This window comes from Terrabacter sp. LjRoot27 (assembly GCF_964254175.1).
Taxonomy (GTDB): Bacteria; Actinomycetota; Actinomycetes; order Actinomycetales; family Dermatophilaceae; genus Terrabacter.
Map to the genome: position 1 here is coordinate 2432223 of NZ_CAXUSS020000001.1, position 111991 is coordinate 2544213.

The following is a 111991-nucleotide window of genomic DNA, read 5'->3' on the forward strand; positions in this document are numbered from 1 at the left end:
ACATCCGCTGGATGCAGGAGACCCGCCGCTACAAGCCCTCGACCGTCAGCCGACGCATCGCCGTCGTCGCCGGGTTCTACCGGACCTGCGTCATCGACGCAGTCCTGGCCCACTCGCCGGCCGAGCACGTCCGACGCCCGAACGTGCCCGCCGAGTCACCCACGCTCGGGCTGACCCATCTGCAGTTCGAGGCAATGCTCGCCACCGCCCGTGCATCAGCGAACTGCAACGACTTCGCCCTGGTCGCGATGCTCGGGTTGCTCGGCCTTCGCATCTTCGAGGCCTGCGGAGCCGACATCGAGGACCTCGGCGAGGAACACGGGCACCGTGTCCTGCGCGTCAACGGCAAGGGCGGCACGGTCGTCCTCACTCCGCTGCCACCTGCCGTGGCCCGCGCGATCGAGCGCGCCGTCGACGCCCGAATGGCGGGCCCCATCCTGCGCACCAGCCGCGGCACCCGGATGGACCGACACTGCGGCACCCGACGCCTGCACCACCTCGCCGAAGCCGGCGGCGTCCACGCAGCACGAATGCACCCACACATGCTGCGCCACACCTTCGTCACCACCATGCTCGACGCCGGCGTCGACCTGCGCGACGTCCAGATCGCCGCCAGGCACGCCGACCCACGCACCACGATGCGCTACGACCGAGCTCGGAAGAACCTGGACCGTCACCCCAACTACATCCTCGCCGCGTACATGGCCTCAGGGACGTGACGGCCAACGGTCGCGCCGAGAAGCGGACGTTGCGTGGTTGTCCGGCGACGCGGCTCGCGCCGATCACTAGGTTGCGTCCATGCGAACCATCACGTCAGAGCGACTGATTCTCAGACCGTGGGATGCCGACGACGCAGATTTCCTTCTTGATGTCGAGGGTCGCTGGGACGTGGTGCGCTACCTGGGGGCCGACCCGACGACCATGACCTCTCACGACGAGGCGGTCGCCTCCATCGAACGCCGCCGTACCACCAGCGCGCACCCCATCCATGGCATCTGGGTCATCACCGACCGGACCGGCGCACGGCTCGGGAACCTTTTGCTCAAGCCCATCCCGCTGTCGACAGGCGAAGAGCCGTCGGACCCTGCCGAGGTCGAGATCGGATGGCACCTGCACCCTGACGCCTGGGGGCGCGGATACGCGACCGAGGCCGCCGCCGCCGTGTCCGCCGCCGCCTTCGCCCGCGGCCAAGGCCGGATCATCGCCGTGACCCACCCCGACAACCACGCTTCGCAGGCCGTATGCCGGCGCATCGGCATGCGCCACCGGGGCACGACGACCCGATACCTGGACATGTCCAGCGAACTGTTCGAGCTGGCCTCGGAGCGATGAGCGGCATCGTGCCGCACACCGAGCGAACGTACGCACGTGCCGCCCTCCGAGGGATCGTGCCGTTGGGCGAACGTGCCGTTGCGGGAACGACCGCGCTTCACCCAGGTTGCCCGTCCCGGCATCATGAGAGACTTCCGGTCCCTTGGCTCTTGAGAGGTGTTCATGTCCGACGTGGCCGTTGACCGCCCGAGGATCGTCTGTCTCTGCGGTTCCCTGCGCTTCGGCAGAGAGTTTGCGGCTGAGCGCACGCGCCTGACGCTCGATCTGGCGATCGTCTTGGCTCCGGAGGCCACCGACGTGTCCGTGCCGGACCCTTCCCTCGTCCGCTCACTGGGAGAGCTGCACCTCCGCCGGATCGACCTCGCAGACGAGGTGCGAGTCGTGAACCCCGGCGGCTACGTCGGAAAGGCCACCCGGCGCGAGATCGCGTACGCCGACGCATGGGGCAAGCGCGTGACGTACGTCCACGCGCCGGCCACGACGGACAGCTGAGCACGACGCTGTCGAGTGGGTGGGATCGTGCGCGACGGGAGATGACGCCGACAGTTCTCGGTACCGTCCGTTGAAGACGCGCCGCGCATCAAGGGAGAGCAACGAGATGAGACCACTTCGATACTCGATCAACGTCACCCTCGACGGCTGCTGCCATCACGAGGCAGGGCTGCCCCCCGACGAGGAGTCGATGGGCTACTGGACCGCCGAGATGGAACGAGCCGATGCCCTGCTCTTCGGCCGGGTGACCTACGAGATGATGGCGTCGGCGTGGCGGCGGCCGGCCACGGGCACGTGGCCCGACTGGATGGATGAGTGGGAGATCCCGTTCGCCGAGGCCATCGACCGGACGAGGAAGTACGTCGTGTCGAGCACGCTGGACGGCGTCGACTGGAATGCCGAGCTGGTGCGAGGCGACCTGGGGCAGGCGGTCCAGCGGCTCAAGCAGGAGCCAGGCCAGGGCCTGTTCGTGGGTGGCGTGACGCTCCCCCTGGCCTTGGCCGACCTCGGCCTGATCGACGAGTACGTGTTCCTGGTGCAGCCGGTCCTTGCCGGACACGGGCCGACGTTGCTCGCCGGTCTGCGCGAGCGCATCCGGCTCGAGCTCGTGGACCGCCATGAGTTCCGGTCGGGTGCGGTCGCCCTGCGATACCGGCCCACGCGAGGAACGGCGTGACCTGACCCGGCCTGGCACGTGGGCCAGCCGGTGCACGCGCGAGCCGCACCGCGGCCGCGAGCCTCCCGACGCCGCCCCGGTGACCGAGATGCCCGAGCGCCCCAGAGCTGGTCAGAGACGCACGCCGAGGAGCGCGTCGAGCGCGCGGCCGAGCACACCCGGAGCACCCGGGTCGTCGCCGCCGCGGGTCAGCGACTGGCTGGCCCAGCGGTCGACCGCCTCGAGCGCCCGGGGGCTGTCGAGGTCGTCGGCGAGGGCCGCCCGGATGTCGTCGACGGTCTGGTCGGCGACCGGTCCGCCGTTGCCCGACAGCGCCTCGCGCCAGGTGGCGAGCCGCTGCTGGGCCTCGGCGAGCTGGTCGTCGGTCCACATCCAGTCGTGAGCGTGGTGGCGGGCGAGGAGGGCCAGGCGGATCGCCATCGGGTCGACGCCGTCTCGGCGCAGCTGCGAGACGAGCACGAGGTTGCCCTTGCTCTTGCTCATCTTCTCGCCGTCGAGGCCGACCATCCCCTGGTGCACGAAGGAACCGGCGAACGACTCCGAGCCGCTGAGCGCGCGACCGTGCGCCGAGCTCATCTCGTGGTGGGGGAAGACGAGGTCGGTGCCACCGCCCTGGACGTCGACCGGGATGCCCAGGTGGTCGAGCGCGATGCAGGCGCACTCGATGTGCCAGCCGGGGCGGCCGGACCCGAGGCTGCCGCCGTCCCACTCGGGCTCGCCCTCACGGTGCGCCCGCCACAGCAGGGCGTCGAGACGGTTGCGCTTGCCCTCGCGGTCGGGGTCGCCGCCGCGCTCGGCGAAGACCGCCATCATGCCGGCCTCGTCGAGGTGGCTGACGGAGCCGAAGCGCGGATCCCTCGCGACGTCGAAGTAGTAGTCCTGCGCACCCTCGCGGGACGCGTCGGGGGCCGGCACGGCATACGCCCAGCCGTCGGCGACGAGCTTCTCGACGGGGCGCACGAACGTGGGGATGCTCTCGACCGCGCCGAGGTACTCGTCGGGCGGGATGACGGCGAGCGCGGTCATGTCCTCGCGGAAGAGCGCGATCTCGCGCGTCGCGAGGTCCCTCCAGTCGACGCCGTCGCGCTCGGCCCGCTCGAGCAGCGGGTCGTCGATGTCGGTGATGTTCTGGACGTAGCGCACCTCGTGCCCGCTGTCGCGCAGGGCCCGACCCAGCAGGTCGAAGGTCACGTAGGTCGCCGCGTGGCCCAGGTGCGTCGCGTCGTAGGGCGTGATGCCGCAGACGTAGAGGGTGACGACGTCGCCGCGCGCGGCGGGCACGAGGTCTCCGGATGCCGTGTCGCGGACTCGCACCTCGGGTGCGCTGCCGGGAACCTTGGGGATGAACGGCATCGGCCAACTTCTCACGCGCAGACTCTATCCCGGCGCCGACCGTGCCTCGGGACCGGTCAGGACCGCGGGCTCCCCTCGGCGGGTGACGTCACAGCGGCGGCCACGGGACGGACGGCCAGTCCGGGCTCGGGAAGGGGTGCACACCGCGGTCGATGAGGCGCCTCACCCGCTGGGCCAGAGCGTCCACGTCGTCCTCGGGGAGCAGCGCGAGGAGACGCTGCCGCGGCTCGTCGTCGGCCAGCGCGTCACGCAGGCGAGCCAGGCGCGAGAGGTCCGCCTCGGCGATCGGCTCCCCCGCCCAGCCCCACAGCACCGTGCGCAGCTTCGGGGTCGGCGAGAACGTCACTCCGTGGTCGATGGCCCAGAGCCGCCCCTCCCGGTCCCGGAGGCAGTGCGAGCCCTTGCGGTCGGAGTTGTTGAGGGCCGCGTCGAGCACGGCGAGGGACCGGACGTCCTCGGCGCCGGAGTGCACGACGGTCACGGCCGAGCCGGCCGGGGTCTCGCCGTCGAAGACCGCGTGCCAGCCGTCGGGCGTACGCCCCTCCGGCACCAGGTCGACGACGACGTCGTCGTCGACGGGGTCGAACGGGTCGCCGATCCACAGCTGCACCGACCCGGGACCCAGGGGCCCGTCGCGCAGGACCGTCGGGGGGACGACGTGCCAGCCGCCGAGCTCCGAGACCACCTGCGCCGCCACCTCCCTGCCGGCCAGCGTGCCGTCAGGGAAGTCCCAGAGCGGGCGCTCCCCCCGGACCGGCTTGTAGATGACGTGGCCACCGGGAACGCTCGAGATGCGCGCCACGACCGCGAGGTTCGAGGACTCCGTGATGCGCCCGAGGACCTCGAGCTCGCCGGTCAGGTCGACCGACGCCGGGGTCGCGTCAGCGCTTGTAGCCATTGGCCCGCGGGCAGATGTGGCCCGTGGGGTCGAGCGGACTGCCGCAGAAGGGGCACGGCGGACGGCCGGCGGCGACGAGCGCGTTGCTGCGCCGAGCGAAGGCGCGGGCCTCGGCCGGCGTCAGCGCGACCCGGATCGAGTTGCGCCCGAGCGGGCCCACCTCGTCGTCGTCCGCGTCCTCGTCGACCTCGTCCGGGTCGTGGTCGTGGCACTCGATGACGAGCTTCTGCGACTCCTCGTCCCACGCGAGCGAGAGGGTCTGCACGTGCCAGTCCTCGTCGAACGGCGTCTGCAGCGGGTCGGTGTCCTCCGGCGCACCCCCGGGCTCCCCCGGCTCGACCGCGGCGCCGGGCGCGAGCTGGTCGAGCACGTCGTTGATGCGGTCGGCGAGGATCGAGACCTGCTGCTTCTCGACGCCCACGGTGACGACGAGGGGGCCGGTGCTCGCCTGGAGGTAGAAGGCCCGCTGGCCGGCCGGGCCGACCGTCCCGGCGACGAACCGGTCAGCGGGATCGAAGTCCTGGACCGTCATGCGCTCGACCCTATCCGACGCTTCCGGGTGCTCCGGCGCCCCCGCCCACGACGGCGTCGCCGTCCTCGGCGGCGGGCTTCTCGGGCGGTCGCAGGCCGGTCAGGTCACCCCCGACGTCGTTGAGCCGCAGGACGAACGGCTTGCGGCTCGTGTAGCGCACGACGCTCACCGAGGCGGGGTCGACGTTGATCCGCTGGAAGTCGTCGAGGTGGGCACCGGTGGCGTGCGACAGGATCGACTTGATGACGTCGCCGTGCGACACCGCGACCCAGACGGCGTCCTTGCCGTGCGTCTCGAGGATGCGCGCGTCGGTCTCGCGGACGGCCCGCAGGGCGCGCTCCTGCATCTCCACCATCGACTCGGCTGGGTATGCCGCCGAGTCGGGGAAGCGCGCCTCGCTGGGTCGGTCCTGCACGACCTTCCAGAGCTCCTCCTTCGCGAGCTCCGCGATGGGTCGCCCGGTCCACGCGCCGTAGCGGCACTCCCCCAGCCCCTCGTGCACGCTGCGGGCCAGGTGCGCCGGGAGCGGGGCTGCCAGCAGGTCAGCCGTCTGCACGCACCGGTCGAGCGGTGAGCTCACGACCTCGACGATGGGCAGCACTGCCGCGGCGAGCCGCTGGCCGACGGCGGCGGCCTGGGCCTCCCCCGTCTCGTCGAGGAAGACCCCGGGCATCCAGCCGGCGAGGGTGCCTGCGGTGTTCGAGGTGGAGCGCCCGTGGCGCACGAAGATGACGGTGGGCACGAGCGCCACCCTAGCCCGGCCCCGTCACGCCACCCCACGTCACCACCACGTCACCCGCGGCACGCGCCTGCCTGCGGGACGTCGACGAGCGGACGTGGTGAAGTAGGAGATGTGATCGTGGACAAGGCCATCTACCGCAACGGCCGGCGGCAGGGCTGCGGCGACCTCAGCGACGAGCTCGACGTGCTGCGCCTGACCCAGGACGGCTTCCTCTGGATCGGCCTCAAGGACCCGACCGACCAAGAGTTCGACCTCGTCAACGAGGAGCTGCACCTGCACCCGCTCGCCGTCGAGGACGCGGTCAACGGGCACCAGCGGGCCAAGATCGAGAAGTACGAGTCGTCGGTGTTCGTCGTGCTCAAGACGCTGCGCTACATCGAGGCGACGAGCGACATCGAGACCGGTGAGGTCATGCTCTTCATCGGCGACCGTTTCGTCGTCACCGTCAGGCACGGCGAGGGCAACCCGCTCGCCGGCGTGCGCCAGCGGCTCGAGACCGAGCCGGAGCGGCTCGACCACGGCCCGATGACGGTGCTGCACGCCGTCATGGACTCGGTCGTCGACAACTACCTCGTCGTCGACCGGGAGGTGCGCCAGGACCTCGAGCAGATCGAGGAGCAGGTCTTCGCCTCCGACATCGGCGGCGACGCGAACACCATCTACCGGCTCAAGCGCGAGGTGCTGGAGTTCCGCCGGTCAAGCCAGCCCCTCGCCGACACGCTGACCCAGTTCATGGAGCGGGCCCGGGGACGCGGGCTCACCGAGGAGATGCTGCCCTTCTTCCGCGACGTCGCCGACCACCTGCGCCTCGTCAACGACCACGTGGAGTCCTACGACCGCCTCCTGACCGACGTCCTGTCGGCGCACCTCGCGAGCGTCTCGGTCAAGCAGAACGAGGACATGCGGCGGATCTCCGCCTGGGTCGCGATCGCCGCGGTGCCGACGATGATCGCCGGCATCTACGGCATGAACTTCGAGCACATGCCCGAGCTGACCGCTAGCGTGCGCCTCGGTGACGGCGAGTTCCAGTACGGCTACTTCCTCGTGCTCGCGGTCATGGCCACGGCGTGCGTCGGCCTCTACCGGGCGTTCAAGCGCTCGGGCTGGCTCTAGGACGACGGACGGCCGGCCCCCTCGATGGGGAGCCGGCCGTCCGGTGTCTGTGCGGGACGTCAGGTCGCGGTGATGACGCCACCGGCGAGGACACCGGCCAGCAGGACGCCGAGCACCACGCGGTACCAGACGAAGGGCATCAGGGTGTGACCCGCGACGAAGCGCAGCAGCCAGGCGATCGACGCGTAGGCCACGACGAAGGCCACGACGAGGCCGACGAGCACCGGGCCGACACCGAGGGCCGACAGCCCGTCCTTCTCCTCGACGGCCTGGAAGAGGCCGGCGGCGGTGAGGGCCGGGATCGCGAGGAAGAAGCTGAGCCGGGTGGCCGTGACGCGGTCGATGCCGCGGGCGATGCCGGCCGAGATCGTCGCGCCCGAGCGCGACACACCGGGGATGAGCGAGAAGCACTGGATGAGCCCGATGACGACGCCGTCGACCGGGCGCACGGAGTGCTCACCACGGAGCTGGCCACGAGCCTCGTACCCGGCGTAGATGCGCTCGGCGAGGACCATGACGACGCTCCATAGGAGCAGCGCCGCCGCCACGACCCAGAGGCTGCGCAGCCCGCCCGAGATGAGGTCGCGCCCGACGAAGCCGACGATCCCGACGGGGATCGAGCCGATGACGACCGCCCACGCGAGGCTGTAGTCGGGGTCCTTGCGGCCCTCCGCGCTGGCGAGACCGCGGACCCAGGCGAGCGCGAAACGCACGATGTCGCGGAAGAAGTAGAGCAGCGTCGCCGCGATCGCGCCGAGCTGGATGACGGCGGTGTAGGCCGTCACGGCCGGGTCGCTCACCTCGAGGCCGAGGAGCTTCTCGGTGATGGTCAGGTGGCCGGTCGAGGACACGGGAAGGTACTCGGTGAGGCCTTCGACGACACCGAGGATGACGGCGTCGAGGTAGCTGAGGTCAGCCATGGGTCAGGGTGGGCCTTCTGCGCAGGAGGGACGGGACGGGCCGCTGGTCCCGACGGGGAGCGGCCGCTGGGCACAATGTCGCACCCTATCCACAACGTGGACTGGGAGTGGTCGTGGGCGAGCGGCGCGGAGACGAAGCCCTCGGGAACGTCCGGCGCCGGGTGCTGCGCCTACCGGCTCGGTGTGAGACCGGCGGTCGCGGCCACGACCTCCAGCGTCGCCAGCGCCTGGTCGCGCGTCATGCCGCCCCCGACGGCGACGGCCAGCGTGGTGACGCCGGCCTCCTCGTAGCGGCCGAGCCGCTGGGCGATCCGCTGGGGCGAGCCCAGCAGGGCCGTCTCGTCGATGAACTCGAGCGGTACGGCCGCCGCGGCCTCGCGGTGGCGACCGGCGAGGTAGAGGTCCTGGATGCGCGCCGCGTCCTCCTCGAAGCCCATCCGGCACGCGAGCTGGTTGTAGAAGTTCTGCTCGCGCGAGCCCATGCCGCCGATGTAGAGCGCGCAGTAGTCGCGCACGTGCTCCGCCGCCTCCTCGACGTCGTCGAGGAGGACGACCGGCGTCGTCGCCACGACGTCGAATCCGGTCATCGGCGCGTCGACGGGTCCCCGCCCGCCCCGTCGGCGACCGGCCTCGAGGGTCGCGAGCTGCTCGGCGGCGTGCTCGGGGCTGAAGAAGATCGCCAGCCAGCCGTCGGCGATCTCACCGGTCAGCTCGAGGTTCTTGGGGCCGACGGCGGCGAGGTAGACCGGCAGGTCGGGTCGCACGGGGCGCGCGGAGAGCTTGAGCGGCTTGCCCGGGCCGCCCGGCAGCGGGAGCGGGTAGTGCGGACCGGCGTGCGTGACGGTGTCCCGGCGCAGGGCGGCGCGCACGATCTCGACGTAGTCGCGCGTGCGGCCGAGAGGGCTGCGGAACGGCACGCCGTGCCAGCCCTCGCTCACCTGCGGACCGGACACCCCGAGCCCGAGCCGGAACCGGCCGCCGGACATCGTGTCGATCGTCGCCGCCGTCATCGCCGTCATCGCCGGGGTGCGCCCGGGGATCTGCATGACGGCCGACCCGAGGTCGACGTGCTCGGTCAGCGCCCCGATCCACGCGAGCATCGATGGGCTGTCCGAGCCGTACGCCTCGGCCACCCACACGCTGTCGTAGCCGAGCCGGTCGGCGGCCTGCGCGACCGCCACCTGGTCCTGCCCCGTCGTGCCGCGTCCCCAGTAGCCGAGATTCACACCGATCCTCATGGATCGCAGGCTATCGGCGCCGTCGCCGACGTGGCGGCCCTCGGGGTGCGGCGTCGGCCACTACCGTTCGTGGCATGCGCAGGCGTCTCGGCTCGTCCGGTCTCACGGTCACCCCCCTCGCCCTCGGGACCATGCTGTGGGGCAACGCCGTCGACCGCCACGAGGCCGGTGACCACCTGCGTGCGTTCGTCGAGGCGGGCGGCAACCTCGTCGACACGGCGTACGGCTACGGGGGCGGTGACGCCGAGACCATCCTCGGCGGCCTGCTGGACGGCACCGTCCCGCGCGAGGAGCTCGTCATCTGCACCAAGGCGGGCATCTCCCGGGCCGGTGGCCAGCGTCGGGTCGACGTGTCGCGGCGCGGGCTCATGGCCCAGCTCGAGACGTCGCTGCGGCGACTCGGCACCGACCACGTCGACCTGTGGCTCGTGCACACGTGGTCCGACGATGTGCCGCTGACGGAGACGCTCTCCGCGCTCGAGTGGGCGGCGGCGTCAGGTCGGGCCCGCTACGTCGGCGTCTCCAACTACTCGGGCTGGCAATCCGCGCGCGCCTTCAGCCTGCTCGAGTCCGCTCGAATCCCCTTGGTGGCCAACGAGATCGAGTACTCCTTGGTATGCCGCACGCCGGAGCACGAGGTCGCGCCGGCCGCGACGTCGCTGGGTTACGGGCTGCTGCCCTGGTCGCCGCTGGGACGCGGCGTGCTCACCGGCAAGTACCGCAACGGCATACCGTCGGGGTCCCGGGCGGCGTCGAACGACTTCCCCGGCTTCGCCGAGCGCTTCCTCGACGAACACGCCAGGCATGTGGCCGACGCGGTGGCGATGGCTGCGCGTGGCCTCGGGGCCAAGCCCGCCGAGGTGGCGCTCGCCTGGGTCCGTGACCGGCCCGGTGTCGCCGCGCCCATCGTCGGCGCCCGCACGGCCGCCCAGCTGCGCTCTGCGCTCGCGAGCCTCGAGCTGTCGCTACCGTCAGAGATCGTCGCCGCCCTGGACGACGTCTCGGCCTGATCCGGCCGCACGCGGCCCGCGGGGCCGCAGTGACCGCCCCACGTAGGTCTCAGGCTCGCGTGTCGGAGCCCTCGGTCACGCCGTCGTCGAGGTGGTCGTCCTCGTCGTCCTCGTCCTCGTACTCGTCATCATCATCGTCGTCGTCATCATCATCGTCGTCGTCGTCGTCGTCGTCGTCATCATCGTCGTCATCGTCATCGTCATCGTCGTCCTCGTCGTAGTCGTCCGAGTCGAGCCCGGCGTAGACGCGGCCCTCGGTGCCGTCCTCGTCCTCGTGACCGTCGAAGTCGTCGCCGTAGATCGCGAGGGGCGTCGCGACCTCGGTCGCCTCGTAGAGCGCCTCGTCGTAGTCGTCGAAGGCCTCGGCGAGGTCCTGCGCCGCCGCCATGACCATGGGGTGGTCGGGGTCTCGGCTCGCGTTCGCGGCCTCGAGGTGGCGTTCGAGGGCGGCGATCAGCTGCTCGAGGGCGGAGCGGGGGTCGACGGTCATGCATCGACCGTAGTCGACCCGCACGACCGAGCGCACCGAATCCGGGCCCGGAAACACCCGGGAACACAGCGATCCCGCAGCGAGCCGTGCTCGCTGCGGGATCGTTCACGCGTGGTTGGCGGGCCGTTCACCGGTCGCCGGCGTGGCGTGTCACGAGGACGTCACATGGGTGCCTTGACGGTGTCGGCGGCCGGCGGGGCGGTGATGTCGACGGGCTCGCCGTACTTGCTCATCGTCATGTCGGCCTTGACGCCGGAGAGGTCGAAGGTGACCTTGCGCAGCTGGTCCTTCTCGTCGAGCCACGCGGTGTACGTGATGGTGGCGGGCATCTTCGTCTTCTCGTCGGCGGGCAGCTGGGCCTGCATCGCCTTGGTGTCGAGCGTCAGGTCGTACTTCCAGGTCTTCTCGCCGTCGATGGTGTCCTCACCGACGTACTTGACGTCCTGCACGGCCGCGCCGAACTGGTCGTACATCTTGGTCGGGTCGGCCTGGTCGAGGGACTGCGAGAGCTGCTTGCCGAGCGTCGAGCTGCTGTCGATGACGGCCCACTTGCCGGCGGCGAGGCCCGGGAAGCCCTTCATGTAGACCTTCTTGTCGACGAGGATCATGTCGAGCTTCATCGAGGAGCCCATGTCCATCGTCATCTTCATGGCCGGGTTGCTCGCGTCGACCTTCGTATCGCCGGTGATCGCGATCTTCTGGCCGGCGGCGTCCATCGCCATCGTGACGTGGGCCGTGGTGGCGTTCTTGCCGGCGGCCTTCATCGCGGCGACGAACGACGCCTTGTCCTTGTACGGCTGGCCGGCGGCGGGCGCGTCGCTCGTCGCGGACGCGGACCCGGCCTGGGTCTGTCCGGCCGCGGGAGCCGGGCTCTCGCTCTTGCCACAGGCGGCGACGCCGAGGACGGCCGGAAGGACGATGACTGCTGCCGCGACGCGGCGGGTGTTCCATTTCATGTGTGTTGACCTCCTGGGCCCTTGACGCCGGGCGGTGCCAGGCGGTTCCCCTGCTCGCCGCGCGGGACCGCACGCGGTCCCGGGTCTGCGGACGGATGACCCAGCGACGGTACCGCGGCCGCCTGAGCGCCACGCCGCGCATACGGTCTCGGTGGGGTCACGGTTGGTGTCAGAATGGACGGCGATGACGGAGTACGAGTACCGGGTCCTCACGTTCGACCGCCACACGTCGAAGGCCCAGGCCAGACAGGCGGTGCGTGAGCACGCCGAGTACGGCCGCTGGGAGCTGTCCCGCACCGTGATCTACGAGGGCGGCATCCGGCGGATGTGGCTGCGCCGGAAGATCATGCGCGTCGAGCGCACGGCCTGACCCGACGCCTGACCCGACGCCTGATCTGGCGGTCGCCGCGGCCGTCAGCAGGTGCGCAGGAAGTCGCCGAGGACGCGCGCCCCGAAGCGCAGCGACGACGTGGGCACGCGCTCGTCGATGCCGTGGAACATCGGCGCGAAGTCGAGGTCGGCCGGCAGCCGCAGCGGTGCGAAGCCGTAGCCGCTGATCCCGAGCCGGCCCAGCGCCTTGTTGTCGGTGCCTCCGGAGAGGCAGTACGGCAGGACGGCCGCCTCGGGGTCCTCGCGCAGCAGCGCCTGCTTCATCGACTCGACGAGGTCGCCGGAGAAGGGCGCCTCGATGGCGACGTCGCGGTGGACGACCTCGACCTCGACGTGCTCGCCGGCCAGCTCACGGATCGTCGCCATGAGCGCGTCCTCGTGCCCGGGCAGGAAGCGGCAGTCGACGGCAGCGGTCGCGGTCTGGGGGATGACGTTGTGCTTGTAGCCCGACTCGAGCATCGTGACGTTGGCCGTGTCGCGCAGCGTCCCCCGCACGAAGCCCTGGGCCCCGCCGAGCGTGGCGAGCAGCGGCTCGAGGTCGTCGTCGGACGACGAGATCCCGGTCATCGTGCCCAGGGTGTCGAGCAGCTCGCGGACCGACGCGATGTACTCGCGCGGCCACTCGTGGGCGGCGATGCGGCCGATCGCGGCGGCGAGGCGGACGATGGCGTTCTCGTCGTTGGGCACCGACCCGTGACCCGCCCGGCCGTGGGCTCGCAGCCGCAGCCAGGCGATGCCCTTCTCGGCGGTCTGCAGGAGGTAGGCGCGCTGCTCGCCCCGGGGGGTCGGCACCGTGACGCTGTAGCCGCCGACCTCGCTGATCGCCTCCGTCACACCCTCGAACCACTGGGGGTGGTGGTCGACGAGCCAGTGGCTGCCGTAGGTGCCGCCGGCCTCCTCGTCGGCGAAGAAGACGAACGTCGTGTCACGGGCGGGCTTCGTGCCGGTGCGGGCGAGGTGACGGATGTTCGCGAGGATCATCGCGTCCATGTCCTTCATGTCGACCGCTCCCCGGCCCCAGATGCAGCCGTCGCGCTCCTCCGCGGCGAAGGGGTCGACCTGCCAGTCGGCGGCGTCGGCCGGCACCACGTCGAGGTGGCCGTGGACGGCGAGTCCGGGCCGCGAGGAGTCCTCGCCCTCGAGGCGGACGACGACCGTGGCGCGGCCCGGCTCGCTCTCGAGGAGGGTGCCCTCGAGGCCGACCTCGTCGAGCTGCGCCATGACGTACTCGGCGGCCTTGCGCTCCCCCGGACCCGACCCGTCGCCGTAGTTGGAGGAGTCGATCCGGATGAGCTCGGCGCAGATCCGCACGACCTCCTCCTCGGGCGTCACGGCAGTCTGTCCCGAGGTCGTCACGGTGCGGTCGGCGTCGTCGTGGCTCATGCCGATCAGCGTATGCCGCCGCATCCGGCCGCCTGCAGCCGCCCGTTTGGTCTTTTGGTCGGGCCCCGTGTAACGTTTCGCCTCGCCGCAAGGGATTCCCACGAGCCCCTTGCAACACCTTGTCGGGGTGGCGGAATGGCAGACGCGCTAGCTTGAGGTGCTAGTGCCCTTAACGGGCGTGGGGGTTCAAGTCCCCCCCTCGACACCATGAGACCCCCGGGTTCCTGCAGGTCAGGACCCGGGGGTCTTCTCGTGTCCCGACAGCGTCTTCGGGACACGGCAGCTCCGCGTTTCTCTGGTCACTGCTCTGCGACAGACGTAATCTTCGACCGTGAGCGACGAGAACGTGGCCGGGCTGGCGGACGACCTCTACGACGTCATCGGACTGCTGCGCCGTCGGTCGCGCCGTGTCGTCGGCGCTCCCCTGCCCGAGCTCGCCCTGTCCGGGGCCCAGCTCGAGCTGCTGCGCGTCGTGCGCCGCAACCCGGGCATCACCGTGGCCGAGTCCGCGCGCGTCCTCGGGCTCGCCGCCAACACCGTCTCGACCCTCGTCGGCCAGCTGCTCGCCCTCGGGGTGCTCGTCCGAGAGCGCGACGCGACTGACCGCAGGGTGGCCCGGCTCGACCTCACGCCCTCGGCTCGCGAGGGCCTGGAGCAGTGGCGGGACCGTCGGGCGCAGTCCACCGCCGTGGCGCTCTCGGGACTCCCGGCCGCCGACCGCGCGCGACTGGCCGCGGCGCTGCCGACCATCGCGCGCATCGCCGCGGACCTCCCGGAGTCCCCCGAGTCGCCCGAGTCCCCGGAGTCCCCGGACGTCACCGCACCGCAGCGCCCCGAGCCCACCGTCGCCGTCGCCCTGGCCGTCGACCGCCCGGACGAGCCGTCCGCCGACGACCGTCCATGACGTCGGCCATCGACATCCGGGGGCTCGGCTACAGCTTCGGGACGCACCGGGCCGTCGACGACCTCACCCTCGCCGTCGAGCAGGGAGAGTGCTTCGGTCTGCTCGGGCCCAACGGTGCCGGCAAGACGACGACGATCCGCCTGCTCAACACCCTCCTGCCCCTGCAGACCGGCGAGGTCGAGATCTTCGGGCGCTCGGTGCGCACGGACGCGATGGTCGTGCGGCGGCTGCTCGGCTACGTGCCGCAGCAGCTGTCCATCGAGGGCGCGCTGACGGGCCGCGAAAACGTCGAGTGGTTCGCCCGACTCTTCGACGTCCCCCGTCGCGAGAGGCGGGCTCGCGTCGACGAGGTGCTCGACATGGTCGACCTGCGCGGGGACGAGTCGCGGCTGGCCGCGACCTACTCCGGCGGCATGGTGCGTCGCCTCGAGCTCGCGCAGGCACTCGTCAACCGCCCCGCGCTGCTCGTCCTCGACGAGCCGACCGTCGGGCTCGACCCCGTCGCCCGGGACAGCGTGTGGCAGCGGGTCGCCGAGATGCAGCGTGACCACGGGATGACGGTGCTGCTCACGACGCACTACATGGAGGAGGCCGACGCCCTCTGCGACCGGGTGGCCCTCATGCACCGCGGCGCCCTGCGCGCCCTCGGCTCCCCCGACGAGCTGAAGACCGCCGCCGGCGAGGGGGCCAGCCTCGAGGACGTCTTCCGCCACCACACCGGCGAGGCCCTCGGCGAGCGCGGCGACGTCGAGGGAGAGAAGGGAGGGCTGCGCGGTGTCCGAGCGACTCGTCGAACCGCCCGCCGTCTGGGCTGACCGGCAGAGCCGGACCGGCACACGGCTCCTCGTGTCGCGCATCGGCACGTTCTGCCTCGTGGAGCTCCAGAAGCTGCGGCACGACCGCAGCGAGCTCGTCACCCGGGCGATCCAGCCCATCCTCTGGCTCGTCATCTTCGGTCAGACGTTCAGCCAGATCCGCGCGATCCCCACCGGCGGCATCCCCTACCTCGACTTCCTCGCCCCGGGCGTCATCGCCCAGTCGGCCCTGTTCATCGCGATCTTCTACGGCATCCAGATCATCTGGGAGCGCGACGCCGGGGTGCTGACCAAGCTCCTCGTGACGCCGACGCCGAGAGCCGCCCTCGTGGCCGGCAAGGCGTTCGCCGCGGGTGTGCGATCGGTGGCGCAGGCCGTCATCGTCGTCCTCGTCGCCGCCGCCATGGGAGTGGCGATGACGTGGAACCCCGTGCGGCTGCTCGGGGTGGTCGTCGTCGTCATGCTCGGCGCCGCGTTCTTCTCGTGCCTCTCGCTCAGCATCGCCGGGATCGCCCTCAAGCGCGACCGGCTCATGGGCATCGGCCAGGCGATCACGATGCCGCTCTTCTTCGCCTCCAACGCGCTCTACCCGATCGAGATGATGCCGGGCTGGCTCCAGGTCATCAGCCGGGTCAACCCGCTCACCTACGAGGTGTCGGCGCTGCGCGGTCTGCTGATCGGCACACCCACGAACTACTGGGTCGACCTCGGGGTCCTCGTCGGCAGCGCCGTCGCCGGCATCGTGTGCGCTGCGGCCCTCATCGGGCGACTCGCGCGCTGACCGCGTCCCGACACCGGGGACGGCACCGGTGACCGTACGCTGTGCCGCGTGACCTTCCTGCGCGCCCTGTTCACCCTGCTGCGTGGGCGCGGATTCCGTCGGCTCTTCGTCAGCCGGGTCACGTCGTCGTTCAGCGACGGCATCTTCCAGGTCGCCCTCGCCAGCCACGTCCTCTTCAACCCGGAGAAGGCCGCCGACGCACGCGGGATCGCGATCGCCTTCGCCATCGTGCTGCTGCCCTACACGGCGCTCGGGCCGTTCGTCGGGGTGCTCCTCGACCGGTGGCCGCGCAAGCGCGTCATCGTCGTGAGCCAGCTCATCCGCGCCGTGGCGATCCTGGGCGTCACCGGCCTCGTCACGGGCGCCGACACCGGACCGGCCTTCTTCGGCCTCGTCCTGCTCGTCTTCTCGGTCAACCGGTTCATCCTCGCCGGGCTCGCATCGGCCATGCCCCACGTGGTCCCCCGCGAGGACCTCGTCAGCGCCAACTCGGTCGCTCCGACGTGCGGCTCCCTCGCCTACCTGCTCGGTGGGGTCGTCGGCACCGGGGTCCGCGCGCTCGGCGGCAGCGACGTGCTCGACGTCCTCCTCGCCGCCGTGGGGGTCCTCGTGGCGGCGTGGGCCGCGACCCGGCTGCCGTTCATCGGTCCGGACGACACGAGCGGCGCACCCTCGGTCGGGCAGATCACGAGGTCCGTCGTGACGGGCCTCGTCGAGGCCGTGCACACGCTGCCGCGGCGGGCCCGTCTGCTGCTCGTCCTCGTCTTCCTCACCCGCCTCCCGTTCGGCTTCCTGCTGCTGCAGACCCTGCTGCTCTTCCGCGGCCCGTTCGAGTCGGGCCACGGCGCGCGCGGCTTCGGCATCGCCGCAGCCGCGTCGGCGCTCGGGTTCGCCTCGGCGGCCTTCGTCACCCCGTGGCTGGCCCCCCGGCTGACCGCCGTGCCGTATGCGGCCCGGATGCTCGCGCTCGGCGCGCTCGTGTGCGCCGTGCTGGGTCCGTTCCTCACGCCGTGGAGCATCGTCGTCGTCGGCTTCGTCGTCTCGTTCACCTCGCAGTGCGTCAAGATCACCGTCGACTCGCTCCTGCAGGCCCACGTCGACGACCACCTGCTCGGCCGGGCCTTCTCCGCCTACGACGTCGTCTACAACGCCGGCATGGTCGCGGCCGCTGCCCTCGGCGCGCTCGTCCTGCCGGAGAGCGGGCTCGCGTGGTGGCCGCTCGTGGCCTTCGCCTGCCTCTACGGGGCGACCGCGATGCTCCTCGGCCGGCTCTGGACCCGGGCCACGGTGCTCGACCACGAGCGGCCACTAGGCTGACGGCGTGCTTCCTGAGCTGACCGCCACCCGCTACGTGACGCCGCTCAAGGAGGGCGGCTCGCTGCCCGGCATCGTGGAGGCCGACGACGACGGCACCTACGTCCTGAAGTTCCGGGGCGCCGGTCAGGGGCTCAAGGTCCTCGTGGCCGAGGTGCTCGTCGCCGGGATCGCCCGGCTGCTCGAGGTGCCGGTGCCGGACCTCGCCGTCGTCCGCCTCGACCCGCGCATCGCGAAGTACGAGGCCGACGAGGAGGTCCAGGACCTGCTCACCGCCTCTGTCGGGACCAACCTCGGTGTCGACTTCCTGCCCGGCTCCCTCGGCTACGACGGCTCGAGGCCGCCCGACGCGGACCTCGCCGAGCGGATCATCTGGCTCGATGCGCTGACGGCCAACGTCGACCGCACGTGGTCCAACCCCAACCTGCTCGTGTGGCACGGCCGCACGTGGGCCATCGACCACGGTGCCGCGCTCTACTTCCACCACTCGTGGCCGAGCAAGGCGCCCGCGCCGGAGCGTTTCGCCGCCCAGCCCTTCGACGCCAGCCGCCACGTGCTGCGCGACGTCGCCGGCGACGTCGCGCGGCGCCACGACGAGCTCGCCGCGCGCCTCACGCCCGAGGCCGTCGACGCCGTGGTCGCCGAGGTGCCCGACGAGTGGATCGAGCCCACGCCCCACCTCGCCGACGCACCCGCGGTGCGGGCGGCATACGCCCTCATGCTGCGGGCCCGTCTCGACGGGCCGCTCACGTGGGTGCCGACGGGTGTCGCCGCGTGAACGCCTACCAGTACGTCCTGCTCCGGCTCGTGCCGCGCGTCGACCGGGAGGAGTTCATCAACGTCGGCGTCGTGCTCTACTCGCAGGACGCCGGCTTCCTCGACGCCGCGTGGGAGCTCGACGAGCGCCGCGCGGACGCGCTGTCGCCGACGTGCGACCTCGACGGGGTACGGTCGATGCTCGAACGCGTCAGGGCCGTGTGCCGCGGCGAGACGGGCCGCGGCCTGCCGACCCTCGACAAGCCGGGCCAGCGCTTCGGCTGGATCATCGCTCCGCGCTCGACCGTCGTTCAGCCGGGACCGGTCCACGGCGGCCTCTGCGACGACCCCGCCGTCGAGCTGGAGCGCCTGCTCGACCGGCTCGTCCGGGCCTGAGCCGGTCGGTCAGGCCCGCGTCCGCGGTCGCAGCGCCCACATCGCGACGGCGCTCGCCGCGGCGACGTTGAGCGAGTCGACGCCACCGGCCATGGGGATGCGCAGGGTGAGGTCGGCGTCGGCGACCGTCCGCTGCGACAGGCCGTCGCCCTCCGTGCCGACGACGAGCGCGAGGCGCTCGGGAGGCCCGCTCTCGAGGTCGTCGAGCGAGACCGAGTCGTCCGAGAGCGCCATGGCCGCGACCGTGAGGCCGGCGTCGTGCAGCAGGGCCATGCCCTGCGGCCACGGGTCGATCCGCGTCCACGGGACCTGGAACACCGTGCCCATCGAGACCCTGATCGAGCGTCGGTAGAGCGGGTCGGCGCACCGGGGCGTGATGAGGACCGCGTCGACGCCGAGGGCAGCGGCCGACCGGAAGATCGCGCCGACGTTCGTGTGGTCGACGACGTCCTCGAGGACGATGACGCGCCTCGCGTCGGCGATGAGCGACTCGACGCTGGGCAGGGCCGGCCGCTGCATCGCGGCGAGGGCACCGCGGTGGAGGTGGAAGCCGGTCAGCTGCTCGATGACGTCGTGGTCGCCGAAGTAGACGGGGACGCCGTCGGCCTCGGCGTCGGCGACGATGTCGGACAGGTCGTCGAGCCACCGGCGGGCCATGAGGTAGGACCGCGGCCGGTGCCCGGCCCGCAGCGCGCGCCGGATCACCTTCTGGCTCTCGGCGATGTAGAGGCCGCGCTCGGGCTCGTGCCGCCTCCGCAGCACGACGTCGGTGAGCGACACGTAGTCGGTCAGCCGTGGGTCGGTCGGGTCGGTGATCTCGATCGGCACGCCCGACAGGCTAGTGGTGATCGCCCGCTCCCCCGGCATCGTGGACCCGGCCCGGGCGCCGGTGAGGGTCACGCGAGGGTCACGGAGGGTCACGGGAGGGTCAGGGCAGCCACACGAGCTTGACGATGGCGACGAGGCCGATGGCGATGATGAGGCCTCGCAGGACGTTCGGCGGGATGCGCCGGCCCACCCGGGCGCCGATGATGCCCCCGACGAACGCGCCGGTGCCGATGAGCACGACGATGAGCCAGTCGATGTGCTCGCGGGCGAAGAGCACGAACACCGCAGCGGCGACGACGTTGACGACGAGGGAGAGGACGTTCTTGTAGCCGTTGAGGCGCTGCAGCGGCTCGAGGCTGAGAGCGCTGAGCAGCCCCATGAGCAGGACGCCCTGGGCAGCGCCGAAGTAGCCGCCGTAGACACCGGCGGCGAACACCCCGGCTGCCATGGCCGGGGTGTGCCAGCGCGGCACGGGCCCGTCGTGACCCTCGGGGTGGACGCGCGCCTGGATGCGCGGTCCGAGAACGACGAGCACGAGGGCGATGAGGATGAGCACGGGGACGATCGCCAGGAACGCCGCGGCCGGCAGGACGAGCAGCAGACCCGCCCCCACCACCGAGCCGAGGAACGACATGGGCATGAGCCGCCGCAGGGTGGGCGCCTGGCCGTGCAGCTCCCGGCGGTAGCCCCACGCCCCGGTCACGCCTCCCGCGACGAGGCCGATGTTGTTCGAGACGTTCGCGACGAGCGGGTTGACCCCGAAGAAGAGCAGGGTCGGGAAGGTGATGAGTGTGCCGGAGCCGACGATCGTGTTGATGATGCCGGCTCCGGTCCCGGCCAGCGCGACGGCGACGGCGGACCAGAACGACACCCGGTCACCCTACAGAGGGTGACCGGGTGTCGTTCTGGTGGTGTCGCCGGTGGGTGTCGCCGGTGGGTGTCCGTCAGCGCGCGACCGGGGGCTCCGACGGTGCGTCGGGCAGGTCCTCCACGGACGCCGGGGGCGCGACGACCGGCGGCGCGGCGGCGGGCGGCGGGGGCACGTCGGCGCCGCCCGGGTGCATCGGCGGCAGCTGGCGACCCATGGGTGCGGCGTGCTCGGTCGACTCGGCGCTCGCCTGCGCGGCCTGGCCACGGGCCTCGGCAAGTGCCTTGGCCGGGTCCTCGAGCACCGTCTCGGCGAAGGCGTTGTCGTCGGCGTCGCCGGTGTCGACCCACTGCTCCTCGTCGTCGCCGCCCGTCGGGGCCTGCTCGCTGCCACCGAGCGCGTTGCCGATGCCCTTGAGCGCGTCGGTCAGCTCGGACGGGATGATCCACATCTTGTTGGAGTCGCCACGAGCGAGCTGCGGCAGCACCTGGAGGTACTGGTAGGCCAGCAGCTTCTGGGTGGGCTTGCCGCGGTGGATGGCCGCGAACACCTGCTGGATGGCGCGGGCCTGGCCCTGGGCCTCGAGGATGCGGGCCTGCGCCGAGCCCTCGGCCCGCAGGATCTGGCTCTGCTTCTCACCCTCGGCCGTCAGGATGGCCGACTGCTTGAAGCCCTCGGCGGTGAGGATCGCGGCACGACGGTCGCGCTCGGCACGCATCTGCTTCTCCATCGTCTCCTGGACGGAGTGCGGCGGGTCGATGGCCTTGAGCTCGACGCGGTTGACGCGGATGCCCCAGTTGCCGGTGGCCTCGTCGAGGACGCCGCGCAGCTGGCCGTTGATCTGGTCGCGACTCGTCAGGGCCTGCTCGAGGTCGAGCGAGCCGATGACGTTGCGCAGCGTCGTGACGGTCAGCTGCTCGATGCCCTGGATGAAGTTGGCGATCTCGTAGACGGCGGCCTTGGCGTCGGTGACCGAGTAGTAGATGACGGTGTCGATGTTGACGACGAGGTTGTCGCTGGTGATGACGGGCTGCGGCGGGAAGGTGACGACCTGCTCACGCAGGTCGATGTTGGCGCGCACCTTGTCGACGAACGGGATCAGGAAGTGGATACCTGCCGTCAGCGTCTTGTTGTAGCCGCCGAGTCGCTCGACGATCTGTGCCGTCTGCTGCGGCACGATGCGCACGGTGCGCAGCACGACCACGAACGCCACGACGACGATGAGTATCGGAATGATGAGTACCGGGTCCACGACCTTCTCGACCTTCTCCCTGTGCGGTCCGTGCTCCCCCGAGGAAGCACGGTTGGTGCGGGCGGATCGGTCGATCCGCTCGGTGGTTCGGTGGTTCGGCGGCGTCGCCGGGCGCGGGGCCGGAGGCCGGCTCAGCTCCCCACGACGCGGGCGCGGCTCACGATCGCGGTGGCGCCGTCGATGGAGTCGACGACGACCTCCTCGCCGGGCTCGATGTCGTCGCCGAGCGTGCGCGCCGACCACGTCTCGCCGGAGAGCTTGACCCGCCCCCCGGCCGGGTTGACGCGGTCGATGGCGACGGCCGAGCGGCCGACGTGGGCCGCGGCGCCCATGAGCTGTTGTGGCGTGCTGGCCGACAGGCGGTTCTTGAGCCACGGACGCACGATCGCGAGGAGGGCGACGGCCACGAGGGCCGCGACGATGGCCTGCACCACGGGGGGCGCCCCGAAGGCTGCGGCGATCGATCCGCCCACGGCCCCGCCGGCGAGCATGAGGAAGGTGAAGTCGACGGTGACCGCCTCGATGGCGACGAGCACGAGTGCCACCGCCAGCCAGACCATCCAAGCGTGTCCCTCGACCACGTGCCCCCCACCCTGCCTTCGTCCGCGCCGGCGACGGGCCCCGATGTCCCGTGCGTCACTCCTGTGACGTTCTCGATTCTGCCTCAGTTCCCTCTCGGGACCTACGGATCGAGCGGCCGGGACTGGTTGCGATCAGGACTCGGCCCGCGCCGACCAGCGCTCACCGTGCTGCTCGAGCACGAGCGGGAGCCCGAACGTCCTGCTGAGGTTCTCGGCCGTCAGGGTCAGCGGGATGGGTCCTGCGGCGACGACCCTACCGTCGCGGATCATCAGCACGTCGGTGAACGACGGCGGGATCTCCTCGACGTGGTGCGTCACGAGCACCATCGCGGGGGCCTCGGTGTCGGCGGCGAGGTCGGCCAGGCGACGCACGAGGTCCTCGCGGCCGCCGAGGTCGAGACCGGCGGCCGGCTCGTCGAGGAGCATCAGCTCGGGGTCGGTCATGAGCGCCCGCGCGATCTGGACGCGCTTGCGCTCCCCCTCGCTCAGCGTCCCGTAGGCACGGTCGGCGAGGTGGTCGGCCCCGAGGGTCTTGAGCAGCTCCATGGCGCGCACGTAGTCTACGTGGTCGTACGTCTCGCGCCAGCGGCCGATGATGCCGTACGAGGCGGTGACGACGACGTTGCCGACGAGCTCGTCGCCCGGGATCCGCTCGGCCATCGACGAGCTCGCGAGGCCGATGCGCGGCCGCAGCTCGAAGACGTCGACGGCGCCGAGCACCTCACCGAGGACGCCGGCGACACCGGATGTCGGGTGCAGCCGTGCTGCGGCGACCTGGAGCAGGGTGGTCTTGCCGGCACCGTTGGCGCCCAGCACGACCCAGCGCTCCCCCTCCTCCACCTCCCACGTGACGTCGTCGAGGAGCGTCGAGGCACCGCGACGAACGGTGACTCCGGCGAAGGCGAGGACGTCGCTCATGGCTCGACCCTATGACAAGGCCCCCGAGGCCGCCGCGGCGGCGCACCCTACGATGACGGGGTGTCCGAGCTGCCCGCGTCCGTGCGCCTCGCGCTGTGGGTGACGGCCTCGTGGCGCGGTGACCTCGCGACGAAGGACGCGCTGGCTCGAGCCTTCCCCGACCTCGACCACGTCGCCGGTGACCTGGCCCGGCTCGACGTCTGGCGCGACCTCGGCGAGCGGGCGCTGTTCGTGGCGCTTCCCCGTCCGGGCGACCTCAGCCGGATGCCGCGTGGGTCGTCGGCGGCCACGGCGCACGCCGCCGACGCCGGCGAGTGCGTCTTCGTGGCCGGCATCGGCGGGGTCCTCGTGCCGACGCTCTCGGAGTTCGGCCCCGAGGGGGACGTGGGCGTCCGCGCGGACTGGACGGCCTACGAGGCGGACCCGCTCCCCCGGCACCGGATGGAGATGCTCGACCTCCGCGAGATCGAGCGCGACCTCATGCGCCGCCTGCGTGAGCACACGATGCGCTTCGAGCAGGTCGGCGGCCACCCGTGGGGTGACGAGGCGCGCGCCGAGGCGCAGTCCGAGCTCGACACGACCCTCTGGGGCATCCCGTCGGCGACCTCCGGACGCGCCCTGCGGATCATGGCCCTCTCGGCCAACCTCTCCCGCGTCGCGCACCGCAACGCGAACCGGACCGCGCTGGGTTCTGGCGGGCTCGACGCCGCCACCACGGCGAACCGGACGCGACTGCTGCGCGACCTCGCCGCCGATGCCGACGCCGCACTCGCCGACGCGACCAACGTCGCCGTCATGTCCATCGCGGGCTGGCGCCCCGCCTGAGGATCGGCTCGCGAGACGGCGTGCCCGACCGGCTACTCCTCGGGAGCGAGCGTCTCGAGCTGCGCGAGCAGCGCCCGCGCGTAGGCGCGCTCGGCGTCGATGTCGGCGTGGCGCCCGACCGCACCGTCACGCCCACGGGCCGACACGGCATACCCACCCTCGAGCTGTTCGAGCGAGACGAAGGACTCGCCGAGCAGGTCACGCAGCTGGTCCTCCCGCGGGAGCCAGACGGCCTTGTCCTGCTCGACGCTGTCGAGAGCCCACTCGGTCGTGCCGTTGAAGCCGATGACGTCACCCGTCGTGAAGTGGTGGACGTCGACCGTGATCTCGCTGATGACGAAGACGTCGTCCTCCATGCCGCTGACGGCCACGACGAAGCGGTCACCGGAGACGGGCTTCCACGTCAGTCCCGCGTCGGAGAGCCGGCGGGCGAGCTCGAGGGTCAGCATGGTCCCCATCGTCACATCCGCCCCGGACTTCGCCAAGCAACCCTAGATTTGGTCCATGACGGAGCACCCTGGGCTGGAGCCGCTGGACGAGAGCACCTTCGAGACCGTGCTGTGCGTCGTCGCGCACCCGGACGACCTCGAGTACGGCACGGCAGCCGCCGTCGACCGGTGGGTCCGCGCGGGCAAGACCGTGACGTACCTGCTGGCGACGCGCGGGGAGGCCGGCATCGACACCGTGCCGCCGGAGCAGGCCGGTCCGCTGCGCGAGCAGGAGGAGCGGGACGGAGCGGCGAAGGTCGGGGTCGGGGTCGTGGAGTTCCTCGACGGGTTCACCGACGGGGTGGTCGAGTACGGCCTCCCACTGCGTCGCGCCATCGCCCGCGAGATCCGGATCCGCAAGCCCGACCTCGTCATCACGTCGACGTACGCCGACCGCTTCCCGGGCGGTTTCGCCAACCAGGCCGACCACCGGGCGGTGGGTCTGGCCGTCGTCGACGCCAAGGCCGACGCGGGCAACCGGTGGATCTTCCCGGACCTCGTCGACGAGGGGCACGAGCCGTGGCAGGTCGCCCGGCTGCTCGTCGTCGCCGACCCGGACCCGACGCACTTCGTCGACGTCACGGACCACTTCGACGCGGCGGTGGCCTCGCTCTCGGCCCACGACGCCTACCTCGCGGCCCTCGGGCAGGACTACCCGAAGCCGGCCGAGCTGCTCGGGATGATCCTCGGCGGCCCGTCGGAGCTCGTCGGCGTGCCGTATGCCGTGACCGGGAGACTCCTCGGCGGCTGACGTCCGCCGCCCGTGCGAGGGCCTAGCCCAGCGCCGCGACCGCCGTCCGGACCGCCGCGAGGTCGTCGGCAGTGACGCCTTCGGGGCGCATCACGGCATTCCAGGCGTCGACGTACTCGGTCGTGTACTTGTGGCCGTGGCCGGCGGGGACCCCCGTGGAGAACGGGAGGTCGGCGGTGACCTGCCAGAAGGTCACGAACGGCATCCAGAACATCCCCTGGAGCACGTCCTTGCCGGCAGCCTCACCGATCCAGTCGGGCTCGCTGAACACGAGGTTGGGGCTCCACCACACGATCGGGTCGGAGGGGTGCATGAGGTAGAGGACGCGGGTGCCGTCCCACGGCTGGCCCTCGGGCGGCATCGAGGCGGCAGGGTCGGTCGCGAAACGCACCGTCCGCCCGTTCTTGTAGACCGGCTGGATCTCGGGGCTGCCCGGGTCACGCTGGTCGCTGAACTCACGGAACAGCGTGTTGAAGTTCGGCGGCCCGGCGAAGACCGTGCCGGCCGTCCGGTTGCGCAGGTCGTACTCCCCGCTGAAGGCCGTCTCGCCCCCGAACGTCCCGAGGCTCTCGCCCGACACGAACAGCTTGGGACGGGAGTCCTGCGGTAGGCGCGACCAGCGGTCGTAGACCGCGTCGAAGAGCGCCCGGCCCGCCTCGCGGGCCTTCGACTGGTCGACGAGGAACGAGAGCCACGACGGCAGGTACGAGTACTGCATCCCGACCGTGGCCGCGTCGCCGCCGGTCAGGTACTCGAAGGGGGCGACCAGCGCAGGGTCGACCCACCCGCTGCCCGTCGTCGTCACGACGAGCAGGTTCGTCCGCTCGAAGCCGCCCGCCCGCTCGAGGTCGTCGACCGCCAGGGCGGCCCGCTGCTCGGCGTCCTCGGCCGAGTCGAGACCGGCGTAGGTGCGGATGGGCTCCTCGGCCGGGTGGTGGACGACCGCCTCGATGTCGCTCGCCGTGGGCCCCGACGCCGTGAACGTGCGTCCCTCCCGACCGAGGGAGTCCCACGACACCATCGAGCCCGGCCCGCCCGAGCGAAGGCCGCTCGTGGGCTGGACCACTCCCTCCTGCGTCACCGTGTTGCCGACCGAGAAGGCCTCGTCCATGGCGCTGACGAGGCCGTCGAGCAGGATGCCGCTGATGACGAGGTAGGTCATCGTCGTGACGAGGACCCAGCCCGTCGCGCCGGCCGCCCGCCGCCCGAACCGGCGGCTCAGCCGGTCCGCGACCCAGTGGTAGACGCGTCGGATGCCCCGGCCGATGAGCAGGAACACCGCGAAGAAGAACACCGCGACGAGCGGCGAGGCGATCACGAGTGCGATGTTGTACTCCGTCACCCCCATCAGGCTGCGGATCTCGTGCTGCCAGTACTGCCCGAGGCCGAAGAAGACGAGCAGGAGCACGCCTCCGCCGACGACCAGGGCGCGCCAGGACGACGCCTTGGGCGCGCGTGGCTCGCGATCCGCGAAGGCGCGCCACAGCCATGCGCCGAGGACCCCGAGGCCGTAGCCGATGGATGCGGTGATCCCACAGACCAGTCCCTGGATGAAACCGCCGCGCGGGAGCAGCGACGGGGTGAACGACAGGGCCGCGAAGAGGACCGCGCCCCAGCACCCGGGGATCGTGAAGTGGAGCAGCCCCCGGAGCCGTCCGGGGCGGGGCTCCGGCCCGTTCGCCCCTTCGACCGACCCGGGGTCGGTGCCGGGCAGTGCTTCGTGGCCAGCCACATCAGTCGCCATCTCGAGCTCGATCCGGTCAGCGGGGTCGGGACGTGTCATCCGAACGGTCCCACGCCTCCCGGCCCGCAACCACCGGAACGCCGGATTCGCGACCGCTTCGCGTCCCGTCCGAGACCCACCGCGTCAGCCCTTGGCCCGGGCCTGCGCCTCCTCGCGGAGCCGGGGCTCCGTGCGCCGTTCGGGGTGGATGCCGCGCTTGTCGCGGTAGAACGCCCGAACCTTGTCCATGTCCGCGACCACGTCTGCCGTGGCTGTCATGGTGGGCCCGAATCCGGCTGTGCGAGAGGGCCCGTCGATGAACGCCAGGGCGATGGGCAGGCCGGCTGACCGCGCGATGCGCCAGAAGCCGGACTTCCAGTAGCCGCCCTTCGTGCGGGTGCCCTCGGCAGCGAGGATCAGCAGGAACGGCTCCCCGCTCCGGGCCTCCCGCACGAGTCCCCGCACGACGTCGCCGGGGTTGTCACGGTCGATCGGGATGCCACCGAGCCGCGGCAGGAGCCACCCGAGTGGTCCACGGAAGAGCTCCTTCTTGATGAGGACCCGGGGCGTGACCCCGCCCCGCCACATGACGAGGAGCATCATGACGAAGTCCCAGTTGGACGTGTGTGGGGCGCCGACGAGGATGCCGGTGCGGGGTACGTCACCCACCGCGGTCCACCCGCTGAGGCGCAGGACGAGGCGGGCCAGGCGACTCCTCATGACATGTCCTTTCGACCTGCGGCGGTCGTCCGCCTCCCCCAACCTACGCGAGGTGCACGCCGGAGCCGAGGTGCCGCGTGGGTGTGGTGCGTCCGCGGCTGCAGCGCGGGCCCGGGCCGCCACCCGTCAGGGGCCGAGAACCGAGCGGTAGACCTCGAGGGTGCGGTCGCCGATGGAGGCCCACGAGAACGAGTCGACCGCCCGCTGTCGGCCGGCGCGACCGAAGGCGCGGGCCCGCTCGACGTCGGAGACGGCGTCGGTGAGTGCGGCGGCGAGGTCGGCGACGAAGCGGTCGGGGTCGACCGGCGTGCCAGTGCCGTCCTGGACCTGCTCGATCGGCACGAGCCACCCCGTCTCGCCGTCGACGACGACCTCGGGGATGCCGCCGGTGGCCGTGGCGACGACGGCGAGCTCGCACGCCATCGCCTCGAGGTTGACGATGCCGAGCGGCTCGTAGACGGACGGGCACGCGAACACGGTGCCGTGGCTCAGCAGGGCGACGACCTCGTTGCGGGGCAGCATGTCGGGGATCCAGACGACGCCCTCGCGCTGGGCCCGCAGCTCGTTCATGAGTCCCTCGACCTCGGCGAGGATCTCCGGGGTGTCGGGGGCGCCGGCGCAGAGCACGAGCTGGACGTCCGGAGGCAGCTGCGCGCAGGCGCGCAGCAGGTAGGGCAGGCCCTTCTGGCGGGTGATCCGACCGACGAAGACGACGGAGCGCTTGTCGGGGTCGACGCCGTGGCGACGGACGATCTCGGTGGCCTCGGGCGACCGGTCGGCGGACCACAGCTGCGAGTCGATCCCGTTGTGCACCACGTGGACCCGCGCCGGGTCGAGCGACGGGTAGCTCTTGAGGATGTCCTCGCGCATGCCCGCGCTGACCGCGACGACTGCAGCGGCCGACTCGTACGCGGTGCGCTCGGCCCACGACGACACGCGGTAGCCGCCACCGAGCTGCTCGGCCTTCCAGGGACGCATCGGCTCGAGCGAGTGCGCCGTCACGACGTGCGGCATGCCGCCGAGGAGCGACGCCAGGTGGCCGGCCATGTTGGCGTACCACGTGTGCGAGTGGACGAGGTCGGCTCCGACGCAGTCACCGGCCATGCTGACGTCGACGCCGAGGGTCTGCATCGCCGCGTTGCCGGCGGCGAGCTCGGGCAGATCGGCGTAGGCCGTCGTCCCGGGCTCGTCGCGCGCGGCGCCGAAGCAGCGCACCTGCACGTCGATGTCACCGCGCTCTCGCAGGGCCCGGACGAGCTCTGCCACGTGAACACCCGCGCCTCCGTAGATGGCCGGCGGGTACTCCTTGCTGAGGATGTCGACGCGCACGTTCCGACCCTAGTGCCGCGTCCGTCCCGCGGAGCGGAAAGCTCGGCCGATCTTGCGTGCTGAACCTGTCAGCCGACGGACGCCTGCCCTAGGGTGGCGCTCATGGCCCGACGAAGCCCAGCTGCTGGTCCGAAAGTCCTCGCGATCGTGCTCGCTGGCGGTGAGGGCAAGCGATTGATGCCTCTGACCGCCGACCGGGCCAAACCCGCCGTGCCGTTCGCCGGCATCTACCGCCTCATCGACCTGGCCCTGTCCAACGTCGTCAACTCCGGCTACCTCCAGGTCGTCGTCCTGACGCAGTACAAGTCCCACAGCCTCGACGCGCACGTGACGAAGACGTGGCGCATGTCGACGCTCCTCGGCAACTACGTCACGACGGTCCCGGCGCAGCAGCGCGTCGACAAGAACTGGTACCTCGGCAGCGCCGACGCGATCTACCAGAGCCTCAACCTCATGCACGACGAGCGGCCCGACATCGTCGTCGTCGTGGGTGCCGACCACGTCTACCGCATGGACTTCAGCGCGATGGTCGAGCAGCACATCGAGTCGGGGGCAGCCTGCACCGTCGCGGCCATCCGCCAGCCCATCTCCCTCGCCGACCAGTTCGGCGTCATCGAGGTCGACGACGCAGACCCGTCCAAGATCGCGGCCTTCCTCGAGAAGCCGAAGGACCCCAAGGGCCTGCCCGACAACCCCAACGAGGTCCTCGCGTCGATGGGCAACTACGTCTTCACCGCCGCGGCGCTCGAGGCGGCCGTCATCGCCGACCACGACAACGAGGCGAGCAGCAACGACATGGGCGGCGACATCGTGCCCTACTTCGTCAGCCGCGGAGAGGCAGGCGTCTACGACTTCAAGGACAACGAGGTGCCGGGCGCCACCGACCGCGACCGCGGCTACTGGCGCGACGTCGGGACCATCGAGTCGTACTACGACGCCCACATGGACCTCATCTCGATCCACCCCGTCTTCAACCTCTACAACTACGACTGGCCGATCTACACGAGCCACAGCCCCTACCCGCCGGCGAAGTTCGTCCACGGCAGCGGCGACCGCATCGGCGAGGCCCTCAACTCCGCGGTCTCCCCCGGCGTCGTCGTGTCCGGAGCGCACATCTACGCCTCGGTGCTCTCGCCCCTCGTCAAGGTGCACTCCTACGCGAGCATCCAGGGGTCGGTCCTGCTCGACGGCGTCGAGGTGCACCGGCACGCCCAGATCCGCCGGGCGATCATCGACAAGAACGTCGTGATCCCGGAGGGCTGCCAGATCGGCATCGACCACGAGCACGACCGGGCCCGTGGCCTCCACGTCACCGAGACCGGCATCGTCGTCGTGGGCAAGGGCCAGCTCGTCACCCGGTGAGCATCGCGCGATGACATCTGCAAAGGTCTGACCATGACGTCCACTGCCACGAATCCCCCTGCCAGCGCAACGGACTCCCGTCCGGCCCGCGTCGGGATCCAGATCCCGCCGCAGCACGCCTCGTGGGCCCAGATCCGCCGGACCGCGGCGACGCTCGAGGAGATGGGCGTCGACGTCCTGCTCAACTGGGACCACTTCTTCCCGCTCAGCGGCGACAGCGGCGGCCAGCACTTCGAGTGCTGGACGATGCTCGGCGCGTGGGCCGAGTCGACCGAGACCGTCGAGATCGGCGCGCTCGTCACGTGCAACAGCTACCGCAACCCGAGCCTGCTCGCCGACATGGCGCGCACGGTCGACCACATGAGCGAGGGACGCCTGATCCTCGGGATCGGCTCGGGCTGGAAGCAGCTCGACTACGACGAGTACGGCTACGACTTCGGGACGGCCGGCGGCCGCCTCGACGACCTGGCGCGCGACCTGCCGATCATCCGGGACCGGTGGACGCGGCTCAACCCCGCCCCGACCCGCGACATCCCCATCCTCATCGGTGGCGGTGGCGAGAAGAAGACGCTGCGGATCGTCGCCGAGCACGCGGACATCTGGCACGGCTTCGGCGGTCCCGAGGAGATCGCGCACAAGCACCGGGTCCTCGACGAGTGGTGCGCGCGCCGCGACCGGGACCCCCTCGAGATCGAGCGGTCGGCCGGCGTCGCCTTCGTGCCCGGCCGCAACCCCGACCAGTCGGGCGACTACGCGAGCAACGCCCAGCAGCTCCACGACATCGGGACGCGCCTGTTCACGGCGAGCGTCGCCGCGGCGGACCCCGACCTCGCGCGGGTGCGGGACCTGCTCCAGTGGCGCGACGAGGTCAACGAGGTCAACGCGGTCAGCTCGTCGTGACGTGCTGACCGCGACCTTCTGGGGACTCGTCGGGGGCGCCGCCCTGCTCGTCGGCGCGCTCCTCGGGCTCTACGCCCGCGCCTCGTACCGCGTCATCGGCCTCGTCATGGCCTTCGGCGCCGGTGTGCTCATCAGCGCGGTCGCCTTCGAGCTCACCGAGGAGGCGTTCCACTCCGCCGGGGCCGCGCCCGTCGTCGTCGGCCTCGTCAGCGGCTCGCTCGTCTTCTTCGCCGGCGACTGGCTCATCGACCGTCGGGGCGGCCACCGGCGCAAGAGCCCGACGGGTGAGCCCCAACAGGGGGCGGGCGCGATGGCGCTGGTCCTCGGGGCCCTGCTGGACGGCATACCCGAGTCGGCGGCGATCGGTGTCAGCGTCATCGGCGGCGGTGAGGTCGGGATCGCGATGGTGGCCGCGGTCTTCCTCTCCAACGTGCCCGAGTCGATGTCGGCGAGTGCCGGCCTCAAGCGAGCGGGACGGTCGACGCGCCAGATCCTGCTCCTGTGGTTCGTCGTCATGCTGGCGTCGGGCCTCGCCGCAGGCCTCGGCTACGTCCTGCTCGAGGGTGCCTCACCGGCCGTCGTGGCGGGGATCCAGACGTTCGCGGCCGGTGCCATCATCACGATGCTCGCCGACACGATGATGCCCGAGGCGACCGAGCACGCCGGGCGCCTCGTCGGGCTCGTGACGATGCTCGGCTTCGCCCTCGCCTTCCTGCTCAGCGCCCTGGGCTGAGGCGCGCGGGACGCCGCCGGACGGCATACGCCCTCCGCCATGACGGACGTCACCGGCCGTATGCCGGAAGGTGGCGCGGGCGCGCCCGCGTGCTCACTACCCTGACCCGGGTGACCGAAGCGAACAGCACGGACGGAACGGACATCCAGACCCTGAGCGTCACCGTGACGGGCGCCGACCGTCCGGGCGTCACCGGCACGCTCCTCGGAGCGCTGTCGGGGGTCGACGCGGAGGTCCTCGACATCCAGCAGGTCGCCGTGCACGGCCACCTCACCCTGACGGTGCTGCTGCGCCCGGGCGCGCACGTCGACCAGCTGCGCGACGCCGCAGCGGTGGCCGCCCACCGGCTCGGCCTCGCCCTGACGGTCGTCGAGGGCACCGGCGTCAACGCCCGCTCGCGCCAGGGACGTGCGGCCGTCGTCGTCCTCGGCGCCCCGCTCAGCGCCGACGCCGTCTCGCTCGTCACGACCCGCATCGCCGACCACGGCGCCAACATCGACCGCATCCGCCGGCTCTCGCGCTACCCCGTGACGACGGTCGAGTTCGACATCTCCGGTGCCGACGTGCCGTCCCTGCGCACCGAGCTCGCCCTCGTGGCCACGTCCGAGGGCATCGACATCGCCGTCGCCCCCGGCGGGCTCGCGCGGCGCGGCCGCCGCCTCGTCGTGCTCGACGTCGACTCGACCCTCATCCAGCAGGAGGTCATCGAGCTGCTCGCCGCGCACAGCGGCCGGGAGGCCGAGGTGGCCGAGGTGACGGCGCGCGCCATGGCGGGCGAGCTCGACTTCGAGGAGTCGCTGCGCGCCCGCGTGGCGACGCTCGCGGGACTCCCGGAGTCGGTCCTCGACGAGGTGCGCGAGTCGGTGCAGCTGACGCCCGGGGCGCGGACGCTCGTGCGGACGCTCAAGCGACTCGGCTTCACCGTCGGCCTCGTCAGCGGTGGCTTCATCGAGATCGTCGGCGAGCTCGCGGACGACCTCGGCATCGACCACGCCCGGGCCAACCGGCTCGAGATCGAGGACGGCCACCTCACGGGACGCGTCGTCGGCGAGGTCGTCGACCGGGCCGGCAAGGCGCGCGCGCTGCGCGAGTTCGCCGAGCAGGAGGGCCTCCCGCTCAGCCGCACCGTCGCGATCGGCGACGGCGCCAACGATCTCGACATGCTCGACGTCGCCGGCCTCGGGGTCGCCTTCAACGCCAAGCCGATCGTGCAGGAGCAGGCCCAGACGGCGGTCAACGTGCCCTACCTCGACTCGGTGCTCTACCTGCTCGGCATCTCCCGCGAGGAGATCGAGGAGGCCGATCTCGACGACGGCACGCCGACCCAGGCTCCGCCGGTCCCGCACGCCGGTCACTAGGCTGGCGCGATGCAGTCCGTGGCCTCCTCGTCCGTAGCCCCGAACCCGAACGGCGTCCGGAGGACGCTGCTCATCATCGGCGGTGCCGAGGACCGGATCGGGCGGTCGGTCGTGCTCAAGCGCTTCGTCAAGCTGGCCGGCGGCCGTCGGTCGCACATCGTCGTCATCCCCACGGCGTCCTCGTACGCCGACGAGGTGTCCGAGGCCTACCGCGACGTCTTCACCCGGCTGCGCGGTGGTGAGTACTCCGTCGTGCACCCCGAGACGCGTCGGGACGCGAACGACCCGGCCATGGTCGAGGCGCTCGACACCGCGACCGGCGTCTTCATCACCGGCGGCAGCCAGGTCAAGCTGGCCCAGAACATCGTCGGCACGCCCGTGGGCGACGCCGTGGTCCGCGCCTACGAGCGCGGCGCCGTCGTCGCCGGCACGTCGGCCGGCGCCTCGATCATGAGCCGCTACATGATCTCGCTCGGCGAGGAGGGTCTGACGCCCAAGCAGCGCGCCAGCCAGATCTCGGCCGGCCTCGGCCTCGTCGAGGACGTCATCATCGACCAGCACTTCGACCAGCGCGGCCGCTACGGCCGGCTCATGTCCATGGTCGCCGCCTCACCGAACCTGCTCGGCATGGGCATCGACGAGAACACCGCGGCCGAGATCCGCGGCGGCAGGGTCATGTCGGTCATCGGCGCCGGCTCGATCTTCGTCGTCAACGCCCGCAACGCCATCACCGACGCCCCCGACGCCCGTCGCGGTGCGCCCCTGCTCGTTTCGGGTGCGGTCGTGCACTCGCTGCCCACGGGCAGTACGTTCGACCTGGACCACGTCGAGCTGACCGCGTTCGTCGAGCGCCACCCGGACATCGAGGGCGCGGTCGTCCCGGCCAAGGTCCGTGCGGCGCGCTCGTCGACGAGCAGCGCCGCTCACTGAGTCCCCGTTCGTCCAGCCGCACCGAACCGCACCAACGGTCGACCGGGGTATGCCGCACGGCACGTCCCGCACGACCCCGTAGGAGGAGATCCATGGCCGTCGAGGTACCCACCCCCACAGGCCCGGCCCGACCGGACCTGAAGATCCTCGAGACCCGGATCTACCGCGGACCCAACGTCTGGTCCTACCAGCAGGCCGTCCACCTCGTCGTCGACCTCGGCAGCCTCGAGGAGTACCCCACGGTCTCGCTCCCCGGCTTCACCGACCAGCTCGTCGACCTCGTGCCCGGCCTCGAGCGCCACACGTGCTCGCTCGGTCGGCGGGGTGGGTTCATCGAGCGGCTGCGGGAGGGGACGTGGCTCGGCCACGTCGCCGAGCACGTGGCGCTGCAGCTGCAGACCCTCGCGGGGCACGACTCGCGCCGTGGCAAGACGCGTGCGGTCAAGGGCAAGCCCGGCCAGTACAACGTCGTCTACAGCTACACCGACGAGACCGTGGGTGTCGCCGCGGGCAAGCTCGCCGTGCGCCTCATCAACCACCTCGTGGAGCCCGAGGACGGCTTCGACTTCGAGACGGAGTTCAACGCCTTCCTCCGTCAGGCCGAGCGGGTGGCGTTCGGACCGTCGACGGCCGCCATCCTCGAGGAGGCGGCCTCGCGGGACATCCCCTACATCCGCCTCAACTCCGCCTCCCTCGTCCAGCTCGGCCAGGGCGTCCACGCCCAGCGCATCCGCGCCACGATGACGTCCAAGACGGGCGCCCTCGCCGTCGACATCGCCAGCGACAAGGACCTCACGACCAAGCTCCTCGGCTCGGCCGGGCTGCCCGTGCCCAAGCAGGAGGCCGTGCGCACCCTGCGCGGGGCCATCGAGGCCGCGCGTCGGATCGGGTTCCCCGTCGTCGTCAAGCCGCTCGACGGCAACCACGGCCGCGGGGTCTGCCTTAACCTCATGAGCGACGCAGACGTGGAGAAGGCCTACGACATCGCCAAGGCCGAGTCACGTCGCGGCACGATCATCGTCGAGTCCTTCGTCACGGGTCGCGACTACCGCTGCCTCATCGTCGGCGGACGGATGCAGGCCATCGCCGAGCGCGTGCCCGCGCACGTCATCGGCGACGGCACGCACACGGTCGCCGAGCTCGTCGAGATCACCAACGCCGACCCGCGCCGCGGCGTGGGGCACGAGAAGGTGCTGACGAAGATCAAGGTCGACGCCAACGCCCTCGAGATCCTCGCGGGCCAGGGGCACACGACCGAGTCGGTGCCGCCCGAGGGCGAGATGGTCAAGCTGGCGCTGACGGGCAACATGTCGACCGGTGGCATCTCGATCGACCGCACCTTCGACGCGCACCCCGACAACGTCGAGATCGCCGAGGAGGCCGCCCGCATGGTCGGGCTCGACGTCGCGGGCATCGACTTCATCTGCCCCGACATCACCTACCCGGTGCGCGAGACGGGTGGCGCGATCTGCGAGGTCAACGCCGCCCCCGGCTTCCGCATGCACACACACCCGACCATCGGCGAGCCACAGTTCATCGCCAAGCCGGTCGTCGACCTGCTCTTCCCGCCCGGCGCACAGTCGCGCGTGCCGATCGTCGCCGTCACCGGCACCAACGGCAAGACGACGACCTCCCGCATGATCGCCCACATCTTCAAGGGCCTCGGCCGCAAGGTCGGCATGACCTCGACCGACGGCGTCGTCATCGACGAACGGCTCGTCATCAAGGCCGACGCCTCCGGCCCGCGCTCGGCCCGGATGGTGCTGCAGAACCCCCGCGTCGACTTCGCCGTCATGGAGGTCGCCCGGGGCGGCATCCTGCGCGAGGGCCTCGGCTACGACCGCAACGACATCGCCGTGGTCACCAATGTCGCTCCGGATCACCTGGGGCTCAAGGGGATCGACACCCTGCGCCAGCTCGCCGACGTCAAGGCCGTCATCGTCGAGGCGGTGCCGCGCGACGGCTTCGCCGTGCTCAACGCCGACGACCCGAACGTGCGCAACATGCGCCGTCGCTGCTCGGGCGGCATCGTCTGGTTCTCGATGGCCGAGCCCGGCAGCGAGACCCGTGAGTTCGTCGACGACTACTGCCGCCGCGGAGGACGTGCCGTGGTGCTCGAGCCGAGCGAGCGCGGCGAGATGATCGTCATCAAGCACGGCCGACGCAGCATGCAGCTCGCCTGGACCCACCTGCTCCCGTCGACGTTCGGCGGTGCGGCGCGCTTCAACGTCGCCAACTCGCTCGCCGCCGCGGGCGCAGCCTTCGCGGCAGGGGCCCCGCTCCACGACATCCGCCAGGGCCTGCGCACCTTCGCGACGACGTACTACCTCTCCCCCGGCCGCCTCAACCTCGTCCAGGTCGACAACGCGGACGTGTTCGTCGACTACTGCCACAACGCGGCCGGCATGAAGGAGCTCGGCGCCTTCGTCGACCGCTACGCCGACCAGAAGCAGCGCCAGGCCGACCTCGGCAAGACCTCGCGCATCGGGATGATCGGTGCCGCCGGCGACCGACGTGACGACGACATGCGCGAGCTCGGGGCGGTGGCCGCCCAGCACTTCGACGTCCTCGTCATCCGCGAGGACGAGCGCCTGCGCGGTCGCAAGCCCGGTGAGACGGCCGAGCTCGTGGCCGAGGGCGCGCGCGCCGCGATGAAGGACGGAGCCCGCTGCCGCCAGGTCGAGATCGTCCTCGACGAGCTCGACGCCACGCGCCACGTGCTTGCGCGCACCAACCCCGGCGACCTCGTCGTCATGTGCGTCGACCAGCACGCATTGGTGGTGGCCGAGCTCGAGGAGCGCACCAAGCACGCCCAGGCCGGTGCCCGCATCGGTACGGCCGCAGCGGCGACGAGCGACCCCGACCTCGATCCCAGCACGCTGACCGAGACCGCCGAGGCGGAGGGCGACGAGGCCGAGGGCGAGGCCCTGGGTGCCGTGCCGTCGGACTCGCAGCCGGACCAGTCGGACGACACCGCCATCTGACGCGGGGGTCGACCCCCGCCGACCGACGCCGCAACATCCCAAAGCCGCCCGGGCGGAGTTGGAGCAGTCGAAACACCCTGCCGCTCCTCCACAACTCCGCCCGGGCGGACTTCTGGCGGTCGAACACCCCGGCCCCCGCCCCACAACTCCGCCCCGGCGGACTTATGGCAGTCGAAACACCCGCCGGTGCTCCACAACTCCGCCCGGGCGGAGTTGTGGAGGCCCGCCAGCGCCGATGGGAGCGCGGTGGACTGATCAGTCGGTGACGGGGGCCAGCTCGTCGGCGTAGGCCCGCAGGGCCCGGCGGTAGGCCTGGGTGTCGACGTCCGTCGTCGCCTCGAGCGTGGCCCGGATGAGGTCGGCGACGGCCTGCCGCTCCTGGCCGAGGTCGGCCTGCACGAGCGCCCTCAGCATGAGCGCGGCCGTGTTGTGCGGCCGTGCCTCGAGCACGTCGGCGACGAGGTGCTGGGCCTCGGCGGTCCGACCCACGACGCGCAGGCTCGAGGCGAGCTGGAGCTGCGCGCGGTGGCGGTGCGGCTCGCGGAGCCCACCCGCCAGGGCCTCCTCGTAGAGACCGATGGCGCCCTGCTCGTCGCCCATCGCGTCCTTGACGCCGGCGAGCTCGAAGACGAGGCGTGGGTCGCCCGGGTGGCCGTCGACGAGCTCCTGGGCGGCGGCGAGCCGAGCCTGCTCGTCGTCGCCCTCCCACAGGGCCGCGATGTCGGCCTCGAGCTCGTGCTCGCCACGCGCGGCGACGACCTTGCGGCGGATCGAGCGCGCGTCGTCGACCTTGCCGCCGTGGGCACGGATCCAGCCGTCGACCTCGGTGCGCTCTGCGTGGCACATGAGGGCGATGACGTCGCCGTCGAGCGCGTGCGGCACGAGGGCCTCGAACGACTCGAGCTCCGTGTCGTAGCCGGGCACGTCGAGGACACCGACCTTGGCCAGACCCTCACGGAAGAGTCCGAGCAGGTCCTCGGCCTCGCGTCCGCGCAGGTAGTGACGGGCCACCTTGAGGACGACCTCCTCGGCGCCGCGACCGGCGATCTCGCCCATCGCGACGATCGCCTCGTCGGCGCGGTCACCCGCGCAGCCGAGACCGAGGCGCACGGCCCCACCGGGCGCGGCGAGACCGCGGGCGACGTCGAGGAGGGCCTCGAGGCCGGCCTCGTTGTGGGCCATGTCCATGATGACGGTGGCCTTGCCGCCGCTCGGCAGCGGCAGCGAGTACGTGTTGAGCCGGCCCCAGTTGTGCTCGGGGTCGGGCGCGAAGGTCCGCAGGCCCTCGACGACGGCCGAGCGCGGGACACCGAGGCCCAGAGCCGCGGCGGCACCGGCCACCGCGTTGGCGATGTTGTTGCGGGACAGGCCGCTCAGCGTCATGGGGACGTCGACGATCTTGACCAGGCGGTCCGGGTCGCCGTTGGGCGACAGGACGACGATCTCGCCGTCGAGGACGGTGATGCCGCGGCCGCCGGAGTTGATCGACTCCCAGAGCGCCGGAGACGCGGGGTCGAGGCTGAAGGCCCACGGCTTGGCCTTGATGCCGAAGCGCATGGCCCACACGCGGGGGTCGTCGCCGTTGAGGACGACCCAGCCCTGCGGCTTCGTGACGGTGGTGACGATCGCCTTGACCTCGGCCAGCTGGTCGAGGGTGTCGATCCCCTGCAGCCCGAGGTGGTCGGCGCTGACGTTGGTGACGACGCTGACGTCGTTGGCCGTGACGCCCATGCCCTTGAGAAGCATGCCGCCGCGGGCGGTCTCGAGGATGCCGATCTCGAGGCCGGGCGTCTCGAGGACGCCGCGCGCACCGGCGGGTCCGGAGAAGTCCCCCTCCTCCTTCGTCTCCCCCATGACGACGACACCGTCGGTCGAGCTCCAGGCCGTCGTGAGGCCGGCGCTCATGCACATGTGCGCCATGAGCCGGGTCGTCGTCGTCTTGCCGTTGGTGCCGGTGACGGACGCGACCGGAACCGTCGGGGTCAGGACGCTGGGGCCGGGACCGTCCGGCGCGGCCAGGATGACCCCGGCGGCCTCCTCGATGACCTCGTCGGCCCGCCGGGACGGGTCGAGCAGCCCGGCCATGACGGCGCCGACCTGCTCCCCCGCGACCCGGCCGCGCGTGCGGTGCACCCACGGGAAGGCGAGCACGACGTCGTCGACGGTCTGACCTGCCCGGACGCGTACGCCCAGGCGACCGGCGCCGATCTCGGTGCCGACGCGACGCGTCACGGTGCGGATGACACGCATGACGAAGCGCTGGCGCAGGGCGGTGCCTCGCTTGCCGGGACGGGCCGAGCGCATGCCCAGACGGCGGGCCAGGGCCTCGGCGTCGGTGCGCTTGAGGTCGAGGAAGCCGGGGACGTGCAGGATGACCTTGATCGCGGGCCGGGCGAAGTAGAGGTTGGGCCCGTCGAGCACCCTGACCTCGTCGACGCGGACCTGGTCGACGGGCAGCGACACCACCTCGGGCTCGGTCGTCGTCAGGGGGCTGGACTCGGTCCCGGCGTGAGGCATGGGCAGGACTCTAGCGAGAGCACCCGTGGGCGTGCGCGGTCACTGCCCCATCGCGTGGACGCCGCCGTCGACGTGGACGATCTCGCCGGTCGTGGCGGGGAACCAGTCGGAGAGCAGGGCCGCGCAGGCCTTCGCCGCGGGTACCGGGTCGTTGACGTCCCAGCCGAGCGGCGCGCGGTCGTCCCAGATCTGCTCGAACTGCTCGAAGCCCGGGATGGACTTGGCCGCCGTCGTGCGGATCGGGCCCGCCGCGACGAGGTTGCAGCGCACGTCCTTGGGGCCGAGGTCACGGGCGAGGTAGCGGTTCGTCGACTCGAAGGCGGCCTTGGCCACGCCCATCCAGTCGTAGACCGGCCACGCGAACTTCGCGTCGAAGGTCAGGCCGACGACGCTGCCGCCCTCGGACATGAGCGGCAGGGTCGCGACGGCGAGCGACTTGAGGCTGTACGCCGAGATCTGCAGGGCCGTCGAGACGTCCTCCCACGTGCCCTCGAGGAAGTTGAAGGCGCCCTGCGGGGCGAAGCCGATCGAGTGCAGGACCCCGTCGAGGCTGTCCACGTGCTCGCGCAGGCGGTCGGCGAGGGTGTCGAGGTGCTCCTGGTCGGCGACGTCGAGCTCGATGACGACGGGCGTCTCGGGCAGCCGCTTGGCGATGGTCTGGGTGATCTTCATCGTCCGGCCGAACGAGGTGAGGATGACCGTCGCACCCTCCTGCTGGGCGATCTTGGCGACGTGGAACGCGATCGAGCTGTCCATGAGGACACCGGTGATGAGGAGCTTCTTGCCTTCGAGGATTCCCATGCCTGCGACTTTCTCGTGTGGGTGGGGAGGCTTGCTGCACAAGGGGGCTGACGGCATACGACCGTATGCCGTGGGGTGGGCTCAGTGCCCCATGCCGAGCCCGCCGTCGACGGGGATCACCGCACCGGTGATGTAGCCGGCGTCGTCGCTCGCGACGAAGCGCACGACGGACGCGACCTCCCCCGGGGTGGCGAAACGGGCGGCGGGGATGTTGGAGAGGTAGGCCTTCTTCTGCTCGTCGGGCAGCACGGCCGTCATCTCGGTGTCGATGAAGCCGGGCGCGACGACGTTGGCGGTGATGCCGCGGCCGCCGAGCTCGCGTGAGATCGAACGGGCGAGACCGACGAGGCCCGCCTTCGACGCGGCGTAGTTGGTCTGGCCGGGCGAGCCGTAGAGACCGACGACGCTGCTGATGAGCACGATGCGGCCACGGCGCTTGCGGATCATGCCCGTGGCGGCGCGACGGGCGCACCGGAAGGCGCCGGCGAGGTTCGTGTCGATGACGGAGTCGAACTCGTCGTCGCTCATCCGCATGAGCAGGGTGTCGCGGGTGATGCCGGCGTTGGCGACGAGCACCTCGACGGGGCCGCCGAAGATCTCCTCGGCTGCGGTGAAGGCCGCGTCGACGGAGGCCGAGTCGGTGACCTCGCAGATGACGCCCCGGAGGCCCTCGGGCGGCTCACCGGAACGATGCGTGATGACGACGTTGTCGCCCGCGTCGGCGAAGGCCCTGGCGATCGCCAGGCCGATGCCGCGGTTGCCTCCGGTCACGAGCACGTTGCGCGCCTCGGTCGTTGACACTGTGCGTTCCTCCGTCCGTCCGGCCACTGCCGGGTCGCTGCCTTGCCCCGAAACCTAACGGACTACCGAAGGGTAGACAGCACGGTGCCGCGCGCGTGGGACGGGCTTATGGTTGAAGGGTGCCAAGAGCCAAGAACGAGCCGGTCGTCTACTCCGTCACCTCGGCGTCGACGTCCACGACGGACGACCAGGACCAGCGGGTCCGCCGCTACCTCACGATGATGGGCATCCGCATCGCGTGCTTCGGTCTGGTCTTCGTCACCTCGGGCTGGCTCCGCTGGACCGCCGTGCTCGCCGCGGTCTTCATCCCCTACGTCGCCGTGGTGCTCGCGAACGCCGTGAGCCCGCGCCAGCCGGGCAGCATCCAGTCGGTCGTGCCCCGGGACGACACGCAGCGCCTCGAGCAGTGAACGGCCCACTCTCCCTGTCGCCCGACCGCGGCGCCGAGGTCGAGCACGTCTGCAGCGCCAAGGGCTGCCGCGCCACGGGTGTCCACGCCGTGATCTGGAACAACCCGAAGCTGCACACCCCTGAGCGGCGCAAGGTGTGGCTGGCCTGCGACGACCACGAGAAGTCCCTCGCCGACTTCGTGGCGCTGCGTGGCTTCCTCATCGAGGTCGTCCCCGTCGAGGCACTCACCGACGCCGACGGCTGAACACAACGGTCTCGGGACCCCCGGTCAGTCGCGGTGCAGTCCCGTCTGGAGCACCCGCCGGGTCGAGGCCGGATGGGCGTCCAGCTGAGCGGCTGGTCGAACGGGTCGGGGCTGCAGGTCACCACCGCAGTTCGGGCACGTGCCGCTCAGGCAGGCAACGACGCACCGCGCGCACCACGTGCACTCGAAGGTGCAGATCATCGCCTCCGTCGACTCGGGCGGCAGGTCACGGTCGCAGCACTCGCAGCTCGGGCGCAGTTCCAGCACCGCCACAGTGTCGCAGCGATCTCGCGGTCCGGAAACGAAGGGGTCAGAGCCCGCGTGCCGGATCCCGCCACGTGCGAGCCCGTCGTCGGGAGCGTAGCCTCGGTCGTCGCGCACGCCCAACGCCCCTGCTGACCTCCACCCAGACGTCACCGGCTGCCGTCACCGGGATGCGCGGAACGACTCTCGCCGTCGATCGTCGCCCGTGCCCGAGCTAACGTCGGCCGGACCCTCGGTGGGGGCAGCCGCGGTCAGCCGCCGATGGCGGACATGGGTCGGTCGGGCTGGACGAAGTCAGGGTCGCCGATGCCGTGGCCGCGGCGCTTGCGCCACATCTCGCCCCGCATGAGGCCGAGCAGCTCGTCGTCGGTGGCGCCCTCCCGGAGGGGCCCCCGCAGGTCGGTCTCGGTCGTCGAGAAGAGGCAGTTGCGCACCTGCCCGTCGGCCGTGAGCCGCGTGCGGTCGCAGGCCGCGCAGAACGGTGCGCTGACGCTGGCGATGATGCCGACCGTCTCGGGTCCGCCGTCGATGAGGAAGCGCTCGGCCGGCGCACTCCCCCGGTCTGCGGCCGGCAGCGGCGTCAGCTCCCAGCGCTGCGACAGTCGCTCGCGGATCTCGTCGGCGGAGATCATCTGCGTGCGGTCCCAGGCGTGCTGGGCGTCGAGCGGCATCTGCTCGATGAAGCGCAGCTCGTAGCCGCGCTCGAGGCACCAGGCGAGGACGTCGGCGACGGAGTCGTCGTTGATGCCGCGCATCGCGACGGCGTTGACCTTGACCGGCGTCAGTCCCGCGTCCGCGGCGGCCTTGAGGCCTGCCTCGACGTCGGCGAGGCGGTCGCGGCGGGTCAGCTGCGTGAAGGTGTCCGAGTCGATGGTGTCGAGGCTGACGTTCACCCGGTCGAGGCCGGCCTCCTTGAGCCCGATGGCGACGCGCTCGAGGCCGACACCGTTCGTCGTCATCGCGATCTTGGGACGCGGCTCGAGCGCGGCGATGCCCGCGACCAGGTCGACGAGCGAGCGGCGCAGGAGCGGCTCGCCGCCCGTGAGGCGCACCTGCGTGATCCCGTCGCGCACGAAGACACCGATGATCCGCAGCATCTCCTCGTCGGTCAGCATCTCCGCCTTGGGCATCCACGGCAGTCCCTCGGCGGGCATGCAGTAGGTGCAGCGCAGGTTGCAGCGGTCGGTGACCGACACTCGGAGGTCGCGGGCCCGGCGCCCGAACTGGTCGGCCAGCCCTGCCGGTCGGACGCTCGGGTCGGGAAGGCGGGTCATGGGCTCCACTCTAGGCCGGGTCCTGCAGCGAACCGATCTGCTCATGCTGCCGATGTTGTCCCAGCCCTCTGAACTGCGGTGATGTGTCGTCTGGGTGCTTCGTCAGGATGGCAGGGGCGGGTCGTTTCTGGACCTCCTGCGGACGGGTTGCGGACGGCCCGAGCTCATCACGCCGGAATGGCGCCACTGCCCTCGTGCGACCTGCGTGCCTGATGAGTGCCTTGCACCTCAGGGCCGATGACCCCGTATCGCAGCCACCAAAGCGGCCCGCACTGCAAGCCCGCTACGGCAGCGGTCGACTCGTCAGGCTGTCCGGCGGGCTGACGGCCACCAGCGGGCGCTGGTGCGGCGTCACGTCGAGGGCGCCGGTCTGCACGACCTCGTGCGCAAGGTCGACGATCTTGCGGTTGGTGTTCTGGCTGGTGATCCGCAGCAGGTCGAAGGCCTGGTCCTCGGTGACCTTGTGGTTGGCCATGAGCACTCCCATCGCCGTTCCGATCCCTCGGTTGCTCCGAAGTGCACGCTCGAGGTTCTGCACGTGGCGGTCGTAGAAGGCAGCTGTCGCGACCAGCGCGCCGTGGGTCGCAAGGAGCAGACCGATCATGGTGTCGCGTTCGGTGAACGCACCCTGAGCCTCGGCATAGAGGTTGAGGCCCGCGACGGTACCGGTGGAGGGCAACAGCATCCTGTAGGACAGCATGCTGTGGAGGCCGAGCTCGTCGGCCACCCGTCGGCCGTAGGCCGGCCAGCGGTCGTCGGTCCGCAGATCGCACGGGCTGTACATCGTTGACGTGACGATGGCATCGAGGCACGGTCCGGAGCCCAGCTCGAACTGGATGGCGTCGGCACGTCGTACGCGCTCGTCCGTCGCCGCCACGGTCAGGAACTCGCCGTACCGCAGGGTCGTGATGCTGGCACCCACGGCTCCTTGCACGCGTTCGCAGGCGACGCTGGTGATGGCCTGGAAGGGGTCGTGTCCGCCCTCGTCCTCCACGCGCCTGCCGAGCTGGGCGAACCCTTCGGCAACGTCGCGTAGGTACTCGACGCCGGGGTCGAGTCCCATCTCGCTGTACTGCTCGTCCATGGCCATCCTTCGTCGGTGTGTTCGCGCCCGGGAGGGCAACACCGGCGATCCCCGCTCTCTGACTGGCCCCTGATGCTCTGGGACCGCGGCTGGTGACCATGTGTCGCTGCATCACTGACTCTACGCTCCTCCGGCGGCGGCTCCTCTCGCGAGAGCCTGACCACCGTTGGGAACCGGCCGAGGTCCAGTCGGACGTCGTTGTTGCTCCGACAGGGCTCGCGGGCCCTCCCGCACGCATGGGCCGGCTCACGACGTCGACCGTCCGTTGTCGGGGTACCGCGGGTTCGGGTGGGCGAGATCATTGGGTAACACAAGAGCATGGAACCGATCCCAGAGACGCGGCTCGCACTCGAGCGACTCGGCCAGTACGGCGACTCGGCGTTGCAGGACGACCTGACGGAGATCGCGGCGATGGTCGTTGCAGCGGTCCCCGGGATCGTGGGGTTCAGCCTCGGCCTCGTCCGCCAAGGTGTCACCTTCACCTACGTGGCGACGTCCGAGACCGTGTCCTCGCTCGACGCCGTCCAGTTCATCGACGGCGGTCCCTGCGTGGATGCGGTCAGTGCCGGCGAGCCCGTGCTGACGGACGAGGAGCATCTGTTCGACGAACAGCGCTGGCACACCTTCGCCCGGGCCAGCGCCACCGCTGGAGTCCACAGCACGCTGTCTCTCCCGATCCTGACGGGCGAGACCGTCACGGCTGGCATCAACGTGTACGGCGCCGGGACCGATACCTTCAGCGGTCGCGAGAAGCGACTGGCTGAGATCTTCGGTGCCTGGGCTCCGGGCGCGGTGCACAACGCCGATCTGCCCTTCGCCACCCGGGACAGAGCGGCTGAGACCCCGGCACGCATCGAGGACCTCGACACCATCAGCCGAGCGGCCGGCATCCTGGCGGTCCAGCAGGGCATCTCGCCCGACGAAGCCGACAGCAAGCTCCACGGTGCCGCTGAACGTGCCGGAGTGTCGGTCGTGGCCGTCGCGCGGCTGATCGTCCGTTCCAGTTTCCGGTCGCGCCCGTTGGACGGCTGAACGTCCGCTTCCGACGCGGCCCTGCCGGACGAGCTCCTGTGGCCTTGCCTGCCCGGACCGAACACGGGCGACGGCGTCGACCGAAGCCCTGAGTCCTCTCCGCGGTGCAGCACGCTTCGCCGTGGCAGCATCGGGGTGTGCCGTTGGAGGGGATTCACCAGGACCGGGGACGCGCGGAGTCGTTCGGCCCGGCGGCGCAGGCCTATGACCGGTTTCGCTCGGGCTATCCCGACGCGCTGATCGACGATCTGCTCGCCGCCCGTCCCTCGAGCACGCTGGACGTCGGGTGCGGTACCGGCAAGGTGGCGGCGGCGATCGCCTCCCGTGGTTTCCGCGTTGTCGGTGTGGAGCCGGACGACCGAATGGCGGCGGTGGCGCGCTCGCATGGTCTGGAGGTGGACGTCGCCTCGTTCGAGAGCTGGGACAGCCAGGGCCAGACGTTCGATCTGGTCACCTGCGGTCACGCGTGGCAGTGGATCGACCCGCTCGTCGGCGGCCCCAAGGCGGCGTCTCTTCTCCGCCCGGGCGGCACCATCGCGCTGTTCTGGAACTACCACGTGCTCGACGACTCCGTGCTCACCCGGTTTCGTGCCGCCTACCGGGTGCATGCACCTGGCCTGGCCGTCGTGGGACAGGACCCGAGCGGTCTCGAGGACGCGGACCCCTTCCGTGACGTCCCGTCGCTGACGCCGGGAGAGACGCGCACCTACCGGTGGGTCCGCGAGTTCGACGGCGCGGACTGGACCGGGATGGTGGGAACGTTCAGCGACCACCAACGTCTGGGCCCAGACCGTCTGGCCGCCTTGCAGCGGGACCTGTGGCGCATCATCGATGAGCACGACGGGCTGGTCGTGGCGCGGGGCGGCACGTACGTGTGGTCGGCTCGCACGCTGCCGACCTGAGCCGCGGCGACGCCGCTTGCGTCAGCCGGTGTGCGCTTCACGTCGACGGCCGCGGCTCCGAACTGCTCTGCAGAAGAACGGCTCTCGTCACCGCCAATGAGGCAGCGGAGGCACGCGCCGGGCTGGGAACGCGAGCGCCACCAGCACCAGCATCGACCTGCCGGTCGCTCCTTCAGTCCGTCATGCCCAGGGCTTCAGCTGCACCTTGACGTGTCCGTCCCGCTTCTCCTGGAAGGCCTTGTAGGCCTCGGGCGCCTCGTCGAGGGTGAGTCGATGGGTCGCGAACGTGTCGACGCCCAGCGGGTCCTCATCCGAGAGGAGCGGCATGATCTCCTCGACCCAGCGCTTGACGTTGCACTGGCCCATCCGCAGCTGCACCTGCTTGTCGAAGAGGGTCAACATGGGGATCGGGTCGGCCGCGCCCCCGTAGACGCCGGTGAGTGAGATCGTGCCTCCGCGGCGCACGATGTCGATGGCCGAGTAGAGGGCGCCGAGACGATCGACTCCGGCCACCTCCTGCAGGGGTCCCGCGACAGCCGATGGCAGCAGTCCCACCGCCTTCTGCACGACGGTCGTGACGGGCGAGCCGTGTGCCTCCATGCCGACCGCGTCCAGCACCGAGTCGGGACCGCGCCCTCCGGTCATCTCACGGATCACGTCACCGAGGTCGTCCTGGTGCTCGTCGAGGTCGAGCACCTCCACACCGCGGGCCTCGACCCGACGCAGACGGTCCGAGACCCGGTCGACGCCGATGACCCGGTAGCCCTTCAGCGTGCTGATCCTGCAGGCGAAGTCACCGACGGGGCCGAGCCCGAGCACGACGATGGTGCCGCCGTCAGGCACGTCGGCGTACTCCACGCCCTGCCAGGCGGTCGGCAGGATGTCCGACAGGTACGCGAAGCGATCGTCCGGCGGCCCTTCCGGAAGCTTGGTGTGGGTGAACTGGGCCTGAGGGACCCGAAGGTACTGCGCCTGCCCACCAGGGACCGACCCGTAGAGCTTGGAGAAGCCGAAGAGCGCTGCGCCAGTACCGTGCTCGCGGATCTGAGTGGTCTCGCACTGTGTGTACAGGTGCTGGTCGCACATCCAGCAGGAACCGCAGGAGATCTGGAACGGGATCGAGACGCGATCTCCCACGCGGAGATCCCCGCAGTCGGCACCCACGGCCTCGACGACACCCATCGGCTCGTGCCCCAGGATGTCACCCGGGGTCATGAAGGCGGCGAGCGGCTCGTAGAGGTGCAGGTCCGATCCGCAGATGTTGGTGGTCGTCACCCGGATGATCGCGTCAGTGGGCTGCTCGATGACGGGATCAGGCACGGTCTCGACCCGCACATCTCCCTTTCCTTGCCAGGTGACTGCTCTCATCGGGGTCTCCTTCGGAGGATGCGTCGGTTACGTGGGCCGTACCCCGGACCTTCCCGTCCGAACCCGCACGTCCAGGACCCAGACGTGACGTCACCGCAGGTCAGGGACGGACCGGTAGCCGGGTCCGTCGTCGTGCCGGGTACCGTCGATCCGTGCTTCGACTCTGGCTGACGCGGCGCTGGCTGCTCTGGACCCTCGTCGCGGTCCTCTTCGGGGTCGCCTGCTTCTACCTCGGCCTGTGGCAGTGGCACCGTCATGTCGAGCAGCGGACCAAGGTCGACGCCATCGCGCGCAACTACGGCGCAGCACCTGTCCCCTTCGCTCCCGGCCTCGTCGAGTCCCCGATCCCGGCTGAGCAGCAGTGGACCCGGGTCACCCTGACGGGGACGTATGCCGTCGGCACCGACCTGCTCGTCCGCAACCGGACGCTCGACGCGACGGTCGGCTTCGAGGTGCTGACACCGATGCGGACGGGTGACCTGACGCTCCTCGTCGACCGGGGCTGGGTGCCCAACGCGGACGACGCCGAGACGAGCCCGCCCGTCGACCCGCCGCCCACGGGCCCGGTGCAGGTCACCGGCTGGCTGCGCACGGGTGAGGTGAGCCTCGGTCGCGACCTTCCTCGGCCCCAGATGGCGAGCATCAACGTCGCCGACGCCCGGACGCAGGTGCCCGCGCTGAGCCCGGTGGACGCCTACGTCGTCCTCGGCGCGCAGCAGCCGACGGCCACCGCGGGAGAGCACCCGCTGCGCCTGCTCCCACGCCCCGAGGAGGACCTGGGACCCCACCAGGCGTACGCCTACCAGTGGTGGCTCTTCATGCCCGGCGGACTCATCTTCATCTTCTTCGCCGTCCGGCGCGAGGCAGCCGCCCAGCGTGCCGAGACCGCCGGTCCCGACGCGGCACCAGCCAAGCCGAAGAAGGTGCGCATCTGGGACGAGGAGGACGCCTGAGCCGGCCCTCCCCCGCCGGCACCGGTGCAGGTGAGAAGGTCGACGTCCGACCACACCGAGGAGTCACCCCACATGGACATGCGTCTTGAGCTCGTCCCCCTCCCGACCACCGACGTCGACGCCAGCCTGGCCTTCTACGCCGAGGGCATGGGATTCGTCCTCGACCACGACGTCGAGCCGGGCAATGGTATGCGCGTCGTGCAGCTGACGCCGCCGGGGTCGAGCTGCTCCATCGTCATCGGGGTCGGGATGAGCGCACCCGACGCGCCCCGCGTGCAGAACCTGCACCTCGTCGTCGACGACATCGTCGAGGCGCGGGCGATGCTCAGCAGCAACGGGATCGAGGTCTCCGAGGTCCAGGACATGGGCGGCGTCAAGTACGCACACCTCAGCGACCCGGACGGCAACACGTGGGCGCTCCAGCAGCTCTCGCGATGAACGGGACGACGGGGCGACCATGACGACCGGCGACTCCGCGACCAGCCGGCTGTTAGCCCGCCCGACGGGCTCCGAACGGCACGCCCGCCTACCGGGTGACGCCCTCGTGGCCGCCGACGTCGTCATGGACCGGGCCTTCACCGTCTCGGGCGCTCCAGGGTCGGTCTGGCCGTGGCTCGTCCAGCTCGGTCGGCTCCGCGCCGGGTGGTACCTCCCACGGGTCGTGGAGCGTGCCGTCCCGCGGGCGCGGCGGGCCCTGCGCCACCTCGAGCCGACCCTGCAGGGGCTCGCCGTCGGCGACGTCATCCCCGACTGGGGCGGCGCGGACGCGACCTTCACGGTCGTGGAGCTCGAGGCGGCCTCGCACCTGCTCTTCGCCTCCACGAGGGGCCACATGCAGCTCACCTGGTGCCTGCGACTACGACCCGCCGGCGACGACCGGACGCGGGTCCACCTCCGGCTCCGGCTCGGTCCGGTGCGTCACCGGCTCGCGGCCCGGAGCCTCGGCGGTCTCGTCGACCTCGCGACCGTGGCCGGCCTCGCTGCCGGGCTCGAGGAGCGGCTGGCCGACGTCGCCTGACCCGGGCGCCGGCGCTCAGACGTGGTCGAGCGCGTCACGCTCCAGCGACGTGAGCTCGCGGTCGGCACGACCCGGACGCTCGACGGTCTGGTCGTCGAACTGCGTCGCGTGGAGGTCTGCGTAGAGGCCGCCGGCCGCGAGCAGCTCGGAGTGCCGCCCGGTCTCGACGACGCGGCCGTGGTCGAGCACGACGATGAGGTCGGCCTGGCGGATCGTCGAGAGCCGGTGGGCGATGACGATCGAGGTGCGGCCCTCGAGCGCGGCGTCGAGGGCGCGCTGCACGGCGACCTCGGACTCGGAGTCGAGGTGGGCGGTGGCCTCGTCGAGCACGACGACGTCGGGTGCCTTGAGCAGCAGCCGCGCGATGGCGAGGCGCTGCTTCTCGCCGCCGCTGAGCCGGTGGCCGCGGTCGCCGACGACGGTGTCGAGGCCCTCGGGCAGCTCGGCGACGAGGTCGCTGATCTGGGCGGCCCGCAGGGCGGCGTGGATCTCGTCGTCGGTGGCGTCGGGACGGGCGTAGAGGAGGTTGGCCCGGATCGTGTCGTGGAAGAGGTGGGCCTCCTGGGTCACGACGCCGACGCGGTCGCGCAGCGAGGTCATCGTGACGTCACGCAGGTCGACGCCACCGATGCGCACCGTGCCCTCGCTCGGGTCGTAGAGCCGGGACACGAGCGAGGTCAGGGTCGTCTTGCCGGCGCCCGAGGGCCCGACGAGCGCGACGAGGTGGCCCGCAGGAGCGCTGACGGTGATGTCGCGGAGCACGACGCCGCTGCCGCGCCGGTCCCCCGACGCCACGGACTCGAGCGAGGCGAGCGACACCTCGTCGGCCGACGGGTAGCGGAACCCCACGTGGTCGAGCTCGACCCCGAGCGGCCCGTCGGGCAGGTCGACGGCGCCGGCGCGCTCCTTGACGAGCGGCTCGAGGTCGAGCACCTCGAAGACGCGCTCGAAGGAGATCAGCGCGGTCATGATGTCGACCCGCACGTTGGACAGCGACGTGAGCGGGCCGTAGAGGCGGGCCAGGAGCGCGGCGAGCGCGAGCAGCGTGCCGACCGAGAGCGTGCCGTTGACCGCCATGACACCGCCGAAGCCGTAGACCATCGCGGTCGCGAGAGCGGCGACGAGGGTCAGGGCGGCCATGAAGATCGTCCGGTTGAGCGCGATCTGGATGCCGATGTCGCGGACGCGTCCGGCGCGCTCGGCGTACTCGGCCTGCTCGCGGGAGGGCGTGCCGAAGAGCTTGACGAGCAGGGCCCCGGCAACGTTGAAGCGCTCGGTCATCCGGGTGCCCATGTCGGCGTTGAGCGTCATCTGACGGTGCGCGAGGGTCGCGAGCCGCTTGCCCATGAGCTTGGCCGGGACGAGGAAGAGGGGCACGAGGAGCAGTGACCCGAGCGTCAGCTGCCACGACAGGGCCAGCATGGCCGCGATGACGAGCACGACCGACACGACGTTGGAGACGACGTTGGACAGCACCGACGTGAAGGCCTGCTGGGCGCCGACGACGTCGTTGTTGAGCCGGGAGACGAGCGAGCCGGTCTGGGCCCGGGTGAAGAACGCGATCGGCTGGCGCAGGACGTGCCCGAAGACCTGGGTGCGGAGGTCGTTGATGAGCCCCTCGCCGATGCGCGAGGAGTACCACCTGGAGATGACGGTCAGCACGGCGTCGACGATGGCGATGGCCGCGACGACGAGCGAGAGCCGCACGACGACGGACGAGTCCTTGGGGATGACGCCGTCGTCGACGAGGCTCTTGAGCAGGAGCGGCACCGTGACGACGAGGACCGAGTCGAGGACGACGACCGCGAGGAACGCGATGATCGCCCGGCGGTAGGGCGCGGCGTACGTCAGGACGCGGCGACGGGTGCCCGGCGACAGGCTCCGCTCGGCCACCGACGAGTCGCGCGACATCGATCGCATCGCCATCCACGGCTGCATGCCCACGGCACAGACCTCCTTCAGTCCCTTGATCCAACCGCGAGGGACCGACAGCGATTCCCCCGGGCCCCCGGATCAGCCGCGAGCCGCGGCCGGACTCAGGCGCCGAAGCCGCCGAGCATCGTCTGGAGCAGCCCGGTCTGGGCCTCCCGCTCGCGGGCGAGCTGTCGGTCGCGGTCGCCGTCCATCGCCCCGCGCAGCAGCGGCTTGAGCGCGCGCAGGGCGGGTGCCGGGGCGGCGAGGAGCGCCTCGAGGAGCGACCCCGTCGCCTCGTCGAGGTCTGCCGCGGGCGCGAGCGTGCCGACCAGGCCGATGCCGTGCGCCTCGGGCGCCGAGATCTTGCGCCCCGTCGCGCAGATCTCGAGGGCGCGGGCGTAGCCGACGAGGTGCACGAGCGGACCGGTGCCGCCGAGGTCGGGCACCAGGCCGAGGCTCGTCTCGCGCATGGCGAACCACGCGTCGAGCGCGGCGACGCGCAGGTCGGCCGCCAGCGCGAGCTGGAAGCCGGCGCCGATGGCGTAGCCGTGCACCTGCGCGACGACGACGGCCGGGCACTCGGCCCAGGCGGTGAAGCCCTCCTGGTAGGCCGCGATCCCCCGCTGGACGGCCTCGGGACCTCCCGCGGCGAGCTGGGCCACGCTCTCCTCCCCGGGCACGCCCTCGGGCGTGAACATGGCGGTGTCGATGCCGGCGGAGAAGGCGTCCCCGGCCCCGCGGAGGACGACGACGCGTACGTCCTCGGGGAGGGAGCGTGCCTCGTCGGCGAGCGCGGCCCACAGCGAGGGGGTCTGCGCGTTGCGCTTCTCCGGGTGGTCGAGCGTCAGCGTGCGGACGGGCCCGTCGGTCTCGACCCGGAGGTGGGGATGCGTCATGGACGCAGGTTACCCGCGGGTCACCGTGGTGGCACCGGGCTCAGGCCGCGACCGCATGACCGACAGTGGTCGGCGAGACGACGCGCAGGATGCCCCACCCCGTGACCGATGCCGGCTGGACCAGCTCGACCCGGAAGACCCGGGCACAGTCCAGGCACGACCACGCGGACGTGGGGTCCGGGAACGGCGTCAGGTCCTCGCCCGAGCAGAACGGGCAGGTGAGGTGGTGGTCGGTGGGCATGACACACAGTGTCCCGAGCGACCCACCCAGATACAATAACCGTCCATTAGGTGAGCCCAACTATTTGCTTATGTATGCCGGTCGCCGCCCTCACTGCCCCAGGGCCCCGACCGCACGGGCCACGACGAGCAGCGACGTGAGCAGCGCGGCGGTCGCCTCGAGGCCCATGAGCGCCTTGGCCCGCGCCGACAGCGGCATCGTGTCGGTGGGACTGAACGCGCTGGAGTTCGTCAGCGACACGTAGAGGTAGTCGACGAGCTCAGGTCGCCAGTTGCTCCGCTCGCTCGAGGTGGCGGCCACCTCGGTGACGGCGTCCTGGTTCTCGTCCTGCGAGAACCGCCAGTCGGCCGGCGGCAGCCGGTCGCGCACCACCGTGTGGCGGGCGACCGGACCGCCACGGTCGATCTCCCAGAAGAGCAGGCCGAAGCCGATGACGTTGGTCAGCCACACCTGCATCCCGGCGAGCAGCAGGGGCATCCCGCCCGGCTCGGACGAGGTGAGGCTGCGCACGAGCATGCCGAGCGCCACGAGGTTCGTCGCGATGACGAGGCAGGCGAGGGCGATGGAGATGCCGCGCGACCAGCGCGTCTGCCGCACGAGGCGCCGCGGGTTGGTGACGACCAGCGCACCGAGCAGCACCAGCTCGATGACCGGGATGGCGAGGCGGGGGCCGACGAGCAGGCTCTCGGGCAGCACGGCATACGCCAGCGCCGCCACGACGACCGCGAGCGCCGGCCACAGACGGTTCTCGCCGGCGCTCGACTGCGGCTCACGACGTCGCCGTCGCCGCGCGCTCGATGTCATGGCGCCAACGTAGCCAGTGGCGCCCTGCCACGAGCGCCGACAGGCTCAGGCGAGCGAGATGAGGTCGAGGTAGTCCGGTCCCCAGAGGTCCTCGACGCCGTCGGGCAGCAGCAGGATGCGCTCGGGCTCGAGCGCCTCGACGGCTCCTTCGTCGTGCGTGACGAGCACGACGGCACCCTCGAAGGTCGACAGCGCCCCGAGGATCTCGGCGCGGGAGGCCGGGTCGAGGTTGTTGGTGGGCTCGTCGAGGAGCAGCACGTTGGCCGCCGAGACGACGAGGAGGGCGAGCGACAGACGGGTCTTCTCACCACCCGAGAGCACCCCGGCGGGCTTGTGCACGTCGTCGCCGGAGAACAGGAAGGAGCCGAGCACCTTGCGCACCTCGGTCTCGCCGAGCTCGGGCGCGGCCGACTTCATGTTCTCGAGGACCGTGCGACCGACGTCGAGGTTCTCGTGCTCCTGGGCGTAGTAGCCGAGGCGCAGCCCGTGACCGGGCTCGACCTCGCCGGTGTCAGGGGTGTCGACGCCGGCGAGCATCCGCAGCAGCGTCGTCTTGCCGGCACCGTTGAGCCCGAGCACGACGACCTTGCTGCCGCGGTCGATGGCGAGGTCGACGTCGGTGAAGACCTCGAGCGAGCCGTACGAGCGGGAGAGCCCGGACGCGCGCAGGGGCGTCTTGCCGCAGGCGGCCGGCTTGGGGAAGCGGAGCTTGGCCACCTTGTCCTGGACCCGCTCGCCCTCGACGCCCGCGAGGAGCCGCTCGGCACGCTTGGCCATGTTCTGGGCAGCCGTGGCCTTCGTGGCCTTGGCCCGCATCTTGTCGGCCTGCGCCATGAGCGCGCCGGCCTTCTTCTGGGCGTTCTGCAGCTCGCGGCGCCGACGCTTCTCGTCCGTCTCGCGCGCCTGGAGGTAGGTCTTCCAGCTGACGTTGTAGACGTCGAGGGCCGAGCGGTTCGCGTCGAGGTGGTAGACCTTGTTGACGACGGCATCGAGCATCTCGGCGTCGTGGCTGATGATGATGAGCCCGCCCTTGTAGGCGCGGAGGTACTCCCTCAGCCAGATGATCGAGTCGGCGTCGAGGTGGTTGGTCGGCTCGTCGAGGAGCAGGGTCTCGTTGCCGGAGAAGAGGATCCGCGACAGCTCGACGCGGCGGCGCTGGCCACCCGACAGGGTGCCGAGCGGCTGGCCGAGGATGCGCTCCTCGAGGTTGAGGGCGCTGGCGATGGACGCGGCCTCGGACTCGGCGGCATACCCGCCCTGCGCCTCGAACTCCGCCTCGAGCCGCGTGTAGGCGCGCATCGCCTTGTCACGGACCAGCTCGTCGTCACTGCCCATCCGGGCCTCGGCCTCGGATCGCCGGCGCACGATCTCGTCGAGGCCGCGCGCAGAGAGGATGCGGTCACGGGCGAGCATGTCGAGGTCACCCGTGCGCGGGTCCTGCGGCAGGTAGCCGACGGCGCCCGTGCGGGTCACCGTGCCGGCGGCCGGCTGGCCCTCGCCCGCGAGCACCTTGGTCAGGGTCGTCTTGCCGGCACCGTTGCGGCCGACGAGACCGATGCGGTCGCCCGCGTCGATCCTGAAGCTGGCGTCCTCGACGAGCAGGCGCGCGCCAGCACGCAGCTCGATCCCGGTGGCGACGATCACGGCATTCCTCCTATCGGTGCCGCACTACGTCAGCGGCCGGACAACCCCTCCAGTCTAGGAGCCGCGGAGGGGTGCTCTCGACGCCTTATCCGCGCGGCGGCCTCGTGGCAGGCGTCACAGCCACACGTCGTCGTCGCGTGCATCGTGCCGACGTTGCGCCGGGTGCCGGGCTCCCACAAGGGCTCGCGTATGCCGCCGGGCGAGGTCACCGTCGGCAGCAGGGTCGGCGTGGGGTGGGGGTCCGCCGTCCCGGCCAGACAGCACCGGCACGGCGTGTAGCCGCCGTTGCCGGACTCGTGCCACGCCTGCTGGTGACCGCAGCCTCGGCACAGGTGGACGAGGACGCTCACCGACGCGAGGTCTCGGGCGCGACCGGCATGAGGACGGAGAAGCCGGCACCGTCCCCGCGGATGGCGAGGGGGCGGTGGGGACCGTCGAGGACGAGCGTCGGCCGGGCACCGGCGACGGCGAGCGCCTCGTGGAGGAACTCCGGGTCGACGAGGACGTCGGCGACGCCGTCCGTGCCCGCACCGGACGTCTCGGCGACGTGGACCGAGCCGTCACGGACGACGAGCCCGACGGTCTGCCGCTCCACCGGCAGGAGGGCCTGGAGTCCCCCGGCGTCGACCGCACCCCGGCCGGGGTCCTCGGCGACGATGCTCCGGTAGTCGGGGAACGAGCCCGGGAGCACCGGGGTCGCGAGCAGCTCACCGTCCACGAGCGCGACCGACCGACCCGGGCGCAGCTCGAGCACGACCTCGGCGTCCACGGCGAGGGCGGCGCACGCCGCGGCCACCCGGTCGGCCCAGCCGACCGGGACGACCGCGGCCACCGGCTCGTCCGGCGAGGCCGCGGGTGGACCGAGCACGATGGCCCACCCGACGGCGAGGCGGTAGCGGTCGGTCGCGACGCACCGCACCTCGGCGCCGCACACCTCGACGAGGATCCCCGTCAGCACGCGCAGGTCCACCCCGTCGGGGGCGCCCGCGACGGGCTCCCCGGGCGCCACGGCGAACCGGACGGCCGCCAGGGCCGCGGCCAGGTCGCCGGCGCGGACCCCGACCCGGCAGGCCTCCGTCCCCGCGAGGTCGCGCTCGGCGAGGAGCGCCAGCGTACGCACGATCTCGCGCCGGGCGTCCGCCAGGCCGTCGACGAGGCGCTGCTCGTGGGCGGTGACGACGTCCGCGGCAGCGCCGGACGCACCCCGCGCATCCTCGTCGAGCACGAGCGCGACCTCGGCGAGCGGCATGCCGACCCGGCGCAGCGAGGCGAGCAGGCGCGCGGCGCGGACCTGCGCGACGGCATACCTCCGGTAGCCCGTCAGGGCGTCGACGTCGGCGGGGACGAGGACGTCCTCGCGGTCGTAGAAGCGCAGCGCGCTGGCGGTGAGGCCGCTCTGACGGGCGACCTCGCCGATCGTCAGGAGGCGGTCGGCGTCGTCGGCGTCGTCGGCAGCTGGCACGGGGGTGGCGGGCATGACGAGAAGACTGGGCCCTCGACCGGGTCGAAGGTCAAGACCCGTAACGACGTCGACACATCGATGCAGCACGATGTCCTCCATGAACAGCCCCCTGCCCCCGGGTGAACCGCTCAGTGCGGAGCACGCGCGGCTCATCGACTCCCCCGGCCACGACGCCCCGTGGCGCCTCTGGGGCCCCTACCTCTCCGGCCGGCAGTGGGGCACGGTCCGCGAGGACTACTCGGCCGAGGGCAACGCGTGGTCCGAGTTCCCCTTCGACCAGGCCGTGTCGCGCGCCTACCGCTGGGGCGAGGACGGGCTCGGTGGCATCAGCGACCGCTTCGGCTTCCTCAACTTCTCCGTCGCCCTCTGGAACGGCAAGGACCCGATCCTCAAGGAGCGCCTCTTCGGCCTGACCAACGAGGAGGGCAACCACGGAGAGGACGCCAAGGAGTACTGGTGGGCCCTCGACGGCACGCCGACGCACTCGTGGATGCAGTGGCTCTACCGCTACCCGCAGGCCGAGTTCCCCTACGAGCAGCTGCGCCGTGAGAACCGCGAGCGCACCCGTGACGAGCGGGAGTTCGAGCTCGGCGACACCGGCATCCTCGACAGCCACGAGTTCTTCGACGTCACGATGACGTACGCCAAGGCCGGGCCCGACGACATGTGCATCCGGATCTCGGCGACCAACCACGGGCCGGCCGCAGCGCCGCTGCACGTGCTGCCGACGATCTGGCTGCGCAACACGTGGAGCTGGGGCGTCGACGACCGGGTCACCGAGCTGCGCGAGATCCGTCGCAACGGCCGACCGCCACGCGGCTACCGCGCCGCCGAGGTGACCCACGGCTTCCTCGGCCGCTACGTCCTCGCCGCGTCCGGCTCGCCGACGACCCTCTTCTGCGACAACGAGACCAACGCCAGGCACGTCTTCGGCGACCACGCCCCCGCCAACCAGTCGCTCTACCCGAAGGACTCGATCAACGAGCGGGTCGTCCACGGCCGCACGCAGGCGGTCAACCCCGGCGGCTACGGCAGCAAGTGCTCCTTCTGGTACCGCTTCGACTCCGTCGGGCCCGGCGAGACCGTCACCGTCGACCTGCGCCTCGCTCCCGGTGACCCCGGGCTCGAGTGGTTCGGCGACGACTTCGAGGACGTGCTCGGCGCCCGGTCCGCCGAGGCCGACGAGTTCTACGGCCACGTCATCGACGCCTCCCTCGACGAGGCCGACCGGCACGTCGCGCGCCGCGCCTACGCCGGCCTCCTGTGGGGCAAGCAGCTCTACCGCTACGACGTGCGCCAGTGGGCGAACGGCGACCCCGTCGGCCCGGCCGTCGCCGAGTCGCGGAAGAAGGGCCGCAACGAGCACTGGAAGCACCTCGCGCTCGCCGACGTCATCTCGATGCCCGACGAGTGGGAGTACCCGTGGTTCGCCGCGTGGGACCTCGCCTTCCACACCATCCCGCTCGCCCACGTCGACCCGGAGTTCGCCAAGGAGCAGCTGGTCCTCATGTGCCGCGAGTGGGCCATGCACCCCAACGGCCAGCTGCCGGCGTACGAGTGGGCGTTCGGCGACGTCAACCCGCCGGTCCACGCGTGGGCGGCCTGGCACGTCTACCGGATCGACGGCTACCGCGACCGTGAGTTCCTCGTGCGCGTCTTCACCAAGCTGCTGCTCAACTTCGCGTGGTGGGTCAACCGCAAGGACGCCAACGGCTCCAACCTCTTCGAGGGCGGCTTCCTCGGGATGGACAACATCGGCCTCTTCAACCGCTCCGCTCCCCTGCCGCCCGGCTTCCGGCTCGAGCAGTCCGACGCGACGAGCTGGATGGCCTTCTACTGCCAGCAGATGCTCAAGATCGCCCTCGAGCTGGCCCGCACCGACAAGGCGTGGGACGACGTGGCGACGAAGTTCCTCGAGCACTTCCTCTCCATCGCGCAGGCGATGCGCCACTTCGGCTCGAGCGACAAGAGCCTGTGGCACGAGGAGGACGGCTTCTACTACGACGTGCTCGTCCAGCCCGACGGGCGCGCACCGCACATGCGGGTGCGGTCGATGGTCGGCCTCCTGCCGATCCTCGGCGCGACGGAGATCCCGTCGTGGGTCGTCGACGAGTGCCCCGACGTGACGAGCCGCTTCCAGTGGCTCCAGGAGCGCCGGCCCGAGCTCGTCAAGCCCATGCTGGCCCGCGACGACGGCAAGATGCTGCTGACCCTCGTGCCGCCCAAGCGACTGCGCCGCATCCTCGAGCGGATGTTCGACACGGAGGAGTTCCTGTCCCCCTACGGGATTCGCTCGCTGTCGGCCGCGACGCGCCAGGCCGTCACGGCGACCCTCGGCAACGAGACCGTCTCGATCGAGTACGAGCCCGGCGAGTCGCGCACCGGCATGTTCGGCGGCAACTCCAACTGGCGCGGGCCCGTGTGGTTCCCCACGAACGTGCTCCTCGCCGACAAGCTGCGCACCTACGGCCGCTACTTCGGTGACGACTTCCGCATCGAGATCCCGACCGGCTCGGGCGACTGGCGCACGCTCGACGAGGCGGCCGACGTCATCGACGGGGGCCTCACGGCGCTCTTCCGTCCCGTCGACGGCCGTCGTCCGTCCGACGGCAAGCGCATCGAGTCCTCGCCCGACCCGCTGTGGTCGGCGCACCCCACCTTCTCGGAGTACTTCGACGGCGACACCGGCGAGGGCCTCGGCGCGACGCACCAGACCGGGTGGACGGCCCTCGTCGCCCACCTGCTCAACCCGCGGCTGCCCCCCGACCCACGCACCATGGGCTGGGCCTGAGCGACCCGGCATACGTCCTCGGTCGGTCCGGCTCGTGCCGGCGGGTCGGCCGATGGCGTATGCCGTCCGGCGGGCGAGGCGTGTCGGGTCACCCGTCGCGCTCGGGTAGCGTGAGCCAGCGTGAACGCGCCCATCTCCGTTCGTGACATCACCGCAGCCGAGCACCTCGCCTGGCTGCGGTCCCAGCCCTCGGCGAGCTTCCTCCAGACGCCGGCCTGGGCCGACGTCAAGAAGGAGTGGCGCGCCCAGTCGGTCGGCTGGTTCGAGGGCGAGGAGATGGTCGGCGCCGCACTCGTGCTGCACCGCTCGCTGCCCCGCATCAAGCGCTCGCTGGCCTACGTGCCCGAGGGCCCCTGCATCGACTGGGCCTCACCGCGGCTCGTCGAGCTGCTCCGCGCGCTGCGCGACCACCTCAAGGCCGAGGGCGCCTTCGCGCTGCGGCTCGGGCCACCCGTCGCGACGCACCGCTGGCGCACCGCCACGATCAAGGCAGCCATCGGCGACCCGGCCGTCCGTCGCTACGACGACGCGACGCCCGACGTCGTCGAGCCGGTGGGCACGGCCGTCGTCGCCGAGCTCCGGCGGCTGGGCTTCAGGCACCTCAGCCCCGACGACGGCTTCGCGGCCGGCCAGCCGGAGTACGTCTTCCAGGTGCCGCTCGCGGGCCGCACCGAGGCCGACGTGCTCGCCGGCATGAACCAGCTGTGGCGCCGCAACATCAAGAAGACCGCGAAGAACGGCGTCGAGGTCCGCGTCGGAGACGCGTCCGACCTGCCGGCCTTCCACCGCACCTACGTCGAGACCGCCGAGCGCGACCGCTTCACCCCGCGCGGGCTCGCCTACTTCGAGACGATGTACGCCGCCCTCTCGGCGGAGGATCCCGATCGGATCCGCGTCTACCTCGCCGAGCACGAGGGCGACGTGCTCGCCGCGACGATCTTCATCCGGGTCGGCGAGCACGCCTGGTACTCCTACGGCGCGTCGACGTCGGCCAAGCGCGAGCTGCAGGGCTCGACGGCCATCCAGTGGCGGATGATGCAGGACTCCATCGCCGCCGGCGCGAGCGTCTACGACCTGCGCGGCATCACCAACACGGTCGACGAGGCCAACCCGCACATCGGTCTCATCCGCTTCAAGGTCGGCACGGGCGGCGAGGCCGTGCGACTGGCCGGCGAGTGGGACCTGCCGCTGAACCGCTTGCTCTACAAGGCTTTCGACCTCTACATGAAGCGGCGGTGATCGGACGTGTCCTTCGTCCTCCACGTCGACGGTGAGCGCTGGCGCGCCGCCCACGACCGTTTCGTCGCCGACCACTCCGGCGTCGTCCCCGTCATCAAGGGCAACGGCTACGGCTTCGGCCGTGACCTGCTCTGCGCCGAGGCCGCCCGACTCGGGGTGCCGATGGTCGCGATCGGCGCCTACGCCGAGCTACCCTCTGCCCTGGGCGCGTTCGGCGGTGACGTGCTCGTCATGGAGCCCTTCCGTGCCGCCGTCCACGCCCACCTGCCCGACCTGGCGAACCGGCGCGTCGTCCACACGGTGACGACCGGGTCCGACCTGGCGAGCCTTCGCGAGGTGCTCGCCGACGCGCGGGTCGTCGTCGAGGGCCTGACGTCGATGAACCGTTACGGCACACCCGTCGCGGACGTCGCCGACCTGGCCGGAGTCGCCGACGCGGTCGGGGTCACCCTGCACCTGCCGCTCGGGACGGGCCACGTCGAGGAGATCTCGCGTTTCATCGCCGCCGTGCCCTGGGTCCGCACGTGGTTCGTCTCCCACGTGTCCGCGGCCGAGCTCGCCACTCTCGCAGCGCGGTTCCCGGAGCACGAGTTCCGGCCCCGCATCGGCACGGACCTCTGGTACGCCGACAAGGGCTCCTACGAGGTGCGCGCCCACGTGCTCGACGTGCGACCCGTCGCCAAGGGTACGCGGGTCGGCTACCGACAGCGCGCCGTCGGCGCGGGCCACCTCGTCGTCGTCAGCGGCGGCACGTCGCACGGGGTCGCGATGGAGAGCCCGTCGTCGGCCGCCACCGCGCGCTCACGTGCCATCGCCGTCACCGAGGGCGTGCTCGAGGCCGCGCACCGGGTGCGTTCGCCCTTCACGGTGTCGGGGGTCATGCCGCGCTTCGCGGAACCGCCGCACATGCAGTGCAGCCTCCTCGTGCTGCCGGCCGGCGTCGCTCCCCCACGGATCGGCGACGAGGTCCCGGTCCGGATGCGCCTGACGACCACCACCCCGGACGCCGTCGTCGTCTCCTGAGACGCCTGGCTTCCGGTCCCGTGCCGCGCGGACCTAGGACCGTGCCGTCGTCGGGACGGTGAGGATCTCGACTCCGTCGCCCGTGATGGCGATCGTGTGCTCGCTGTGGGCCGACCGGCTGCCGGTGGCGCTCCGGAGCGTCCACCCGTCGGCATCGGTCACGAGCTCGGCGGTGCCGGCCATGACCCACGGCTCCAGGGCCAGCAGGAGGCCGGGACGCAGCGTGTAGCCACGGCCCGGCCGTCCGGCGTTCGCGACGTGCGGGTCCTGGTGCATCGTCGACCCGACGCCGTGGCCCCCGAACTGGGTGTTGACCGGGTAGCCCGCCTCGGAGAGGACCGAGCCGATGGCATACGAGATGTCCCCGACGCGAGCGCCCGGCCCGGCCGCGGCGATGCCGGCGGCCAGCGCCCGCTCCGTCGCCTCGATCATCGCGACGCTCTCCGGGGGCCGCGACTCGCCCACGACGAAGCTGATCGCCGAGTCGGCCACGACTCCGTCCAGGGACACGGCGAGGTCGAGCGAGACGAGGTCGCCCTCGGCGAGCGCCCGGTCATGAGGCAGTCCGTGCAGCACGGCGTCGTTGACCGACGTGCAGATGTAGTGGCCGAACGGTCCCCGGCCGAAGGACGGCGCGTAGTCGACGTAGCAGGACGACGCCCCGGCCTCGACGATCGCCGTCTCGGCCCACCGGTCGATGTCCAGCAGGTTGGTACCGACGGTCGCGCGGCCCTTCAGCGTCTGCAGGATGTCGGCGACGAGAGCTCCCGCGGCCCGCGCGCGGGGCAGCTCGGAGGGGCTCAGGATCTCGATCATGCGGCGCCTTTCCATGCGACTGTGGTGCGACCAATAACTATCCCGGCCATGTTATCCCGGTCTAGGATCGAGAGCATGGTCAGGTTGCCGCTCACACCCGCCGAGGTCGAGCGCGGACAGCGGCTCGGTGCGCTCCTGCGTCGCGCCCGCGGTCAACGCACGATGCTCGAGACCGCCCTCGAGGCACGGATCTCCCCGGAGACCCTGCGCAAGATCGAGTCGGGCCGCGTGGCCACGCCGGCCTTCCCGACGATCGCGGCGATCGCCGAGGTCCTCGGCCTGTCCCTCGACGCGGTGTGGGCCGAGATCAGCCCCCGCGAGACCGACGGTGCCGCTCAGGGCTCCGGTCGGGCCGCGCGAGACCGCATCGCCTCGTAGGACGACCCGCTCAGGGACGTGGGCGTCGTCGCCCCCCCCCAGCCGTGCGGCGGGGGTCAGACGCCGGCCCCCGCCGCGATGACGTCGAGGTCGCGCACGGCGTAGCGGTGGTGCTCCCACTCCTCCTCGAGGATCGTGTGCAGGCAGGAGAGCACGGTCTCGGGGTAGGCCGGGTCGTGCGGGTTGGGTCGCGCCGACGCAAGCAGCTCGGGCGTGACGTCCGCGATGAGGTCGCGCACCATCGCGACGCGTCCTGCCCGCACCTCGAGGACCTCGCCGTAGGACGGCGCGACCTCGGCGAGGACCGACGTGTCGAAGCCGTCGCCCTTGGTCGCAGCATCGACCAACCCGAACGGGTGGAAGGGCTGCTCCTCCCCGAGGATCGCCTGGCGCAGCCACGTGTCCGTGGCCATCACGAGGTGCCGCAGCGTCTGTGCGAACGACCACTCGCCGGCGACCGACACGTCCACCGTGCCGGCCGGCATCGTGTCGACCCGCTCGAGCGTGGAGCCCCAGGTGCGCTCCAGCCGGTCCCACGCGGCGGCGAGTCCCTCCGGATCGGTGGCGCGCCGCTCGGCGCGTCCCGGGAATCGACGGTTCAGCTCGGCCTCGACGAGCGGGATCACGTCGACGCCGTTGACGCGCAGGAAGGTGTCGCCGTCGGAGAGCCACGGCGCGTCGATCTCCACGCCCTCCGCCTGCACACCGCGCATCACGACGCCGGAGATGTCTGCCCCGACGAAGCGCGCGCGACGCAGGTCCGTGTCGACGAACTCCGCCGCCTGCAGGTCATCGGACGGTCCGAAGGTGGCCATGAGCTCTCCTTAGTCCTCCGCGGGACGGCCAGACTACCGAGGTCGGTCCCGTCCCGCGGCTCGACCCAGGCGGTACTGGTCGGCGGCCAGGAGCAGCCACGCCACCGACGCGAGCACCAGCCACGGCTCACCCGAGACCGCCACCCACAGGAGCCCCGCGGCCATCACGACGCCGAAGCAGGCGTCGGTGACGAGCTCGCCGCGGCTGAGCCTCCGGTCACCCCACGGCGCGAGCTGCTCGGCGTCGAGCCGGGACAGGACCGACCGGAACAGGCCGCGCCCGGCGGTCATGGACGCGACCGCGAGCGCGCCGCCCCAGAGGTCGCGGACGCCCGAGGCGGCGGGGACGTCGGAGGTGGCGCAGGACGCGTGCCGTGGATGGTCACGTCAGGCCCCCCTCCTGTGTCGCCGCTCCGTGCCTCGTCGCCGAGTGTGCCCGAGGTGCGGCCTCGGCGCCGTGCACCATGCCGATTGCGTCACCGTGCGACCTGGTGCGCGTGCCCCCGGCCGTCACCGCCGAGCGATACCGTCGTCCCGGACGGTCGGCGTCCGGGAGGTGACAGGTATGCGGTACGACACGAGTCCCACGGCGCGGGCGCTCCTCGCCCTCGAAGCCATCCAGGACTGCCCCGGCATCACCGCGCAGCGGCTCGGCGACCACCTGGGCGTCACCGAGCGCGCCGCCCGCCGCTACGTCGCCATCCTCCGCGAGGCCGACCTGCCCATCGAGTCGGTCACCGGCCCGCACGGCGGCTACCGCGTCGGCCGAGGCCTGCGACTCCCGCCGCTGATGTTCACGGCCGCCGAGGCGCTCGGCCTCGTCATGGCCGTGCTCGAGGGACACCGGGGTGCGGCCGACCCGACCGAGCTCGTCGGCGCGGCCCTCTCCAAGATCCTGCGCGTCCTCCCCCAGCAGGTCGCCGAGCCGGTGCGGGCGGTCCGCCGTGTCACGAGCCCGCCGCCCGACCCGAGTCTGCGCGTCGACCCGGCCCTGACGGCACAGCTCGTCGAGGCGTGCACGAAGTCGCGCCGGGTGCGCATCGACTACCGCCTAGAGGACGGCCGGGAGCGCCCGATGGAGGTCGACCCGTGGGCCGTCGTCCTGCGCCACGGCCGGTGGTACCTCCTCGGCTGGTCGCAGACGAGCGACGCCCAGCGGGCCCTCCGCGTCGACCGGGTCGTGTCCGTCTTCACGACGTCGCTGACCTTCGAGCCACCGAAGGACCTCGACGCGCTCCGGACGCTGGAGGAGCACCTCTCCCAGGGCTGGCGCCACGAGGTGGACGTGCTCCTGCGGGCCGACCTCGACGAGGCCTCGCGCTGGCTCCCGCGCAGCCTCGGACGCCTCGAGCCGGTCGAGGGTGGGGTCCGGCTCCGAGCCACGACCGACGAGCCCGAGTGGTACGCCCGCCAGCTCGCCGTCACCCCGCTGACCTTCGAGGTGCTGGGGTCACCCGCGCTCGTCCAGGCCACCGAGGACCTCGCCGCGCGCCTCGTGAAGTCGGCGGGCGCCACCGACTCCACCCGCAGCCGCGCCGCCCACCGCTGACCCGGGCCCAACGGGTACGACACCGGCAACGGCCGCAGGTGCAGCAGCCGACGTCCACAGGTCCCCGCGCACTAGGGTGATCTCGACCGGACCGGGGAGGCCCCCGGTCCCGACCCGAGGAGCGGCAGATGAGCTTCAACGACAGCGCCCAGCTCGACACTTCCCAGGTGCAGAGCGGCGGCAGCGGAGGTGGCGGCGGAGGCGGAGGCTTCCCCGGCGGCATCCAGGTCGGCGGAGGCATCGGTGGCCTCATCCTGCTCGTGCTCATGCTCATCTTCGGCGGCGGCAAGATCCTCGGTGGCGGTGACTCCGGCAGCACGACCGGCGGTCTGCCCTCGCAGCAGCTCCAGTCCGACCAGGTCGGGGCCGCGGGCCAGGTCGACCAGGGCGACTTCTCCCAGTGCAAGACGGGCGCCGACGCCAACAAGAACGACGTCTGCCTCATCATCGCGACGGTCAACAGCGTCCAGGACTACTGGGGCAAGACGCTGCCGAAGTACCAGATGAACTACGAGCCGGTGAAGACCGTCATCTACCAGGGCCAGACCCCGTCGGGCTGCGGCACCGCCAACTCGCAGGTCGGGCCGTTCTACTGCCCGCTCGACTCCAAGGTCTACGTCGACGCCAGCTTCTTCGAGGAGCTGCAGAGCAAGTTCGGCGCCGACGGCGGCCAGCTCGCCAAGGAGTACGTCATCGCGCACGAGTACGGCCACCACGTCCAGAACCTCCTGGGCATCCTCGACCGGGCGCAGCAGGACCCCCAGGGCCCCAACTCCGGAGCCGTCCGCATCGAGCTCATGGCCGACTGCCTCGCCGGCACGTGGGTCAAGCACGCGACCGAGACGACCGACGCCAACGGGACCCCCCTGCTCAAGCCCATCACCGAGCAGGACATCACCTCGGCACTCTCGGCCGCGTCAGCCGTCGGTGACGACCGCATCCAGAAGAAGATGCAGGGCCGCGTCACTCCCGAGAACTGGACGCACGGCTCGTCAGAGGCCCGCCAGAAGTGGTTCCTGCAGGGCTACCAGACCGGCGACCTCAACCAGTGCAACACCTTCGGCGTCGACACCGTCAGCTGACGCCGCCCGGGGTGGTCTCGGTGAGCTCGATGCGCACCGCACGTCCGCGACGCAGCGCCTGCTCCAGCACGTCGCGCTTCGGGTCGGGCAGGTCGTAGAGCTCGCGGAGCGGCAGCCCCGACAGGGCCCGAAGGGCCCCCGCGTCGAGGACCTCACGCACGAGGGTGCGGTCCCCGCCGACGACGAGACCGTGAGGTATGCCGTCCGCTCCCGTCGCCGGTGACTCGTCGTCCCCGAGGAGCACCCGTCGCGCATGACCCACGACGGCGTCGACGAGCTCGTCGGCCTGCTTGCCGCGCCGGCGGGCGAAGCGCTGCTGCGACCAGCCGCCCGCCGCGGTGCGCGACTGCACGTGACGGGTCCCGACCTTCGAGGCCGTGAAGGCGCTGGCGGAGGCCAGCCCGACGGCATACCCACCGCGCCTGACGAGGATGACACCGAGCGGCTCGTGGGCGAAGGGCGTCGCCACGACGGTGGATCCGTCGGCCGCGCGGGCGGACACGACGACGCCGCCGGGAGTGGTCTCCTCGGCGGCGTCGTAGGGGCCGTGTCGCTCGGCGAAGCCCGCCATCCAACGGTCGAACCGCCCGGGGTCGACCTCGATGACGCGCGTCGTCACGAGCGCGGGTGCTGCTGGCTCAGAGGTTGAAGCCGAGGGCGCGCAGCTGCTCGCGGCCGTCCTCGGTGATCTTGTCGGGACCCCACGGCGGCATCCACACCCAGTTGATGCGGTGCGTCGTGACGAGACCCTCGAGCGCCTGCGCGGTCTGGTCCTCGATGACGTCGGTGAGCGGGCACGCGGCGGACGTCAGCGTCATGTCGATGACGGCATGGGACTGGGCGTCGACGGTGATGCCGTAGACGAGGCCGAGGTCGACGACGTTGATCCCGAGCTCGGGGTCGACGACGTCGCGCATGGCCTCCTCGACGTCGGCCACGTTGGGCGGGGTAGCAGTCTGGGTCATGACGAAACTCCTTGGGGGGAGACGGAACTCGTGGAAGAGATGTCGACACCGGCTCGGGCGAGGGCGTCGGTGAACGCGGTCCAGCCGAGCAGGGCGCACTTGACGCGCGCGGGGTACTTCGAGACGCCGGCGAAGGCGACGCCGTCACCGATGACGGTCTCGTCGCCGGCCACCTGGCCGCGGGAGGTCAGCATCGCGCGCATCGCCTCGAAGGTCTCGAGGGCCTCGGCGACCGGGTGGCCGATGACCTCCTCGGCGAGGACGGACGCACTCGCGACGGAGATCGAGCAGCCCTGCGCCTCGTAGGACACGTCGGTGACGACGGCGTCGGCGCCCGTGCCGGAGACGTCGACCCGGAGGGTCACCTCGTCGCCGCACGTCGGGTTGATGTGGTGCACCTCGGCGTCGAACGGGTCGCGCAGGCCCGCGTGGTGCGGGCGCTTGGAGTGCTCGAGGATGAGCTCCTGGTAGAGGTCCATCAGCTCGCCTTCCTCTGGGTGTCGAGTCCGAAGACCACCGGCACGCGGTCGAGGGCCGCGAGCAGCGACTCGACCTCGGCGACTGTGTTGTGGACGGCGAACGAGGCGCGGGTCGTGGCGGTGGCCCCGAGCGCACGGTGCAGGGGCCACGCGCAGTGGTGGCCCACGCGTACGGCCACGCCGGCGTCGTCGAGCACCTGGCCCACGTCGTGGGCGTGCACGCCGTCGACGACGAACGCGACGGCGCCGCCACGGGCCGTGCCGACCTCGGGCCCGACGACACGGACCCACGGGCGTTCGGCGAGACCGCGCTGCAGCAGGTCGACGAGCGCGGCCTCGTGCGCGTGGATGCGCTCGATGCCGAGTCCCTCGATCCACCGGACGGCGGCGGCGAGGCCCACGGCCTGGGCCGCGTTGGGCACGCCGGCCTCGAACTTCTGCGGTGCCGGGGCGTACGTCGAGCGCTCCATCGTGACGAGCTCGATCATCGAGCCGCCCGTCAGGAACGGCGGCATGACCTCGAGCAGCTCGCCGCGGCCCCAGAGGACGCCGACCCCCATCGGGCCGTACATCTTGTGACCGCTGAAGGCGATGAAGTCGGCGCCGAGCGTCGTGACGTCGACCGCGAGGTGCGGCACCGACTGGCACGCGTCGACGACGACGAGCGCCCCCACGGCATGCGCGCGGGCGGCGAGGTCGGCGACCGGGTTGACCGTGCCCAGCACGTTGGACACGTGCGTGAACGCGAAGACCTTGGTGCGCTCGGTGAGCAGCTCGTCCAGCCCGGACAGGTCGAGGGCGCCGTCCGCGCCCACCGGCACCCAGCGCAGGGTCGCGCCCGTGCGACGGGCGAGCTCCTGCCACGGCACGAGGTTGGCGTGGTGCTCCATCTCGGTCACGAGGATCTCGTCACCGGGCCCGAGCACGAAGCGCTCGTCCTTCGGGTCGTCGGTCGGGGCCGCGTTGGAGAAGGCGTACGCGACGAGGTTGATCGCCTCGGTGGCGTTCTTCGTGAACACGACCTCGTCGGCCGGCGCGCCGATGAACGACGCGACGGTCGCGCGGGCGGCCTCGAAGTCGTCGGTCGCCTCCTCCGCGAGCTGGTGAGCGCCGCGGTGGACCGCGGCGTTGTGCTGCTCGTAGAACGCGCGCTCGGCGTCGAGGACGGGCGTCGGCTTGTGCGACGTCGCCCCCGAGTCGAGGTAGACGAGCGGCCTGCCGTCGCGCACCGTGCGCGCCAGGATCGGGAAGTCACCGCGGATCGCGGTGAGCTCCCCGTCCGAGAAGGGCAGGACGTCGGTCATTCGGCTCAGACCTCGACCGCCGCGGCCGGGGCCGCGGTGAGGTAGCGGTCGTAGCCCTCGTCCTCGAGGCGGTCGGCCAGCTCGGGGCCACCCTCCTCGACGACCTTGCCGTCGACGAAGACGTGCACGAAGTCGGGCTTGATGTAGCGCAGGATGCGCGTGTAGTGCGTGATGAGCAGGACGCCGAGGTCGCTCGAGTCCTTGGCCCGGTTGACGCCCTCGGAGACGATCTTGAGCGCGTCGACGTCGAGGCCGGAGTCGGTCTCGTCGAGGACGGCCACCTTGGGCCGGAGCAGCTCCATCTGGAGGATCTCGTGGCGCTTCTTCTCGCCACCGGAGAAGCCCTCGTTGACGTTGCGCTCGGCGAACGCGGGGTCCATGCGGAGGTTGCCCATGGCCGCCTTGACGTCCTTGACCCACGTGCGCAGCTTGGGGGCCTCGCCGTCGATGGCCGTCTTGGCCGTGCGGAGGAAGTTGCTGACCGTGACGCCGGGGACCTCGACGGGGTACTGCATCGCGAGGAAGAGCCCGGCGCGGGCGCGCTCGTCGACGCTCATCGCGAGGACGTCCTCGCCGTCGAGCGTCACGGTGCCGCCGGTGACGGTGTACTTGGGGTGGCCGGCGATGCTGTAGGCCAGCGTCGACTTGCCGGAGCCGTTGGGCCCCATGATCGCGTGGGTCTCCCCCGACTTCACGGTGAGGTCGACCCCGCGCAGGATCTCCTTGGGGCCGTCCTCGGTCTCGACCGAGACCGTCAGTCCCTTGATCTCGAGCGTGCTCATGGGTCAGTTCTCCTTGTGGGTGCTGGGGGTGTGCTGGGTGGGAGCGGCGTAGGCGGTCGACGCGAGCTCGTCCTCGATCGCCGCGGTGATCTCGTCGCGCAGGTCGGCGAGCGGGATCTCACGGATGATGTCGGCGAAGAAGCCGCGCACGACGAGGCGCTTGGCCTCGTCCTCGTTGATGCCGCGGGACTGGAGGTAGAACAGCTGCAGGTCGTCGAACCGCCCTGTGGCAGAAGCGTGTCCGGCACCCTCGATCTCGCCGGTCTCGATCTCGAGGTTCGGCACCGAGTCGGCGCGCGCGCCGTCGGTCAGCACGAGGTTGCGGTTGAGCTCGTAGGTGTCGGTGCCCTCGGCCTCGGCGCGGATCAGGACGTCGCCGACCCACACGGTGCGGGCGGTCTCGCCCTGGAGGGCACCCTTGTAGGTGACGCGGCTCTTGCAGTGCGGCGCGTTGTGGTCGATGTACGAGCGGTGCTCGAGGTGCTGGCCGGCGTCGGCGAAGTAGACGCCGAGCAGGGTCGCGTCGCCGCCGGGACCGGCGTAGCGCACGTTGGCGTTGACGCGGACGACCTCGCCACCCAGCGACACCGAGAGGTGCTTGTAGCGGGCGTCGCGACCGACGAGGGCGTCGTGCTGGGCCAGGTGCTGGGCGTCGTCGGCCCAGCGCTGGACCGACACGACGGTGAGGTCGGACCCGTCGTCCGTGATGACCGAGACGAGCTGCGAGTAGCGGGCCGACCCCGTGTGCTCGACGACGACGGTCGCCTTGGAGAAGCGACCAGCGCGCACGACGAGGTGGCCGTGGACCGGCTCGCCGCCCCGGCCGACGAGCGACAGGCGCACGGGCGCCTCGAGCTCGGCCTCGGCCGGGATGTCGAGCAGCAGCGCGCCGTCGCCGGCCGCGCCGGCCACGACGGCCGCACGGTCCTGCGGCGGCAGGACGCCGAGGGCCTGGGCCTGCTCGGCGGTGATCGTCGACGTCGTGACGCCCTCGGGGAGCGTCGTGGTCCAGTCGAGGCTTCCCGAGGCACCCTCGGCCAGCAGGCCGGTGAGCTTCTTGACGGGCGTGAAGCGCCAGTCCTCCTCGCGACCGGTCGGGAGCGGGAACGCCGCGACGTCGAAGGACGCCGTGCGCTCGGCCCGCGACTGGTCGGGCACGAAGGCCGCGGCGGAGTCGGTGTGGGCGGCGGCGCCGGGCAGGGTCGTCGTGGCGGTGGGGGCGGCGTCGGGCACCGTGGTCTCGCTCTGCTGGGTCTCGGGGGTGTCGGTGGTCGTGTCAGCCAGAAGGCTCATCAGCCGACGGCTCCTTCCATCTGCAGCTCGATGAGGCGGTTGAGCTCGAGGGCGTACTCCATGGGCAGCTCACGCGCGATCGGCTCGATGAAGCCGCGCACGATCATCGCCATGGCCTCGTCCTCGGCCATGCCGCGGGACATGAGGTAGAAGAGCTGGTCCTCGGACACCTTCGAGACCGTGGCCTCGTGACCCATCGAGACGTCGTCCTCGCGGATGTCGACGTAGGGGTAGGTGTCGGAGCGGCTGATCGTGTCGACGAGCAGGGCGTCGCAGCGCACGGTCGAGGCCGAGTGCGACGCGCCCTCGAGCACCTGCACGAGGCCGCGGTAGCTCGCGCGACCGCCACCACGGGCGACCGACTTGCTGATGATCGAGCTCTTGGTGTTGGGAGCCGCGTGCACCATCTTGGAGCCGGTGTCCTGGTGCTGGCCCTCGCCGGCGAAGGCGATGGAGAGCGTCTCGCCCTTGGCGTGCTCGCCCATGAGGAAGACGGCGGGGTACTTCATCGTCACCTTGGAGCCGATGTTGCCGTCGACCCACTCCATCGTCGCGCCGGCCTCGCAGGTCGCGCGCTTCGTGACGAGGTTGTAGACGTTGTTGGACCAGTTCTGGATCGTCGTGTAGCGCACGCGGGCGTTCTTCTTGACGATGATCTCGACGACGGCCGAGTGCAGCGAGTCCGACTTGTAGATCGGCGCGGTGCAGCCCTCGACGTAGTGCACGTAGGAGCCCTCGTCGGCGATGATCAGGGTCCGCTCGAACTGGCCCATGTTCTCGGTGTTGATGCGGAAGTACGCCTGGAGCGGGATGTCGACGTGGACGCCCTTGGGCACGTAGATGAACGAGCCGCCCGACCACACGGCGGTGTTGAGCGCGGCGAACTTGTTGTCGCCGGCCGGGATGACCGTCGCGAAGTGCTCGCGGAAGAGGTCCTCGTGCTCCTTCAGGGCGGTGTCGGTGTCGAGGAAGATGACGCCCTGCTGCTCGAGGTCCTCACGGATCTGGTGGTAGACGACCTCCGACTCGTACTGGGCGGCGACACCGGAGACGAGGCGCTGCTTCTCGGCCTCGGGGATGCCCAGGCGGTCGTAGGTGTTCTTGATGTCCTCGGGCAGGTCGTCCCACGTGGCGGCCTGCTTCTCGGTGGACTTCACGAAGTACTTGATGTTCTGGAAGTCGATGCCGGTGAGGTCCGAGCCCCACGAGGGCATGGGCTTCTTGCCGAAGAGGCTGAGGCTCTTCAGGCGCAGCTTCGTCATCCACTCCGGCTCGCTCTTGCGGGCCGAGATGTCGCGCACGACGTCCTCGTTGAGCCCTCGACGCGCCGTGGACCCGGCCACGTCGCTGTCGGCCCAGCCGTACTCGTAGGTGCCGATGCCCTTGAGGCCGGGGTTCAGCTCTTCGATGTGGGTGGTCATGAGGAACCTTCCTTGACGTGCGTGAGCGTGTCGGTGGTGCTCGGGCGAAGTGGGGCAGCCTCGGGGTCAACACCCGGGGGCTGCGTGGTCTTCCGGGGGCGGGAGCCGATCCCACCGGTCGGGACGAACGTCGTGCAGACGTGGTGTCCGCCCGCGAGGGTCGCGAGGCGCTGGACGTGGACCCCGAGCAGTCGGGAGAACGCGTCGGTCTCGGCCTCGCAGAAGGCCGGGAACTCGGTGGCGACGTGCTGCACCGGGCAGTGCCCCTGGCAGAGCTGGACGCCGGTCAGGCCGCCTGCGCCGACGGGCCGGGCGGTCGCGGCGAAGCCGTCCTCGCTCAGCGCCTCGACGAGGGCCTCGGTGCGTGCGGCGGGGTCGTCGCCGACGGCCGCGAGCCGGGCGGCATACCGCTCCTCGAGCGCACCGACGCGGCTGCGGGCGAAGTCGCCGACGGCCGCGGGTCCCGCGTGCTCCTCGAGGTAGCGCAGCACCTCGACGGCGAGCGAGTCGTAGTCGGCCTCGAGGGCGCTGTGGCCAGCGTCGGACACGACGTAGGCGCGGGCAGGGCGCCCACGACCGCGGCGACCACCGGTGGGCTCGTGCGGCACGACGGCGCCCTGCTCGACGAGCGCGTCGAGGTGACGACGCACGGCGGCGGGTGTCAGGTCGAGATGACGCCCCAGCTCGGCGGCCGAGATGGGACCGTCGGCGGAGACCATGTGGAGCACTCGCGAGCGCGTGCGCGACTCGAGCGGCGAGACGTGCAGGCCGTCCTCGCCGTCCTTCGTCTCACGCGGGGCATGCGCTCCGATAAACACCACACCATTGTGACGTAATTAAGGCCACGACTCCAGTTAGGGCGTCCTTACCGCCCTACGCCGCGCTCACCGGTCGTCGTCGTCCCCGTCGTCGTCGTCATCGTCGTCGTCCAGGTCCGGCGGCATGATGACCGACGGCATCCGCGTCCGTGGCGGCGCGACGGCGTCCTCCCCGAACCAGCGCCTGCGCAGCGGCGCCGTGACCCAGCCCAGCGGGCAGGTGAGGACGTAGCCGTAGGCGAGCGCCATGCCCGTCGCCCCGGGGAGGAGCACGAGCCCGAGGACGACGACGATGCCGAGCGGGACCGTGATCCGCAGGTGCCGCGGCGAGAGCAGGTCGCGGAAGGAGCGGAAGCGGAACGACGAGGCCATGAGAGCCGCCGGGACCACCCCGGCCACGACGGGCACGAGGGGCGCCCAGTCGTAGAGCGGTTCGCCGATGGCCAGCACCGTCGAGATGACGACGCCGGCCGCGCCGGGACTGGCGAGACCGACGAAGTAGCGCTTGTCGGCGAGCGGGTCGATGGTGACGTTGAAGCGGGCCAGGCGGTAGGCCGCGCAGGCCAGCCAGAACATCGCCCCGGCCCAGGCCCACACCGGGTAGGCCGGCAGCGCCCACGTGTAGACGAGCACGGCAGGTGCGATGCCGAACGAGATGAGGTCGGCGAGCGAGTCGAACTGCAGGCCGAACGGCGTGATGGCACCGACAGCGCGGGCCACCGCGCCGTCGCAGATGTCGAGGACGATCGAGATGCCGACGAGCACTGCGGCCGCCCGGAAGTGCCCCTGGAACGACAGGAGCACCGACGAGAAGCCGCACAGCATGTTGCCGAGCGTGAAGAGGCTCGGCAGGGTCGCGCGGGCACGGACGCGCGGGTTGAGCCGCTCGAGCGGGATGACCCGGGCGCCCGTGGCCGACACGAGCCGGATCCGCCGGCTCACGCGGTCGCGCCGGCGGGGGCGCTCGTCGGAGGCGGAGGCGGAGGCCGCGTCGGAGGCGGCGTCGGAGGCGGAGGCCGCGTCGCCGCTCACGAGGCGTCCGCCGCCGGGAAGCGGCCCAGCACGGTCTCGCCACCGATGGCGCGCTTGCCCTTGGTGACCTCCAGCTGCACCTCCGGCGGCACGAAGACGTCCATCCGGGAGCCGAACTTCATCAGGCCCATGCGCTCGCCGGTGGCGACCTCGTCACCGGGCTCGATGCGGGTGACGATGCGTCGCGCGAGCTGGCCGACGAGCTGGCGGTAGACGACACGGCGAGGGCGGCCGGCGACGACCCGCTCGACGATGATCTCGCTGCGCTCGTTCTTCGTGGCGCTCTCGGCACGGTAGGCGGCGAGGAAGCGGCCCGGCGTGTGGGTGACGTCGATGACGCGGCCACCGTAGGGCGAGCGGTTCATGTGCACGTCGAGCAGCGAGAGGAAGATGCTGACCTGCTGCCAGTCACCGGGCGGGGCGATGCCCGGCTGCGGCTCCCCCACGTGCATGACGATCCCGTCGGCCGGGGCCAGGACCACGTCGGGGTCGGCCACGGGCGTGCGGTCCGGGGTGCGGTCGGGATCGCGGAAGAAGAGGGTCACCCCCGCGGTCAGCAGGCCGAGGGCGGCGGTCGTGCGCGGTCGGCGGGCCAGCGCGGCGATCACCGTGGGCACGGCGGCCATCGCGGTGAAGGGCTTGGCGGCTGGGTCGATCTTCACGGGTGGGGTCTCCGTCAGGGTCGAGTGGGGCGAGCAGGTCGAGTGGCGCGGGCGCAGCTGGGCTCGGCGGAGGGGTACGCCGGTGGCGACCGAGGTGCGGTGACCGGGGTCGTCGGCACCGAGCCTAGACTCATGAGCCATGACCGATGCGGTGACACTGTCCGACCTCCGCCGCACCTTCGGTCAGGTGTCGGCCCTCGACGGGCTGACGTGGACGGCCCCCGCCGGGCGCATCACCGCGGTGCTCGGCCCCAACGGCGCCGGCAAGACGACCGCCATCGAGTGTGCCGTGGGGCTCGCGCGACCCGACGGCGGCACGGTGCGCGTCCTCGGCACCGACCCGTGGCAGGCGGACGCCGACCACCGGGCGCGCGTGGGCGTCATGCTCCAGGCCGGCGGGCTGCCCAACGGCACGAAGCCGCTGCGGCTGCTCCACCACCTCTCCCGCCTCTACGCCGACCCCGTCGACGTCGATGCGGTGGCGCGGCGCCTCGGCGTCACCGACTTCGCCTCGACGACGGTGCGCCGGCTCTCGGGCGGCCAGAAGCAGCGCCTCGCGCTCGCCGCGTCGCTGCTCGGTCGGCCCGAGGTGCTCTTCCTCGACGAGCCGGCGGCCGGTCTCGACCCGCACGGCAGGCTCGACGTGTGGGAGCTCGTGGCCGAGCAGCGCGACGCCGGCACGACCGTCGTCGTGACGACCCACTCCTTCGAGGAGGCCGAGCGCCTCGCCGACCACCTCGTCATCATGAACGCCGGACGCACCGTCGCCGAGGGGACCCCGGCCTCGGTGACCGACGGCCGCTCCCTCGAGGACGTCTACTTCAGCCTGACCCGCAAGGGAGCCGCGTGAGCACCTCAGCCACCCCGACGACGCCGACCGCCGCGGCCGCCGCCGCTCCCCGCCGCCGGGTCCTCGCCCAGGCCGGGTTCGAGGTCGGGAGCCTGCTCCGCAACGGTGAGCAGCTCCTCGTCTCCCTCGTGCTGCCGGCCATGGCGCTCGTCGGGCTCAGCGTCACGACGTCACCGTCGCTCGGCCCGGGCACGCGCATCGACGTGGCCACGCCGGGCGTCATCGCCCTCTGCGTCATCTCCGCGGCCTTCACCGCGCAGGCGATCTCGACGGGGTTCGACCGGCGCTACGCCGTGCTGCGCTACCTCGGCGTGACGCCGCTCGGACGGGGCGGGCTCGTCGCGGCCAAGGTGCTGGCCACGCTGGCCGTCGAGGTGCTCCAGATCGGCGTCATCTCGGTCCTCGGCCTCGTCCTGGGCTGGCGACCCGAGGTCGCCGGGATCGCGTATGCCGTCCTCTTCGTCGTCCTCGGCACGTGGGCCTTCGTGGCCCTGGCCCTCCTGCTCGCCGGGACCCTGCGGGCCGAGGCCGTGCTCGCGATCGCCAACCTCGTGTGGGTGCTGCTGCTCGCGGTCGGCGGCGTCATCGTGCCCCGGTCGGAGCTGCCGGCGGGACTCTCGCACGTCGTGGGCTACCTGCCGTCGGCGGGCCTGGCCGACGGGCTCCGGTCGGCCCTGGTGGACGGGCAGCTGAACCTTTTCGCGCTCACGGTCGTCCTCGCGTGGGGACTGGTGGCGACGGTCCTCGCGGCGCGTCTCTTCAGGTTCGACGACTGACCGGACGACACTGGCCGCAGCACGACCGCACGCCCGCACGCCCGCACGGAGCAGCCGCACCACCCACCCATGACCCCGACCGGCCCGGAGGCGACGTGTTCGACTACATCTTCGGACTTCCGATGCACGCTCTCGTGATCCACGCGGTCGTCGTCCTCGTGCCGCTCTCGGCGCTGTGCGCGATCGCCTACGTCGTGCGCCCCGCGTGGCGACGACTCCTGCGCTGGCCCACGGCCGCCGGTGCCCTGATCTCGGGCGTCTCGGCGTTCGTCGCGGCCGAGAGCGGCGAGGCCCTGCAGCGCCGGGTGTCCGCCGTGCGAGCGAGCACGACCGACTTCGACCTGCTGCGTGAGCACGTCGAGTGGGGCGACCGTGCCAAGCTGTTCTGCCTGCTCTTCATGGTCCTCACCCTCGTGGCCCTGTGGTTCGCGCGTCCGCCGGAGGAGGAGTCGCCGCGCGGCCACGCCTTCGACGTCATCATCGGCACGCTCGTCGTCCTGTCGGCCGTGGCCGCCATCATCACCGTCGTCCTGGCCGGCCACGCGGGATCCCAGGTGGTCTGGAACGGCCTCGCCTGAGCGCGTCCCCGCGACACGGGGCGATGCGGGGGGACCGAGCCGTGCGGCATACCCTTGCGGGGTGTCCTCCACGCCTACCGTGACCGACGCCGACCCGGCGACCGGTCTCAGCCGTCTCGCCCGGGCCGCCGGCCGTCTCCCCGCCGCCCCCTCCCGATGGGTGCGTCCGCTGCTGCTGGCCAACCTCGTCGGCGAGGTCGGCATCGTCGTGACCGGGGGCATCGTGCGCCTCACCGGCAGCGGGCTCGGGTGCAGCACGTGGCCGGAGTGCCAGCCCGGCTCGTTCACGCCGGTCCGCACGCCCGAGAGCGAGTTCCACGACCTCGTCGAGTTCGGCAACCGCACCCTGACGAGCGTCGTCACCGTGCTCGCGCTCGCGTCGCTGTGGGTCGTGCTCACGCACTGGCCTCGACGCCGTCGGCTGCACCGCGTCGCCATCGGCGTCCTCGCCGGCATCCCCGCGCAGGCCGTGCTCGGCGGCATCACCGTCCTGACGGGCCTCAACCCGTGGACCGTCATGTCGCACTTCCTGCTCTCCATGGTCCTCGTCTCGCTGTCGACGATGCTCGTGCGCGGTGCGCAGGACGACGTGTCCGGCCCCGGCGAGCTCGTCGTGCACCCGCTCGCGCGAACGCTGGCCCTCGGCACGAGCGCCGTCGGGGCGGTCGTGCTGCTCCTCGGCACCGTCGTCACCGGCTCGGGGCCCCACTCGGGCGACGCCGACCGGCCCGCGCGCACGGGCTTCGACCCGCGGTTCGTGTCGTGGATGCACGCCGACGCCGTCATGCTCTTCTGCGGTCTCGTCATCGCGACCCTCGTCGCGGTGCGCATCACGGCGACCACCGACGAGGCCCGCCGTGCCTGGACCATGGTGCTCGTCGTCACCCTCGCGCAAGGACTCATCGGCTACGTCCAGTACTTCACGAAGCTGCCCGAGCTGCTCGTCCTGCTCCACATGCTCGGGGCCAGCCTGCTCGTCGTCGCCCTGACCTTCGGCGTCCTCGCGACGAGACGCCACCCGGTCTGATCGCACCGACCGCACCGACCGCACCTGACGCACCTGACGCACCCGACAACCGGACGACGTCACCGGACCGCAAGGACTTTCGCGGTCCTCCCAGGACCGTCGCTCCGTAGGCTGATGGCGTGCCCACCGTCCTCGTCGTCGACGACGACCCCACCCTGCGCGAGGTCGTCGCCGGCTACCTGACCCGCGCCGGGCTCGACGTCCTCGAAGCCCAGGACGGCCACGACGCGCTGGCCGTCGCCCGGGACCGCTCCCCCGACCTCGTCGTGCTCGACCTGACCCTGCCCGGGCTCGACGGTCTCGAGGTCTTCCGCAGGCTGCGCTCGGAGCGCGGCGACCTGCCCGTCGTCATGCTGACCGCCCGGGGCGAGGAGTCCGACCGGGTGCTCGGCCTCGAGATCGGCGCTGACGACTACGTGACCAAGCCGTTCAGCAGCCGCGAGCTCGTGCTGCGCATCCAGTCGATCCTGCGCCGGGCGACGCCCGCCACCACCCCGCCCGCCGCGACCACCCTCGTCGACGACGACCTGCGGGTCGACACCCGACGCCACCAGGCGTGGCTCGGCGACGGCCTGCTCGCCCTGACCAGCCGCGAGTTCGACCTGCTCGCCCACCTCTTGGCGCACCCGGGCACCGCCTTCTCCCGGCGCGAGCTGATGGAGCGGGTGTGGGGCTGGGAGTACGGCGACGAGTCCACGGTCACCGTCCACGTACGCCGTCTGCGCGAGAAGGTGGAGACCGACCCCGCGCGACCGGTCCGGCTCCAGACCGTGTGGGGCGTCGGCTACCGCTGGGACGGCGCGGCCCCTGCGACGGCGGCCGGGCCGTGATCGCCGAGGCGGCGCTGCTCGCCGCGCTCGCGGCCGTCGCCGTCGGGACGGTCGGGGCCCTCGTCGTCCGGGCGCTCGCCGCCCGGTCGCTCGTCGCCGCCGCCGTCGTCGCACCCGTCGTCGTCATCCTCAGCGTCGCGCTCGGCGTCGTCGTCACGGCACGCGCGATGTTCATCAACGAGCACGACCAGGCCGTGGTCCTCGTCGTGACGGCGACCTCCCTTCCCATCGCGGCCGTCTTCGGCTGGCTCATCGCCCGGCGGGTGCAGGAGCTGATGCGCGCCTCCGCCGAGGAGGCCGCCGAGCGCGACCGTGACCGGCAGGTCGAGGAGAGCCGCCGTGAGCTCGTCGCCTGGGTGTCGCACGACCTGCGCACGCCGCTCGCCGGCATCCGTGCGATGGCCGAGGCCCTCGAGGACGGCCATGCCCCCGCCGACGGGTCGTATCCCGCACGCATCCGGTCCGAGGCCGACCGCATGTCCGACATGGTCGGCGGGCTCCTCGCCCTGTCCCGCCTGCAGTCCGGCACCCTGCGGCTCGACCGCGCGCCCGTCGACCTCGGCGACCTGGTCTCCGACGCCCTCGCCTCGGCGCGCGTCCTCGCGGACCGCCGTGGGGTGCACGTGGCCGGCTCCGCCCCGGCCGACTCCGTCACCGCCTCGGCCGACGCGGGCGAGCTCTCGCGGGCCCTCGCCAACCTCGTGACGAACGCCCTGACCCACACCGACGCCGGCGGCAGCGTCGACATCTCGCTCGCGGCCGACCACGACGTGGCTCGCATCGCCGTCGCGGACGGCTGTGGCGGCATACCTCAGGACGAGCTCGACCGGCTCTTCGAGCCGGGCTGGCGCGGCACGAGCGCCCGGACGCCGGCCGCAGGAGTCGGCGCCGGCCTCGGCCTCGCCGTCGCGCGCGGCATCGCCAGGGCGCACGGCGGCGACGTGACCGTGACCAACGTCCGCCCCGGCTGCCGGTTCGAGCTGACCCTGCCCCTGTCGGGCCCCCTCACCCAGCCGCTGCCGGGCGGTCATCCCTAGGCTGGGGCGGTGACCGACCAGCCGACGCTCCGTGAGGGCGAGCTCGTGCTGCGGCCGTGGACGCTCGACGACAGTGACGCCACCCGGCCCCTGCACGACCGCGAGATCGCCCGCTGGTTCGACTTCCCCGCGGTCGAACCGCCCCCGGACGAGCACCGGGCGTGGATCGAGCGCACCCACACCGAGTGGACCGCGCGGTCCAAGGTCACCTACCTCGTCGAGTGGCGCGGGCGCGCCGCGGGCACCGTCGACGTCCGGGTGCAGGACCCCGGGGTGGGCGTCCTGTCCTGGGCGGTCTTCGCGCCCTACCGCGGCCAGGGGCTCGCGTGGCGGGCCGTCCGCCTCCTCGTCGAGTGGGCCTTCAACGCGCTCGGCCTCGAGCGGGTCGAGGCGCACGTCAACCCCGACAACCGCGCGTCCGTGCGCACCGCGCTGCGCGCCGGACTGCGGCGGGAGGGCCGCCTGCGGGGCAACGCGACCCTCGCCGGGCTCCGGCAGGACACCGTCGTGCTCGGTCGGCGTCGCGACGACGCCCACCCGGACACGCGTGAGGGCTTCACGGCCATGCTCGACTCCACGCTGCCGACCAAGCGCGCCATCGCCCAGGGCGTCCTCCGCTCGGACGCGGGTCACCTGCTCCTGTGCGAGCTCGTCTACAAGCGCGAGTGGGACCTCCCCGGCGGCGTCGTCGACCGGCACGAGTCCCCCGCTGCCTGCGTCGTGCGCGAGGTCCGCGAGGAGCTCGACCTCACCGTCACGGCGGGGCCGCTGCTCGCCGTCAACTGGCTCCCCGCGCTGCACGGATGGGGTGACGCGACGGTCTTCGTCTTCGACCTCGGCATCGTCGGGACCGACGTCGTCGAGGGGGTGCACCTGCAGCAGCGCGAGATCCGCGACATCCACTGGACCGGCCCCGACGACTGGCCGGGTCGGGTCGCCCCCTACAACGAGCGGCTGCTCACCGCCCTGCACGGGCACGAGGGCGGGACGCTCTACCTCGAGGACGGCACGCCGAGCCCCTAGCGAGCCCCCTAGCGAGCCCCTGACCGCGCCACGCGGCATACGCCCGCTGTGGGCGCCTCCGGTCAGGAGAAGAACGGCAGCGGCAGGTGCCAGATGGGGTCGAGCGCGACACCCACGAAGAGGACCGTGAGGTACGTGATCGAGAAGTGGAAGAGGCGCATCGGCTTGAGGACGTCCTCGGCCGCACCCGCCTTCGCCTTGGCGAGGAGGCGGTGCGCCTCGGTGAGGAAGAGCGCACCGGCGACGACGGCGGCCGCGGTGTAGACCCAGCCGACTTGCTGGACCGGCACGAGCGCGAGGGACGTCAGCACCATGGCCCACGAGTAGGCCACGATCTGGCGCGCGACGACGACGAAGCGCTCGACGACCGGCAGCATCGGCACGTGGGCCGTGGCGTAGTCGTCCTTGTAGCGCATCGACAGCGGCCAGTAGTGCGGCGGCGTCCAGAAGAAGATGACCATGAAGAGGATGAACGCCGACCAGCTGAGCGAGTCGGTCACGGCCGACCAGCCGATGAGCACCGGCATGCAACCCGCGGCACCGCCCCAGACGATGTTCTGGGCCGTGCGGCGCTTGAGCAGGAGCGTGTAGCCGAAGACGTAGAAGAGCAGTGCCCCGAGGGCGAGCCACGCGCTCAGCCAGTTGACGAGCAGGCCCAGCCAGACCGTCGAGACGACGGCGAGCGCCACCCCGAACACGAGGGCGCCGCGCGGGCTGACCGTGCCGGTGACGAGCGGCCGGCGGCTCGTGCGGTGCATGACGGCGTCGATGTCGCGGTCGATGTAGCAGTTGAGCGTGTTGGCCGCTCCGGCGGACAGCGTGCCGCCGACCACGGTGACGACGACGAGCCACAGGTCGGGCACGCCCTGCTCGGCCAGGAACATCACGGGGATGGTCGTGATGAGGAGCAGCTCGATGATCCGCGGCTTCATCAGCGAGACGTACTGTCCGAGGAGGAACTTCAGCCCACTGCCGTCGGGACCGTGCAGCGCCGAGAGGTCGGCGCGGGGGTCCACCGTTGTCACTGAGATCCTCACCGCTGGTACGTCGCTCCGACCCGCTGGGTACGTGAGCATTGCGTCGCAAGTCTAGACCGTCACTGCGGACGGCCGGCACCGCACCAGGAGAACGCTGTACCGACCCCCGGGCGAGGTGTCGTCCCTCACAGCGCGGGCACTAGGCTCGTGGCCGTACGTGATCAACCCTTGTTGAAGGAGACCCGTTCCGTGCCCACTGCTGCGTCCAGCACCGCCACGAAGGCGAAGAAGCCCACCCGATCCGGCACCACGCGGACGGCGAAGACGAAGGGCCTGCTGGCACAGCGCGACCCGGGTCTGCCGCTGCCCGTGGCGAAGAAGGCCGGCTGGAACGACCTCGACGTCCGCGCGGTCGACACCACGCGTCTGCTCGCCGCCGACGCCGTCCAGAAGGTCGGCAACGGCCACCCCGGCACGGCCATGTCGCTCGCGCCGCTCGCGTACCTGCTCTACCAGAACGTCATGACGCACGACCCCTCCGACCCGGCCTGGCTCGGACGCGACCGGTTCGTGCTCTCCTGCGGGCACTCGAGCCTGACGCAGTACATCCAGCTCTACCTCAGCGGCTACGGCCTCTCCCTCGACGACCTCAAGTCGCTGCGCACGTGGGGGTCGCTGACGCCCGGGCACCCCGAGGTCCACCACACGCCGGGTGTCGAGATCACGACCGGCCCGCTCGGCTCGGGCCTCGCGTCGGCCGTCGGCATGGCCATGGCGCAGCGCCGCCAGCGCGGCCTCTTCGACCCGGACGCCAAGCCCGGGACGAGCCCCTTCGACCACCACGTCTACGTCATCGCCTCCGACGGCGACATGCAGGAGGGCGTGTCCCACGAGGCCTGCGCCCTCGCCGGCCACCAGGAGCTCGGCAACCTCACCGTCGTCTACGACGCCAACCAGATCTCCATCGAGGACGACACCGACATCGCGTTCAGCGAGGACGTCGCCGCGCGCTTCGAGGCCTACGGCTGGCACGTCGTGGAGGTCGACTGGCGCAAGGACGCCGACGGCGCCACCTACGTCGAGGACGTCGACGCCCTGCTCGCCGCGATCCGCTCCGGCGACAAGGTGACGAACAAGCCGACCCTCGTCGTGCTCCACACGATCATCGCGTGGCCCGCACCGACGAAGCAGAACACCGGCAAGTCGCACGGGTCGGCCCTCGGTGACGAGGAGATCGGCGGGACCAAGGAGCTGCTCGGCTTCGACCCGAAGAAGACGTTCGTCGTCGAGCCCGCCGTCCTCAAGCACGCCCGCGACGTCGTCAAGCGCGGCAAGGCCGCCCACCGCGAGTGGGACAAGGCGTACAAGGCCTGGCGCAAGGCCAACCCCGACCGCGCGGTCCTGCTCGACCGCATCCTCGCAGGCCAGGCCCCGGCCGGTCTCGCCAAGGCCATGCCGACCTTCCCCGCCGACGAGAAGGGCGTCGCGACCCGTGCCGCCTCCGGCAAGGTCCTCACGGCCATCGCCGACGTCATGCCCGAGCTCTGGGGCGGCTCTGCCGACCTCGCCGAGTCCAACAACACGACGATGGAGGGCCAGCCCTCCTTCATCCCGACCTCGAAGCAGACGTCGACGTGGAAGGGCGGCCCGTTCGGGCGCACCCTGCACTTCGGCATCCGCGAGAACGGCATGGGCATGATCCTCAACGGGATCGCGCTCGAGGGGCTGACCCGTCCCTACGGCGGCACCTTCCTCGTCTTCTCCGACTACATGCGCCCCGCCGTGCGTCTGGCCGCGATCCAGCAGGCACCCGTGACGTACGTCTGGACGCACGACTCCATCGGCCTCGGCGAGGACGGCCCGACCCACCAGCCGATCGAGCACCTCGCGGCCCTGCGCGCCATCCCCGGCCTCGACGTCGTCCGCCCGGCGGACGCCAACGAGACCGCTGCGGCCTGGGCCCAGATCCTGACGAACACCGACGGCCCGGCCGCGCTCTGCCTGACGCGCCAGCCCGTCCCGACCTGGGACCGCACGACGTACGGCAAGGTCAGCGGCGTCGCCAAGGGCGCCTACGTCCTCGTCGAGGAGTCGCGCGCCGGTGACCCCGACGTCGTCATCGTCGCGACCGGCTCGGAGGTGCAGCTCGCGGTCCAGGCCGCCGAGCGCCTCGAGAAGTCCCGCATCGCGACGCGCGTCGTGTCGATGCCCTGCCGGGAATGGTTCGAGAAGCAGACCCGTTCCTACCAGGACAAGGTTCTGCCGCCGGCAGTCCGGGCCCGCGTCAGCGTCGAGGCGGGGATCTCGATGGGCTGGCACGACATCGTCGGTGACGCCGGACGCATCGTGAGCATCGAGCACTTCGGCGCCTCCGCCGACCAGGCCACCCTGTTCCGCGAGTTCGGCATCACCGCCGACGCCGTCGTCAAGGCCGCCAAGGACTCGATCAAGGCCGCCAAGGGCGCCGCGACGAAGGCCCCCGGTGTCACCGAGACCAACCCGGCCCGCGCCGCCCAGAGCGCCTCCACCGATGTCATGGGTGGCGACGCGCACACCGGCAGCGGCAACGCCGCCGGCGCGGCAGCCGCATCCGCTACGAGCAAGGGGAAGTGACCAGCATGACCAACCCGAACACCCAGGCCCTCTCAGAGGCCGGCGTCTCCATCTGGCTCGACGACCTGTCCCGCGAGCTCATCGAGACGGGCAAGATCTCCGAGCTCATCGACGAGCGCAACGTCGTCGGCCTGACGTCGAACCCGTCGATCTTCCAGGCCGCCCTCTCCAAGGGTGAGCGCTACAACGACGACCTCGCCGCGCTGACGAAAGACGGCAAGGACGTCGAGGAGGTCGTCTTCGAGCTGACCACCTCCGACGTGCGCCGCGCCTCCGACCTCTTCCTCCCGATCTACGAGTCGACGAAGGGTGTCGACGGCCGCGTCTCCATCGAGGTCGACCCGCGCCTCGCCCACGAGACCGACAAGACCGTCGAGCAGGCCAAGCAGCTGTATGCCGCCGTCGACCGCCCGAACGTGCTCATCAAGATCCCCGCCACGAAGGCCGGCCTCCCGGCCATCACGGCGACCATCGCCGAGGGCATCAGCGTCAACGTCACGCTGATCTTCTCGCTCGAGCGCTACCGCGCCGTCATGAACGCCTACCTCGAGGGCCTCGAGAAGGCCCACGCCAACGGTCACGACCTCTCGACGATCCACTCCGTCGCCTCGTTCTTCGTCTCCCGCGTCGACACCGAGATCGACACGCGACTCGACGCCATCGGCACGCCCGAGGCGCGCGCCCTCAAGGGCAAGGCCGGGCTCGCCAACGCGCGCCTCGCCTACCAGGCCTTCGAGGAGGTCTTCTCGACGCCGCGCTGGGGCTCCCTGGCCGAGGCCGGCGCCAACGTGCAGCGTCCGCTCTGGGCCTCGACCGGCGTCAAGGACCCGGCCTACCCCGACACGATGTACGTCGACGAGCTCGTCGCCGCCGACGTCGTCAACACGATGCCCGGCAAGACGCTCGAGGCGACGGCCGACCACGGCGACATCCACGGCGACACGGTGACGGGCGGCTACGAGCTGGCCGCCAACGTGCTCGACGACCTCGAGCGCCTCGGCGTCTCCTACACGGAGGTCGTCGACCTGCTCGAGACCGAGGGTGTCGACAAGTTCGAGAAGGCCTGGGGCGAGCTGTTGGACGGCGTCACCGCGGAGATGGAGAAGGTGACGGCATGAGCTCGCTGTCCGTCAGCGCATCGGGAGCAGCGGCGGACGCGATCGGGAGGCACGTGCCGAGCCTCGTCGACGACTCCGTCGCGAGCCGCCTCTTCGCCAAGGACGCCACGCTGTGGGGTCCCGACGCCGAGTCCGAGTCGCGGATCCGCCTGTCGTGGGTGGGTCTCCCGCGCTCTTCGCGCCCCCTCGTCGGCGAGATCGCGGCCATGCGGGACTCCTTCGTCGAGCAGGGCCTGACCCATGTCGTGCTCTGCGGCATGGGCGGCTCGTCGCTCGCGCCCGAGGTCATCTGCGCGACGGCCGGCAAGCCGCTCGTCGTGCTCGACTCGTCCCAGCCCGACTACGTCCGTCGCGCGCTCGGCGACGACCTCGAGCACACCGTGGTCGTCGTCTCGAGCAAGTCCGGCTCCACCGTCGAGACCGACTCACAGCGCCGTGCCTACGAGCAGGCGTTCACCGACGCCGGCATCGACCCCGCGTCGCGCATCGTCGTCGTCACCGACCCGGGCAGCCCCCTCGACGAGGAGTCGCGGGCCAAGGGCTACCGGGTCGTCAACGCCGACCCGGACGTCGGTGGCCGCTACTCGGCGCTGACCGCCTTCGGCCTCGTGCCGAGCGGGCTCGCCGGTGTCGACGTCGAGGCCCTGCTCGACGAGGCCGAGTCCGTCGCCGACCTGCTGGCCGCCGACGACGACGCCAACCCGGGCCTGCGCCTCGGCGCCGCCATGGGCGGCACCGACCCGCTCCGCGACAAGCTCGTCCTCGTCGACGACGGCTCCGGCATCGTCGGGTTCGCCGACTGGGCGGAGCAGCTCATCGCCGAGTCCACCGGCAAGAACGGCACCGGCGTCCTCCCGGTCGTCGCCGGAGGCGACCAGGACCCGGAGGTCGCCTGGCCCGCTGCCGACGTCACCGTGGCGCGTCTTGTCGCCGCCGACAGCGAGGCGATCCCGTCCGACGACGTGGCCTCGGAGGTCCGCGTGGGCGGCGCCCTCGGTGCCCAGCTGCTCCTGTGGGAGGTGGCGACCGCCGTCGCCGGCCGCCTGCTCGGCATCAACCCGTTCGACCAGCCCGACGTCGAGAGCGCCAAGAAGGCAGCTCGTGCCCTGCTCGACCAGGGGACGGGCGCGAGCGCCGACCCGGCTGCCACGGTGGGTGCCATCGAGATCCGCGCGCTGGGTGGTCCGAGCGACTGGCTCGGCGACGCGCAGACCGTCCCCGCGGCCCTCGACGCCCTCTTCGCGCAGCTCGACCCGGAGCACGGCTACGTCGCCGTCATGGCCTACCTCGACCGGCTGGCCGACGCCGACCTCGCCGAGTGCCGCGTCCCGCTGGCCCGCCGCACCGAGCGTCCGACGACGTTCGGCTGGGGCCCGCGCTTCCTGCACTCGACCGGCCAGTTCCACAAGGGCGGCCCGGCCGTCGGCGTCTACCTCCAGGTGACCACGGCGCCCAAGGCGGACCTCGCGATCCCCGGACGCGAGTTCACCTTCGGTGACTTCATCGCCTCGCAGGCCGGCGGCGACGCCGCGGTCCTCGCCGACCACGGTCGCCCGGTCCTCCAGCTGCACCTGACCGACCACGACGCAGGGCTCGCGCAGCTGCGCGAGGCGCTGCTGACCGAGGGCCGCGCATGAGCCCGGCGCGCATCTCGCACGGGAACAACCCGCTGCGCACCGCCGAGGACAAGCGCATCCCCCGGATCGCCGGACCCTGCGGTCTCGTGCTGTTCGGGGTGACCGGCGACCTCGCCCGCAAGAAGCTCATGCCGGCGATCTACGACCTCGCCAACCGCGGACTGCTGCCGCCGGGCTTCTCGCTCGTCGGCTTCGCGCGGCGCGACTGGGCGACCCAGGACTTCGGCCAGGTCGTCCACGACGCCGTCAAGCAGCACGCTCGCACCCCGTTCAGCGAGGACGTCTGGCGCAACCTGTCCGAGGGATTCCGTTTCGTGCCCGGCACGTTCGATGACCCGGCGGCGTTCGACCTGCTCGCCAAGACGGTCGAGGAGCTGGACCGGGACCGCGGCACCGGCGGCAACCACGCCTTCTACCTCTCGATCCCGCCGGGTTTCTTCGCGACGGTCTGCGAGCAGCTCGAGCGCTGCGGCCTGACCACCGCCGAGGGCGACAGCTGGCGACGCGTCATCATCGAGAAGCCGTTCGGCCACGACCTCAAGAGCGCACAGCAGCTCAACGAGATCGTCGAGGGCGTCTTCCCGCCCGACTCGGTGTTCCGCATCGACCACTACCTCGGCAAGGAGACGGTCCAGAACCTCCTCGCCCTGCGCTTCGCCAACCAGCTCTTCGAGCCGGTCTGGAACGCGAACTACGTCGACCACGTGCAGATCACCATGGCCGAGGACATCGGCATCGCGGGTCGCGCGGGCTACTACGACGGCATCGGTGCGGCGCGCGACGTCATCCAGAACCACCTGCTCCAGCTCCTGGCCCTCACGGCCATGGAGGAGCCGGTCTCCTTCGACGCCAAGGACCTTCGCGCCGAGAAGGAGAAGGTGCTCTCGGCGGTCCGCCTCCCTGCGGACCTCGACAAGGGCGCCGCGCGCGGGCAGTACGCGACCGGTTGGCAGGGTGCCGAAGAGGTCGTCGGCTACCTCGACGAGGACGGCGTCGACCCGAAGTCGGTCACCGAGACCTTTGCTGCGGTGACGCTCGAGGTCGACACCCGGCGCTGGGCAGGTGTCCCGTTCTACCTGCGCACGGGCAAGCGTCTCGGCAAGCGCGTCACCGAGATCGCGGTCGTCTTCAAGCGGGCACCACACCTGCCCTTCGAGCACACCGCCACGGAGGAGCTCGGCCAGAACGCCATCGTCATCCGGGTGCAGCCCGACGAGGGTGTCACCATCCGCTTCGGCTCCAAGGTGCCGGGTGCCCAGATGGAGGTCCGCGACGTCACCATGGACTTCGGCTACGGCTCGTCGTTCACCGAGGCCTCGCCCGAGGCGTACGAACGCCTCATCCTCGACGTGCTCCTCGGCGACCCGCCGCTCTTCCCGCGGCACGAGGAGGTCGAGTCGTCCTGGCGGATCCTCGACCCGCTCATGAAGCACTGGGCCAAGGCCGGCAAGCCGGAGCAGTACCCCGCAGGCACCTGGGGTCCGCCCTCGGCGGACCACATGCTCGAACGCGACGGACGAACGTGGAGGATGCCGTGATCCGCGACCTGACCGACACCACGACGACAGGGATCAGCAAGACCCTCGTGCGCCTGCGCAACGAGGTCGGCGCCCTGGCGCTGGGGCGGGTGTTGACGCTCGTCGTCGTCGTCGAGGACACCGACGCCGGGCACGCCATCGAGGTGGCCAACCAGGCGAGCCGCCAGCACCCCTGCCGCATCGTCGTCGTGATCCCCGGCGACCGACGAGGCAAGAACCGCCTCGACGCGCAGATCCGCCTCGGCGGTGACGCGGGTGCGAGCGAGATCGTCGTGCTGCGGCTGTACGGCGCACTCGCGAACCACGGGCCCAGCGTCGTCGTGCCGCTGCTGCTGCCGGACTCCCCCATCGTGGCGTGGTGGCCCGGCCAGGCTCCCGCCGACGTCGCCAAGGATCCCATCGGTGCGATGGCCCAACGCCGGATCACCGACGCCGCCGAGCACCACAACCCGCGGCTCATGCTCAAGAAGCGCGCGGCCAACTACGCGCCGGGCGACACCGATCTCGCGTGGACCCGCCTGACCCGCTGGCGCGGCCTGCTCGCAGCCGCCCTCGACCAGCCGCCCTACGAACCGATCACCGGCGCCGTCGTCAGCGGTGCGCCCGACTCCCCGTCGTCGGACCTCCTCGCGGGCTGGCTCTCACGCCGGCTCAAGGTGCCCGTGCACCGGGTGTCGACGCCACGTGGCTCGGGGATCAGCTCGGTGCGGCTGGAGCGCAAGAGCGGTCCGATCGACCTCGTGCGACCCGGCGACGACGTCGCCACCCTCTCGCAGACAGGTCAGCCAGACCGGCGGATCAGCCTGCCCCGACGCGAGCTGCCCGAGTGCCTGGCCGACGAGCTGCGACGCCTCGACCCCGACGACGCCTACGAGGACTCGCTCCTGCACGGCATCCCGGCGCTCCAGCCGGTGCGTCTCACCGCAGCCGCCGCGGCCAAGGTCGGCAAGGCTCCGGACCCTGCGGAGTCCCGCCGCCTCGCGGCTCGCCTGGGCCGTGACGAGTCGGCGCAGGAGGCGAGCGCGATGATCACGGCTCCCCCGGCGCCCGAGCACGCCGAGACCGCCGACGTGCACGCGGCCACCGCGCGCAAGCTCGCCGGCAAGCGGACGCCCCGCGAGAAGCAGGCCGCCAAGAACCGCAAGACGTCGACGGGGACCGAGACGGCGTCCACGGGCACGGCAGCGACGAAGCGGGCGCCGGCCAAGCGGGCGACCACCAAGCGGGCGACGACCAAGGCGGCATCGACGACGACCACGCGGACCGCGGCGAAGAAGACTGCCGCGAAGACGGGTGGCGCCGCCAAGAGCACGACGAAGAAGACCGCGTCGCGCACCACGGCCGGCACCCGCAAGGCCACGGCCCGCAAGGCGGCGACGAAGACCGCCGCCAAGAGCACGGCGAAGAGCACGGCGAAGAGCACGACGAAGAGCACGGCGAAGTCGGCGAGCAGGACGGCGACCTCGTGACCGCCGAGCCCCGCCTCGTCGTCCATCCGGACAAGCAGTCCCTGGCCGACGCCGCAGCCGCCCGGTTCGTCACCGCGCTCCTCGATGCCCAGACCCGCAACCCCGAGGCCCAGGTGGCGCTCACCGGGGGGTCCATGGGCTCGGCGATCATCGCCTCCGTCCTGACGACGCCGGGTCGCTCGGCCGTCGACTGGTCACGGGTGCGGGTCTGGTGGGGCGACGAGCGCTACCTGCCGGCGGGTGACCCCGACCGCAACGACACCCAGAACGACGAGGCCGGGCTCAGCGCGCTGGGGCTCGACCCGGCCAAGGTGCACCGGGTGGCCGGCCCCGACGCGTCGGAGAGCGCCGAGGCCAGCGCCGAGGCGTACGCCCGCACCATCCGCGAGCACGGCCAGAAGGCGTGGGACGTCGTGCTCTTCGGCGTCGGCCCGGACGGTCACGTCGCCTCGCTCTTCCCGCACCACCCCGCTCAGAGGGTCACCGACGCCATCGCGGTCGCCGTGCACGACTCGCCGAAGCCCCCACCGGACCGCGTCAGCCTCACCTTCGAGTGCTTCGAACGCTCCCACGAGGTGTGGTTCCTCGTCTCCGGGGGCGACAAGGCCGACGCGGTCAAGGCCGCGCTCGACCCCGCTGCGGACCGATGGGACGTCCCGGCGTCCGGACCCGCGGGCACCGAGGCGACGCTGTGGCTCGTCGACGCCGACGCGGCCTCGGCCCTCGGCTGACCGACGCGGCCGGCAGCGCCGCCCACCGGACGGCATACACCCGCTGACCGCACGCGCCGGCAGACGGCACACACGACGAAGGGCCCGGGAGGATCTCCCGGGCCCTTCGTCGTCAGGTCACCCGCAGGGCGACCCGTGAGGTCACTGGATGAGGCCGCGCTCGCGCAGCGTGCTGAGGGCCTCGTCGAGGATGGCGGCGCCGTCGGCGTCGCTGCGACGCTCCTTCACGTAGGCGAGGTGCGTCTTGTAGGGCTCGACCTTCGGCGGAGCCGGAGGGTTCTCCTTGTCCTGGCCGGCCGGGAAGCCGCAGCGCGGGCAGTCCCACGTCTCGGGCAGCACCATGCCGGGCTCCTCGGCGAAGCTCGGACGCGTCTCGTGCCCGTTGGAGCACCAGTAGGAGATGTGGACGCGAGGGGCGGCGTCGCCGCGCTCGGCCTCGCCCATCGGGCCGGCGCCGACCCGGCTTCCACGAATGGCGTTACCGCTGGCCATCTGTTCCTTCTCTCAGCTCGCGAAACGGGCCAGCAGGCCCAGACCGATGATCGCCGTCGCCCACACGAGCGCCACGGCCACCGTGAAGCGGTCGAGGTTGCGCTCGGCGACCGAAGAGCCACCGAGCGACGTGGACATGCCCCCGCCGAACATGTCGGACAGCCCGCCACCCTTGCCCTTGTGCAGCAGGATGAAGAGGGTCAGGACCATGCTGGACAGCACCAGCAGGACCTGAAGCACGATGCGAACCGCATCCACGTGGTCACTCCAAATCGTCGGGATCTCGGGGTCGTCGGGCCGGACGGCCACTCCCCCGCGTGTTCCGGGGCTCGGGCAAGGATACCTGCCCGAGTGCCCATCGGCCGAACGGCCCCGTCGGAGTCCGTGGGAGTCCGTCGAAGTGCGCCCGGCCGACGGGAACGGGTCAGGACGTGCCGACGTGGTCGCGGTAGCGACAGATCGACGCGAACTCCGTCGGGTCGATCGACGCGCCGCCCACGAGGGCGCCGTCGACGTCCTCCTGGGCCATGATCGCTGCGACGTTGCCCGACTTGACGCTGCCGCCGTAGAGGACGCGTACGCCGTCGGCGACGTCGCCGCTGTAGAGCTCGGCGAGCAGCGTGCGGATGGCCGCGCAGACCTCCTGCGCGTCGTCGGGGGTCGCCACCTCGCCGGTGCCGATGGCCCAGATCGGCTCGTAGGCGATGACGACCGAGGCAGCCTGCTCCTTGGTCACCCCGTCGAGGTTCTCGCGCAGCTGGGCGACGACGTGCTCGACCTGGCGGCCCTCCTTGCGCACGTCGAGCGCCTCGCCGCAGCACAGGATCGGCGTCAGGCCGTGGGTGTAGGCCGCCTTGACCTTGGCGTTCACGACGGCGTCGGTCTCGCCGTGGCCCTCACGCCGCTCGCTGTGCCCGACGACGACGTACGTGCAGCCGAGCTTGGCGAGGAAGGCGCCGGAGATGTCACCGGTGTAGGCACCCGAGGTGTGCGGCGACAGGTCCTGCGCGCCGTACCTGAGGTCGAGCTTGTCGCCCTCGACGAGCGTCTGCACGGAGCGCAGGTCGGTGAAGGGCGGCAGCACCGCGACCTCGACGGCCGCGTGGTCGTGCTTCGCGTCGCGCAGTGTCCAGTCGAGCTTCTGCACGAGGTGCGTCGCCTGGAGGTGGTCGAGGTTCATCTTCCAGTTGCCGGCCATGAGCGGCACGCGCCCGACCGGCTTGGTGTCCTTGGCCATCAGGCGTCGCCCTCCTCGAGCACGGTGAGTCCGGGCAGCTCCTTGCCCTCGAGGTACTCGAGGCTGGCACCGCCACCGGTGGAGATGTGGCCGAAGTCGGAGTCGGCGAAGCCGAGCTGGCGCACCGCGGCCGCGGAGTCGCCGCCCCCGACGACGGTGAGCGCCCCCTGGGCGGTGATGTCGACGAGCGCCTGGGCCAGGGCTTTGGTGCCGGCGGCGTAGGGCTCCATCTCGAAGGCACCCATCGGGCCGTTCCAGAAGACCGTGCGGCAGTCGGCGAGCTTCTCGGCGAAGAGCGCGCTCGACGCGGGGCCGATGTCGAGACCCATCCGGTCGGCCGGGATGGCGTCGGCCGCGACGACCTCGTGGGCGGCGTCGGCGCTGAACGCGTCGGCCGCGACGACGTCGACGGGCAGGACGATCTCGACGCCCTCCTTCTCGGCTCGGTCGAGGTAGCCCTTGACCGTGTCGATCTGGTCAGCCTCGAGCAGGCTCTTGCCGACCTCGTGGCCCTGGGCGGCGAGGAAGGTGAAGACCATGCCGCCGCCGATGAGGAGACGGTCCGCCGTGCCGAGGAGGTTGCCGATGACGCCGAGCTTGTCGGAGACCTTCGCGCCGCCGAGGACGACGGCATACGGCCGCTCGGGGTCGCGGGTCAGGCGACGCAGCACGTCGACCTCGGTCGAGACGAGGTCGCCCGTGGCGTGCGGCAGCAGGCGCGCGACGTCGTAGACGGATGCCTGCTTGCGGTGCACGACCCCGAAGCCGTCGGAGACGAAGACGTCTGCGAGAGCGGCGAGCTCGCGCGCGAACTCGGCACGCTCGTCGTCGCTCTTGGCCGTCTCACCGGCGTTGAAGCGGAGGTTCTCGAGGAGCAGGACCTGCCCGTCCTCGAGCGCGGCCGCCTTGGCCTTGGCGTCGTCACCGACGGTGTCGTGGGCGAAGACGACGTCGCGGCCGAGCACCTCGCTCAGGCGCTTCGCGACGGGAGCGAGGGAGTACCTGGCCTCGGGGGCGCCCTTGGGGCGTCCGAGGTGGGCGCAGACGATGACGCGGGCGCCGGCGTCGGCCAGGCCCTTGATCGTCGGGGCCGAGGCGCGGATGCGGCCGTCGTCGGTGATCGTCGAGCCGTCGAGCGGCACGTTGAGGTCGGACCGGACGAGGACGCGCTTGCCGCGCAGATCCCCGAGGTCGCTGGTGGTCTTCACGCGGGATGCCTCTTCGTCAGTTGGGAATGGGGCGGGCACGGATGACAAGGGTGCGGCCACCGCCCGGGGTGCTCATGAGAGCACCGAGGGCGGTGGCCGTGTGGCTCAGAGGGACTTGCCGACGAGCGCGACGAGGTCGACGAGGCGGTTGGAGTAGCCCCACTCGTTGTCGTACCAGCCGACGACCTTGACCTGGTTGCCGATGACCTTGGTGAGGCCGGCGTCGAAGATGCACGAGGCGGGGTCGGTCTCGATGTCCTTGGAGACGATCTCGTCCTCGGTGTAGACGAGGAAGCCCTTCATCGGGCCCTCGGCGGCGGCCTTGACGGCGGCGTTGACCTCTTCGACGGTCGTCTCGCGACCGGCCTCGAACGTCAGGTCGGTGGCCGAACCGGTCGGGACCGGGACGCGGAGCGCGTAGCCGTCGAGCTTGCCCTTGAGCTCGGGCAGCACGAGCGCGACGGCCTTGGCGGCGCCGGTCGTGGTCGGGACGATGTTGAGGGCGGCGGCGCGGGCCCGGCGGAGGTCCTTGTGCGGCGCGTCCTGGAGGTTCTGGTCCTGCGTGTAGGCGTGGATGGTCGTCATGAGCCCCTTGACGATGCCGAACTCGTCGTTGAGGGCCTTGGCCATCGGCGCGAGGCAGTTCGTCGTGCAGGACGCGTTGGAGATCACCGTGTGGGCGGCCGGGTCGTACAGCTCGTGGTTGACGCCCATCACGATCGTGATGTCCTCGTTCTTGGCCGGTGCCGAGATGATGACCTTCTTGGCCCCACCGTCGATGTGGGCCTTGGCCTTCTGGGCGTCGGTGAAGAAGCCGGTGGACTCGACGATGATGTCGGCGCCGACGCCGGCCCAGTCGATGTTGGCGGGGTCGCGCTCCTCGAAGACACGGATGGCCTTGCCGTCGACGATGATCGACGTGTCGTCGTAGCTGACCTCACCGGGGAAACGGCCCAGGATCGAGTCGTACTTGAGCAGGTGGGCGAGGGTCTTGTTGTCCATGAGGTCGTTGGTTGCCACGACCTCGATGTCGGCTCCGGACGCCACGATGGCGCGGAAGAAGTTGCGGCCGATGCGGCCAAAGCCGTTGATACCAACGCGAACGGTCACTGCTGTGCACCTCTTCGGTGAGACTGTGTGTCGGACGAAAATGCCGGACCTCGGACCGCCCCGTTGCGACCTCGATCACACCACACCCTAGTGCGTCGCCTCCGACGCCGAAGCGGCAGTCTCAGCGCTTGGTGAGCACGCGCTCAGCACGCGCCACCCCGGCGGGCAGGCCCCGACCACCCACGTGGACGGGCGCGCTCAGCTCTCGAGCATGTCGGGCGTGAGGTTGGCGTCGGTGCCTGCGACGCCGAGCTCCTCGGCCCGCTTGTCGGCCATGGCGAGCAGGCGGCGGATGCGCCCGGCCACGGCGTCCTTCGTCATCGGCGGCTTGGCCAGCTGGCCGAGCTCCTCGAGGCTCGCCTGCTTGTGCTCGAGGCGCAGCACCCCGGCCTCGCGCAGGTGGTCGGGGACGTCCTCGCCGAGCAGCTCCATCGCGCGCTCGACCCGGGCTCCGGCCGCGACGGCGGCGCGCGCCGAGCGGCGCAGGTTGGCGTCGTCGAAGTTGGCCAGTCGGTTGGCGGTGGCCCGCACCTCGCGACGCATCCGCCGCTCCTCCCACGCCATGACGGCGTCATGGGCGCCGAGACGGGTCAGCATCGCGCCGATGGCGTCGCCGTCGCGGATGACGACGCGGTCGACGCCGCGGACCTCGCGGGCCTTGGCCTGGATGCCGAGCCGACGGGCAGCGCCGACGAGGGCCAGTGCGGCCTCGGGCCCGGGGCAGGTCACCTCGAGCGCGGACGAGCGGCCGGGCTCGGTCAGCGAGCCGTGGGCGAGGAACGCACCCCGCCAGGCCGCCTCGGAGTCGCACGTCGCGGCGCTGACGACCTTGGGCGGCAGTCCGCGGACGGGACGGCCACGGGTGTCGATGAGCCCCGTCTGCCGAGCGAGCGTCGCGCCCTCCTCGACGACCCGGACGACGTAGCGCGAGCCACGACGCAGGCCGCCGGCCGCGAGGACGAGCACGTCACTCTTGTGGCCGTAGACCTCGGCGATGTTGCGGCGCAGGCGGCGTGCGGCGTTCGCGGTGTCGAGCTCTGCCTCGACGACGATCTGTCCCCCGATGATGTGCAGGCCGCCGGCGAAGCGGAGCATCGTCGAGACCTCGGCCTTGCGACAGCAGGGTTTGGTCACCTCGAGGCGTGAGAGCTCGTCCTTCACCTTCGCTGTCATGGCCATGGGCGACATCCTGCCACCCTGATCAAGCACCCTCGTGCGGGAGCCCCGGCCCTCTCGGTGAGCGGCGTCGCCGCGCGCTCAGGAGATGACGTCACGCAGCGCCGCCGCGAGCCGCAGCGGGTCGTGCACCCCGGGCTCTCCCCGGGCCGCCACGGGCGCGACGACGAGCTCGGCCCCGAGCTCGGCCGCGGCCGCGCGCAGGGACGCGTCGTCGGGCACGACGCTCGGGTCGGCGAGGACGACGTCGAGCCGGAGGTCGGGGGCGTTGGCGGCGAAGGAGGCGAGGTGGTCCTCGGCGCGGAAGTCGCGGGTCTCCCCCTTGTGCACCTCGAGGTTGAGGTTGAGCAGTCGTTTGGCCGGCGTCGAGACCAGGGCGTCGACGAGGTCGGGCACGAGCAGGTGCGGCATGACGGACGTGAACCACGACCCGGGGCCGAGCGTCACCCAGTCGGCGTCGCGGACTGCTGAGAGCGCCTCGTGGCAGGGCTCCGGGCAGGTCGGCACGATGCCGATGGACGACACGATGCCCGGCGACGACGCGACGCGGTGCTGCCCGCGCACGTCGACGGTGGCGTCGGGGTGGGCGGGGTCGTGGCCGCGGATCTCGGCCACGATCTCGAGCGGCTCGGCCGCCATCGGGAGCACCCGGCCCCGCGCGCCGAGCAGGCGCCCCACGAGGTCGAGGCCCTGCACCGTGTCGCCGAGCAGCTCCCAGATCGAGACGATCATGAGGTTGCCGAGGGCGTGGCCCCGGAGGTCGCCGGTGCCGGCGAAGCGGTGCTGGAGCACGTCACGCCAGGTGTGGCCCCAGTCGCTGTCGTCGCAGAGCGCCGACAGCGCCATCCGCAGGTCGCCGGGAGGCAGCACGTCGAACTCCTCGCGCAGCCTCCCGCTCGACCCACCGTCGTCGGCGACCGTGACGACGGCGGTGACGTTGTCGGTGAGCAGCCGCAGCGCGGTCAGCGCCGCTGCCAGGCCGTGGCCACCGCCGAGCGCGACGATGCGCCGGTGGTGCGACGAGCCGAGGGGCAGTCTCTGGGTCGTCACCGCGGTCGTCCCGGTCACTCCCGACCCAGGTCGCGGTGGACGACGAACGTGTCGACGCGGTCGCGGCCGCCGAGCCGCTGGCTCAGCGCCTCGGCGATGGCGACGGAGCGGTGCTTGCCGCCGGTGCAGCCGACGGCCACCGTGACGTAGCGGCGCCCCTCTCGGACGTAGCCGTCGATCATCGTGTCGAGCAGGTCGCCGGAGCGGTCGAGGAACTCGTCGGCGCCCTCCTGCCTCATGACGAACTCGCTGACGGGAGTGTCGCGCCCGGTCAGCGACCGCAGCTCGGGCACCCAGTACGGGTTGGGCAGGAAGCGCATGTCGAAGACGACGTCGGCGTCGAGCGGCAGGCCGTACTTGAAGCCGAACGACATGACGGCGATGCGCAGCTGCACACGTCGGTCGCCCGCGAAGAGCGAGGAGAGCTTGGCGCTCAGCTGGTGGACGTTGAGGCCCGAGCTGTCGATGACGACGTCGGCCGACGAGCGCAGGTCGAGGAGCAGCTCGCGCTCGCGCTGGATGCCGTCGAGGAGGCGGCCGTCGCCCTGGAGCGGGTGCGGCCGGCGCACGCTCTCGAAGCGGCGCACGAGCGCCTCGTCGGTGGCGTCGAGGAAGACGAGGCTGGGACGCTCGCCGCGCTCGCGGGCCGCGCCGATGGCGCCCTCGAGCTGGGCGAACCAGCCGCGTGAGCGCACGTCGACGACGACCGCGACCTGCTGGAGGTGGGCCTCCGGGTGCTGGGCGCGGGCCTCGTCGCGCAGCTCCGCGAGGTGGGTGAGCAGCTGGGGCGGCAGGTTGTCGACGACGAGCCAGCCGAGGTCCTCGAGGACGTTGGCGGTCGTGCTGCGTCCGGCCCCGCTCATCCCGGTGACGATGACGATCGGAGCATCGGCCAAGGGCGTCTGCGGTGTGCGCCTGGTGTCGGCGGTCATTCGAGCACTTCTCCCGTCGTGAGGTTCACGGCTGGCTCCTGGGGTGCTCCCTCAGCCAAGTGGTTGACGACGGCCGAGGCAAGCGACCGGCCGAAGCCGGGTACGGCCATGATGTCCGTTGTGTCCGCCGCGCGAAGGCGTTTGACCGAACCGAAGTGGCGCAGCAGCGCCTTCTGACGGCTCGCGCCGAGCCCGGGTATGCCGTCCAGCTGGGACGTCGTCATCGCCTTGGACCGTCGCTGGCGGTGGAACGTGATCGCGAAGCGGTGCGCCTCGTCGCGCAGCCGCTGGAGCAGGTAGAGCCCCTCGCTCGTGCGGGGCAGGATGACCGGGTGGTCGTCCCGAGGGACCCACACCTCCTCGAGGCGCTTGGCGAGCCCGACGAGCGCGACCTCCTCGATGCCGAGCTCGTCGAGCACGGCCTGGGCGGCGTTGACCTGCGGCAGGCCGCCGTCGACGACGACGAGGCTGGGCGGGTAGGCGAACCGCCGCGGGCGTCCGGTCTCGGGGTCGATCGGGCCGGAGACGGACGGCTCGTCGTCGTCACCGGACGACTCGGCGCCGGTGGACCGGTCCGGGCTGTTGGGGCTGTCGGCCGATCCGCCGACGACCCCGGTGGACAGGTCGAGGTCGCCCGCACCCTCGGCGTCCTCGAGGTAGCGCCGGAACCGGCGGGTCAGCACCTCGCGCATCGCGGCGGTGTCGTCGACGGTGGCGGGCTCGCCGCCGTCCTCGGTGGCCGCGCCACGGACGATGAAGCGGCGGTACTCGCTCTTGCGCGCGAGGCCGTCCTCGAAGACGACCATCGACGCGACGACGTTGGTGCCCTGGACGTGGCTGACGTCGTAGCACTCGATGCGCAGTGGCGCGTCGTCGAGGCCGAGGTAGTCCTGCAGCTCCTGCAGGGCCTTGCTGCGCAGCGTGAGGTCCCCGGCGCGGGCCACCTTGTGCCGGGCCAGGGACTGCTCGGCGTTGCGCCGGACGGTCTCCATCAGCGTGCGCTTGTCGCCCCGCTGCGGGACGCGGACGCTGACGGCCGAGCCGCGCACCGACGAGAGCCACTCGGTGACGGCCTCGACGTCGGCGGGGTCGGTCGGGACGAGCACCTCGCGCGGGATCGCGTCGCGCTCGGCGTCGCCGTAGACCTGCAGGAGCAGGTGCTCGACGAGGGTCGGGAGGTCCTCGCTCTCCTTCTCCACGACCCAGCCGCGCTGGCCGCGGATGCGCCCGCCGCGGACGTGGAAGACCTGCACGGCGGCCTCGAGGTCGTCGTCGGCGAGGGCGAAGACGTCGGCGTCGGTGGCGTCACCGAGGACGACGGCCTGCTTCTCGAGCGCCTTGGTCAGGGCCCCGATGTCGTCGCGCAGACGGGCGGCCTGCTCGAAGTCGAGCTCGGCGGCCGCCTCCTTCATCCGCGTCTCGAGGCGCTTGGCGAAGCGTGTCGTGTTGCCGGCCATGAAGTCGCAGAAGTCCTCGGCGATGGCCCGGTGCTCCTCGGGGGTGACCCGGCCGACGCACGGGGCGGAGCACTTGTCGATGTAGCCGAGCAGGCACGGGCGGCCGCTCGCCGTGGCGCGCTTGAAGACACCGGATGAGCAGGTGCGGATCGGGAAGACGCGGAGCAGCAGGTCGAGGGTCTCGCGGATGGCCCACGCGTGGCCGTAGGGCCCGAAGTAGCGGGTGCCCTTGCGCTTGGCGCCGCGCATGACCTGGGCGCGCGGGAACTCCTCGCCCATCGTGACGGCGAGGAAGGGGTAGGACTTGTCGTCGCGGTACTTGACGTTGAAGCGCGGGTCGAACTCCTTGATCCAGGAGTACTCGAGCTGCAGCGCCTCGACCTCGGTGCGCACGACGGTCCACTCGACCGAGCTCGCCGTCGTGACCATCGTCGCGGTGCGCGGGTGCAGCGCCGTGATGTCCTGGAAGTACGACGACAGCCGCGGGCGCAGCGACTTGGCCTTGCCGACGTAGATGACCCGGCCGTGCGCGTCGCGGAAACGGTAGACGCCCGGGTCGGTCGGGATCTCCCCCGGCTTCGGTCGGTAGGTCGTCGGGTCCGCCACGTTCCCACCCTATGTCGGGCCACCGACGTCGCCGCAGGGCGTCCTCGCGTATGCCGTGTGGCCGCGGGCGCAGGGCCGCCGGGTGGGCGTCCGGCGGGGGACGCACGACGCCCGGCCGGCGCCGAGGAGGCGCCGACCGGACGGCATACGACTGCAGGTGGCTCTCAGCTGACGGTGAAGGTGTCTCCGGTGACCGTGATGGTCTTGGCCGTGAGGCCGGTCGGTGCCGGACCGGACACACGGTCGCCGGTCGACGCGTCGAAGTGGCTCTGGTGGCAGGGGCAGATGATCTGGCCGCCCTCGACGGAGCCGACGGTGCAGCCCTGGTGCGGGCACACCGCGTCGAACGCCTTGAACGTGCCGGCCGCCGGCTGGGTGACGACGGTCTTGGTGTCGGCGAAGATCGTGCCGCCGCCGACGGGGATCTCGGACGTCGGGGTGCCACCCGCCGCGGCCGACGTCGCGTCGGAGGTGGCGCCGGAGGCCGGCGCCGCTGCACTGCTCGGCGACGAGTCGGCCGGAGCCGTGGGGACGGGCGGGCTGCTGCAGGCCGCCAGCGCCCCGGCCCCGACGACGACGCCGGCGACGCGGAGGACGCCGCGCCGGTCGGTGAGGACCGAGATGCGGTCGCCGAGGCTCGGCTCGGCCGTGCTGGTGGTGGATGGGCTGGTGGTGGATGGGCTGGTGGATCGGCTGTCGGAGGTGCTCGTGCTGCTGGTCGGCTCGGTGGTGCTGGAGTGCGTGCGCTCGGTCATGCGTTCCTCTTCCGGGTCGGGGTCGACCTCGTCTTGCTCACGGTGGTGCTCGACGTGGTCTTCTTCGCAGCGGCGGTGGTGGCACCTCCTCGTGCGCGACCGCTCGCCTTCGGTGCCGTGGGTGCCTTCGCCGTCTTCGTCGCCGTCTTCGACGCCGTCTTCGAGGTCTTCACCGTCTTCACGGTGCGGGACGCGGATGTGCCCGCGCCGTCAGCCCGCTGTGAACCGGCCGAGTCCGCAGGGCCCGAGGAGGCCGTGGCCTTCTTCGCGCGGGTGCGGGCCGGGCCACGGGTCGTCGTGCGGGCCGTGCGCTCGAGGATCGGCTTGAGGAACCGGCCGGTGTGGCTGGCGGCCACCTCGGCGACGTCCTCGGGCGTGCCCTCGGCGATGACCGTGCCACCGCCGGAGCCGCCCTCGGGGCCCATGTCGATGATCCAGTCGGCGTTCTTGATGACGTCGAGGTTGTGCTCGATGACGATGACGGTGTTGCCCTTGTCGACGAGGCCCTGGAGCACGTCGAGGAGCTTGCGGATGTCCTCGAAGTGCAGGCCGGTGGTCGGCTCGTCGAGGACGTAGATGGTGCGTCCGGTGGATCGCTTCTGCAGCTCGCTGGCGAGCTTGACGCGCTGGGCCTCACCACCGGAGAGGGTCGGCGCCGGCTGGCCGAGGCGCACGTAGCCCAGGCCGACGTCGTTGAGGGTCTTGAGGTGACGCGCGATCGCGGGAACCGCCTCGAAGAACGTGGCGGCCTCCTCGATCGGCATGTCGAGCACGTCCGCGATCGTCTTGCCCTTGAAGTGCACCTCCAGCGTCTCCCGGTTGTACCGGGCCCCGTGGCACACCTCGCACGGGACGTAGACGTCGGGCAGGAAGTTCATCTCGATCTTGATCGTGCCGTCGCCGGAGCACGCGTCACAGCGTCCGCCCTTGACGTTGAAGGAGAACCGGCCCGGCTGGTAGCCGCGCACCTTGGCCTCCGTCGTCTCGGCAAAGAGCTTGCGCATGTTGTCGAAGACGCCGGTGTAGGTCGCAGGGTTCGATCGGGGCGTGCGTCCGATCGGGCTCTGGTCGACGTGGACGACCTTGTCGAGGTGGTCGAGGCCCGTGACGGACTTGTGCCGGCCGGGCACGTGGCGCGCACCGTTGAGCTTGTTGGCGAGCACGTTGTAGAGGATGTCGTTGACGAGGGTCGACTTGCCCGAGCCCGACACGCCGGTGACGGCCACGAGGTTGCCGAGCGGGAAGTCGACCGACACGTTCTGGAGGTTGTTCTCGCGGGCGCCGTTGACCGTGATCTGCCGACCGTCGTGGCCGCGGCGCACGTCGGGCGACGGGATCTCGCGGCGGCCGGAGAGGTACATGCCGGTCAGCGAGTCGGGGTGCTCGAGCAGACCCTTGACGGTGCCGGAGTGCACGACGTGCCCGCCGTGCTCACCCGCGCCGGGGCCGATGTCGACGACCCAGTCGGCCGTCGCGATGGTGTCCTCGTCGTGCTCGACGACGATGAGGGTGTTGCCGAGGTCGCGCAGACGGGTCAGCGTCTCGATGAGGCGGTGGTTGTCGCGCTGGTGCAGGCCGATCGAGGGCTCGTCGAGGACGTAGAGCACGCCGACGAGGCCGGAGCCGATCTGGGTCGCGAGTCGGATGCGCTGGGCCTCGCCACCGGAGAGGGTGCCGGCGGGCCGGTCGAGCGAGAGGTAGTCGAGCCCGACGTCGAGCAGGAAGCCGAGCCGCGCGTCGATCTCCTTGATGACGCGCTCGGCGATCTGCTTCTCGCGCGCCGTGAAGTCGACGGTGTCGAGGAAGCCGGCGGCCTCGTTGATCGCGAGCCCGCAGACCTCGGAGATGTTCTTGCCGCCGACGAGCACCGCGAGCGACTCGGGCTTGAGGCGGGCGCCCTTGCAGACCGGGCACGGGACCTCGCGCATGAAGCCCTCGTAGCGGTCGCGGCTCCACTCGGAGTCGGTCTCGGAGTGGCGGCGCTTGATGAACGGGACGACGCCCTCGAAGCCGGTCGTGTAGGAGCGGTCGCGACCGTAGCGGTTCTTGTACTTGACGTGGACCTTGTAGTTCTGGCCGTGCAGCAGCGCCTCCTTGGCGCGGGCCGGCAGCGCCCGGAACGGGGCGTCCATCGAGAACTTCATGTCCTCGGCGAGCGCGCCCATGACGCGCTGGAAGTACTCGGCCGAGCCGGACCCCTGCGCCCAGGGCGCGATGGCTCCCTCGGCGAGCGACAGGTCGTCGTCGGGCACGACGAGCTCGGGATCGACCTCGAGCTCGGTGCCGATGCCCGTGCACTCGGTGCACGCGCCGAACGGCGAGTTGAACGAGAAGGACCGCGGCTGGATCTCGTCCATGCCGAGCGGGTGGTTGTTGGGGCAGGCCATCTTCTCGGAGAAGCGGCGCTCGCGCTCCTTGTCCTTGGCATCGCGGTCGACGAAGTCGATGATGACGACGCCGCCGGCGAGGCCGAGAGCGGTCTCGACGGAGTCGGTGAGGCGCCGCTTGGAGCCGGCGTCGTCGCCCTTGGCCACGAGGCGGTCGACGACGACCTCGATCGTGTGCTTCTTCTGCTTCTCGAGGGCCGGGGGCTCGGCCAGGGACACGACCTCGCCGTCGACACGGGCGCGCGAGAAGCCCTTGGTCTGGAGCTCGGCGAAGAGGTCGACGAACTCGCCCTTGCGGCCCTGGACGACGGGCGCCAGCACCTGGAAGCGGGTGCGGTCCTCGAGCGTCAGGAGCTGGTCGACGATCTGCTGCGGCGACTGCCGGGTGACGGGCTCGCCGCAGACCGGGCAGTGCGGCCGGCCGGCGCGCGCGAAGAGCAGGCGGAGGTAGTCGTAGACCTCGGTGATGGTGCCCACGGTCGAGCGCGGGTTGCGGTTGGTCGACTTCTGGTCGATGGAGACCGCGGGCGACAGGCCCTCGATGAAGTCGACGTCGGGCTTGTCCATCTGCCCGAGGAACTGCCGGGCGTACGCCGACAGCGACTCGACGTAGCGACGCTGCCCCTCCGCGAAGATCGTGTCGAACGCGAGGCTCGACTTGCCCGACCCCGAGAGCCCGGTGAAGACGATGAGGCTGTCGCGTGGGAGGTCGACGGACACGTCGCGCAGGTTGTGCTCGCGCGCGCCGCGGACGACGAGGGAATGGGCGTTGCCGGTGGGCGTAGCAGTCACGCGCAACATGCTAGGTGGGGTCACCGACAGTGCCCCCATCGGCGGCTCAAGGCTGGACATGACACGAGACGTACCCACCCCGCCACGCGCCCGGGCGACAGGAGCGCCCGACCCGGCTGGACGGCATACTCGCACTCATGAGTGAGCCCGCGCCCACGCCGATCGAGGACTACGCCGTGCTCGGCGACCTCGGCACCGCCGCCCTCGTGAGCCTCCGGGGCTCGGTCGACTGGCTGTGCCTCCCCCGTTTCGACTCGCGTGCCTGCTTCTCCGCGCTGCTCGGCACGCCGGAGCACGGTCGCTGGCTCATCGCCCCGGTCGACCCGGACGTCGTGACGACGCGCCGCTACGTCGGCAACTCGTTCGTCCTCGAGACGATCCACGAGACCGCCACCGGCCGGGTCCGCGTCACCGACGTCATGCCGCTCGGCGACGGGCGCTCCGACCTGCTGCGCCGGATCGAAGGGCTCGAGGGCACGGTGCGCATGGTCCACGAGTGGACGGTGCGCTTCAACTACGGCCGCACCCGCCCGTGGGTCATGCGCCACACGGACGACCGCGAGGACCACACCGACGAGATCATCACCGCCATCGCCGGTCCCGACATGCTCGTCCTGCGCGGCGCCCGCCTCCCCCACGCCCAGGACGGCCACCACGTCGACGAGTTCGACGTCGTCGCCGGCCAGACCCTCACCTTCTCGACGACGTGGTTCCGCAGCCACGAGGAGATCCCGCCACCGCTGCGGGTGCGCGCCCGCATCGACGAGACGATCGCGCTCAGCGAGGAGTACGCCGCGCGCAGCGACTACGTCGGTCCCTATCAGGAGGCCGTGACGCGCTCGCTCCTCGTGCTGCGCGGCCTGACCCACCAGGCGACCGGCGGCATCGTCGCCGCGGCCACGACGTCGCTGCCCGAGGAGTTCGGCGGCGAGCGCAACTGGGACTACCGCTTCTGCTGGCTGCGCGACGCCGCGCTGACGCTCGAGGCGCTGCTCGGCTGCGGGTACGTCGAGGAGACCGCGCTGTGGCGCGACTGGCTCCTGCGCGCCGTCGCCGGTGACCCCGAGGACATGCAGATCATGTACCGCGTCGACGGGGGCCGTGACCTCCCCGAGCGCGTCCTCGACCACCTGCCGGGGTATGCCGCGTCGCGCCCCGTGCGCGTCGGCAACGCGGCCGTCGACCAGCGCCAGACCGACGTCCTCGGCGAGGTGATGATCTCGCTCGACCACGCCCGGTCGAAGGGCCTCGTCGAGACGGACGACTCCTGGCACCTCCAGCGGGCGCTCGTCAACCACCTCGCCGAGCACTGGGAGGAGGCCGACAACGGCCTCTGGGAGATCCGTGGCCCGCTGCGGCACTTCACGCACTCGCGGGTCATGGTGTGGGCCGCGTTCGACCGCGCGATCCGCGCCGTCGAGCAGCACGGAGTCGAGGGGCCCGTCGAGCTGTGGCGCGAGCTGCGCGACCAGGTGCGCGACGAGGTCATGGCCAAGGGCTACGACCCCGAGCGCAACACCTTCGTCCAGCACTACGACACGACCGAGGTCGACGCGTCGCTGCTGACGCTCTCGTCGATCGGCTTCGTGGCGGGCGACGACCCGCGGATGCTCGGCACCATCGCCGCCGTCGAGTCCGACCTGCTGCGCGAGGGCCTCGTCATGCGCTACCGCACCGACACCGGCGTCGACGGTCTCGCGGGCGACGAGCACCCCTTCCTGGCCTGCTCCTTCTGGCTCGTGACCGCCTACGCCAAGGCGGGTATGAGGACGGAGGCCACCGAGCTGATGGACCGGCTCGTCGGCCTCACCAACGACGTCGGACTGCTCTCCGAGGAGTACGACCCCGTCGCGGGGCGCATGGTGGGCAACTTCCCGCAGGCGTTCTCACACCTGACGCTCGTCGGCGCCGCACTGGCCCTCGCGAAGGCGTCGGGCGAGGCGTCCGACACGGAGACCGAGAAGCAACCCGGGAGGGCCACGGCATGAGGCACGCCGACGTGACACCCGCGCTCGTCGCGGCCGAGACCGACCGGGTCGCCTCGACGGCGGCCTCCTTCCGCAACGACGCCGTGCTCGCCCCCTCGCTGTGCGCGGGCTGGTCGCGCGGCCACGTCCTCGCGCACCTCGCCCGCAACGCCGACGCCCTCGTGCGGGTGTGCGACGTCGCCCTGACCGGCACCGCCGACACGATGTACGACGACACCGAGTCACGTGACGCCGACATCGAGCAGGGCGCCCGACGCTCGGCGCACGACCACGCGACCGACATCCGCGACACCGCGGCCCGCCTCGCCGAGCGGCTCGAGGCGCTGCGTCCCGAGCACGCCGACGTCCGGGTCGAGCGCACCCCGGGCGGCTTCCCGATCCCGGTCGGGATGGTGCCGTTCATGCGGCTGCGCGAGGTCGTCTACCACCACGTCGACCTCGACGCCGGCTACACCTTCGCCAGCGCTCCGACCGAGGTCGCGTCCCTCTTCCTCCGCGACGCGGCCAACCGCCTCGCCCACGACGACGCACCGCCGTCGCTGCACATCGTGACGACCGAGGGCGACGAGCACGTCGTCGGGGACGGCGCGACACGGGTGACCGGGTCCGTCGCCGACGTGCTGCTGTGGCTCGCCCGCGGGCGCACCGACGGCGTGACCTTCGACGGCCCCGTCCCGACCCTGCCCTTCGGAGGCTGACCATGACGCACACACCCGACGACACCTACACCGGCCACGTCACCGCGACCGGTCCGGCGGGCGTCCGCGAGCTCGCCGACCTCACGATCCGCAAGCTCGAGGTCGGCGGCTTCGGCAACAACGCCTACCTGCTGACCTGTCGCGCCACCGGCGCGCAGCTGCTCGTCGACGCGGCCGCCGAGCCGGACCGCCTGCTCGAGCTCGTGTCCTCCGGTGGCGGCGGCCTCGACACCGTCGTCACGACCCACCAGCACCACGACCACGTCGGCGCGCTCGCCGAGGTCGTCGCCGCGACCGGCGCCCGCACCGTGGCCGGCGCCGACGACGCGGACGCGCTGCCCGTCCCCGTCGACGAGCGCGTCGGCCAGGGCGACACGGTGTCCGTCGGCGACGTCACGCTCGACGTGGTCCACCTGCGGGGCCACACGCCGGGCTCGATCGCGCTCGCCTACGCCGACCCGGCGCCCGGTGGGCACACCCACCTCTTCACGGGCGACAGCCTCTTCCCCGGCGGCGTCGGCAACACGAAGAACCCCGGGCAGAGCTTCGACTCGCTCATCGAGGACGTCACGACCCGCGTCTTCGACGTCTACGACGACGACACGTGGTTCTACCCGGGCCACGGCGACGACTCGACCCTCGGCGCCGAGCGCCCCCACCTGGCCGAGTGGCGCGCCCGCGGCTGGTGACCGCCTGAGCCGGCCGGACGGCATACGTCCTCCAAGGACGTCGCGATGGCGTATGCCGTCCGGCGCGGCGGGCGGTCAGGGGGCAGGTGGGTGGGCGGCGCGGACCGGCAGGCGCACCCGCAGGCGGGTGTCGCCCGGCCGGGACTCGATCTCGATCGACCCGCCGTGGCGGTCGACGACGATCCGGTGCGCGATGTCGAGCCCGAGGCCGGTCCCGCGGCCGACGTCCTTCGTCGTGTAGAACGCCTCGAAGGCGCGCTGCTGGACCTCCGGGCTCATGCCCGTGCCCGTGTCCGCGACCTCGACGACGACCGCGTCACCGTCGAGGCGCGTCGTCACGCGGAGGGTGCCGTGGCCGTCCATGGCGTCGACCGCGTTGTCGACGAGGTTGGTCCAGACCTGGTTGAGCTCGCCCGGCATCCCGTCGACGAGGGGCACGTCGGCGCCCCAGTCGCGCACGACCGTGACGCCGGGACGCAGCCGCGGGCCCATGACGAGCAGCGTGCTCTCGAGGCCCTCCCGGACGTCGACGCGCTGGTGCGAGGCGCGGTCCATCTGCGAGTAGGACTTGATGCCGGCGACCAGCTCGGACACGCGACGGGTCGACTCACGGACCTCGCCGAGCAGCGACGCGACGTCGATGGTGCGCGCGACCCAGCCGAGGCAGGCACCGAGGCCGTCGGCCGGGGACGCGGCGGCGGCCCGCTCGAGCCAGCCGACGTCGGCGCCCGCGGAGACGAGGGACGCGGCGAGCTCCCACGGCCGCTCGACCCCGGCACGGTCCAGCCACTCCCCCAGCGCCTCCTCACGGTCGGCCGTCTCGAGCGGGTCGGGCAGCGTCGTCGGCGGCTCGAGCTCGCGGCGCAACGCGTCGAGCTCCCCGAACTGCGCCGCGGTCAGACCGGCCGTCGCCATCTGGCGCAAGGCGTCGAGCAGACCGTCGCAGGCGTGCTCGAGCTCGGCGGACGACCGGGCCGCGGCCGCGGCGGGGTTGTTGATCTCATGGGCCAGACCGGCGGCGAGGGTCCCGAGCGTCACGAGGCCGCTGCGCTGCCGGGCCGTCGCCTCGATCGACCGGGCCGTGCCGTAGAGGCCGGCGACGAGGTGCGCGGCGAAGGGGAACCAGACGTTGGCGAGCTCGTGGAGGCGTTGCGCCGGGACCCGCAGGAGCCGCCCGGGCGCGACGCCCCGAGCCGTCGCGAGGTAGACGCCGTGCTCGTCCCAGGCCCGGAACCCACCGGCCCAGCGGCCCGGCACGTCCATCCGGCCGACGACGACGTCCTCGCGGCCGATGTGGCGCGAGAGGTCGAGCGACCCGTCGACGACGACCCACCAGTAGTCGGCGCGGTCCCCCTCGAGCCAGACCACCTCGCCGGGGACGATCGGCACCTCGGAGCCCCCGTCGAGCAGCTGCACGAGCTGGTCGTCGTCCAGCCCGTCGAAGAGCGGCACCGTGCGGAGGTCGGAGAGCTCGAGCATCGCGGGTCCCGTCTGCCGGTCAGATCGTGGCGAGGTAGCGGTGGACGAAGTAGACCGACATCGAGCCCTCGCCGACGGCGGACGCGACGCGCTTCATCGAGTCCGAGCGCACGTCGCCCGCCGCGAAGACGCCCGGCAGGCTCGTCTCCAGCGCGAACGGCGGACGGGCGAGCGTCCACCCGTGGGCCTGCTGCCCGGTGACGAGGTCGTGGCCGGTGACGACGAAGCCGTGCTCGTCGCGCACGACGTCGGCACCGAGCCAGTCGGTGCGCGGCGAGGCGCCGATGTAGACGAAGAGCCAGGCGGCCTCGACCTCCGTCGTGGCGCCCGTGTGCCGGTCCCCGAGGGTCAGCCGCTCGAGGTGGCCGTCCCCGTCGGCGCCGACGACCTCGGTGCGGCACAGCACGCGGATCCGCTCGTCGGCGCGGATCCGCTCGACGAGGTACTGCGACATGCTCGCCTCGAGCGACTCACCGCGCACGACGAGGGTGACGCGGCGGGCGTGCCGGGCGAGGTTGAGGACCGCCTGGCCCGCGGAGTTGGCGGCCCCGACGACGTAGACCTCGTCACCCTCGCACGCCGCGGCCTGGCCGGCGTTGGACCCGTAGTGGACACCGCGTCCGGCGAGCGCGTCGAGACCCGGCGCCTCGAGCCGCCGGTAGGAGACGCCGGTCGCGAGCACGACGCTGCGCGCCTCGATGTCGTCGGCGCCGTCGAGCCGGACGGCGCGGACGGGTCCGCGCTGCTCCAGCGCCACGACGTCACGCGCGAGGACCATCTCGGCACCGAAGCGGCGGGCCTGCGCGATGGCCCGCTGGGCGAGGTCGGCACCGGAGAGCCCCCGCGGGAAGCCGAGGTAGTTCTCGATCGCCGCGCTCTGCCCGGCCTGGCCGCCCGGGGCGTCGTGCTCGACGACGACGGTGCTCAGCCCCTCGGACGCGGCGTAGACCGCGGCGGCGAGCCCCGCCGGTCCGCCGCCGACGATGCAGAGGTCGTAGAGCGCGCGCTCGGCCCGGGTGCGCAGCCCCAGGGCCGTCGCGACGGCGACGGGCGTCGGCGCGCGGAGCGTGTCGCCGTCGGGGACGAGGACGAGCGGCAGGTCCTCCGGGCCGGCGTCGGCGAGGTCGCGCAGCCTGGCCCCTTCCGCGTCGCGCTCGACGTCGAGCCAGACGTAGGGCACGTGGTTGTTGGCGAGGAAGGTCTTGACGAGGTGGCTCGCCTCCGACCACCGGTGGCCGACGACGCGGACGTCGGACGCGCGCTCCGGATGCGCGTTGTGCCAGTCGGAGAGCAGGTCGTCGACGACGGGGTAGAGCCGGTCCTCGGGCGGGTCCCACGGCTTGAGGAGGTAGTGGTCGAGCCCGATGTCGTTGATGGCCGAGATCGCGACGTCCGTGTCGGCATACGCCGTGAGCAGCAGCAGCTTCGCGTCCGGGACGTCGACGCGCACCCGCGCCAGCAGCTCGATGCCGGTCATCCCGGGCATCCGCTGGTCGGAGGCGACGAGCGCGAGGGGCTGACCGCGCAGGACGAGGCGGGCCACCAGGTCGAGAGCCTCGGCCCCGGAGGAGGCGCGCAGGATGCGGTGCTCGGCGCCGTAGCGGGCCCGCAGGTCCCTGGCGATCGCGGCCGAGACCGGCGCGTCGTCGTCCACGGTGATGATCGCGGGTCTCGCCACGCGCTCAGCGTACGAGCGGGACCCGGCGCGTGGGGGTGAGTCGGGCCGGTTCACCCCGTCGAGGTGAGAGGGACGAGAGGGGCGGACCGGGGCACGACGTCACGAACCGGGCACGCGGGTGAGGTGGCCGCGTCGGCCGGCGCCCGCGGCGGCCCCGGCGCCCAGGGCGCCGCTGCCGCGTGGCGTCCGGCTACTGGGCGTCCTCGAGGTCCGACGTCGCGTCGGGGTCGAGCTCCGCGATGAGCGACTCGAGCTCGGACCGGAGGAAGTCGAGGTCCGGCGGGACGTTGGTCAGGAGGATGTGGCGTCGCGGGTTGCCCGCGACGGAGAGGCCGACACCGAGGCGCGACCGGCCGTGGCGCTCGCGCCAGGCCCGCTCCAGACGGGGCCCGCCGATCCAGTCGACGGGAGCGTGCAGCCAGCCCTGGACGTCGACGAGGTCTCCGTCGGGGCCGTGACGTCGGTTCTTCGGGGGATCGAATCCCTCGAGGGTGATTCGCTCTTCCATACCTCTGACGGTACGGGTCCGGGAGCCCGCGGACCAGTACCTCGCGCAGGTCCACACCGATTCGTGAGGGAAGAGACAGGCAGGTATCAGGCAACGCATCGGCGGCCACTGACCGGCAACCGTGCGAAGGAGCCACCATGTCCGTCACCACCCCCGTCGTCAGCCAGGAGTCCGAGCGCCACGTCGCGCTCGCCGTCGCCCACGCCAGCCTCCTGCTCAGTGTCGACGCGCTCCCGCGCTCGCTCGCGGGAGCCGACGTCGAACCGGCCGCGACACCAGTGCACGACCTCTCGGGAGACGTCCTCTTCTGGCGGGCCCGTCTCAGCGGCAGGAAGGCTCGCGGCTACCTCGACGTCGGGGCCAGTCCCGCGATGGGCGCCGTCCTCGTCGCCGCGTCGCCCGACGCCGTCTGGGAGCCCGAGCGT

110 protein-coding genes and 1 tRNA gene (1 of these 111 running past the window's edge) are annotated in these 111991 nt (G+C 71.7%); 52 read left to right on the forward strand and 59 right to left on the reverse strand.

Features of this window, described 5'->3' with window-relative positions:
* The first annotated feature begins 11 nt into the window (after positions 1-11).
* The 4 genes from ACSQ2D_RS11395 to ACSQ2D_RS11410 all read left to right on the forward strand — a co-directional run bounded on the left by ACSQ2D_RS11395 (position 12) and on the right by ACSQ2D_RS11410 (position 2500).
* Positions 12-719, forward strand: a complete 708-nt coding sequence (locus ACSQ2D_RS11395; RefSeq protein WP_435986057.1) for a tyrosine-type recombinase/integrase — start codon at positions 12-14, stop codon at positions 717-719.
* Between the two features lie 79 nt (positions 720-798).
* Complete coding sequence (locus ACSQ2D_RS11400; protein WP_435986058.1) at positions 799-1332, forward strand: GNAT family N-acetyltransferase; 534 nt, start codon at positions 799-801, stop codon at positions 1330-1332.
* A 162-nt stretch (positions 1333-1494) separates the two neighbouring features.
* Positions 1495-1824: a hypothetical protein gene (locus ACSQ2D_RS11405; protein WP_435986059.1), complete on the forward strand. Its 330-nt coding sequence runs from the start codon at positions 1495-1497 to the stop codon at positions 1822-1824.
* Positions 1825-1930: 106 nt separating this feature from the next.
* Positions 1931-2500, forward strand: coding sequence for a dihydrofolate reductase family protein (locus ACSQ2D_RS11410; protein ID WP_435987850.1), 570 nt, complete (start codon positions 1931-1933; stop codon positions 2498-2500).
* Positions 2501-2611: 111 nt separating this feature from the next.
* Here the strand turns inward: ACSQ2D_RS11410 and mshC are convergent, their stop codons facing one another.
* The 4 genes from mshC to ACSQ2D_RS11430 all read right to left on the reverse strand — a co-directional run bounded on the left by mshC (position 2612) and on the right by ACSQ2D_RS11430 (position 6025).
* Entirely contained in the window at positions 2612-3868 is a 1257-nt protein-coding gene (mshC, locus tag ACSQ2D_RS11415; RefSeq protein ID WP_435986060.1) for a cysteine--1-D-myo-inosityl 2-amino-2-deoxy-alpha-D-glucopyranoside ligase, read from the reverse strand.
* Between the two features lie 73 nt (positions 3869-3941).
* Positions 3942-4751, reverse strand: coding sequence for an SCO1664 family protein (locus ACSQ2D_RS11420; protein ID WP_435986061.1), 810 nt, complete (start codon positions 4749-4751; stop codon positions 3942-3944).
* On the reverse strand, positions 4735-5283 hold the full coding sequence (locus tag ACSQ2D_RS11425; protein ID WP_435986062.1) for a DUF3090 domain-containing protein: 549 nt from the start codon (positions 5281-5283) through the stop codon (positions 4735-4737). The genes ACSQ2D_RS11420 and ACSQ2D_RS11425 overlap by 17 nt, the downstream gene beginning before the upstream one ends.
* Before the next feature lie 10 nt (positions 5284-5293).
* Entirely contained in the window at positions 5294-6025 is a 732-nt protein-coding gene (locus ACSQ2D_RS11430) for an MSMEG_4193 family putative phosphomutase (protein WP_435986063.1), read from the reverse strand.
* A gap of 111 nt (positions 6026-6136) precedes the next feature.
* On the opposite strand from ACSQ2D_RS11430, the gene corA reads away from it, so the two are divergent.
* Entirely contained in the window at positions 6137-7138 is a 1002-nt protein-coding gene (gene corA, locus ACSQ2D_RS11435) for a magnesium/cobalt transporter CorA (RefSeq protein WP_435986064.1), read from the forward strand.
* Positions 7139-7197: 59 nt separating this feature from the next.
* On the opposite strand, the gene ACSQ2D_RS11440 is transcribed toward corA, so the two are convergent.
* Both ACSQ2D_RS11440 and ACSQ2D_RS11445 read right to left on the reverse strand, forming a co-directional pair.
* Positions 7198-8058 (reverse strand): undecaprenyl-diphosphate phosphatase, encoded by an 861-nt coding sequence (locus ACSQ2D_RS11440; RefSeq protein WP_435986065.1) that lies wholly within the window; start codon positions 8056-8058, stop codon positions 7198-7200.
* 170 nt (positions 8059-8228) lie between these two features.
* Positions 8229-9296, reverse strand: a complete 1068-nt coding sequence (locus tag ACSQ2D_RS11445; protein ID WP_435986066.1) for an LLM class F420-dependent oxidoreductase — start codon at positions 9294-9296, stop codon at positions 8229-8231.
* Positions 9297-9370: 74 nt separating this feature from the next.
* On the opposite strand from ACSQ2D_RS11445, the gene ACSQ2D_RS11450 reads away from it, so the two are divergent.
* Positions 9371-10306: an aldo/keto reductase gene (locus tag ACSQ2D_RS11450; RefSeq protein WP_435986067.1), complete on the forward strand. Its 936-nt coding sequence runs from the start codon at positions 9371-9373 to the stop codon at positions 10304-10306.
* 49 nt (positions 10307-10355) lie between these two features.
* On the opposite strand, the gene ACSQ2D_RS11455 is transcribed toward ACSQ2D_RS11450, so the two are convergent.
* Both ACSQ2D_RS11455 and ACSQ2D_RS11460 read right to left on the reverse strand, forming a co-directional pair.
* Entirely contained in the window at positions 10356-10796 is a 441-nt protein-coding gene (locus tag ACSQ2D_RS11455) for a hypothetical protein (RefSeq protein WP_435986068.1), read from the reverse strand.
* A gap of 161 nt (positions 10797-10957) precedes the next feature.
* Positions 10958-11752 (reverse strand): LppX_LprAFG lipoprotein, encoded by a 795-nt coding sequence (locus ACSQ2D_RS11460; protein ID WP_435986069.1) that lies wholly within the window; start codon positions 11750-11752, stop codon positions 10958-10960.
* A gap of 184 nt (positions 11753-11936) precedes the next feature.
* Between ACSQ2D_RS11460 and ACSQ2D_RS11465 the strand changes: the two genes are divergently transcribed.
* The gene (locus ACSQ2D_RS11465; RefSeq protein ID WP_435986070.1) at positions 11937-12122 is read left to right on the forward strand and encodes a DUF5703 family protein; all 186 of its coding nucleotides are present in this window, start codon (positions 11937-11939) and stop codon (positions 12120-12122) included.
* A 44-nt stretch (positions 12123-12166) separates the two neighbouring features.
* Here the strand turns inward: ACSQ2D_RS11465 and ACSQ2D_RS11470 are convergent, their stop codons facing one another.
* Positions 12167-13525, reverse strand: coding sequence for a M20/M25/M40 family metallo-hydrolase (locus tag ACSQ2D_RS11470; RefSeq protein ID WP_435986071.1), 1359 nt, complete (start codon positions 13523-13525; stop codon positions 12167-12169).
* Between the two features lie 121 nt (positions 13526-13646).
* Here ACSQ2D_RS11470 and ACSQ2D_RS11475 point away from each other — a divergent pair.
* The 7 genes from ACSQ2D_RS11475 (at position 13647) to ACSQ2D_RS11505 (ending at position 18491) form a co-directional block, all read left to right on the forward strand.
* A tRNA-Leu gene (locus tag ACSQ2D_RS11475) sits at positions 13647-13733 on the forward strand.
* A gap of 123 nt (positions 13734-13856) precedes the next feature.
* On the forward strand, positions 13857-14429 hold the full coding sequence (locus ACSQ2D_RS11480) for a MarR family winged helix-turn-helix transcriptional regulator (protein ID WP_435986072.1): 573 nt from the start codon (positions 13857-13859) through the stop codon (positions 14427-14429).
* The gene (locus tag ACSQ2D_RS11485) at positions 14426-15244 is read left to right on the forward strand and encodes an ABC transporter ATP-binding protein (RefSeq protein WP_435986073.1); all 819 of its coding nucleotides are present in this window, start codon (positions 14426-14428) and stop codon (positions 15242-15244) included. Before ACSQ2D_RS11480 ends, ACSQ2D_RS11485 begins: the two co-directional genes overlap by 4 nt.
* The gene (locus ACSQ2D_RS11490) at positions 15204-16025 is read left to right on the forward strand and encodes an ABC transporter permease (protein WP_435986074.1); all 822 of its coding nucleotides are present in this window, start codon (positions 15204-15206) and stop codon (positions 16023-16025) included. The genes ACSQ2D_RS11485 and ACSQ2D_RS11490 overlap by 41 nt, the downstream gene beginning before the upstream one ends.
* A 48-nt stretch (positions 16026-16073) precedes the next feature.
* Entirely contained in the window at positions 16074-17342 is a 1269-nt protein-coding gene (locus ACSQ2D_RS11495; protein WP_435986075.1) for an MFS transporter, read from the forward strand.
* A gap of 4 nt (positions 17343-17346) precedes the next feature.
* Positions 17347-18117: a HipA family kinase gene (locus tag ACSQ2D_RS11500; RefSeq protein WP_435986076.1), complete on the forward strand. Its 771-nt coding sequence runs from the start codon at positions 17347-17349 to the stop codon at positions 18115-18117.
* A complete protein-coding gene (locus ACSQ2D_RS11505) occupies positions 18114-18491 on the forward strand; it encodes a DUF3037 domain-containing protein (RefSeq protein WP_435986077.1) in 378 nt (125 codons plus the stop codon). Before ACSQ2D_RS11500 ends, ACSQ2D_RS11505 begins: the two co-directional genes overlap by 4 nt.
* A gap of 9 nt (positions 18492-18500) precedes the next feature.
* On the opposite strand, the gene ACSQ2D_RS11510 is transcribed toward ACSQ2D_RS11505, so the two are convergent.
* The 5 genes from ACSQ2D_RS11510 to ACSQ2D_RS11530 all read right to left on the reverse strand — a co-directional run bounded on the left by ACSQ2D_RS11510 (position 18501) and on the right by ACSQ2D_RS11530 (position 22938).
* Entirely contained in the window at positions 18501-19319 is an 819-nt protein-coding gene (locus ACSQ2D_RS11510) for a TrmH family RNA methyltransferase (protein WP_435986078.1), read from the reverse strand.
* A gap of 100 nt (positions 19320-19419) precedes the next feature.
* On the reverse strand, positions 19420-20190 hold the full coding sequence (locus ACSQ2D_RS11515; RefSeq protein WP_435986079.1) for a sulfite exporter TauE/SafE family protein: 771 nt from the start codon (positions 20188-20190) through the stop codon (positions 19420-19422).
* 73 nt (positions 20191-20263) lie between these two features.
* Positions 20264-21439 (reverse strand): SPFH domain-containing protein, encoded by a 1176-nt coding sequence (locus tag ACSQ2D_RS11520; RefSeq protein ID WP_435986080.1) that lies wholly within the window; start codon positions 21437-21439, stop codon positions 20264-20266.
* 131 nt (positions 21440-21570) lie between these two features.
* Positions 21571-21999: an NfeD family protein gene (locus tag ACSQ2D_RS11525; RefSeq protein WP_435986081.1), complete on the reverse strand. Its 429-nt coding sequence runs from the start codon at positions 21997-21999 to the stop codon at positions 21571-21573.
* 153 nt (positions 22000-22152) lie between these two features.
* A complete protein-coding gene (locus ACSQ2D_RS11530) occupies positions 22153-22938 on the reverse strand; it encodes an ABC transporter ATP-binding protein (protein ID WP_435986082.1) in 786 nt (261 codons plus the stop codon).
* Between the two features lie 60 nt (positions 22939-22998).
* Here ACSQ2D_RS11530 and ACSQ2D_RS11535 point away from each other — a divergent pair, with 60 nt between their 5' ends.
* The gene (locus ACSQ2D_RS11535; protein WP_435986083.1) at positions 22999-23763 is read left to right on the forward strand and encodes a hypothetical protein; all 765 of its coding nucleotides are present in this window, start codon (positions 22999-23001) and stop codon (positions 23761-23763) included.
* 32 nt (positions 23764-23795) lie between these two features.
* Here ACSQ2D_RS11535 and ACSQ2D_RS11540 read toward each other — a convergent pair whose 3' ends face one another.
* Complete coding sequence (locus tag ACSQ2D_RS11540; RefSeq protein ID WP_435986084.1) at positions 23796-24212, reverse strand: pilus assembly protein CpaE; 417 nt, start codon at positions 24210-24212, stop codon at positions 23796-23798.
* Between the two features lie 55 nt (positions 24213-24267).
* Here ACSQ2D_RS11540 and ACSQ2D_RS11545 point away from each other — a divergent pair, with 55 nt between their 5' ends.
* Positions 24268-25002, forward strand: coding sequence for a PIG-L deacetylase family protein (locus ACSQ2D_RS11545; protein WP_435986085.1), 735 nt, complete (start codon positions 24268-24270; stop codon positions 25000-25002).
* A 22-nt stretch (positions 25003-25024) separates the two neighbouring features.
* Here the strand turns inward: ACSQ2D_RS11545 and ACSQ2D_RS11550 are convergent, their stop codons facing one another.
* The 3 genes from ACSQ2D_RS11550 to glgA all read right to left on the reverse strand — a co-directional run bounded on the left by ACSQ2D_RS11550 (position 25025) and on the right by glgA (position 28774).
* Positions 25025-26785 (reverse strand): alpha/beta hydrolase, encoded by a 1761-nt coding sequence (locus tag ACSQ2D_RS11550; protein ID WP_435986086.1) that lies wholly within the window; start codon positions 26783-26785, stop codon positions 25025-25027.
* Between the two features lie 84 nt (positions 26786-26869).
* Positions 26870-27445, reverse strand: a complete 576-nt coding sequence (locus ACSQ2D_RS11555) for a 1-acyl-sn-glycerol-3-phosphate acyltransferase (protein WP_435986087.1) — start codon at positions 27443-27445, stop codon at positions 26870-26872.
* 126 nt (positions 27446-27571) lie between these two features.
* Positions 27572-28774, reverse strand: a complete 1203-nt coding sequence (gene glgA / locus ACSQ2D_RS11560; RefSeq protein WP_435986088.1) for a glycogen synthase — start codon at positions 28772-28774, stop codon at positions 27572-27574.
* A 102-nt stretch (positions 28775-28876) separates the two neighbouring features.
* Here glgA and glgC point away from each other — a divergent pair, with 102 nt between their 5' ends.
* From glgC to cphA, 6 genes are all read left to right on the forward strand, one after another.
* Positions 28877-30136, forward strand: a complete 1260-nt coding sequence (gene glgC, locus ACSQ2D_RS11565; protein WP_435986089.1) for a glucose-1-phosphate adenylyltransferase — start codon at positions 28877-28879, stop codon at positions 30134-30136.
* A gap of 33 nt (positions 30137-30169) precedes the next feature.
* Entirely contained in the window at positions 30170-31036 is an 867-nt protein-coding gene (locus ACSQ2D_RS11570; RefSeq protein WP_435986090.1) for an LLM class F420-dependent oxidoreductase, read from the forward strand.
* A 1-nt stretch (position 31037) separates the two neighbouring features.
* Positions 31038-31769: a ZIP family metal transporter gene (locus tag ACSQ2D_RS11575; protein WP_435986091.1), complete on the forward strand. Its 732-nt coding sequence runs from the start codon at positions 31038-31040 to the stop codon at positions 31767-31769.
* A gap of 110 nt (positions 31770-31879) precedes the next feature.
* Entirely contained in the window at positions 31880-33127 is a 1248-nt protein-coding gene (gene serB / locus ACSQ2D_RS11580) for a phosphoserine phosphatase SerB (protein ID WP_435986092.1), read from the forward strand.
* Between the two features lie 9 nt (positions 33128-33136).
* Positions 33137-34057: a cyanophycinase gene (locus ACSQ2D_RS11585; protein WP_435986093.1), complete on the forward strand. Its 921-nt coding sequence runs from the start codon at positions 33137-33139 to the stop codon at positions 34055-34057.
* A gap of 92 nt (positions 34058-34149) precedes the next feature.
* On the forward strand, positions 34150-37041 hold the full coding sequence (cphA, locus tag ACSQ2D_RS11590; RefSeq protein ID WP_435986094.1) for a cyanophycin synthetase: 2892 nt from the start codon (positions 34150-34152) through the stop codon (positions 37039-37041).
* A gap of 255 nt (positions 37042-37296) precedes the next feature.
* Here the strand turns inward: cphA and ACSQ2D_RS11595 are convergent, their stop codons facing one another.
* From ACSQ2D_RS11595 to ACSQ2D_RS11605, 3 genes are all read right to left on the reverse strand, one after another.
* Positions 37297-39558: a tetratricopeptide repeat protein gene (locus tag ACSQ2D_RS11595; RefSeq protein WP_435986095.1), complete on the reverse strand. Its 2262-nt coding sequence runs from the start codon at positions 39556-39558 to the stop codon at positions 37297-37299.
* Positions 39559-39597: 39 nt separating this feature from the next.
* A complete protein-coding gene (gene fabI, locus ACSQ2D_RS11600; protein WP_435986096.1) occupies positions 39598-40359 on the reverse strand; it encodes an enoyl-ACP reductase FabI in 762 nt (253 codons plus the stop codon).
* 81 nt (positions 40360-40440) lie between these two features.
* Positions 40441-41160 carry a beta-ketoacyl-ACP reductase gene (locus ACSQ2D_RS11605; protein ID WP_435986097.1) on the reverse strand — a complete coding sequence of 240 codons (720 nt, stop codon included), beginning with the start codon at positions 41158-41160 and terminating at the stop codon, positions 40441-40443.
* A 119-nt stretch (positions 41161-41279) separates the two neighbouring features.
* Here ACSQ2D_RS11605 and ACSQ2D_RS11610 point away from each other — a divergent pair, with 119 nt between their 5' ends.
* Complete coding sequence (locus ACSQ2D_RS11610) at positions 41280-41570, forward strand: DUF3099 domain-containing protein (RefSeq protein ID WP_435986098.1); 291 nt, start codon at positions 41280-41282, stop codon at positions 41568-41570.
* Entirely contained in the window at positions 41567-41815 is a 249-nt protein-coding gene (locus ACSQ2D_RS11615) for a hypothetical protein (RefSeq protein WP_435986099.1), read from the forward strand. The genes ACSQ2D_RS11610 and ACSQ2D_RS11615 overlap by 4 nt, the downstream gene beginning before the upstream one ends.
* A 24-nt stretch (positions 41816-41839) precedes the next feature.
* Here ACSQ2D_RS11615 and ACSQ2D_RS11620 read toward each other — a convergent pair whose 3' ends face one another.
* From ACSQ2D_RS11620 to ACSQ2D_RS11630, 3 genes are all read right to left on the reverse strand, one after another.
* Entirely contained in the window at positions 41840-42232 is a 393-nt protein-coding gene (locus ACSQ2D_RS11620) for a DUF1272 domain-containing protein (protein ID WP_435986100.1), read from the reverse strand.
* Positions 42233-42330: 98 nt separating this feature from the next.
* Complete coding sequence (gene moaA, locus ACSQ2D_RS11625; protein WP_435986101.1) at positions 42331-43353, reverse strand: GTP 3',8-cyclase MoaA; 1023 nt, start codon at positions 43351-43353, stop codon at positions 42331-42333.
* A 283-nt stretch (positions 43354-43636) separates the two neighbouring features.
* Positions 43637-44437 carry a GAF and ANTAR domain-containing protein gene (locus ACSQ2D_RS11630; protein WP_435986102.1) on the reverse strand — a complete coding sequence of 267 codons (801 nt, stop codon included), beginning with the start codon at positions 44435-44437 and terminating at the stop codon, positions 43637-43639.
* Between the two features lie 318 nt (positions 44438-44755).
* Between ACSQ2D_RS11630 and ACSQ2D_RS11635 the strand changes: the two genes are divergently transcribed.
* Together ACSQ2D_RS11635 and ACSQ2D_RS11640 are read left to right on the forward strand one after the other, a co-directional pair.
* The gene (locus ACSQ2D_RS11635) at positions 44756-45469 is read left to right on the forward strand and encodes a GAF and ANTAR domain-containing protein (RefSeq protein WP_435986103.1); all 714 of its coding nucleotides are present in this window, start codon (positions 44756-44758) and stop codon (positions 45467-45469) included.
* Positions 45470-45606: 137 nt separating this feature from the next.
* On the forward strand, positions 45607-46371 hold the full coding sequence (locus ACSQ2D_RS11640) for a class I SAM-dependent methyltransferase (RefSeq protein WP_435986104.1): 765 nt from the start codon (positions 45607-45609) through the stop codon (positions 46369-46371).
* 180 nt (positions 46372-46551) lie between these two features.
* On the opposite strand, the gene ACSQ2D_RS11645 is transcribed toward ACSQ2D_RS11640, so the two are convergent.
* Positions 46552-47739: a zinc-dependent alcohol dehydrogenase gene (locus ACSQ2D_RS11645; protein ID WP_435986105.1), complete on the reverse strand. Its 1188-nt coding sequence runs from the start codon at positions 47737-47739 to the stop codon at positions 46552-46554.
* 152 nt (positions 47740-47891) lie between these two features.
* On the opposite strand from ACSQ2D_RS11645, the gene ACSQ2D_RS11650 reads away from it, so the two are divergent.
* From ACSQ2D_RS11650 to ACSQ2D_RS11660, 3 genes are all read left to right on the forward strand, one after another.
* A complete protein-coding gene (locus ACSQ2D_RS11650) occupies positions 47892-48692 on the forward strand; it encodes an SURF1 family cytochrome oxidase biogenesis protein (protein WP_435986106.1) in 801 nt (266 codons plus the stop codon).
* 72 nt (positions 48693-48764) lie between these two features.
* Complete coding sequence (locus tag ACSQ2D_RS11655; RefSeq protein ID WP_435986107.1) at positions 48765-49130, forward strand: VOC family protein; 366 nt, start codon at positions 48765-48767, stop codon at positions 49128-49130.
* Positions 49131-49149: 19 nt separating this feature from the next.
* Entirely contained in the window at positions 49150-49710 is a 561-nt protein-coding gene (locus ACSQ2D_RS11660) for a hypothetical protein (RefSeq protein ID WP_435986108.1), read from the forward strand.
* Between the two features lie 15 nt (positions 49711-49725).
* Here ACSQ2D_RS11660 and ACSQ2D_RS11665 read toward each other — a convergent pair whose 3' ends face one another.
* The 6 genes from ACSQ2D_RS11665 to ACSQ2D_RS11690 form a co-directional block, all read right to left on the reverse strand.
* Positions 49726-51648, reverse strand: a complete 1923-nt coding sequence (locus tag ACSQ2D_RS11665; RefSeq protein ID WP_435987851.1) for an ABC transporter ATP-binding protein — start codon at positions 51646-51648, stop codon at positions 49726-49728.
* 98 nt (positions 51649-51746) lie between these two features.
* Entirely contained in the window at positions 51747-52520 is a 774-nt protein-coding gene (locus tag ACSQ2D_RS11670) for an enoyl-CoA hydratase/isomerase family protein (protein WP_435986109.1), read from the reverse strand.
* A 40-nt stretch (positions 52521-52560) separates the two neighbouring features.
* Entirely contained in the window at positions 52561-52761 is a 201-nt protein-coding gene (locus ACSQ2D_RS11675) for a hypothetical protein (protein WP_435986110.1), read from the reverse strand.
* A gap of 90 nt (positions 52762-52851) precedes the next feature.
* Positions 52852-53565, reverse strand: a complete 714-nt coding sequence (locus ACSQ2D_RS11680; protein ID WP_435986111.1) for a hypothetical protein — start codon at positions 53563-53565, stop codon at positions 52852-52854.
* Between the two features lie 45 nt (positions 53566-53610).
* Positions 53611-55209: an ABC-F family ATP-binding cassette domain-containing protein gene (locus tag ACSQ2D_RS11685; protein WP_435986112.1), complete on the reverse strand. Its 1599-nt coding sequence runs from the start codon at positions 55207-55209 to the stop codon at positions 53611-53613.
* 346 nt (positions 55210-55555) lie between these two features.
* Positions 55556-56686: a MerR family transcriptional regulator gene (locus tag ACSQ2D_RS11690; RefSeq protein ID WP_435986113.1), complete on the reverse strand. Its 1131-nt coding sequence runs from the start codon at positions 56684-56686 to the stop codon at positions 55556-55558.
* Between the two features lie 82 nt (positions 56687-56768).
* On the opposite strand from ACSQ2D_RS11690, the gene ACSQ2D_RS11695 reads away from it, so the two are divergent.
* The 3 genes from ACSQ2D_RS11695 (at position 56769) to ACSQ2D_RS11705 (ending at position 61724) form a co-directional block, all read left to right on the forward strand.
* Positions 56769-59462: an MGH1-like glycoside hydrolase domain-containing protein gene (locus ACSQ2D_RS11695; protein WP_435986114.1), complete on the forward strand. Its 2694-nt coding sequence runs from the start codon at positions 56769-56771 to the stop codon at positions 59460-59462.
* A gap of 120 nt (positions 59463-59582) precedes the next feature.
* Complete coding sequence (locus ACSQ2D_RS11700) at positions 59583-60701, forward strand: lipid II:glycine glycyltransferase FemX (protein WP_435986115.1); 1119 nt, start codon at positions 59583-59585, stop codon at positions 60699-60701.
* 6 nt (positions 60702-60707) lie between these two features.
* Entirely contained in the window at positions 60708-61724 is a 1017-nt protein-coding gene (locus ACSQ2D_RS11705; protein ID WP_435986116.1) for an alanine racemase, read from the forward strand.
* Positions 61725-61757: 33 nt separating this feature from the next.
* Here the strand turns inward: ACSQ2D_RS11705 and map are convergent, their stop codons facing one another.
* Positions 61758-62540 (reverse strand): type I methionyl aminopeptidase, encoded by a 783-nt coding sequence (gene map, locus ACSQ2D_RS11710; protein WP_435986117.1) that lies wholly within the window; start codon positions 62538-62540, stop codon positions 61758-61760.
* A 75-nt stretch (positions 62541-62615) separates the two neighbouring features.
* Between map and ACSQ2D_RS11715 the strand changes: the two genes are divergently transcribed.
* Positions 62616-62918 (forward strand): helix-turn-helix domain-containing protein, encoded by a 303-nt coding sequence (locus ACSQ2D_RS11715; RefSeq protein ID WP_435986118.1) that lies wholly within the window; start codon positions 62616-62618, stop codon positions 62916-62918.
* 56 nt (positions 62919-62974) lie between these two features.
* On the opposite strand, the gene ACSQ2D_RS11720 is transcribed toward ACSQ2D_RS11715, so the two are convergent.
* Together ACSQ2D_RS11720 and ACSQ2D_RS11725 are read right to left on the reverse strand one after the other, a co-directional pair.
* Positions 62975-63733 (reverse strand): DinB family protein, encoded by a 759-nt coding sequence (locus ACSQ2D_RS11720; RefSeq protein ID WP_435986119.1) that lies wholly within the window; start codon positions 63731-63733, stop codon positions 62975-62977.
* Between the two features lie 33 nt (positions 63734-63766).
* Positions 63767-64024 (reverse strand): hypothetical protein, encoded by a 258-nt coding sequence (locus ACSQ2D_RS11725; RefSeq protein ID WP_435986120.1) that lies wholly within the window; start codon positions 64022-64024, stop codon positions 63767-63769.
* Between the two features lie 274 nt (positions 64025-64298).
* Between ACSQ2D_RS11725 and ACSQ2D_RS11730 the strand changes: the two genes are divergently transcribed.
* Together ACSQ2D_RS11730 and ypfJ are read left to right on the forward strand one after the other, a co-directional pair.
* Positions 64299-65282 (forward strand): helix-turn-helix transcriptional regulator, encoded by a 984-nt coding sequence (locus ACSQ2D_RS11730; RefSeq protein ID WP_435986121.1) that lies wholly within the window; start codon positions 64299-64301, stop codon positions 65280-65282.
* Positions 65283-65410: 128 nt separating this feature from the next.
* Positions 65411-66364 carry a KPN_02809 family neutral zinc metallopeptidase gene (ypfJ, locus tag ACSQ2D_RS11735; RefSeq protein ID WP_435986122.1) on the forward strand — a complete coding sequence of 318 codons (954 nt, stop codon included), beginning with the start codon at positions 65411-65413 and terminating at the stop codon, positions 66362-66364.
* On the opposite strand, the gene ACSQ2D_RS11740 is transcribed toward ypfJ, so the two are convergent.
* From ACSQ2D_RS11740 to ACSQ2D_RS11785, 10 genes are all read right to left on the reverse strand, one after another.
* Entirely contained in the window at positions 66357-66983 is a 627-nt protein-coding gene (locus ACSQ2D_RS11740; protein WP_435986123.1) for an acVLRF1 family peptidyl-tRNA hydrolase, read from the reverse strand. The two genes, ypfJ and ACSQ2D_RS11740, sit on opposite strands and share 8 nt — an antisense overlap.
* 19 nt (positions 66984-67002) lie before the next feature.
* Positions 67003-67329, reverse strand: coding sequence for a metal-sulfur cluster assembly factor (locus ACSQ2D_RS11745; protein ID WP_435986124.1), 327 nt, complete (start codon positions 67327-67329; stop codon positions 67003-67005).
* On the reverse strand, positions 67326-67808 hold the full coding sequence (gene sufU / locus ACSQ2D_RS11750) for a Fe-S cluster assembly sulfur transfer protein SufU (RefSeq protein WP_435986125.1): 483 nt from the start codon (positions 67806-67808) through the stop codon (positions 67326-67328). Before sufU ends, ACSQ2D_RS11745 begins: the two co-directional genes overlap by 4 nt.
* Complete coding sequence (locus ACSQ2D_RS11755) at positions 67808-69112, reverse strand: aminotransferase class V-fold PLP-dependent enzyme (protein ID WP_435986126.1); 1305 nt, start codon at positions 69110-69112, stop codon at positions 67808-67810. The genes sufU and ACSQ2D_RS11755 overlap by 1 nt, the downstream gene beginning before the upstream one ends.
* A gap of 5 nt (positions 69113-69117) precedes the next feature.
* The gene (gene sufC / locus ACSQ2D_RS11760) at positions 69118-69894 is read right to left on the reverse strand and encodes a Fe-S cluster assembly ATPase SufC (protein ID WP_435986127.1); all 777 of its coding nucleotides are present in this window, start codon (positions 69892-69894) and stop codon (positions 69118-69120) included.
* A 3-nt stretch (positions 69895-69897) separates the two neighbouring features.
* Positions 69898-71187 (reverse strand): Fe-S cluster assembly protein SufD, encoded by a 1290-nt coding sequence (gene sufD, locus ACSQ2D_RS11765; RefSeq protein WP_435986128.1) that lies wholly within the window; start codon positions 71185-71187, stop codon positions 69898-69900.
* The gene (gene sufB, locus ACSQ2D_RS11770) at positions 71187-72608 is read right to left on the reverse strand and encodes a Fe-S cluster assembly protein SufB (protein ID WP_435986129.1); all 1422 of its coding nucleotides are present in this window, start codon (positions 72606-72608) and stop codon (positions 71187-71189) included. Before sufB ends, sufD begins: the two co-directional genes overlap by 1 nt.
* Positions 72605-73429 (reverse strand): helix-turn-helix transcriptional regulator, encoded by an 825-nt coding sequence (locus ACSQ2D_RS11775; protein ID WP_435986130.1) that lies wholly within the window; start codon positions 73427-73429, stop codon positions 72605-72607. The genes sufB and ACSQ2D_RS11775 overlap by 4 nt, the downstream gene beginning before the upstream one ends.
* Before the next feature lie 63 nt (positions 73430-73492).
* Positions 73493-74458: a CDP-alcohol phosphatidyltransferase family protein gene (locus ACSQ2D_RS11780; protein ID WP_435986131.1), complete on the reverse strand. Its 966-nt coding sequence runs from the start codon at positions 74456-74458 to the stop codon at positions 73493-73495.
* Positions 74455-75120: a phosphatidylserine decarboxylase gene (locus ACSQ2D_RS11785; RefSeq protein ID WP_435986132.1), complete on the reverse strand. Its 666-nt coding sequence runs from the start codon at positions 75118-75120 to the stop codon at positions 74455-74457. Before ACSQ2D_RS11785 ends, ACSQ2D_RS11780 begins: the two co-directional genes overlap by 4 nt.
* 139 nt (positions 75121-75259) lie before the next feature.
* Between ACSQ2D_RS11785 and ACSQ2D_RS11790 the strand changes: the two genes are divergently transcribed.
* From ACSQ2D_RS11790 to ACSQ2D_RS11820, 7 genes are all read left to right on the forward strand, one after another.
* Positions 75260-75970 carry an ABC transporter ATP-binding protein gene (locus ACSQ2D_RS11790; protein WP_435986133.1) on the forward strand — a complete coding sequence of 237 codons (711 nt, stop codon included), beginning with the start codon at positions 75260-75262 and terminating at the stop codon, positions 75968-75970.
* Positions 75967-76746: an ABC transporter permease gene (locus ACSQ2D_RS11795; protein ID WP_435986134.1), complete on the forward strand. Its 780-nt coding sequence runs from the start codon at positions 75967-75969 to the stop codon at positions 76744-76746. Before ACSQ2D_RS11790 ends, ACSQ2D_RS11795 begins: the two co-directional genes overlap by 4 nt.
* Positions 76747-76841: 95 nt before the next feature.
* Positions 76842-77324, forward strand: a complete 483-nt coding sequence (locus ACSQ2D_RS11800; protein ID WP_435986135.1) for a DUF2231 domain-containing protein — start codon at positions 76842-76844, stop codon at positions 77322-77324.
* A 61-nt stretch (positions 77325-77385) separates the two neighbouring features.
* The gene (locus ACSQ2D_RS11805; protein ID WP_435986136.1) at positions 77386-78351 is read left to right on the forward strand and encodes a COX15/CtaA family protein; all 966 of its coding nucleotides are present in this window, start codon (positions 77386-77388) and stop codon (positions 78349-78351) included.
* Positions 78352-78470: 119 nt separating this feature from the next.
* Complete coding sequence (locus ACSQ2D_RS11810) at positions 78471-79181, forward strand: response regulator transcription factor (RefSeq protein ID WP_435986137.1); 711 nt, start codon at positions 78471-78473, stop codon at positions 79179-79181.
* The gene (locus tag ACSQ2D_RS11815) at positions 79178-80218 is read left to right on the forward strand and encodes a sensor histidine kinase (RefSeq protein WP_435986138.1); all 1041 of its coding nucleotides are present in this window, start codon (positions 79178-79180) and stop codon (positions 80216-80218) included. The genes ACSQ2D_RS11810 and ACSQ2D_RS11815 overlap by 4 nt, the downstream gene beginning before the upstream one ends.
* Positions 80219-80227: 9 nt before the next feature.
* Positions 80228-81241 carry an NUDIX hydrolase gene (locus tag ACSQ2D_RS11820; protein ID WP_435986139.1) on the forward strand — a complete coding sequence of 338 codons (1014 nt, stop codon included), beginning with the start codon at positions 80228-80230 and terminating at the stop codon, positions 81239-81241.
* A 62-nt stretch (positions 81242-81303) separates the two neighbouring features.
* Here the strand turns inward: ACSQ2D_RS11820 and ACSQ2D_RS11825 are convergent, their stop codons facing one another.
* Positions 81304-82278 (reverse strand): heme o synthase, encoded by a 975-nt coding sequence (locus ACSQ2D_RS11825; RefSeq protein ID WP_435986140.1) that lies wholly within the window; start codon positions 82276-82278, stop codon positions 81304-81306.
* Between the two features lie 189 nt (positions 82279-82467).
* On the opposite strand from ACSQ2D_RS11825, the gene tkt reads away from it, so the two are divergent.
* The 6 genes from tkt to pgl are packed head-to-tail and all read left to right on the forward strand — an operon-like array spanning position 82468 to position 91324.
* Positions 82468-84831: a transketolase gene (gene tkt / locus ACSQ2D_RS11830; RefSeq protein ID WP_435986141.1), complete on the forward strand. Its 2364-nt coding sequence runs from the start codon at positions 82468-82470 to the stop codon at positions 84829-84831.
* A gap of 5 nt (positions 84832-84836) precedes the next feature.
* Complete coding sequence (gene tal / locus ACSQ2D_RS11835) at positions 84837-85949, forward strand: transaldolase (RefSeq protein WP_435986142.1); 1113 nt, start codon at positions 84837-84839, stop codon at positions 85947-85949.
* The gene (locus ACSQ2D_RS11840) at positions 85946-87586 is read left to right on the forward strand and encodes a glucose-6-phosphate isomerase (RefSeq protein WP_435986143.1); all 1641 of its coding nucleotides are present in this window, start codon (positions 85946-85948) and stop codon (positions 87584-87586) included. Before tal ends, ACSQ2D_RS11840 begins: the two co-directional genes overlap by 4 nt.
* Complete coding sequence (gene zwf, locus ACSQ2D_RS11845; RefSeq protein ID WP_435986144.1) at positions 87583-89124, forward strand: glucose-6-phosphate dehydrogenase; 1542 nt, start codon at positions 87583-87585, stop codon at positions 89122-89124. Before ACSQ2D_RS11840 ends, zwf begins: the two co-directional genes overlap by 4 nt.
* A complete protein-coding gene (gene opcA, locus ACSQ2D_RS11850) occupies positions 89121-90593 on the forward strand; it encodes a glucose-6-phosphate dehydrogenase assembly protein OpcA (RefSeq protein ID WP_435986145.1) in 1473 nt (490 codons plus the stop codon). Before zwf ends, opcA begins: the two co-directional genes overlap by 4 nt.
* Positions 90590-91324 carry a 6-phosphogluconolactonase gene (pgl, locus tag ACSQ2D_RS11855; protein ID WP_435986146.1) on the forward strand — a complete coding sequence of 245 codons (735 nt, stop codon included), beginning with the start codon at positions 90590-90592 and terminating at the stop codon, positions 91322-91324. The genes opcA and pgl overlap by 4 nt, the downstream gene beginning before the upstream one ends.
* Positions 91325-91465: 141 nt before the next feature.
* Here pgl and ACSQ2D_RS11860 read toward each other — a convergent pair whose 3' ends face one another.
* The 11 genes from ACSQ2D_RS11860 to uvrA all read right to left on the reverse strand — a co-directional run bounded on the left by ACSQ2D_RS11860 (position 91466) and on the right by uvrA (position 104535).
* Entirely contained in the window at positions 91466-91816 is a 351-nt protein-coding gene (locus tag ACSQ2D_RS11860; protein ID WP_082081065.1) for an RNA polymerase-binding protein RbpA, read from the reverse strand.
* A gap of 12 nt (positions 91817-91828) precedes the next feature.
* Positions 91829-92074, reverse strand: a complete 246-nt coding sequence (secG, locus tag ACSQ2D_RS11865; RefSeq protein ID WP_020144105.1) for a preprotein translocase subunit SecG — start codon at positions 92072-92074, stop codon at positions 91829-91831.
* 166 nt (positions 92075-92240) lie between these two features.
* Positions 92241-93053, reverse strand: coding sequence for a triose-phosphate isomerase (tpiA, locus tag ACSQ2D_RS11870; protein ID WP_435986147.1), 813 nt, complete (start codon positions 93051-93053; stop codon positions 92241-92243).
* Complete coding sequence (locus ACSQ2D_RS11875; protein WP_435986148.1) at positions 93053-94261, reverse strand: phosphoglycerate kinase; 1209 nt, start codon at positions 94259-94261, stop codon at positions 93053-93055. Before ACSQ2D_RS11875 ends, tpiA begins: the two co-directional genes overlap by 1 nt.
* 105 nt (positions 94262-94366) lie before the next feature.
* Positions 94367-95371, reverse strand: a complete 1005-nt coding sequence (gene gap / locus ACSQ2D_RS11880) for a type I glyceraldehyde-3-phosphate dehydrogenase (protein WP_435986149.1) — start codon at positions 95369-95371, stop codon at positions 94367-94369.
* A gap of 198 nt (positions 95372-95569) precedes the next feature.
* Positions 95570-96550, reverse strand: coding sequence for a DNA-binding protein WhiA (gene whiA, locus ACSQ2D_RS11885; protein ID WP_435986150.1), 981 nt, complete (start codon positions 96548-96550; stop codon positions 95570-95572).
* 78 nt (positions 96551-96628) lie between these two features.
* Positions 96629-97597, reverse strand: coding sequence for a gluconeogenesis factor YvcK family protein (locus tag ACSQ2D_RS11890; RefSeq protein WP_435986151.1), 969 nt, complete (start codon positions 97595-97597; stop codon positions 96629-96631).
* Between the two features lie 14 nt (positions 97598-97611).
* Entirely contained in the window at positions 97612-98529 is a 918-nt protein-coding gene (gene rapZ, locus ACSQ2D_RS11895) for an RNase adapter RapZ (protein WP_435986152.1), read from the reverse strand.
* On the reverse strand, positions 98526-100592 hold the full coding sequence (gene uvrC / locus ACSQ2D_RS11900; RefSeq protein WP_435986153.1) for an excinuclease ABC subunit UvrC: 2067 nt from the start codon (positions 100590-100592) through the stop codon (positions 98526-98528). The genes rapZ and uvrC overlap by 4 nt, the downstream gene beginning before the upstream one ends.
* Before the next feature lie 164 nt (positions 100593-100756).
* Entirely contained in the window at positions 100757-101347 is a 591-nt protein-coding gene (locus ACSQ2D_RS11905) for a Rieske (2Fe-2S) protein (protein ID WP_435986154.1), read from the reverse strand.
* Positions 101344-104535, reverse strand: coding sequence for an excinuclease ABC subunit UvrA (gene uvrA / locus ACSQ2D_RS11910; protein ID WP_435986155.1), 3192 nt, complete (start codon positions 104533-104535; stop codon positions 101344-101346). Before uvrA ends, ACSQ2D_RS11905 begins: the two co-directional genes overlap by 4 nt.
* Positions 104536-104663: 128 nt before the next feature.
* Here uvrA and ACSQ2D_RS11915 point away from each other — a divergent pair, with 128 nt between their 5' ends.
* Genes ACSQ2D_RS11915 through ACSQ2D_RS11925 form a run of 3 tightly spaced genes read left to right on the forward strand, consistent with a single transcriptional unit; the run spans position 104664 to position 107901 of the window.
* Positions 104664-106514 (forward strand): glycoside hydrolase family 15 protein, encoded by a 1851-nt coding sequence (locus ACSQ2D_RS11915; protein WP_435986156.1) that lies wholly within the window; start codon positions 104664-104666, stop codon positions 106512-106514.
* Positions 106511-107212 (forward strand): maleylpyruvate isomerase family mycothiol-dependent enzyme, encoded by a 702-nt coding sequence (locus tag ACSQ2D_RS11920; RefSeq protein WP_435986157.1) that lies wholly within the window; start codon positions 106511-106513, stop codon positions 107210-107212. The genes ACSQ2D_RS11915 and ACSQ2D_RS11920 overlap by 4 nt, the downstream gene beginning before the upstream one ends.
* Before the next feature lie 2 nt (positions 107213-107214).
* Positions 107215-107901 (forward strand): MBL fold metallo-hydrolase, encoded by a 687-nt coding sequence (locus tag ACSQ2D_RS11925; protein WP_435986158.1) that lies wholly within the window; start codon positions 107215-107217, stop codon positions 107899-107901.
* Positions 107902-107976: 75 nt separating this feature from the next.
* Here the strand turns inward: ACSQ2D_RS11925 and ACSQ2D_RS11930 are convergent, their stop codons facing one another.
* From ACSQ2D_RS11930 to ACSQ2D_RS11940, 3 genes are all read right to left on the reverse strand, one after another.
* Complete coding sequence (locus tag ACSQ2D_RS11930; protein WP_435986159.1) at positions 107977-109380, reverse strand: ATP-binding protein; 1404 nt, start codon at positions 109378-109380, stop codon at positions 107977-107979.
* Between the two features lie 19 nt (positions 109381-109399).
* On the reverse strand, positions 109400-111058 hold the full coding sequence (locus tag ACSQ2D_RS11935; protein ID WP_435986160.1) for an FAD-dependent oxidoreductase: 1659 nt from the start codon (positions 111056-111058) through the stop codon (positions 109400-109402).
* 190 nt (positions 111059-111248) lie between these two features.
* Positions 111249-111566 (reverse strand): hypothetical protein, encoded by a 318-nt coding sequence (locus ACSQ2D_RS11940; RefSeq protein WP_435986161.1) that lies wholly within the window; start codon positions 111564-111566, stop codon positions 111249-111251.
* Positions 111567-111703: 137 nt separating this feature from the next.
* Between ACSQ2D_RS11940 and ACSQ2D_RS11945 the strand changes: the two genes are divergently transcribed.
* Positions 111704-111991 carry the 5' portion of a C39 family peptidase gene (locus tag ACSQ2D_RS11945; RefSeq protein WP_435986162.1) on the forward strand. 891 nt of this gene lie beyond the right edge of the window, so the window shows 288 of its 1179 coding nt (coding positions 1-288); its start codon is at positions 111704-111706; its stop codon lies beyond the right edge, outside the window.

Coding starts and splice junctions, on each gene's coding strand:
- ACSQ2D_RS11630 (WP_435986102.1), bottom strand. CDS start 44,437: ATGGACGAGCAGTACAGCGAGATGGGACTCGACCCCGGCGTCGAGTAC.
- ACSQ2D_RS11715 (WP_435986118.1), top strand. CDS start 62,616: ATGGTCAGGTTGCCGCTCACACCCGCCGAGGTCGAGCGCGGACAGCGG.
- ACSQ2D_RS11550 (WP_435986086.1), bottom strand. CDS start 26,785: ATGACACGTCCCGACCCCGCTGACCGGATCGAGCTCGAGATGGCGACT.
- ACSQ2D_RS11570 (WP_435986090.1), top strand. CDS start 30,170: ATGACGTCCACTGCCACGAATCCCCCTGCCAGCGCAACGGACTCCCGT.
- ACSQ2D_RS11530 (WP_435986082.1), bottom strand. CDS start 22,938: ATGAGCGACGTCCTCGCCTTCGCCGGAGTCACCGTTCGTCGCGGTGCC.
- ACSQ2D_RS11460 (WP_435986069.1), bottom strand. CDS start 11,752: ATGAAATGGAACACCCGCCGCGTCGCGGCAGCAGTCATCGTCCTTCCG.
- ACSQ2D_RS11585 (WP_435986093.1), top strand. CDS start 33,137: ATGCAGTCCGTGGCCTCCTCGTCCGTAGCCCCGAACCCGAACGGCGTC.
- ACSQ2D_RS11485 (WP_435986073.1), top strand. CDS start 14,426: ATGACGTCGGCCATCGACATCCGGGGGCTCGGCTACAGCTTCGGGACG.
- sufU (WP_435986125.1), bottom strand. CDS start 67,808: ATGGACCTCTACCAGGAGCTCATCCTCGAGCACTCCAAGCGCCCGCAC.
- ACSQ2D_RS11445 (WP_435986066.1), bottom strand. CDS start 9,296: ATGAGGATCGGTGTGAATCTCGGCTACTGGGGACGCGGCACGACGGGG.
- ypfJ (WP_435986122.1), top strand. CDS start 65,411: ATGAGCTTCAACGACAGCGCCCAGCTCGACACTTCCCAGGTGCAGAGC.
- ACSQ2D_RS11940 (WP_435986161.1), bottom strand. CDS start 111,566: ATGGAAGAGCGAATCACCCTCGAGGGATTCGATCCCCCGAAGAACCGA.
- ACSQ2D_RS11645 (WP_435986105.1), bottom strand. CDS start 47,739: ATGAGAGCAGTCACCTGGCAAGGAAAGGGAGATGTGCGGGTCGAGACC.
- glgC (WP_435986089.1), top strand. CDS start 28,877: ATGGCCCGACGAAGCCCAGCTGCTGGTCCGAAAGTCCTCGCGATCGTG.
- ACSQ2D_RS11465 (WP_435986070.1), top strand. CDS start 11,937: ATGACGGAGTACGAGTACCGGGTCCTCACGTTCGACCGCCACACGTCG.
- ACSQ2D_RS11925 (WP_435986158.1), top strand. CDS start 107,215: ATGACGCACACACCCGACGACACCTACACCGGCCACGTCACCGCGACC.
- uvrA (WP_435986155.1), bottom strand. CDS start 104,535: ATGTTGCGCGTGACTGCTACGCCCACCGGCAACGCCCATTCCCTCGTC.
- ACSQ2D_RS11930 (WP_435986159.1), bottom strand. CDS start 109,380: ATGCTCGAGCTCTCCGACCTCCGCACGGTGCCGCTCTTCGACGGGCTG.
- cphA (WP_435986094.1), top strand. CDS start 34,150: ATGGCCGTCGAGGTACCCACCCCCACAGGCCCGGCCCGACCGGACCTG.
- ACSQ2D_RS11525 (WP_435986081.1), bottom strand. CDS start 21,999: ATGGTCTGGCTGGCGGTGGCACTCGTGCTCGTCGCCATCGAGGCGGTC.
- fabI (WP_435986096.1), bottom strand. CDS start 40,359: ATGGGAATCCTCGAAGGCAAGAAGCTCCTCATCACCGGTGTCCTCATG.
- sufB (WP_435986129.1), bottom strand. CDS start 72,608: ATGACCACCCACATCGAAGAGCTGAACCCCGGCCTCAAGGGCATCGGC.
- ACSQ2D_RS11540 (WP_435986084.1), bottom strand. CDS start 24,212: ATGCTGACCCTCGAGCTCGCCCGCCGGCTCTCCGACGCGGGACTGACG.
- ACSQ2D_RS11745 (WP_435986124.1), bottom strand. CDS start 67,329: ATGACCCAGACTGCTACCCCGCCCAACGTGGCCGACGTCGAGGAGGCC.
- ACSQ2D_RS11720 (WP_435986119.1), bottom strand. CDS start 63,733: ATGGCCACCTTCGGACCGTCCGATGACCTGCAGGCGGCGGAGTTCGTC.
- ACSQ2D_RS11635 (WP_435986103.1), top strand. CDS start 44,756: ATGGAACCGATCCCAGAGACGCGGCTCGCACTCGAGCGACTCGGCCAG.
- ACSQ2D_RS11915 (WP_435986156.1), top strand. CDS start 104,664: ATGAGTGAGCCCGCGCCCACGCCGATCGAGGACTACGCCGTGCTCGGC.
- ACSQ2D_RS11455 (WP_435986068.1), bottom strand. CDS start 10,796: ATGACCGTCGACCCCCGCTCCGCCCTCGAGCAGCTGATCGCCGCCCTC.
- ACSQ2D_RS11395 (WP_435986057.1), top strand. CDS start 12: ATGCAGGAGACCCGCCGCTACAAGCCCTCGACCGTCAGCCGACGCATC.
- sufC (WP_435986127.1), bottom strand. CDS start 69,894: ATGAGCACGCTCGAGATCAAGGGACTGACGGTCTCGGTCGAGACCGAG.
- ACSQ2D_RS11725 (WP_435986120.1), bottom strand. CDS start 64,024: ATGACCGCCGGGCGCGGCCTGTTCCGGTCGGTCCTGTCCCGGCTCGAC.
- ACSQ2D_RS11840 (WP_435986143.1), top strand. CDS start 85,946: ATGAGCTCGCTGTCCGTCAGCGCATCGGGAGCAGCGGCGGACGCGATC.
- ACSQ2D_RS11860 (WP_082081065.1), bottom strand. CDS start 91,816: ATGGCCAGCGGTAACGCCATTCGTGGAAGCCGGGTCGGCGCCGGCCCG.
- ACSQ2D_RS11665 (WP_435987851.1), bottom strand. CDS start 51,648: ATGCAGCCGTGGATGGCGATGCGATCGATGTCGCGCGACTCGTCGGTG.
- ACSQ2D_RS11680 (WP_435986111.1), bottom strand. CDS start 53,565: ATGACATCGAGCGCGCGGCGACGGCGACGTCGTGAGCCGCAGTCGAGC.
- ACSQ2D_RS11470 (WP_435986071.1), bottom strand. CDS start 13,525: ATGAGCCACGACGACGCCGACCGCACCGTGACGACCTCGGGACAGACT.
- ACSQ2D_RS11425 (WP_435986062.1), bottom strand. CDS start 5,283: ATGACGGTCCAGGACTTCGATCCCGCTGACCGGTTCGTCGCCGGGACG.
- ACSQ2D_RS11400 (WP_435986058.1), top strand. CDS start 799: ATGCGAACCATCACGTCAGAGCGACTGATTCTCAGACCGTGGGATGCC.
- ACSQ2D_RS11450 (WP_435986067.1), top strand. CDS start 9,371: ATGCGCAGGCGTCTCGGCTCGTCCGGTCTCACGGTCACCCCCCTCGCC.
- ACSQ2D_RS11690 (WP_435986113.1), bottom strand. CDS start 56,686: ATGCCCGCCACCCCCGTGCCAGCTGCCGACGACGCCGACGACGCCGAC.
- ACSQ2D_RS11555 (WP_435986087.1), bottom strand. CDS start 27,445: ATGAGGAGTCGCCTGGCCCGCCTCGTCCTGCGCCTCAGCGGGTGGACC.
- tpiA (WP_435986147.1), bottom strand. CDS start 93,053: ATGGCCAAGGACACCAAGCCGGTCGGGCGCGTGCCGCTCATGGCCGGC.
- ACSQ2D_RS11670 (WP_435986109.1), bottom strand. CDS start 52,520: ATGACGCATCCCCACCTCCGGGTCGAGACCGACGGGCCCGTCCGCACG.
- ACSQ2D_RS11790 (WP_435986133.1), top strand. CDS start 75,260: ATGACCGATGCGGTGACACTGTCCGACCTCCGCCGCACCTTCGGTCAG.
- tal (WP_435986142.1), top strand. CDS start 84,837: ATGACCAACCCGAACACCCAGGCCCTCTCAGAGGCCGGCGTCTCCATC.
- ACSQ2D_RS11405 (WP_435986059.1), top strand. CDS start 1,495: ATGTCCGACGTGGCCGTTGACCGCCCGAGGATCGTCTGTCTCTGCGGT.
- ACSQ2D_RS11755 (WP_435986126.1), bottom strand. CDS start 69,112: ATGACCGACGTCCTGCCCTTCTCGGACGGGGAGCTCACCGCGATCCGC.
- ACSQ2D_RS11730 (WP_435986121.1), top strand. CDS start 64,299: ATGCGGTACGACACGAGTCCCACGGCGCGGGCGCTCCTCGCCCTCGAA.
- moaA (WP_435986101.1), bottom strand. CDS start 43,353: ATGACCCGCCTTCCCGACCCGAGCGTCCGACCGGCAGGGCTGGCCGAC.
- ACSQ2D_RS11920 (WP_435986157.1), top strand. CDS start 106,511: ATGAGGCACGCCGACGTGACACCCGCGCTCGTCGCGGCCGAGACCGAC.
- sufD (WP_435986128.1), bottom strand. CDS start 71,187: ATGAGCCTTCTGGCTGACACGACCACCGACACCCCCGAGACCCAGCAG.
- ACSQ2D_RS11595 (WP_435986095.1), bottom strand. CDS start 39,558: ATGCCTCACGCCGGGACCGAGTCCAGCCCCCTGACGACGACCGAGCCC.
- ACSQ2D_RS11905 (WP_435986154.1), bottom strand. CDS start 101,347: ATGACCGAGCGCACGCACTCCAGCACCACCGAGCCGACCAGCAGCACG.
- ACSQ2D_RS11695 (WP_435986114.1), top strand. CDS start 56,769: ATGAACAGCCCCCTGCCCCCGGGTGAACCGCTCAGTGCGGAGCACGCG.
- ACSQ2D_RS11440 (WP_435986065.1), bottom strand. CDS start 8,058: ATGGCTGACCTCAGCTACCTCGACGCCGTCATCCTCGGTGTCGTCGAA.
- ACSQ2D_RS11420 (WP_435986061.1), bottom strand. CDS start 4,751: ATGGCTACAAGCGCTGACGCGACCCCGGCGTCGGTCGACCTGACCGGC.
- ACSQ2D_RS11655 (WP_435986107.1), top strand. CDS start 48,765: ATGGACATGCGTCTTGAGCTCGTCCCCCTCCCGACCACCGACGTCGAC.
- ACSQ2D_RS11675 (WP_435986110.1), bottom strand. CDS start 52,761: ATGCCCACCGACCACCACCTCACCTGCCCGTTCTGCTCGGGCGAGGAC.
- ACSQ2D_RS11660 (WP_435986108.1), top strand. CDS start 49,150: ATGACGACCGGCGACTCCGCGACCAGCCGGCTGTTAGCCCGCCCGACG.
- zwf (WP_435986144.1), top strand. CDS start 87,583: ATGAGCCCGGCGCGCATCTCGCACGGGAACAACCCGCTGCGCACCGCC.
- ACSQ2D_RS11410 (WP_435987850.1), top strand. CDS start 1,931: ATGAGACCACTTCGATACTCGATCAACGTCACCCTCGACGGCTGCTGC.
- whiA (WP_435986150.1), bottom strand. CDS start 96,550: ATGGCCATGACAGCGAAGGTGAAGGACGAGCTCTCACGCCTCGAGGTG.
- ACSQ2D_RS11545 (WP_435986085.1), top strand. CDS start 24,268: ATGACGGAGCACCCTGGGCTGGAGCCGCTGGACGAGAGCACCTTCGAG.
- rapZ (WP_435986152.1), bottom strand. CDS start 98,529: ATGACCGCCGACACCAGGCGCACACCGCAGACGCCCTTGGCCGATGCT.
- map (WP_435986117.1), bottom strand. CDS start 62,540: ATGATCGAGATCCTGAGCCCCTCCGAGCTGCCCCGCGCGCGGGCCGCG.